This is a genomic window from Cohnella sp. 56 (genome assembly GCF_037963805.1).
Lineage (GTDB): Bacteria > Bacillota > Bacilli > Paenibacillales > Paenibacillaceae > Cohnella.
In genome coordinates, this window is record NZ_JAZDQE010000003.1 from 115,343 (window position 1) to 230,685 (window position 115,343).

Here is a 115,343-nt window from a genome sequence, read left to right on the forward strand (position 1 = left end):
TCGACGAAGCGGCAAAGACGATTGCGCTGACCATTCCGTACGGAACGGACGTGACGAAGCTCGTGCCGACGATCACGCACAGCGGAGGGAGCGTATCGCCGTCATCCAGTACGGAGCAGGACTTCACGCTGCCCGTGACATACACGGTGACGGCAGTGGATGGAACGAAGCAGGAGTATGTGGTCACGGTGACTGTTGCGTTGAACCCTGCGAAGTCGATCACCTCGTTTGAGTTCGGTGATCTGTCTGTAGCTGGCACGATCGACGAAGCGGCAAAGACGATTGCGCTGACCATTCCGTATGGAACGGACGTGACGAAGCTCGTGCCGACGATCGCGCACAGCGGGGCGAGCGTATCGCCTTTGTCCGGTGCAGAGCAGGACTTCACATCACCGCTGACGTACACGGTGACAGCGGCGGATGGAACGAAGCGGGACTACGTGGTGACGGTAATTGTTGCGTTGAACCCCGCGAAGTCGATCACATCGTTCGAGTTCGGTGATCTGTCTGTCGCTGGGACGATCGACGAAGCTGCGAAGACAATCACGCAGACCGTTCCGTACGGAACGGATGTGACGAAGCTTGTGCCGACGATCGCTTATAGCGGAGCGAGCGTATCGCCCTCATCCGGCGCGGAGCAGGACTTCACGTTGCCCGCGACATACACGGTGACGGCAGCGGACGGAACGAAGCGGACATACATGGTGACAGTAACCGTCGCATCAAGTTCTTCCAAGTCGCTCACATCGTTCGAGTTGGACGACTTGTCTGCCGCTGGGACGATCGACGAAGCGGCAAAGACAATCACGCTGACCGTTCCGTACGGAACGGACGTGACGAAGCTTGTGCCTACAATTACGCACAGTGGAGCGAGCGTATCGCCATCTTCCGACGCGGAGCAGGACTTCACGTCACCGGTGACGTACACGGTGACAGCGACGGATGGAACGAAGCGGGACTACTTGGTGACGGTAATTGTTGCGTTGAACCCTGCGAAGTCGATCACCTCGTTTGAGTTCGGTGATCTGTCTGTAGCTGGCGTGATCGACGAAGCGGCAAAGACAATCGCGCTGACCGTTCCGTACGGAACGGACGTGACGAAGCTCGTGCCGACAATTGCGCACAACGGAACGAGTGTATCGCCATTGTCCGGTGCAGAGCAGGACTTCACGTCACCGGTGACGTACACGGTGACAGCGGCGGATGGAACGAAGCAGGAGTATGTGGTCACGGTGACTATCGTGTTGAATCCTGCGAAGTCGATCACATCGTTCGAGTTTGGTGATCTGTCTGTAGCTGGCGTGATCGACGAAGCGGCAAAGACAATCGCGTTTTCCGTTCCTTATGGAACGGACGTGACGAAGTTTGTGCCTACAATTACGCACAGTGGAGCGAGCGTATCGCCCTCATCCGGCGCGGAGCAGGACTTCACGTTGCCCGCGACATACACGGTGACAGCGGCGGATGGAACGAAGCAGGAGTATGTGGTCACGGTGACTATCGCGTTGAATCCTGCGAAGTCGATCACCTCGTTCGAGTTCGGTGATCTGTCTGTCGCAGGCACGATCGATGAAGCTGCAAAGACAATCGCGTTGTCCGTTCCTTATGGAACGGACGTGACGAAGCTCGTGCCGACAATTACGCACAGCGGAGCGAGCGTATCGCCGTCGTCTGGTGCGGAGCGGGACTTCACGTCACCGGTGACGTACACGGTGACGGCTGCGGATGGAACGAAGCAGGAGTATGTGGTCACGGTGCATGTTGTGTTGAATCCTGCGAAGTCGATCACCTTGTTTGAGTTCGGTGATCTGTCTGTAGCTGGCGTGATCGACGAAGCTGTGAAGACAATCGCACTGACCGTTCCGTATGGAACGGACGTGACGAAGCTCGTGCCGACGATCACGCACAGCGGAGGGAGCGTATCTCCGTTGTCCGGCGCGGAGCGGGACTTCACGTCACCGGTGACGTACACGGTGACGGCTGCGGACGGAACGAAGCAGGAGTATGTGGTCACGGTGCATGTTGCGTTGAATCCTGCGAAGTCGATCACCTTGTTTGAGTTCGGTGATCTGTCTGTAGCTGGCGTGATCGACGAAGCGGCAAAGACAATCGCGCTGACCGTTCCGTATGGAACGGACGTGACGAAGCTCGTGCCGACAATTGCGCACAGCGGGGCGAGCGTGTCGCCGTCATCCGGCGCGGAGCGGGACTTCACGTCACCGGTGACGTACACGGTGACGGCTGCGGATGGAACGAAGCGGATATACATGGTGACGGTGACCGTCGCGCCGAGCACTGACAAGTCAATCCTTTCGTTCGAGCTTGATGACCTGTCGATCGCAGGCACGATCGATGAAGCTGCGAAGACAATCGCGTTGTCCGTTCCTTATGGAACGGACGTGACGAAGCTTGTGCCTACAATTACGCACAGTGGAGCGAGCGTATCGCCCTCATCCGGCGCGGAGCAGGACTTCACGTTGCCTGCGACATACACGGTGACGGCAGCGGACGGAACGAAGCGGACATACATGGTGACAGTAACCGTCGCATCAAGTTCTTCCAAGTCGATCACATCGTTCGAGTTGGGCGACTTGTCTGCCGCTGGGACGATCGACGAAGCTGCGAAGACAATCACGCTGACCGTTCCGTACGGAACGAACGTGACGAAGCTTGTGCCGACAATTACGCACAGTGGAGCGAGCGTATCGCCATCTTCCGACGCGGAGCAGGACTTCACGTCACCGGTGACGTACACGGTGACAGCGGCGGATGGAACGAAGCGGGACTACGTGGTGACGGTAATTGTTGCGTTGAACCCCGCGAAGTCGATCACATCGTTCGAGTTCGGTGATCTGTCTGTCGCTGGGACGATCGACGAAGCTGTGAAGACAATCACGCTGACCGTTCCGTACGGAACGGACGTGACGAAGCTTGTGCCTACAATTACGCACAGTGGAGCGAGCGTATCGCCATCTTCCGACGCGGAGCGGGACTTCACGTCACCGGTGTCGTACACGGTGACGGCAGCGGACGGGACGAAGCGGACATACATGGTGACAGTAACCGTCGCATCAAGTTCTTCCAAGTCGATCACCTCGTTCGAGCTCGGCGATCTGTCTGCCGCAGGCACTATCGATGAAGCTGCAAAGACAATCGCGCTGACCGTCCCTTCCGGAACGGACGTGACGAAGCTCATGCCTGCAATTACGCACAGCGGAGCGAGCGTGTCGCCTTCGTCCGGCGCAGAGCAGGACTTCACGTCGCCCGTGACATACACGGTGACGGCAGCGGACGGAACGAAGCGGACATACATCGTGACGGTGACCGTCGCGCCGAGTGCTGCCAAGTCAATTACTTCGTTTGAGTTCGGCGGCTTGTCGGTAATGGGTACGGTTAACGAGTCAACCAAGACGATCTCGCTCACGGTTCCCTACGGAACGGATGTAACGAAGCTCGTGCCGACAATCACGCACAGCGGGGCGAGTGTATCGCCGCCGTCGGGCACGGAGCAGGACTTTACTTCCCCGGTAACGTATACCGTGACGGCGCCGGACGGAACCGCGCAGGCGTACCAGGTCGTCGTCCGCGTCGCCTCGGCGGGCGCGCCCGCCTCGCCATTGCTGGTAGCGGCAAGAGGAGGGGCGGCGGAGGCCGCACTCAGCTGGAGCGGCGGCGCAGGCGCGGTGCGCTACCGCATTTTCGTAGGCGAGGCCCCTGGACGATATGGCGATGCCGTCGCGACGGTGAGCGCCGCTGTGTACGGGTACACGGTGACAGGACTCGTCAACGGGAAAACATACTATTTTGCGCTGCAATCGCTCAATATGGATGGCGAGAGCGCGCTTTCCAACGAATTGTCGGCGGTGCCGATCGCCGTACCGTCTGCGCCGACGTCAGTAACAGCAACTGCGGGAGACAGCCGGGTCATCATATCGTTCGAGGCTCCTGCGGACAACGGCGGCAGCGCGATCGTCGGCTATGAGGTTACGGCCTCGCCCGGTCAGATTGTCGCCACCGGGAATTCCGGGCCGATCGTCATCACCGGGCTGACCAACGGCACCGCATATACGTTCACGGTGAGAGCCATTAACGCGGCCGGCCGTGGCGCCGTCTCGGCATCGTCCCTGCCGGTCACGCCGAAGGCGGCGGAACCGGCAGGCGGCAGCTCCGGAGGTTTGCCGGGCGGCGGCGGAGGGGGCGCGCCGGTCGAGTCTGCGCAGGCCGATTCGGACAGCGCGATCCAGCTTCTTTTCAACGGAAAGCCGGAGAAGCTGGGCAAGGTGCAGTCCCGGCATGAGAACGGGCGGACCGTCACGACGGTCGTGCTGGACGAGGACAAGCTCGGTTCGGCGCTGGCATCGGCCGGATCTGCGCCATCCATCGTGCTGGAGGACCGTGCCGCGTCTGATACGTTCATAGGCCGGCTGAGCGGCACGGCGATGCGGTCGCTGGCGAACCGCGATGCGATCCTCGAGCTGAGGACGGACGGCGCAGCCTACCGGCTGCCGGCAAGTCTGGTGAATCTGGGAGCGATCGTCGAACAGATCGGCGGCGGCATCCAACTGGCGGACATCGATATTCATATCGCGCTGGAGCGTCCCGGCCAAGCGCGCGCGGTCGGCATTGGCAGCATTTTGACGGACATGGGACTGACGCCGGTGTCGCATACAATCGGCTTCTCGGTGACAGCGGTCGCCGCAGGACGGACATACGAGATTCACAGCTTCGGCGGATATGTCAGCCGCAAGATCGCGCTGACGGAAGGCACGGAAGCCAGTGCTTCCCTGACTGCTGTCATATTGGAAGAAGACGGTTCGGTACGTTCCGTACCGACCAAGATCGTCGCGGAAAACGGACGGCTCTACGCGGTCGTCAGCAGCCTCACGAACAGTTGGTATACGGTCGTCTCGCATCCGGCGGCGTTCGCGGATATGTCCGGCCATTGGGCCGAGAATGCCGTGACCGCGCTGGGATCGCGGCTGATCGTGTCCGGAGCGGGCGGCGGGGCATACAAGCCCGACCGCTCCGTCACCCGCGCCGAATTCGCCGCCATCCTGGTCAGAGCGCTCGGGCTGAAGTCCGGCTCCGGCGAGACGCCGTTCTCGGATATCCCGACATCCGCGTGGTATAGCGGAGCGGTCTCTGCAGCCTATGAGGCGCATCTGGTCGACGGCGTCGGCGCCGGGCAGTTCCATCCGAATCAACGTCTGACGCGCGAGCAGGCGGCGGTCATGCTCGTGAGGGCGATGGCGGTCGCCGGGTTCGACGGTACGGACGCGACAGTATCGGCAGCGCCGCTCAGCTCGTATGCGGATGCTGCGCAAGTATCCTTGTATGCGCAGGACAGCATGCAGACCATGCTGGAGACGGGGATGCTGCAAGGCCGCGGAGCCGGCATGCTGGCGCCCAAAGCCGACCTGACGCGTGCCGAAGTTGCGGTGCTGGTCGAACGGCTGTTGCGCTTGTCGAAGTTGATTTAAAGTCAGGCCGCGCTGATTCATATCCGAACGCGTGGAGGCAGCCGCCTCGGACTCTGATGGTCCGAGGCGGTTTTTTTTGAGCGCGCGTCACTGCAGCCACCGACTAAGACTAGCTCGAACAAGAGCAGGAGCACCCCAGGAATTCGGTGCAAAATCGAGAAAAACTAGGCATTCGACAGATATTGCGAGCCCAGAGCGGCTGAGGCGGATTTCTGCCCGAATTTCAATATTCAGAATATTTGAATAACTGAATGCGCTGTTTTATAATGAAGCCATCCAAAAGGAAAGGGGATAGTCCAATGGGCCAGGTAAGCGAAGCATATCCGTGCAGCAAAGAATGCGCTAAGCATCGCCGCCCGGCAGTTCGGTAACATGGCGGTCCGGATATGCGGGAATCCAACATGCGAGAACGAGCAAGGACGATCTTCAGTCAACCGGCTATACCTGTTAGACCAGCCAGGCCAATCTGATCGAGGTAATCGGACAAGCAATATCTTCCGGATAAGTGCCGGCAACACGAAAAAGCGGGAGAGACGCTCTCCGCGCAAGCTAGGATAGGAAAGGCACGCGCAGCATCGAAAGGCGTGCGCGACCCGCAGAGGTCGACAAAGCGAGTGAGCATGAAAAATAAAGTCCGCGAAGATTGCCAGCACGAGAATAGCAGAACCATGTGATCTTCCTGAAACTTAAGATGGGAGCGTAATGAGACAATTGAATAGCGAACAGGAACGTTAGAGCACTCGGTTATCAGCTGTTAACCGGGTGCTCTAGTTCGTCGTGGCGTCGATATCAGCCGATCGTACAGTGCGTCTCCGCCGATGCCGTGTGGGCATACGCGGCTGCGATGCCTTTCTCCTCGATCAGCGCGACCGGAACGTCGCGTGTCCGGTAGGAAGCCTCCAGCGGCCCCCCGAAGAGGGCCGGGGACAATGAGACAACGTCGCCGGACGTCCTGGACAGCGCGATCTCGCCGCCGACAACCGCGGCTGCCGCGCGTCTGAACAATTGTGCGAACGGCGCCGACATATCGCCCTGATCCGCACCGACAGCCGTACATAGATAGAGCGATAGCGTATCTGCAAGCTGCAGCAGCGCCAGATGCCGCGCGATCATCGCTTCGTCTGCGGCGGAGGAGAGGCCGAGACTGCTGCGTATGCGGTTCTGGCGCGCCTTCTCCGTCGCGATGGCGGCAGACAAGCCCGCGGCGGGGCCGCCGACGATATGCGTCATGAATTCGGGCGGAAGATTCGTATAGTGCATGCTGCACAGCAACGCGGCGTATGCGCTCTGCGCTTCGACTTCGGCAACCCCCTGCTTGTAGAACGGCAGCCGCAGTCCGAGCGGATAATCCGTTACGGAAAACGGGCGGTCGGAGCTGTCGTTCCAGACCGGCACCTCGTCCAGACCGATCCATCCCCGATCATGCTCCGCTGCGGCGAAGGCGAATTCCTCCGTGCGTCCCCCGGCGGGCAGCAGCTCTGCACGGAGCGCTCTTGCCAGCCTGCCGGCCAGCCGTGCGTGCTCGTCGTTCGTCGTCATGCGGTAATGGCCTCTCCATGCGCTGACAATCATCTTGCGGTTCCCCCCTTAACGTCGCTACCCAAAAAGATATCATCGAACGAACCGGCATTCTAGTATACGATAGTATATAAACGCCCGATGGGGCGCAGGAGAGCGGCAAGACGCAAAGCGGGGCGGGGATAAAATGACGGAGCGGGAAGCCGGAATAGAAAGCACGCGGATCGGGGACGAACTGGCGCGGATGGAGGCGAGACTGTTCGCGGGCAGGCGACGGGAGCAGGAGACATTCGCGGCGCTGCTGGACGATCCGGTGCGCAGACAGGCGGTCGTGCATCTCTACGGGCCGGCGGGCATCGGCAAAACCTGGCTGCTGGGCCGTCTCCGTCTGCTTGCGGCCGAGCGCGGCGTGCCCTGGATCGCATGCGATCTGCAATACGCGGTGCCGACGCCGGCAGGCGTGGCCGCCGCTATCGGAGACGCGCTGCGCGATCGGGAGGCGGGGTGTGACGAGGCGGACAAGGCCGCTGAGCAGGGAGGAGTAGATAGTCAGCTGTCGGAAGCGACGGCCGCGATTGTCCGCACGCTGAATGCGCTGGCCGGCGAACGGGGCGCCATCCTGGCGATTGACGCGATGGAGCACGGCGCCGCACTCGCGGGATGGCTGCGCGGCGCGCTGCTGCCCGCGCTCGACAGGCGGGTGCTGGTCGTGCTCTCGGGCCGTCATGCGCCCGACGCCGTCTGGCGCGACTCGCCCGCGTGGCGAAGCCTCGGCCTGGAGATGCAGCTTGGCGCGCTGTCGCCGCAAGAGATCGCGGCATACATGGACCGCGTCGGCATGGCGGACCCGGTCCTCCGCAGGCATGCCGCGGCATGGTCGGGCGGCATCCCGCTGCTGCTGAGCCGGTTCGCCGCACAGCCCCCGGGCCGCGAGGGATTCCCGGACCTGGCCCCGCTGGCGGACGATTGGCTGGGCGGCAGCGGCAGTCCGGCACTGCGCCGGGCCGCATGGCACGCGTCCCTGCTGCGTGTTTTTGACTTTGACATGCTCTGCGCCGCGTGCGGCGAAGATGTGCCGGACCCCGCCGCGTTCGCGGAGCTGCTGCGCCTGCCGTGCACGATCAGAGACGCGCGCGGATGGCATCTGCACGAGCTCGCGCGGGAAGCGCTGCAGGCCGAATTCCGGGCGCAGCGCCCGGATGCTTGGCGCGCCGCCCGCGAACGCTGCATCGCCGGATGCGCGGAGCGACTCGGCCGGGAGCGCGACCCGCAGCGGACGAGCCGGCTGCTGCTGGAGCTGCTCTATCAATTGGCGGACTCGCGGCTCCGCGCGGTGCTCTGCGCGTCGTCGGACCGCCGGGCCCATAGGCTGGAGGCGCTCGGTGCGGGCAATTATCCGGAGGTTGAGGCCTATCTCGAACGGCGGCGGACACGTCCCCGCCGCAAGGCGCAGTCGTTCGTCGACTATGAGCGCGACGCGGTCCACACGCTGGATATGAACGCTGCGGAGGATGCCGAGCGCGGCCGTCTTGCCGAAGCGGCGGACTGGCTGGCGCTCGGATTGGATGCTGTGCAGCTGCTGCGCGATGACGAGGGACGCATGATCGGCCTGCTCGCCGTTATCCCGATCCACCGGGATACGCTCGGCATGCTGTCGAGCCGGCCGGTGACCCGGGCGTACTTTCACACGCTGACTCCAGCCGAGCGCCTCGCGCTCGCGGTGCCGCCCGAGACGCCCGCAGGCTGGTTTATCCGCATGATTGACGCGGAGGATACGGCCGACGCGCGCGCCCGGTCCGAGCTGATTCAGGAAGCGCTGGGATATCTGGCATCGGGCGGCCTTGTGCTGTGTTCGACGCCGCATCCTTTTTATCGGGAGCTGCTGCTGTCGATCGGCATGGAAGAAGTCCACGGGGCCGGGCACGACGATTACGGGCCGGGGCACAGGGCCGGCACGTACGCCGCCGACATGAGAAGGGGCGGGCTGCAGGCTCATATGCGCAAGCTGATCCAGAGGCGCGGGGGCCAGCCGGCTGCGCAGTCCCTGCCCTATGACTTCACCGGCCGGGAGCGGGAGGTCGCCGGCTATCTGCTGCACGGCTTGACGAATCCGGACATCGCCGCCCGTATGTATGTGAGCGAGATTGCGGTCAAAAAGCATGTGTCGAGCCTCCTGCGCAAGACGGGCTGCGCCAACAGGGGGCTGCTCATGAAGCGGCTGGCCGGATATGAAGAGCTGCTGGCCCGGCGCTAAGGTGCGAAGCCGTAGCTGCCGGCAGCGGCCGTGGACGCCATCCGGCGAATTCGCGGCGGATGCACGCAGCGGACGCACGCGTCGGGGGGGCTTGGATGCTAAACGCCGTATGCCGCGTCCGGGATATCGTCAGCCCCGTGTGCGAGTGTTCTCCAGCAGCCCGTATTTTTTGCGGATCCGATCCAGCAGCCTGACCCAGCTGAGACCGAAGAAGCCGAGGAACAGGACATTGGCCGCGGCGTGCGCGAGATCGAAGTAGAAGCTCTGGGCATAGGTAATCAGGACAAGCTGCCAGCCGAAGGCGTCGGGGAGGCTGAGCAGCGACCATACGTTCATGATCCAGCCGAACAGGAAGCCCCAGACGAGGCCGAAGGCGCATAGCCCGATCCGCGACTGCATGAAGCGCGTGTGGCGCAGCCAGCCGGCGGAGGCGCCGGCCATGCCCCAGGCGAACATCTGCCATGGCGTCCAGGGCCCTTGGCCGAGGAACAGATTCGAGGCGAGCGCCGCGACCGCGCCCACGATGAAGCCGGCCTCGCTGCCGAATACGAGCGCCGCGACGATGACGACGAAGGTCGTCGGCTTGAAGCTCGGCAGGGGCGCGAAGGCGATGCGCCCGAGCGCCGCCACCGCCGCCAGCGCGGCCAGCATCGCGATCTCGCGCGGCTCCAGCCGCCGCCGCTCGAAGCGGATGAGCAGCGGCGCCATCGCGAGCGTCATCACGACGGCGGACAGCAGCAGATAGTGGCCGTCCCAGACCGCCGAGGCGACGGCGATCGAGGCCGTCAGGACGACGGCGGCGATCAGGAGCGCTATTCTTCGTTTGCCCATCTGCGCATGACCTCCTCGGCCGTGACGGCGTCCGGGTAGCGGTGTCTGACCGCCCGGTTGACGGCTGTCGTGTAAAAGTAGTTGCCGCCGAAAAAGAGCGAGGGCTCCGCCTCGGCGGCAATGGACCCGTCGTAGAGCAGCGCGCAGCGGTCGGCGTGGCGGGCCGCGAACTCGGCGTCGTGCGTCACCATGACGATCGTCATGCCTTCCTCGCGCAGCCCGAGCAGACGCCGGGCGAACGCTTCCTTGGCATCCGGATCGAGTCCCTTGGTCGGCTCGTCGATGCACAGGATATCGGGCCGCGGCAGCAGGACGAGCGCGAGCGCCAGCTTCTGCTGCTGGCCGCCGCTGAGATCGTGCGGATGCCGGTCCGCGAGCTCCGCGAGGCCGAACGCGTCCGACCAGTGCGCGATCTCCGCCTGCGCCGCGCCGCCCTTGTAGCCGGCATGCTCGGCGGCGCGGGCGAACTCCTCGCGCACGGTGTCGCTGCTGAAGTACAGCAGCGGATTTTGCGCGAGATAGCCCAGCTTGCGTCCCGCGGCGACCGCGATCTTGCCGCGCTGCGGCTTGCGCAAGCCTGCCATGAGCTGCAGCAGCGTGGACTTGCCCGCGCCGTTGCCGCCGAGAATCGCGAGCAGCTCGCCTTCGTAGACGCGCAGGTCGAGGCTGCGCAGCACGTCGGGCAGGTCGCGCTCGAAGCGGTAGGTCAGCTCGCGGCAGGACAGCGCTTCGGCGGGCAAGCCGGCGGCGCCCGGCCGCTTCGGCAGGCGCAGCGGGCCGCGCTTGCGGCTGTCGACTGCGATTGCCGGCTGGCCGGCCGGCCCGGCATGCGCGGCATCGGCATACGCGGCACCGGCATGCGCGGCATCGGCATCGCCCGGTGCCCTGCCTGCGGCCGCGCTGCCCGCAATCGGACCGGCCGCGCCGCGCCCGTCAGCCGCCCGCGCCGCTGCCAGCCGGTCGATCGCGGCGACCGCCTCGCGAACCGTCAGCGGCAGCGGCGCATCCGCGGTTCCCGCCGCATCCGTCCTCGCCGCCGCGCCGTCGCCCTCCGCGGGCCCGTCAGCCGCCGCGCCCCCATCCCCCAACGCCGCCAGCAGCCTGGCGACCGAGGGCACGTACAGCCGCCCGCGGCCGTCTCCCGCGGCCCAGAGCCGCCTGCACACCTCGCCGGGCGAGCCGTCGCGGAGGATGCGGCCTTCGCCCATGACCACCAGCCGGTCGGCCAGCGGCAGGATATCGTCCAGGCGATGCTCGCTGGCGACGATCGTCACGCCGAACTCCTCATTCAGCCGGCGCAGCAAATACACGAACTCGCGCGCCGCGACGGGATCGAGCTGGGACGTCGGCTCGTCGAGCAGCAGCAGGCGCGGCTGCAGCAGCAGCACCGACGCCAGATTGACGAGCTGCGTCTGTCCGCCCGACAGCTCGTGAACGGGCCGCTGCATGAGCGGCTCCAGGCCAAAGAAGCTGGACAGCTCGGCCAGCCGCTGGCGCATGACGACGACCGGATAGCCCCGGTTTTCCATCGCGAATGCCAGCTCGTGCCATACCGTGTCCATGACGATCTGACTCTCCGGATGCTGGAACACGAAGCCGATCTCCTCGGCCGCGCGTCCGTCCGGCAGACCAGAGAGCGGCTGGCCGTCGTAGCGCACGAGGCCCGACAGCTCTCCCACGGGCGCCAGCTCGCGCTTGAAGTGCCGGAGCAGCGTCGTCTTGCCCGAGCCCGAAGCGCCGCATAGCACGACGAATTCGCCCCGCGCCACGGACAGGTCGATCCCGTCCAGCGCAGGCAACGTCTCGTCCGGGTAGCGGAAGGTCAGGTGCTCGGCCGCGACGATCTCCATCGGAATCTCTCCCTTGCTTCAATTAATATCGGCAAGCCTGCGAACAGCGCGCATATGGCGAAGTGAGCCCATTCCCATGACGACAGCCGGATCGGCTCCATGCGCGGGTATAACGTCAGCACGCCCCAGCCTTCGCGCCAGCCCGCGAGCGCGAGCAGCAGCAGCGCGCCGAGCAGCGCGAGCATCGTCCGGTCCCGCCGGTCCATCCGGTACGGATAGTAGGCGGTGCGTACGGCGGTGCCGTAGCCGCGCGCCTTCATCGAATCGCCCGTGCGCATCGCGTCCTCGAGCGACCAGGTCATGAGAATGCGCAGGAGCAGCGCGCCATTGCGCAGTCTGCGGACCGGCCCCCCCGTACGCATGTCGATGCCCCGCGAGCGCTGGATCAGCTCGATCTGCTTGAACCTGCGGGCGAACAGCGGGATGAACCGCAGCGTCATCCACGCGTGCAGCGCGGTCTGCGGCAGGACGGCGGAGAACAGGTACATGAACTTGTCCGTCGTCATCACGATCCGGTACGAGACGAACATCAGCAGCACGGCGAAGATCGTCATCATCATCATGGCCCCGTAGAGCACCGCTTCGAGCGTGATCGGCTGATCCCACAGATAGAAGAGAATATGCCGCCCGCGGTGGGACAGCAGCGGATTGACGAGGGCGAACAAGCCGCCGACGAGAAGGTAGTAGGGGAGGGCCCGCGCGAGCGCGCGGCCCTGCCGCTGCAGGAGCAGCAGCGCGGTGAGCAGTCCAAGCGACGCGAGCTGGTAGATGGGATGGGACAGCGTCAGGCCGAGCAGGATCATGCCGGCATAGTAGACGAAGCAGACGAGCGGATGGAGCCCGGCGAAGCCGCCGGCGTTCACGAGCCGCTCTCCTTGCCGGCGCTTGTGCCGACATCCTTGCCCATATCGAGCGTATACAGCCACTCCACGACATCGCCCGCCTTCAGCTTGTACGCGCCCGCGCTCTTGCCGGGAGACTGGCCGTTCACATGGAATACCCAGCCGCTCTCCGAGCCCTTGTCGAACTCGTACAAATTATCGATGCCTTCTACATAAGCCGTCGCGCCTCTGCCCATGTACTCCATCTGAATCTCGCGGCTGCGCGTCGCGCGCTTCAGCACGTCCAGCACGCTGTCGCCGTCCTCGAGCTCGACGGACACGGGCGCCAGGATCGTGCCCGTGTCGCTGTCGCCGACGATCGACAGCGTGATCTCGGCTGCCTGCGGCGGCTGCGTGACTGCGGGGGAGGCGCTCGGCGTCGACTGGGCCGCCGGCGTGGCGGTCGGCTGGGTGCTCGGCTGCGCTGCCGGGGCGCCCTTCGTCGGCGCGGCGGTCGCACCTGGCTTCGGAGAGGCGGCCCCGGAGGAGCCTGGAGCCTTGCTGCCGGTCGGCTGCGCTGCCGAGGCGGCTCCGCTTGCCGGCGGCACCTCGGCCGAAGCGCTCTCGGACGGGGCCGCCGGGCTGGCGACCGTCTCCGTCGCCGCAGCGCTGCCGCTAGCCGGCTGCGCCGTGACCTCGGCCGTCACCGCGACGCTGGACTGCCCGGGAGCCGCCGCCGGACCCGCGCCGGACCCGCTGCAGCCGGCGACGGCCAATAACGTCGCCAGCAGCACCAACAACGCCGCCAGCCGGCTTTTGCGAATATATGTCACTTCAAGTTCCCTCCGCTCTTGGTTGTTCGCCTGAACTGCTAGACACGGCTTCGCCATTCGTCGGCTATATCGCACTTTTGCGTGATGCCCTCGAACGAACACCCTGCCGCCGTCACCAAGTTATAAATTCTGAAATACGAAAAAAGCCCCTTCAGCAGGGGCTTGGCATGTTCGATGGCGGCTGACACGCCGGTTCCGCAGGCGTCCGGCGTGACCTGAAGACGCGTAGGAACGCAGCGGCGCAATCTCTTCCTTAAGCCCCCGAAGAAAGAGAAAACCGACGTTCAAGGCAGGTCTCCTGGCTCTTGCCTCATCGCTGACGCGGCGCCTTCCCGTCCGTCCGGACAGTGGCTGTGGCCGCTTCGCTCCGCAATTACAGTGGCGGGACCGCGCCGGATTCGCACCGGCTTCCCTATTAAGCCCGTTCGCGCTTCGCGTCGGGGCGCCTTGCCGTCATTTTGGCTATTCGATTCCTTCTCATGATAGACCGCTGCCGGCGCTTTGTCCATCGGCGGTGTCGAACAATTCGATGAAGCTCCGTGCCGCCCGTGTGAGATAGCGGTCCTTGAGCCAGACGAGCCCGACCTCTGACATCAGGTTCGCGTCCTTTAATTCGAAGCAATCGATTCCCTGCAGCGGGAAGGTGGACATGACGGACTTCGGCAGCAGCGCCGCGCCGAAGCCGTGGGCGACGAGCGTGAGCGCGATCGCCACGCTCGCGCATTCGCACAGCACGCGGGGATGCAGTCCCGCGTCCGCGAACGCGCGCATGATCGTCTCGTGCATGACGACCGTGCGGTCCGTCTTGAGCGAGACGAGCGGAAAAGCGGCCAGCTCGGCCAGCGTGAGGTTGGAAGGGACCGGCCCACGCCCGGCGCGATGCCCGAATGCTCCGCCCTCATCGCCCTGCGCCATCTGCCCCGCCGCCCGCTCCTCGCGCTCGTCGCTACCGTCCCGGCCGCTCCCGATGCGCCCCGCCGGCAGCAGGGCGACGATCGGGTCGGAGGGGAGCGGCTTCACCGCATAACGGTCCGGGCCGCCCGGCGCCTCGAATGGCAGCCGGGCGACCGCGAGCTCGATCTCGCGCCGGTCGAGCCGTTCGCCGAGCAGATGATGGTCGCCCTCGCTCAGCTTGAAGCTGACCTGCGGATGCCGCTCCCGGAACCGGCCGAGCGGTCCGGGGAGCAGCGACGTGCAGGAGACGACGGCGCCTACCGACAGTACGCCGCGCACCCCGTCGCCATGCTCGCGCACCTCCGCGACCGTCTCCTCCAGCTGCCCCAGGAGACGGATCGCCCGTTCCCGCAGGCGCTCGCCGGCAGGGGTCAGCCGCAGCCGCCTGCCGGTCCGGTCGAAGAGGACCACGCCCAGCTCGTCCTCGATTTGCTTCATCTGTCTGCTGAGCGGAGGCTGTTCCATATGCAGCTTTTTGGCCGCAGCCGTAATCTGGCCCTCTTCCGCCACCGTCACAAAGTAACGCAGCTGCCGGATATCCATGCCGGATCACCTCGCCCTTTTTCTCGCCACATACCTTGCAGGTATGATGTCCGTCCAAAATAGATATTTCAAATATATCTCTATTGTCGATATGCTACAATCAACAACTTCAAACACAGGGAGGAAGAAGGAGCGATGGAACGGGACACAACAGGCTCCGCCAAGCTTCGCGAGCTGCAGGCGCGTCCGGGCGGACTTGGCTTCGGCCGATATTTTACGGATCATATGCTGGTCATGGATTGCGAGGAAGGGACGGGATGGCAGCCGCCACGCATCGTGCCGTACGGACCGCTGGAGCTGGACCCGGCGGCCAAGGTGTTCCACTACGGGCAGACGGTGTTCGAGGGGATGAAGGCGTTCAAGTGGGGGAGCGACGGGCAGGCGAGGCTGTTCAGGCCGCTGGAGCACATTCGGAGGCTGAACCGCTCGTGCGAGCGCATGTGCGTGCCGCCGCTAGATGAGGCGACGGTGCTTGATGCCGTGCAGCGGCTCGTGGCGCTCGAGCGGGACTGGATTCCCGAAGACCCCGGGACCGCGCTGTATATCCGCCCGTTCGTCATCGCGACGGAGCCGCTGCTCGGCGTGGCGCCTTCGCGGACGTATCGCTTCGTCGTCATCTGCTCTCCCGTGGGCGCTTACTATGAGGAAGGCATGCACCCCGTATCGATCTACGTGGAGACGGAGCATGTGCGCGCGGTAGCGGGCGGCGTGGGGGACGCCAAGACGGCGGGCAATTATGCGGCCGGACTGAAGGCGCAGGAGGCGGCAAGCCGCCTGGGCTGCTCCCAGGTGATGTGGCTGGACGGCATCGAACGCCGATACGTCGAGGAAGTGGGAAGCATGAACGTGTTTTTCCGGCTGGGCGACGAGGTCGTCACGCCGCCGCTTGGCGGCAGCATCCTGGCCGGCGTGACGCGCGACTCGATCATACGCCTGCTGCGGGACTGGGGCGTCGCCGTGCGCGAGCGTACGATCGCCATCGGCGAGGTGATCGAAGGGCTGCGGAGCGGTGCGCTTGTCGAGGCGTTCGGCACGGGGACGGCCGCGGTCGTCTCTCCGATCGGCAGCCTGCATTGGCAGGGCGAGCGGCTGACCGTCGGCAGCGGCGGGACAGGCGAGCTGTCGCGGCGCTTGTACGATGCGCTCGCCGGCATTCAGCGGGGCGAGCTGCCGGATGCGCACGGCTGGATGGCGACCGTGAAACCGGAGTGCTGAGCTGGATGGCGATCGTGAACCCGGATCGCTGAGCTGGATGGCGATCGTGAACCCGGAGCGCTGAGCCGGATGGCGAGCTTGTACGATGCGCTCGCCGGCATTCAGCGGGGCGAGCTGCCGGATGCGCACGGCTGGATGGCGACCGTGAATCCGGAGCGCTGACGCGGGGCCGCTCGATGGCGAACCGGGCCCGGTGATGATATCATCGTGGTACCGGCCTGCCAGTCGGCCGCAGCCCGCGCCGCGCGACATGATCGCCGCAGCGCAGGGCGGATCGGCTGGCGGCCGATCGCCCGGCCAACAGCCAGAGAGAAGGTCATGCATTTTATGCTTATTCTGCTTATCGTCGTGCTCGCCGCCTTGCTGCTGGCTGCGACTGTATACGCGGTGACTACTTTTGATCCTGTGTTCGGGGCGCATGCCTACCGGGATGCCGGGCATCGTCTGCACCGCTCCCTCCATTTTCGAGAGGGCAAGTTCCGCAATCTGATCCCGACCTCGATGGTGTCGTCTACGGCGGACAAGCTGTCCATGCTCCGCGACTTCGTCAAGCGGCGGCCGAATGCGCGGCCCGCCCCCGGACGGGTGCCTGTCGTCCAGCTCGACACGGCGCAGCTGGGCGGGCGTCCGGACCAGCTGCGCGTGACGTGGCTGGGCCATTCCGCCGCGCTGCTCGAGATCGGCGGCCGCGTGCTGCTGCTCGATCCGATGCTCGGCCGCGCGCCCTCGCCGTTCCCCCGCTTCGGCGGCAAGCGCTACGCGGACTCCGCGCCCTTCGAGATCGCGGCGCTGCCGCCGATCGACGCGGTGATCTTCTCCCACGATCACTACGATCATCTGGATTACGGCACGATCCGCACACTGCATCCCAAGGTCGGCCGGTTCATCGTGCCGCTCGGCGTGGGGGCGCATCTGCGCCGGTGGGGCGTGGACGAGGAACGGATCGAGGAGCACGACTGGTACGAGACGTTCGACTGGGCGGGCTTCCGGCTCGCCTGCATGCCCGCGCGGCATTTCTCGGGCAGGGGCTTGACCGGCAGGGATGCGACGCTCTGGTGTTCCTGGATCATCGAGGGCGGCGGGCACAAGGTGTTTTTCAGCGGCGACAGCGGCTACGGCCCGCATTTCGCGGACATCGGCGAGCGGTTCGGCCCGTTCGACCTGACGCTCGTCGAGTGCGGCCAATACGATCCCCGGTGGGCGGCGATCCATATGACGCCGGAGGAGACGGTGCAGGCGCATATCGACGTCCGCGGCGCGGTGCTGCTGCCGATCCACTGGGGCGCATTCACGCTCGCGCTGCACGATTGGAACGATCCGATCCGCAGAGCCTCGGCCGAGGCGGCGAAGCGAGGCGTGCGGCTGATCGCGCCCCGGATCGGGGAGACGGTGACCGTGGACGAGGCGGAGCCCGGAGCTTCGCCGGCATGGTGGAGCGACATTTGAAATTAAGCGGCACTTGTTGCCCGTAATGCCTGATATCGGCCAAGGAGCTCGTCGATGGGATCAGGGCTCTGGCGGGGAGTGTGAGGTGTGGAGCGTTGAGTGGGGAGCGTTGAGTGTAGAGTGGGGAGTAGGGAGTAGGGAGTGTGCAAAGCCTGCATCCGTGCAGGCTTTTAGCGGACCCGATGTGCCGCAGCAGAAAAGCCTGCAAAACAGCATCAATTTAGCCGCGAAGTTTGAAATCACGACAGAAAAGGGACAAAAGCCTGCAGATTTGCATCTTTTATCGTTCAAGGCACGCCATGAACTAAAAAAAGATGTTAAATTGCAGGCTTTCGTTTTGTCTTTATCGAATGCGCGAAGCGCACGCACGGGAGGCATCGTCTGATCGCGCACTGTTGTGCGAAATCCTAACCGACTCGAAGGTGTGAAAAGGCGAAAAGGCCGTTTTTTTAGAAACGAAAACAAAAAATGATTCACTGATTAAAAATGGTCAGTGGTACACGCCGATCGAGGGAGGCGCGATTAGCAAGGGATAGCCGCTGCCCGAGTGTACCGCGCAAAAATGCATGATGGATACCGCCGGTTGGGAAAGTGCCGCCGATCGGACGCTTTATCCTGCACTTTTGTGCGATAGTCGCCCGCGGTTTGCCCAAATGCAGCGCTCCCCCGCACTTTGCAGCGCTCCCCCGCACTTATGCAGGGGAGTCTCCAGCCGATGGCGCTCTGCACGCCGTCCCCCGCAAAGCCGGACAAGCGATCAGGCCCCCTCGTCGGGCGGCGATAATATAATCTTGGCATCGCCCAGCTCCAGCTTGACCTTGTTGGTGTCCTTGATGCCGATCGAGCGGAGATAGTCCGCGGGCACCTGCAATCGGCCGGCTTTGTCCAATATCGCATATTCGACATGCGACTCTTCCTGCGCCAGGCCCAGCTCCAGCTCTCTCAATTCCTCCTCGTACGACCTGCGCCTTAGCATCTCCGAGCTGATCTTGCCGTCGCGGATCGCGACGACGCGGTCGACCTTCTTCGCGAGCAGCGGATCGTGCGTCACGATGACGATGGTCAGGTTCAACTGCCGGTTGAGGTCGCGGAACAGGTCGAGGATCTGCTCGGCCATGCGCGAGTCGACCGAGCCGGTCGGCTCGTCGGCCAGCAGCAGCCGGGGCTGGTTGGCGAGTGCGATGGCGATGGCGACGCGCTGCTGCTCGCCGCCCGAGAGCTGATGCAGCTTGCTGTGCGCTCTATGCGTGAGTCCGACCGCTTCCAGCAGCTCGAGCGCCCGCAGCCGCTTGCGTCGTCCGGACAGCAGAATGGGCAGCTCCACGTTCTCCAGCGCCGTCAGGTAAGGAATGAGGTTGCGTGCGTTGTTCTGCCAGACGAAGCCGACGCTCTCGCGTTTGTACCGCACGAGCTCGCGCTCCTTCATCTTCAGCATGTCCCTGCCGTCGACCGAGAGGCTGCCCGCCGTAGGGCGGTCCAGTCCGCCGAGCATGTTGAGGAGCGTAGACTTGCCGCTGCCGCTGTTGCCGATGATCGCCATCAGCTCGCCGTCCTCGACTGTCAGATCCAGCCCTTGCAGGGCGAACACCTCAAGCTCCGAGGCTTTGTATATTTTCACCAATCCGTCGCACTGGATCATCGATTAGTCCTCCCCCAGCTTGAGCGCTTGATGAATCCGAATGCGCGTCAGCATGAATCCGAGTATGCCGAGTCCGACCGCCAGCATGAAGAACACTGTCGAGTAGAGCCTGATATAGTCCAGGCGCGCGAATATAACCTCGAAGGGCGGTACGAGCGTGCTCGGGTTGAAGGCGATCTGGAAATGAGGCACGTACAGACGCGCGGCCAGATTGCCGACGACGATGCCGATCAGGATAGCGACGCCCGATGTCAGCAGCTGCTCCACGATCAGCATCCCGGTCATCTGCCGGACGGACAGGCCGAGCGCGCGCATGACGCCGTTCTGGAGCGCGCGTCCGCGGAGGGACAGCACCCAGTACAGCATGAAGCCGACAAAGCTGACGAGGATCGACAAGATGAAGCCGAGCGTCAGGATGCCGTTCAGCGCGAGCAGGAACGGGTCGTTTTTGGCCTCGATAAGCTCGGTCTGCGCGTTGCGTACGGAGGTGACCGCAATCGGGCTCTTCCTCAACGCCTGGTACAGCGCGGACGACTCGAAGCCGGGCTTCATCCTGAGCCACACCTCATAAGGCTCAAGAGCAAGCTGGAACTGGATGCGGGACAGATGGCCGACGATGAGCATCGGCGCATTGGTCTGCGTTTCTTCGTCGCCGGCTGTCACGGACCCGGTCGGCGGCAACGGATTGAAGGTCGGGAAATAATCTACCGTGCCGTACACGGTAAAGGGCTGCTGCGGAACGTTGTCCCATCCGATCCAGATCGTATCGCCTGGCTTCAGCTTTTTTTGCTTCGCGAGCGAGCTTGAGATGAGCACAGCCTTGGAATCCCCGGCGATCAGATTGAGATATTGATAGAACGGATGCGCGAGGAGACTGTCCTTGAACCAGGCGGCACGTCCGAAGTCGTCCGTATCGATGCCGATCAGCGTCGCGCTGCCCGTGCTGCTCTCCCCGTCGGAGCTGCTCGCCGCGCTGAAGCCTACCGATTTCCTGAATACTTTGGCCGCCTGTTCGACGTCCGGCAGCTTGGTGTACGGCTCGAAGGACGGCTCCAGATAGTGAATGACGCGGGAACCGGATGTCTGGGGCTGCTCGAATGCCGAAGGGCCGCCGGGCGTGGGAGGCGGAGGCTTGTCGTTGGGCCATTCGGCCGTCACGATGATGTCCGAACCGGCCGCGTAGCGGATGCGGTCGGTCGTATTGCCGTTGATCGTACGGGCGGCGCTCGCGCCGAACAGGCCCGTGGCGACGGTCAGGATGAGGAACACCATCAGAAACTGATATTGGCTGTTCGACCGTCCGACCTGAATGAGCGTGTAGTAGACGGACGGGCTCCACCATCTGCGGCCCGCGACATAGATCAGCCTCAGAATGTACGGATACAGCCTGAGCAGCAGGAGGCCGCCGCCGAGAATGAACAGGGCGGGCACGACGAACTGAAGCGGATCGATCCGCAGATCGTCCGTGCCCAGCCCGAGGCGCTGAATGTCCTGCAGTCTCGCACGGAACGTATACAGCCCGTAAATGGCCAGCGCCAGTGCGATCACGTCCAGGCACAGTTTGTGCCAGAGCGGTGTCTTGCCCTGGCGGGCCAGCTGCTGCTTGTGGCCGACGATGTTCGCTCGCGTCGCCACTGCGACGGACAGCATGAGCATGAGGAACGAGGCGGCGGCAGCGTAGGCGCCGTATCGGTAAGCCTCGGCCGTCAGGTGGACCGGCAGTCCGGTGCGCTGTACGAAGGACAGGAATCCGTTCGAAGCGCCGAGGAGCTTGGTGAGCAGCAGGCCGAGCGGCGGCCCTGCGGCGAGCGCCAGTCCGCTTAGCAGCAGGCCCTCGACGGCGTAGGAGAACAAGATCTGCCAGCGGGCCGCGCCGCGGCTACGGAGTACGGCGATCTCGTTTTTCTGCCGGCCGGCGATCAGATTGGACACCATGAACATATAGAAGCCGAGCATGATCAATACGGGCATGTTGAGCGACCACACGAGCTTCTGAATCTGCACCGCACGTTCCTGATAGCGTTCGATCGTCTTCTCCGCAGGGAAGGTAAACTCGGTTCTGAATCGTGCGACCTTGCTGTTCGTCGTATTCTCTATCTGCTTGGCAGCCGCCTCGAATCTGCCGATGCCGGACACTTCCAGCTTGGCGTAGTCCAATACGACGTACCATCCCGCGGTCAGCACCGGGACGATGCCCGCCTGCACGAAGTCGCGATCGAACAGCTGCTCGTCGACGATAAAGGATTGCGAGAGCGACGAGAGCGAGGGATTGCGATAGTAGGGGTCGTCCTCGCGCAGCGGCTCGATGACGCCGACCGGCTTGATCAGTATCTGGCGCTTCAGCTTGTCGCTGTCGACGACGAGCACGGTGCCGAGTACGGCTCTGAAGTTGTTCAATGCCGCTTCGGTCACGAGCGCTTCGTAGATGCCGTCCTTCGCTTCGGTTGAAGGCAAGGTGCCGTCCTTCAGGCGGATATGCTGCCCCAGTCCCTCCAGACTTGTGAAGCGGCCGTTTCTGCTGGCGTTTTTGCGTTCCTTCTCGGGTGTCCCTTGGCGGTAGACGTTGAACCTTTCCGTATTCGATTCCCTCGCCACATTCATGATCGGCAGTCCGAATCCGGGGGCGCCTTCTTTTCTGACGTAGGCATCGAGATCGGATATGATCTTGCCGCGCTGCGCCGTCGTCTGACTGTCGAACGACACGCGCGACCAGATGGAGCCGGGATAGACGAGCGTCTTCTGCTGGGCGGCCTGCAGATCCTTGACCAGCATCCGCGAGAGCGTAGCTTCCTTGTAGATCGGCATGCTGCTGACGAGCGCTACGGACATTAGAATGCCGAGGAACAGACTGATCACTAGCCATATATTTTGCGCCATCTTGCGCAAGAGCATGACGAACAAAGCCATGGTGCGAGCCTCCCGATGCACGATTTCTACTGCAGTACGACGACGTCGCCTTCGGACAGCCCGGTGACGATCTCGGCCTCTGTCGAGGCGGAGATGCCCGGCTCGACGTCGACCTCCCGAAGGTTGCCCTCTCGCAGCACGCGCACGTAGCTGCGGCCCATGGCGTTGCGCAGCCCGCTGCGGGGAATTTTGATGACATTGTCTTTGTGTTGGAGCACGATGCGGATGTCGGCGCTCTGGCCGATCTCTATGCCTGCGGGCAGTTTGGGGACGCTGAAATACAGGGTCGTCGCATACTTCTCGGCCAGCTGCTTGTTGGGCGTCTGCGGCGCGGTAGAGGGTGTCTGCGATACCTTCGCTTCGAATTTGACTTGTTTGTTGTCCGCGCCTTTAATGGAGACGTCGGCCTTGAAGCCGATCTCGGCTTTGCGCGCCTGATCGCTGGTCGCCCCCGACGTCACGAGCTGCAGCTTCGACTGATCCGCGACCTTGACGATCGTCTGATAGCTATCCACATAATCGCCGGGCTCAAGCTCCTCCACGAAGACGACCTGCCCGTCGATCTTCGAGCGGAGCAGCTTGCTGTCGTACTGCTCGCGCAGACGGTCGAATTTCATTTGCTCGACATCTCTCTGCAGCGTAGCCACCCGAAGCGTGGTCCGGCTCTCCTCGTCCTTCTTGTCGCCGGCTTGCTTGGTTGCCGATCTTAGCGCCGTCTGGGCCCGCAAGAGCGCGATCTCTTGCTCCTTGAGCCGGAGATCCAGGTCGTCCAGCACCAATTCGGCGAGTACATCGCCCTTTTTAACCTGCTGCCCGGGTGTGACGTTGATCTTGGAGATGCGCCCGCCAGTGCCGGTGAATTGGGCGACATCGAACAGCAAGGACTCGAAGGTGCCGCTCAGCGTGAGCGCATTTTCGATGGCGCCCTTGACGGCTTCGACCGTCTGGTAGTTCTCTGCGGCCGGCTTGACCAGCGGCGGGGCGAGCGCCTCCTCCTCGCGGGGGAACAGCGAGCAGCCTGCGAGCGTGGCGCCGAGCGCCAGCGCCGTTCCTGCCGCCACCAAGCGTCTATAGCGATTCAACAATTTGGCCATCCTCCAATTCGTATATATAGTCGACAATCTCCATGATGGCCGGATCGTGCGTCGTCATGACGATCGACAGTCCGTTGTGCTCGACGAGATCGCGGAACAGCCTGATAATGTGCAGGCCCGTCTTCGAATCCAGCTCGGCCGTAGGCTCGTCCGCCAGCAGCATGCGCGGCTTGTGGGCGATCGCTCTGGCGATGGCCGTGCGCTGCTGCTCCCCGCCGGACAGCTCGAAGGGCCGATGATGCATGCGCGGCTTCAGGCCGACCTGCTCGAGCGCCTGCAGCGCCGCTTCACGACGCTTCTCCTTGGGGCTGCCGCTGACCCGCAGCACGAATTCTACGTTCTCGTAGGCCGACATGAGCGGGAACAATGCGAACGACTGAAAAATCAAACCAATCTCGCTGCGCCGTACCGCATCCCGCTCGCCGTCGCTCATCGCGGTCAGATCCTTGCCGGCAAATTCGATCTTGCCTTCGGTCGGCCGATCAAGCGCGCCGAGCAGATTGATGAGCGTCGTCTTGCCCGATCCGGAGCGGCCCTTGAGCACGACCAGCTTGCCGGCAGGCACCGAGAGATTAATTCCCTTCAGCACCTCGACGGTTCCTTGTCCGCTGTTGAAGGCACGTTTGAGCCCGGTTGCGCGCACGATGTCTGCTGTATGCGTTTGCAAATTGAATGTCCTCCTTGGCTTCCGCGCGACTTCGGCTACGCGAATGAACGGAATGGTTTTAATATAGAAAAAAATGGCTCGCTTGGCTACCCGTTGAAACTGTGAATTGTTGTTTTTTATAAGATTTCTGAAAAAAACGGCTCCTCAAACATATAAGAACGCTCCCGCCTTTGCGAATGTGCAAAGGGAGAGCGCTGCTTGCCTGGGGCAGAGAGGCGAGCCCGGCTACGACGGAGGCGTGCGGGAGTGGCGCTGGATAGGGCCTACTTGTCACCGGCATCCGCCATCTGCGTGGCTTCCGCATCGTCCCGCTCCGCAGCCATGCATTCCGCGAGCAGCGGGCGCAGCCGCTCCTCCCAGATCGCCTGCGGACTATAGCGCTGTCTGGCCGCCGTCTTGGCCTTCAGTACGGGATTGTCGGCGAGCAGCCGCATGATCCGGTCGGCATGTCCGCGCAGATAGGCCTCCTCGGACGGCTGGTAGGTCTCCACCGTATCGAAGCCGAAGTTGCGTGCGTCCCATCGCATCAAATACGCCCCGAGCGGCCGTCCCAGCTCGGCGAGCGCCGGGACGGCCTCGTTCAATACGAGCAGGTTGCCGCGGCCTGCCGCCTCGAGCACGACAAGCCCGAACGACTCGGAGTAGGAGGGACACACGAACAGATTGGCGAGGCCGAACAGCTCCATCACGCCGCGGTGCGGATAGCCGGTGGGCCAGCCGAGGTCCGAGGTGAACACGACCTCGGCGCCCGCCGCCTTCGCGCGGGAAATGTCCGTCGGCGCTTCAGCCCGGTCCCGGGCCGGGTCTTCGACCGCGTCGCCAACCTGACCGCAGCCTGCCGGTCCGTCCGCCTCGCCGTCCGCAAGCCGAGCCGCCCTGAGCTCCCCGGCGACACGCGCCGCCTCGAGCCGGACGCCCTGCTTGTAGGCGTCGGGGTCTACGTCCATCGACGGAAAATCGCAGCAGACGAGCGTGACCCGAAGGCCGGACACGCTGGCGAGCGCGGCGGCCAGTGCGGCGGCCTTGTCGAACCGCTTGGCCGGCGTCAGCCGCCCGGGATAGACGATCAGCACATCGGGCGACAGCAGATCGACGCTCGCCGCGAGCCGGCGTGTATCCTCGCTGCAGTAGGCGAGCGGATCGAGCCCGTTGGGCATGACCCGGCATGCCGACTCGGGCACGCCGTACTGCCGTGCGAGCGCGGGAATGCCGGATGCGGTGGGGTATAGGTGCAAGGTGTTCGGCATGGGCGTATAACGCGCGGAGAACGGCCATTCCGTCCGCCGGGGACGTGGAGCGGGGGCGGAGTGGACCATCGACAGGAACCGCAGGCGCGGCAGCGCGAGCTGGGCCCGCCTGACGGCGACGTTGTGCACGAGATGCCAGCCTTGATAGAGAATGTCATGCATGATGCAGACGTCCGCGTCCGCGAGCTTGCGGATCAGATCGCAAGCGATCGTCTCCGTCTCGGCCTCGAAGCCTTCATGCGTGCGTCCGGCGTGCTGCGTATAGTCCCGCCAGTGAATCTGGCCTCCCGCGCAGCGATTCGCGACCGGCACCCAGGTCAGCCGCTCGTCCAGATAGGCGCCGTACCGTTCCGATAGCGGGCAGTCCTCGGATACGAGCAGCCGGACGTTCATGCCCGCGTTCAGCAGCATGCGCAGCTGAAGCTCCGCCACCTGAACGAGCGAGTAGGTCGGCGACAAGCCGTTGAACATGGTGAGCACGGCAATATTCATATATTTTTTGCATCTCCCCGTACATGAATCTTCTTCATTTCATATGTCAGACGCGCATGGCCTATGCATAGGGACTGGCCGGAGCGTCGTACAGATGAAAGGAGAGACAGAGTGGAGGGATGAGATGGCTTGCGGCAATCTGGGTAGTGCTAACGACTTTAACCTGTTTATCTTCGGGGACCATACGCAGTCCAACGTGGATTCGGAGGGCAGAGTCGCCGTGGGCGGCACGGCGACCTACGCCAACTACGGCGTCGGGAATACGCTGCCCGTATCGACGACGCGTCCCGATCTGATCATTCAGGGCAATGTCAACATCACGAACGGCACGAACTTCGCGGGCAACACCGTTGTCTACCCGACCAGCACGGTTTTCAACTATACGATGACCAACAACAACGGCGTGCCGGGTCAGCCGCTGCGGGGAACGCCGATCGACTTTGCGGCGGCGGAGCTGGCGCTGACCGAGCTGTCGATCAATCTGGCCGCGATGACGCCGAACGGAACGGTGAGCAACAACTTCGGACAGATCGTACTCACCGGCACCGATCCGGTGCTGAACCTTTTCATGTTCGGCGGCAACAATGTCGACGGCCACGGCCTGAGGCTCGATTCGGCGAACGGCATCAACCTGATTGTGCCGGCAGGCTCGACGGTCGTGGTCAACGTCGGGGATGACAATGTCGGCTTTGGCAGCTACCAGACCTTTATCAACGGCGTAGCCGCGAACCGCAGCAATGTCTGTCCGATTCTCTGGAACTTCTTTCAGGCGGCGACTGCCTTCAATCAGAATATCGCTATCGCAGGCTCAGTGCTGGCGCCCAATGCGAACTGGCAGGCGAGGGGATTCGGCAACATCGACGGTACGATGGTGGCGGGCTCGCTCGTCAATGCGGGCGGCACGCTGGAGGCGCACGACATCCCGTTCTGCGGCTGCCTGCCTACGCAGCCGCCGCCCACGACGACGACCACGACGAGCACGTCCGAATTGCCTTTTACGACGACGACCACCACCACCACGACCACCGAACTTCCGACGACGACCACGACGACGACCACCACCGAGGTGCCGACGACGACCACGACGACTACCGAACTTCCGACCACGACCACGACGACGACCACCACCGAGGTGCCGACGACGACCACGACAACAGTCGTGCCGACGACGACGACTACGACGACGGCGGTGCCGCCGACGACCACGACCATCGTACCGACGACGACGACGACCCCCGTGCCGACGACGACGACCGCCTCGACGACGGCGCCGCCGCTGCTCGGACCGCGCATCACGGCGGTCAAGACTGCGAGCGTCCAGTCAGCGCGGCTGGGAGACATCATCCGATTCGTGGTTGTGGTGAGCAATACGGGGACGTCGGCAGGCGACGTCGTACTGAGCGACGACTTGCCGCGTGAGCTGCTGTTCATACCGGCCAGTGTCGTCATCGACGGCGTGCCGGCGCTGGCGCAGGATCTGAATGAGACGACGGTGCTCGGTACGCTCGTGCCCGGACAGACCGTGACTGTAGCGTTCGAGGCGATCGTTGCCGCCTATCCGCCCAGGGGGCAGGTCGTGAACGGGGGCTCCGTCATCGCGCTCGTACCGGGAACTGCGCCTCCGCTGTGCAGCCTGGGAGAGGCGATCGTGGGCTCGCCGCCTGGCGTGTATCCGATCCCGGATCAGATGCTGCCGGTCCTCCTCGTGTTCAAGCCTGGCGTGACACCGCTGCCGGGGCAAACGAGCACCACGGGTCCCGTCCTCATGCCGAACGGGTCGGTCGGGCTAGCCGATCCTGTGACGGTGCCGGGCATCACGCTGGCGCCGATCCGCGGGGTCACGCTCGGGGATCCGCTAGGCGTGCCTACGCCTATCGTTCAGTCGGCCCCGATCATCATCGCGATTCCGCAGCTCGTGCCGGGACCGAATTTGATCGTGTTCCAGCGCGCGTTCAACGATGCTTTCTTTGTCGGCCAGCGGATTACGTACAGCATCTTCGTCATCAACGACGGAAGCCTGCCGGTCATCGCCGCCACCCTGCGCGACACGCTGCCTCCAGAGTCCCGGTTCATCGACGGCACGGTTCGCGTGAACGGACAGCTCCGGCTGCAGGACGATCCCGGCTTGGGCATTCAGCTCGGACCGATCCCGTCGGCGGAGGGGACGGTCGTCCGCTACGACCTGCTGATCACGGGCAAGCCGGGCAGCGCGGCCGTCGTCAATTCGAGCCAAGTCAGCGCCACATTCCTGCGGCCGGACAATCAGGTCGAGGTCAGGCCGTATGCCTCCCGGCCGATCTCCAATCCGCTGCGGCCGGACGGCTTATTGCCCTTTTTCAGCCTGACCAAGCAAGCTTCCAGAACCCATGTGAACGTATGGGATACGTACCGCTACGACTTTTTCCTGCGCAACCTCTCCGGGAGCTTGCATGCGCAGAACGTCACGTTCTTCGATCGTCTCGCGGCGCCGCTTCAATTCGTCTCGGGCAGCCTCAGGCTCGACGGCGTCCCTCAGCTCGACCCGCAGGTCGGCCTGGCGATCGGGCATCTGGCGCCGGGACAGTCCCGGCACATCTCGTTCGAGGTCCGGGTCATGTTCCATCCGGTCGGCGACAGAATCGTGAATCAGGCGGGCATCTTTTTCGAAATCCGCTTCGACGGAGAATGCTATCGCGCGGGCGTACTGTCGAACGAGTCTGTCGTGTTCGTAGCGGAGGAAGAGGAGGAGTAGAAATCGACCCGGCGAACGGACGGATATTGCCGTTTGCCGGGTTTTCAAATGGCGGATTTAAATGATCCGGACGGCATTCGGGACAGCCTCGTCAGCAGTTTGATTCAAGGGGACGGAGCCGGAAAATGTTTGAAGTAATCGACTGGATTCGACAATTATTGCGGTTCGATCGTGATATGATTCGAAAGTGCTAACAGACGGTTGATTTGTGGAGGAGTAAAGATGTATAAGCGAAGTTGGACAAGCATTCTCGCTTTGTTATTGAGTTTGGCTATTGCTATGCCCGTGAGTGCCGGCCAGACCGGAGAGGACGACGGGTTACAAGCGCCTGATGGGGTTGTTGTGACACCGCAGGAGCTGCCGCTGCCGGCGAATGAATCGGAATCGGTCAGCGTCAATTCTGTTACCTACGCGTTGCGGAAAGAGAGCCCGTCTATTCAAATTAAAACGAGTGACGGGACGAACATTGCAGGAGCGGGAGAGGCATTTGTGAACGGCCATTCTGTGGCGATTTCGGACGGTAATATCGATCTTTCCGGGTTGTCATTTAATCCAGACACTAGAGTGGAAGTCGTGTTTGCCGTGCAAACGGACAGGGCGGACATGTACTTGGATTCCTTCGAACTATCCTGGGGACAATTAGCCGCAATGAACGAATGGATCATCAGTTCGCAGTCCGTTCATTCTACCATGCAGACTTTGCCGCTAAGCGGCGGAGTACCGTTTATTTATGAAGCGGGCTTTAAAGGCCATATTTTTCAGATAGGCGCGTACAATGACTCATTTACGTTGATTACTAGACCAAGTGAACTCGTACTCAGCGCCTGGGGGCAATCCGGTCGCAACGGATACTTGCTGAGCAAGTCGATAACTGTGTCCGGTGGTGAGATCGCTCCGTTTACGGATGCGGATATCGCTAACGCGTTTAGCTTAACTCTGCCTGCGGGCAATAAGTTCGCCGCATTGCGGAATAGCTTTGCCCACGCCGAGTTCGTCCAGGCGGATCAGTTAAAGGTATCTGCGGGTACTTACGATACCGTCGTCCAGACGGTCGACAACGGCGGCTATCGAAGCGTGTGGGGAACCGAGAAGCTCAACTTGCAGGCAGATCAGACACTTTCTTTTAGTAAGCCTGTATTGCGGCTGTTAAAAGTAAATTCTTCCGAACAGCGATTTTCCTCGAGCCTGGAGGTCCGCAACGGAGACTTTCAATTGTATGGAGTCTACGCCGAGGACGACGCTCATATCAACCTGATTCAGAACGGGTTGCATATTACGAATGACAAGCAAGCTGTTCAATACGATAAACATCCGCAATCGAACGAGTGGTCGTATATTAATGCCGCATTTTCGCCAAAGCTGAAAACCGGCCTGTACAAAGCCGAAGTCTCTATAACCTATCCGGGTTTGGCCGATCCGCTTGTCGAGACGAATGCGTTCCGAATCGAGAACCCGGACGATTATAAGGGGAAAGGCTTGCATATTGCAGCCGAAAATGAAGCGGGCGACGCACTGAGCGGCGGCTATGCCGTTCTATACCGCGCACTGCCGCTGACTCCTTACTACCTTGATGCTGAAAACGGCACGCTTTCTAATTATACCAGCCAGGTAGGCTACTGGGATTTGGACGAGCGCGGTGCGGCAATCATTCCATATGACTACCTTATGCAGGGACTGGACTACGAACTGGTTATCATCGGAAACTCTGCCGGCGGCCGCCCTGGCGTGGTTTATGCGACTCAAGTCAACCGTGCCGATAAGGAGTTGCGGCTAACTGCCAGTAAGCTGAAGCATGTGAAGCTGCAAGCCGAGCAGGCCACGAGCGGAGATACGTTGGTTATGTCTCTTCTGGATGAACAAGGAGAGCCCTCCAGCTACCCTTGGGCAATTCCGTTTGTAGGGAAGAGTGCCGATGTCTGGATTAACGCCGATCAGAAGCTCGACTTTTTCACCAAGCTGCATGATGGAGACAACGGTTATTTCCTGGACAAGCAGATGCTGCCGCCGAGTGCCGATTCTGTGATCGATTTAAATGGCGATATGGTAGAAATCGCGCTTCCCTCTGGCTATAAGGGACAGTTGGATGTCAACTACATCTACTATACAGGCAGTAATGAGGCGAAACGGTATTACGTTACAAAAGGAGTGGACGCCGTCGCCTACTTCGATATCGACAAGGACGGTTATCGTTACTCGTTCGCCAAGTACCTGGGAGCCGTCAACGAGAAAAAAACGTTAAACTTCGGCAGCACTTTTACGAATCGGACGCCGGAGCAGAATATTTACTGGAGCGGCGCCGTCAATCAGAAGGTGTACACTGACTATTGGGATGCCCAGGACAATTTGTTGATCGGGGTATCGACGCTTGAAGCTGCGAAAATCGCAAGCAGTATAACGCAAGAAAGTATCGCCTTTAAAGTGGATGAAGGCGGAGCTATGAGAACGTTGGCGATTCGGCCTGCGTCGGAAGGCTTTGGCTATATGTCGATTGGCTATAACGACGCTTCGTCGGCCGCCGTGGCCTCGAACGGGCTGCTGGACTATCAAATATATGACTCGGCGAATCAACCGGTCGGTACGCCGTTCTCTGTGATGGATATGAACAGTTTCTGGTTAAACACGCGGCTCCCGGCAGGTCAGTACAAGGTCAGACTCATTAGTCAAAACTTCCCGAAAAGCCTGATCTCGCTTGAAGGCCAATCGGTCGTCAATGTGATGGACCCCTATGGTTCCTCTGATATAATCGAGATTCCAATTGAATATCCGCTTCAATATCCGGCATCATCAGGCGGGTTCGATGCGGGAAATGGCTATGTGGCGCTTCAGCAAGAGGGAGAGAGCCAAATTATCGACATCTCCTCAATCTCATATGGAAAGATTGTGTTTTGGGAAGCTTCGAAAATTGAGGCGAATCAGCGTTATGTAATTCACATGATGTTTAATTGGCAAACACCGATGCAGTCTATCTCATACTACAGCCGAACGACTGTCTCCGGTGCCGATCTATTGGCCAAAAAGGAGATAAAGCGCGCTGCGCATACAAAGGCGCTCGATCTCAAATTTGACAATGTGCCTGCTAATTTACAAGGAGACCATGCTTCCTTTACCTTTGCTTCACCGAACGGAACCAATCCGTTTACGATTGCCCATTCAGCAATACGGACCAGTCGTACAAGCGCAACAATGTCTACACTAATTACGAGTGAGACGGACTTTGCCGCGGATTTGTATGGGGTGGATGGAGGTTCCGGAGGTTACGATTTGCGTAAGCAAGTTCATTTGGATGCCGGAATCGACAAATGGAGCATTAACGATCGACCGCTGTTCGAGCTGCAATTGCAGCAGGGCCATCCGTTTTATGGAATTACTTCTCCGAGTAATTATTATTCGGCTTATAACCTGACGTACAACAATGCCAGTACGATTCTGAACAAGGTCTATGTGCCCGCCGGAACGAGTTCATATCGTATATCGACTCCGGTCTACAGTGAGGATGAGCGCGCATGGTACTTGGATTGGAGAACTCGCAGCGATGTGACAGTCGCAGGCAATACGACGATCGCATTCACCGGGCGAGTGGACAGTTCAAGCCTATCCGTAGTCCAAACCGCTGCAGACGGTGCCACCGTTCTGAATATCGTGCCGGAGCTGGTCAGCGGAGATTTGAAGTTAGTCAGCGCACAGTCCGGAAATAGGAGCTTGTATCAATACGCGCCATCAATCGTGACGATACGCGATTCGAAAAATAAGAAAGTCTACGCGGGTGTCGCCTACGGTGCCGATCAGGAATTGACCTTGACGAAGAAACTGGACTCCGGCGATTATACATTGACCTATCTCATGCCGACCGGACCGAATCAATCCGTAACGCTAAGCAAGAGCTTTGCAGTATCGGCGAACGGCGAAAGCTCCGGCGGCTCGACTGGGGGCGGCAGCCCAGGCGGTTCAACAGGGAGCGGTGGAGGCTCCGGCGCGGGAAGTCAAGGGGCTGAAGGTGCCAACTCGCCGAAAACCGCGATTTTTAAGACAGCCGATATTCCGGCTGCCGTCGATGGCGTAGTGACACTGCAGATCAAGGACAGCGAAGCGATAAAGCTGCCAGCCAGCATACTGAGCGGAGAGGGCGCGAAGAATACGCTGGAGATCGCAGGTAATCACGGGAAAGTGTCGATTCCGGCTGCCGTGCTTCAACAATTGGCCGGACTTGTAGGCAAGAATGCGTTGGCGGAGGCGCAAATCATGCTGTCGCTCGCGCCGCTGAGCGCAAGCGAGCTGTCGGCGGCCGTCAAGGCAAAGGCCGGTACCAGTGTGAAGGCTGCCGGCAGTATTTATGACTTCAAGCTGTCGATTCAGGCGAAGGACGGTCAAGAGAGCGTATTGTCGGCATTCTCCGAACCGATTACCCTTACCTTTGAAGTGAACGCGAGTGCCGAAAAACGTCTCGCGAACGTATTTTATATCGCGGAAGACGGCAGCCTGACTTATGTGCCGAGCAAGTGGAGCGGCGGCATGCTGGTTGCAAAGGTGACGCATTTCAGCAAGTACGGTGTTCTGGAATTACGCAAAACTTTCACCGACATGAGTCAGTCTCATTGGGCCCGCGAAGCGGTAGAGGAACTCGCCGCCAAGCAAATTGTCAGCGGTACGACTGAGGATACCTTTGCGCCGAGCCGGACGGTGACGCGTGCCGAGTTTACGGCGATGCTGGTAAATGCACTGGCGCTGCAGACGGACAAGAAGGCGGTCTTCAAGGATGTGCCGGGCACGGCCTGGTATGCGTCGGCGGTGGCTGCGGCATATGAGAGCGGGCTTGTGAAGGGCGCCGGCCAGGATACGTTCGCTCCGGGGCGGGCAATCTCGCGCGAGGAGATGGCGGTGATTATGGCCGGTGCGCTGAAGCTGGCGCAGCCGGAGGCGACTGCCGGTCAGGCAGCATCCTTCAAGGATGCGACGAAGATCAGCGCCTGGGCGAGAGAGGCCGTGAACGAAGCGTCGGCGTACGGTCTGATCAAGGGCGACGGCAGCGGCGGGTTTAATCCGAAGGGATTGGCGACCCGCGCCGAGGCTGCGCAAATGCTTGTCAATTTGCTTCGTCTTGCGTCACAATAAGGTAGCGAGGGGACCCGAGCGATCGGGTCTCTTCCCGTATTCTCAATCGGAAATGGATGAAGTGAATATGGCTAAGCTGGCAAATGTCCGGGGGATCGATGCGGGCGTTGTCGTTCTGTTTTTATTTTTGACCGCTGGCCCATTTTTGCATGGTTTGATGTTTGAATCCGAGCTGGCGGTGGCTGCGATCGTTATTCTGCTCGGCTTTGTGGTCGTTCTGTTCCGCGGCGGTCTGCCGCGCGGCTGGGTGGCCTGCCTGCTGCTGGGGCTGCTGGTGATGTATGCCGCCGCCATCGGCTATGCATACGATCGCTACGAATCGCTGGTTAGTCTGCTAAAAATAGCGCCGCTTATTCCGCTGTATGTGTTTGCGCGGGCGGCCTCGCCTGCCGTCATGACGCGGATCTGGACGGTCTGGGTGTGGCTAGTCGGCTTGTCGGTGCCGATCGGGATCGCGGCCGACAGATTTGTAGAGGGACGTCTGGCGGGCTTTATCGATTATGCTAACGGCTATGCGATTCTGCTGTTGACCGCCGCGCTGATCGCATATGGGCTGTCCGTATCGGCGGGCGGCGGCAGCCGGTTCATGCAGATCCCGATCTTCCTCTGTGCGGGCGGTCTGTACCTGACCGAATCCCGCACTGTGCTGGCGCTGCTCTTGCTGTCGTTCGCCGCGCTATTCTTCCTCGGCGACCGCGAGCGCCGCAGGCTCTGGCTGCAATCCTGCCTGACAGCGGCCATCGGCTTGGCGACGGGGGCGCTGTACGCCTGGTCGCCGTTGTTGTGTCTGATCGGCATCGCTGTACTCTCCGTGCTGCTGTATCGGCTGCCGGATTCGGCGCTCTCCAGGGCGGTCGTGCGGCTGCCGTTGCTCGGGACCGCCGTGCTGCTGGCGGTAGCGGCGATCGGAGCGGGTGCAGGCATGGCCCATCGCTGGGGCACGCTGCTCTCGCCGACCGGCGAAGGCGCGACGCGGCTCGTCTATTACCGCGACGCCTGGTTGATGATTATGGATTCGCCGCTATGGGGCTTCGGCGCGGGCGCCTGGACGTACATGCAATATCATTATCAGACATCCACGTATTACACCGCGTTTATTCACAGCCAGCCGCTCCAGACGATGACGGAGACTGGGCTGCTCGGGCTGCTGCTTTTCTCGGCGATATGTATCGCGCTAGTCGCAAGCTGCATATCGGCAGCCCGGCGCAAAGACGGGGAAGGGGCGCGCTTCGCCGCCGTTCGGGCAGTGGCTTGCTGTGCACTGCTGATACATAGCCTGGCCGATTTTACATTATCGTTCCCCTATCTGCTCGGCCTGCTAATCGTGCTGGGCGCGGTCGGGACTCCCGCAGGCCGGGAACCGGTCGCCCCTACGCGGGCCGCCCCCGGACGCTCGGCTCCGCATGTCGTGGCCAGGTCGCTCGCGGCGCTCGCCGCTGCCGGCTTGCTGGTGCTGGCTGTGCTGCTGCTAATATCGGATCGCCTGGAGCAATCCGCCTTGCGAGCGATCGCGGAGCAGCGGAAGGCGGACGCCGTCAAGCAGTTGGATCGCAGCGCGCAGACGATTCTATTTTCGGATCGCATCCACGATCGCAAGGCCAGGCTGTACTTGAGCGAGTTCGAGCAAGGTGGAGATCGCCGCTATCTCGAGGTGGCGCAGGCGGAGAACGAAAAGGCGCTGGCGCAGCATCCGGAGCAAATCTGGTACCAGAAGCTGCGCAGCGATATTCTCTGGGAAGGCGGCGACCGGCAGACTTCCCTGGATATTTTGCGCGATCTGGTCGCCCGCAACCGGTTTATGATCCGTTGGCGCGAGGAACTGAGCGATCGCACGGCAATGAAGTAAACCGCAGCGGGGCATTATCGGCCCCGGCTCTGCTCCAGACTGTCGTCCCCAAGCGGACGGCAGTCTTTTTTCGCTCCAATATCCACTTCCAGCTACGTTAGGCGAGCGAACATACATTGCGCCGCGTGCTGAATATAATAGAACGATTCAGATAGACGCCGCAGGCGGGTATGGGAATGCGGCGATCAGATGATGTGCAAGCGCCTCCATAACCAATGACCGGCGCACATAAGGAGGAGACCCGATGAGTACCCGACTGTTGTCCGAGTCGATCGTCAGGGAGCGGTATCCCCATCTGCGATATGTGAGAATTCATACGAGCGGTCGCCGGACGGCGACGATCTATGCGTGGGACGACCGGCTGGAGCTGAGCGAGGCGGACCGGGAAAGTCTGCGCAAGTTTGCCGCCGCTTACTTGACGCCGTTCGTCTGCTTCAAGGTTGAGCCGTACGGTCGTATTCGCGAGGAGGGCATTCCGGCGGCGCCGGAGGTGCCGGAATGTGTGTCGGAGGCTGCGATGAACCGCCGGCTGACGCTGCGCGGCATCGCGGAGGTCGTGGACGGGATGCTGGCGGGCGGCAGCATGTGCTTCGAGCGCTACGATCAGGCCACCGCGACCGCGTATATGGCTATCTCCTCGGAGCGGCCGATCTCGCTCGTCGAGCGGGAGCTGCTGGAGCTGTACCTGGGCGAGCTCATGCCGCTCGGCACGCGGTGCGAGGTGCGCTATACGACTTGAGCGGGATATGGCTGGACCGGCCGAGCGGGTAGCCGTCCGTCCGGGTCCTGCCGCCAAGTTTGGGCGTGCTTGGCGGCAGGAGGGGCTTGGTCTGTGCGGCGCGCCTCGGAGCGATAGCTGCAAATATGCAGTTATTATCTTCCGAGCCGAGCCGCTTGGCCGCGATAACTGCATCCATGCAGTTATTTTCGCTCCAGCGCCGGGTGGCGGCTGTTTCTCGAGAGATTAACTGTATATTCGCAGTTAACGCTTCGAAAATGCCGCAGACGCGGAAATTAGCTGCATATTTGCAGCTATCGGCTTGCCGCTGGCCGGGACCAGGCGCGATTCAGCCCCCCTCCGCGCACGGGAGCGAGCAGCCGGGTCTTGCCGCCCGCCCCAGCCGTCCGCGCATGCCACGCAGCCCGTTCACCCCCGCCCGCCCATCGGTCCCGCTCCACCCGCCCCGGCCGCCCGCGCATGCCGCGCAGTCCGTTCGCCCCCGCCCGCCCATCGGTCCCGCTCCACCCGCCCCGGCCGCCCGCGCATGCCGCGCAGTCCGTTCGCCCCCGCCCGCCCCATCGGTCCGCTCCGCCCGCCCCATCCACCCGCGACGGCCGCGCCCCGCCCGTTCACTCTGCCTCGCAGCTTCCTGATATCCCCAACCCTCGCTCGAATTGACATGCCTTTTACAAATCCTGCGATCAAATCTCGATATCGTTTTTTATACTTGTCGGGAACGACGATACCGAAGGGAGAGCGAGCATGTTGATGAGGAAGACTGGCTGGGGCAAACAGGCGTCGACTGTGACGGCCGCGGCGTTACTGGTCTCTCAGGTGTTCGGAGGGTTTGGCCTGCTGGCCGCGCACAAGGCGGGAGCGACTCCTGTAGAGGCGCCGGTCCATGTGCGAATCATGGAGACGACGGACCTGCATACCAATGTCAGAGGCTACGATTACTTTAAAAATGCGGAGACGGTGACGGTCGGCCTGGACCGGACGGCTGCGCTCATCAAGCAGGCGCGTGCGGAGCAGCCCAACTCGCTGCTGTTCGACAATGGCGATCTGATCCAGGGTACGCCGCTCGGCACCTATATGGCCAAGGTGGACAAGCTGTCCGCCTCCGGCAGCGTCCATCCGATGTATCAGGCGATGAACCTGCTCGGCTATGACGCCGCTACCTTTGGCAATCATGAATTCAATTATGGGCTGGATTATCTCGGGCGGGCGCTGTCCGGCGCGGACATGCCTTATGTCAACGCGAATATTTATGTGGACGACAACGGCGACGGCATCGCCCAGGACAGCGAGACGACCAACAAATACAAGCCGTACGAGATTCTGACGCGGACTTTCAAGGACGACAACGGCGCGAGCCAGACGCTCAAGATCGGCGTGATCGGCCTTGTGACGCCGCAGATTATGGAGTGGGACAAGGCCAACCTGCTCGGCCAAGTCGTCACGCGCGACATCGCCGCGACCGCCCGTCACTTTGTACCGCTGATGGAGGCGGACGGTGCGGATATCGTCGTGGCGCTCGCACACACCGGGTTCGACGCGGCGGCGGTCGAGGGCGACCTTTCCGAGAATGACGTCAATGCGCTGAGCAAGGTGCCCGGCATCGACGCGATTACATTTTCCCATACGCACAAAATATTCCCGACGGAGAGCACCGCCTCGCTGGACGCCCTGTTCAAGGACCCGGCGACCAAGCTGCCGTACAACATACCGGGCGAGACCGTCGTAAATAACACGAACGGACTCGGCGGCGGGACGATCAACGGCGTGTTCGCCGTTCAGTCCGGCTACGGCGGCGCCAGCCTCGGCCTCATCGACCTGAAGCTGGTCAAGGACGGGGACGGCAAGTGGACGGTGGACAAGTCCGGCTCCCAGTCGTCCACGCGCTCGATTTACCGTACGGAGAATAAGGTCAACATCGCCAACGTAGAGCCCGATTCGGCTGTCGTCCAAGCGGTGAAGACCGCCCACGAGGCGACGATCGCCTACACCGGCCAGGAGCTGGGGCAGACGGATGCGCCGATCAACAGCTACTTTGCGATGGTGCAGGACGACCCCTCCATCCAGATCGTGACCGATGCGCAGAAGTGGTACGTGCAGAAGTCCGTCGCGGGCACGGTTTACGACGGTCTGCCGATCCTGAGCGCGGGCGCGCCGTTCAAGGCGGGGCGCAACGGACCATCCGAGTACACGGACATCGCCAAGGGGCCGCTGACGATTCGCAGCGCGAGCGACCTGTATTTGTACGACAATACGCTGAAGGCAATCGTCATCAAGGGCGAGACGGTCAAGGAATGGCTGGAAATGTCCGCCGGCGCCTTCAACATGATTGACCCGGCGAGCGCGCAGACCCAGGCGCTGCTTAATCCTTCCTTTGCCGTCTACAACTACGATGTCATCGACGGCGTGACGTATCAGATCGACGTGACGAAGCCGGCCAAGTACAAGCCGGACGGCAGCGTGAACGACGCATCCTCGAGCCGAATCGTGAATTTGAAGTATGACGGTGCGCCGATCGATCCGGATCAGCGGTTTATCGTCGTCACGAACAACTATCGCGCGAGCGGCGGCGGCAACTTCCCGGGACTGAAGGGTTCTACGCTGGCCGTCGACTCCCAGGATGAGAACCGTCAGGTACTGATGGATTACATCTCGGAAAAGGGTACAGTCAGCCCTAGCGCCGACGGCAACTGGTCGTTCGCGCCGATCAAGAGCAAAGTGAACGTTACCTTCACCAGCTCGCCCGCAGCGGCCAAGTACGCGGCGGAGACGGACGGCAAGATCACCGATACCGGCACGGCCAACGACAGCCAGTTCGAGATTTATAATTTGCAAATGAACGCGGTCTATGTGCATCTGCTCGGCATCAACGATCTGCACGGGCAGCTCGACACGACTTCGATCGCAAGCAACAAGCCGGCCGGCACGGCAGCGACGCTGGCGGCTTATCTGAAGCAGGCGCGCGCCAAGTATACGAACAGCCTGCTCGTGCACAACGGCGACTCCGTAGGCGCGACCGCTCCGGTGTCCTCGCTCGAACGCGACGAGCCGACGCTCGAGTGGATGAACCTGATGAAGTTCGACGTGGGCACGCTCGGCAATCACGAGTTCGACCAGGGCGTGGCCGCGTTGAAGGCGCAGCTGCAGGGCGGACTCGATCCGGTCGGCGGCAAGGTCATGCACAAGGGCGTCAACTTCGACTACATCAATGCCAATGTTGTCGACGAGAAGACGGGCGAGCCGATCATCTCGCCCTATGTCGTGAAGGAAATCGGCGGCGTGAAGATCGGCTTCATCGGCGTTGTGACGATGGCGACGGTGACCAAGGTGTCCCCGGAGGGGCTGAAGGGCGTCAAGCTGGTCGATCAGGCGCCTGTCGTGAACAAAGCGGTGGAGGAGTTGAAGCAGCAGGGCGTCAAAACGATCGTCGTGCTGGCGCATGATCCCGCGACCACGAAGGACGGCGTGACGACGGGCGAAGCCGCCGATCTGGCGAAGGCCGTCGATCCGGAGGTCGACGTCATTATGGCGGGCGACAATCATGCGCTGGCGAACGGCCTCGTGGACGGCAAGCTGGTCGTGCAGGCTTATTCCTACGGCACCGCCTTCGAGGACGTCAAGCTGGTCATCGACACGGTGACGGGCGATGTGACGAGCAAGTCGGCGACGATCACGACGACCTATCAGGACGGCGTGACGCCGGACGCGGACACCGAGACGCTCGTGAACAAGTATCTCGATCTGCATCCGGAGCTTCGGCAGCCGGTCGGCACGACGGACGGCACGGTCGTGCGGACGGACGCTTACAACAATGAAGCGCCGCTCGGCAACCTGATTGCGGATGCGATGCGCAGCGCATTCTCGGGCGCGGACTTCGCGTTCATGAACCCGGGCGGTATCCGCGCGGATCTGCCGCAGGGCGAGGTCAAGTTCGGCGATCTGGCGAAGGTGCAGCCGTTCGGCAATACGCTCGTGAAGCTGACGCTCACCGGCGCCCAGATTCGCACACTGCTGCAGCAGCAATGGGGCGTCAAGGCGGACGGCAGTGCAGATACGAAGACCTTGCAGATCTCCGGTCTGAAATATACGGCCAATATGGCGCTCCCCGTCGCGCAGCGTGTCACCAGCCTGACGAAGACGGACGGCACGCCGATTGAGGACAACAAGGAATACACGGCGGTCGTCAACAACTTCATGGCTGCGGGCGGCGACAATTACAAGGTGCTTACGGCGGCGAAAAACGCAGTTGTAGGCCCGACGGATCTGGATGTTTTCTATCAATATATCGTGGATACGTTCAAGGGCGGGCAGATCACCGCCAAGCTTGAGGGCCGCATCGTCAATACGAATACGCCGGTGACGCCTCCGCCTTCGACGACGACGCCTACGCCGACCCCGACACCGACGCCGGGAGCGCCGACGAAGGTGACGATCGGGGAGAAGGACTTGCCGAAGGCAAGCGGCGGCATCGTGAGCCTGCCGGTGACTGTCCCCGAAGGTGCGACGGATGTCAGCATCGTGCTGCCGCTGAACATCGCCGATCTGGCGGGCGCGGGCACACAGGTCCAGCTGGAGCTGGACGGCGTGACCTTGTCCATCCCGGCCAAGGTGCTCGGCGACGCGGCGAAGCTCGTAGCGGGCGACGCCGCCAAGGATGCGGCATTGTCGCTCAACTACAGCAGATTGTCGGCCGAGGCGTCCGCCTCGCTGCTGGCCGGCGCGCAGAGCGCGCATCTGAGCGTCAAGCCTGCGGGTGCGGTCACGAAGCTCGGCCTGTCCGCGCTCGCCAAGGACGGCAGCACGGCAGGCACGCTCGGCAGCTTCGCCGAGCCTGTCGCGCTCGCCGTCAAGACGGACGGCGGCTCCAATGCGCGCCTGACGTATTTGTACCGCGTCGACGGCGGATCGCCGGTCTATGTGGCTGCGAAGTCGCAGGGCGGCGTCCTGACGGCGCTGGTCACCAAGCCGGGCACTTTTGCCGCGCTGGAGTACAGCCGCAGCTTCGCCGACGTATCGTCGTCGTTCTGGGCGAAGGATGTCATCGCGGAGCTGGCGGCCAGGCAGCTCGTGGACGGCACGGATGCGGCGAACTTCGCGCCGCAGAAGCAGATCACGCGCGCCGAGTTCGCCAAGCTGCTGGTGCGGGAGTTTGCGCTGACGGCCAAGGGCGGCGGCATCTCCTTCAGCGACGTGCAGGCCGGCAGCTGGTATGAGAGCGACGTAGCGATCGCCGCCTCCAACGGCCTCGTCACGGGCAAGGGCAACGGCAGCTTCGCGCCGAACGCGCCGATCACGCGCGAGGAGATGGCGGTGATGCTGGCGCGCATCCCGTCTGTTGCGGCGGGCGGCTCGGCAGGCACCGCCGGCTTCAAGGACGGCGCCAAGATCAGCGGCTGGGCGCAGCAGGCGGTCGGCCGCATCGTGGACGCGGGCCTGATGCAGGGCCGGGGCGCCGGCGCGTTTGCGCCGCAGGGTCTGGCGACGCGCGCCGAGGCGGCGAAGGTCGTGCACGGCCTGCTGGCGACGGCGGAGTCGGGCGGCGGCTTCTGAGCGATCGAGCCATGAGGTGAAGCAAGGCAAGCAAGCCCCCGGGAGCGCGACTCCCGGGGGCTTGGCGCGTGGGCGGCATCTGTTATAAGCTGTAGGGAGCACATTTGCGGATTGCGGGCTTGCGGAGAGAGCAGCAACAGTACGCCAGATCGGCAGCGCATTCGCGGTCTGCCGGCGAGGAGATCAAGGCAGTGTGGAGGAGAGGTGAGCGGCATGCAGCCGTATACAGCCCGTGTGGTCGAGGTAATCAAGGGAATTCCGGCGGGGACCGTGATGACGTACGGGCAGGTAGCCGCCGTCGCGGGCAGCGCGCGGGCAGCGAGGCGCGTCGTATGGGTGCTGCATTCGCTCAGCGAGGCGCATAATCTGCCTTGGCACCGGGTCGTCAACGCGAAGGGTGAGATCGCCCTGCCCGGCGACGAGGCCCGCTACACGCAGCGCGCGATGCTGGAAGAGGAGGGTGTCCGCTTCGACGGCGACTGGCGGGTGGATCTGGCACAGTGCGGCTGGCGTCCGGAGGCGCGGGAGGAGAGCGACCAGGATGACCGGTAAAATTCTGATCAGCGCCTGCCTGCTGGGCCAGAAGGTGCGCTACGACGGCGAGGGCAAGCGGTGCGCGGACCCGAGAATTGAACGGTGGCGGGAGGAAGGCAGGCTCGTGCCGGTCTGTCCCGAAGTCGCAGGCGGACTGCCGACGCCGCGCCCGCCCGCGCAGATCCGGGGCGATCGCGTCGTGACAGCGTCGGGCGAGGACGTGACGGACGCCTTCGAGCGGGGCGCGGAGCTGGCGCTGGAGGCGGCGTGCATGCACGATGTCGCACTGGCGATTCTCAAGCAGAGCAGTCCCTCGTGCGGGAGTCTGTACGTTTACGACGGCACGTTCACGGGCGCGAAGCGGCCGGGCGAGGGCAAGACGGCGGGGCTGCTGCGCAGGAACGGCTTCAAGGTGTTCGGCGAGGACCAGCTGGACGAAGCCGAGCTGGCGCTGGAGCTGGAGCGGACGCCGCCTCGGGAAGGCGCGGACGGGCAAGAGCCGGCGGACGTTGGGCGGGCAGAAGCGGGGCGTTGCGAATGAGCCTCGCCTACCGAACGATGCAAATAGCGGATTATGACGGCATGATCGCCCTGTGGCGGCGGACCGGGGGATTGGCGCTGAGCGACGCGGACGAGAAGCCGGCGATCGACGCCTATCTCAGGCGCAATGAAGGCTTGAGCTTCGTCTGCGAGGCGGAGGGAGAGCTGGTCGGGACGATCTTGTGCGGCCATGACGGACGGCGGGGCTTCGTCTATCACGCCGCCGTCGACGCTGCATATCGGGGCCGGGGCATCGCCCGCCGTCTGGCCGAGCTGGGACTGGAGGAGCTGAGGCGGGCGGGCATCGACAAGTGTCATCTGTTCGTGCTGGAGGACAACGATGCGGGAGACCGCTTCTGGACCGCGACCGGCTGGCGGCGCAGAAGCGGCTTCTATGTCTATTCCAGGGACGTGTGAGCCCGGAATGGGCGCATCAAGCCGCCGGCGGCTTGGTGCCGCAGAAGACGGCGAAGTCCAGGTACTTGTACATGCATTCGACATGCCGGAAGCCGGCTTCCTCGAGCCATGCGAGCTGATCGTCCAGCTTCGCGTTGATGTCGACCGCGCGGCGCGCCACAGAAGCGTCGATCGCGGCCTGCGGCAGCCCGCTGGCGGCGATCTCGGCGAGCCAGCGCCGGCGATAGTAGGCATCGGCCGCCGCCGTGCGGCCCGCGACCTGGTCCGCGTTGACGAAGACGCCGCCAGGCGCGAGCGCGGCATACAGGCTGGCGAACAGCCGGCGCTTGTCGGGGTGGGTCAGATGGTGGATGGACAGAGAGGAGACGACGAAGTCGTAGCTGCCCGGCTCGAACGCGTAGCCGGTATAGTCCGCTACGGCATAGCGGACGTTCTCATCGCCGGCGAAGCGCCGCCGCGCCACCTCGAGCATGCTCTCGCTCATATCCATCAGGGTGATTCGGGCTTGCGGCAGCTTGCGGCGCACCATCGCGGCCAGCAGGCCCGTTCCCGCGCCCAGATCCAGGACGGACGGCGAGGCATGCCCGGTCTCGACGAGCGACAGCGCCATGCCGTAGAAGCCGTCGAAGCAAGGGATCAGCCCTCGGCGTTGCTCGTCATATTGCTCGGCTGCGGCATCGAATTGCTTTTTAACATCGGGATTCATCGTATTCCTCCTCGGTCGTCGTAGGAGCGCCAGCGGACACGCTCTGGTTCTCTTATGCAGCTATCATAGTCCTCGGCGGACGTTGTGGGAAATATATAAAATGCATACTATTTATAGTTTTTGTCTATAAATGTGGAGGCTGATCGGATTGATGGTTTATGCTGTAAAATGGCGAAGTTTGTCTGCAAATTCTGGAGAATATCGCCTATAATTAGACTATGAAATGCAAGTGGACCGGCACATCATTGAGGAGGACTGTGGATGGATCGGACGTGGACGAAGCATGCGAAAATATTGATGGTGGACGATCAGCCTGTGAATATTCTGCTGCTTGAGCAAGTGCTGAGGCGCGCAGGCTTCGTGAACCTGTACAGCACGACCGATCCGGCTCAGGTGATCCCGCTGTTCGGGGAGCTGGCGCCCGATATCGTCCTGCTCGATCTGCACATGCCGGTCGTCGACGGCTTCGCCGTCCTGAACATGCTGCGTCCGTTGATCGGGGACAACAACTTCCTGCCAATCCTCATGCTCACGGCCGACACATCCGCCTCCGTGCGCAAGGAGGCGCTCCATCTGGGGGCCAACGACTTTCTGACCAAGCCGCTGGATGCCTCGGAAGTCGTCCTGCGCATCAACAATCTGCTGAAGACCCGGTATTTCTACCTGCAGATGCAGGAACAGAATCAGCTGCTGGAGCAGCGCGTGCTCGAACGCACGACAGAGCTGGAGAACGCCCAGTTGGAAATATTGCACCTGCTCGCGCGGACGGCGGAGTACCGCGACGACGAGACGGGGCATCATACCCAGCGCGTGGGACGAATGGCGCGCCATATCGCGCTGGCGCTGGGACTGCCGCAGCACGAGATCGAGCTGATCGAGCAGGCGACGCCGCTGCACGATATCGGCAAGATCGGCATCGCCGACGAGATTCTGCTCAAGCCCGGGCGCTTCACGCCCGAAGAGTTCGAACAGATGAAGCGACATACGGTGATCGGCGCGAACATCCTGGGGACGAGCCTGTTCCCCGTGCTGCAGGTGGCCGGCGAGATTGCCCTCACGCATCACGAGAAGTGGGACGGCGGCGGCTACCCCCACGGCCTGAGCGGGGAGAACATCCCGCTGCCCGGCCGAATTGTCGCGATCGCCGACTTTTACGATGCCTTGACGCACGAGCGGCCCTACAAAAAAGCATGGACCCACGAAGAAGCGATCGACGAGATTCTCGCGCAGCGCGGCGTACACTTCGACCCGGCGGTCGTGGACGCATTCCTGGACGTGCTCGGCGTGCCGCTCTACGCATGATTGCGCCCCGCTGCCACGTCAACTGCGTAACCTCCCGTGCCGGATAAGGATGCGGCACATCGCTATCTCGCCCGGACGCCCTCTGCGTGGCCAGATAAGGATGTGGCACATCGTTATCTCGCCCGAATGCCCTCTGCGTGGCCAGATAAGGATGTGGCGCATCGTTATCTCGCCCGAATGCCCTCCTCATGGCCGGATAAGGATGTGGCGCATCGCTATCTCGCCCGAATGCCCTCTGCATGGCCGGATAAGGATGTGGCACATCGTTATCTCGCCCGAATGCCGTCTGCATGGCCGGATAAGGATGCGGCACATCGTTATCTCGCCCGAATGCCCTCTGCGTGGCCGGATAAGGATGTGGCACATCGTTATCTCGCCCGAATGCCCTCTGCGTGGCCGGATAAGAATGCGGCGCATCGCTATCTCGCCCGAATGCCCTCCTCATGGCCGGATAAGGATGCGGCACATCGCTATTTCGCCCGAATGCCTTCTGCATGGCCGGATAAGGATGCGGCACATCGCTATTCACGCCCGAATACCCTCTGCATGGCCGGATAAGGATGTGGCACATCGTTATCTCGCCCGAATGCCCTCCTCATGGCCGGATAAGGATGCGGCGCATCGCTATCTCGCCCGAATGCCCTCTGCATGGCCGGATAAGAATGTGGCGCATCGCTATCTCGCCTGGATGCCCTCCTCATGGCCGGATAAGGATGTGGCGCATCGCTATCTCGCCCGGATGCCCTCCTCATGGCCGGATAAGGATGCGGCGCATCGCTATCTCGCCCGGTGCAATTCGTTCATTCCCAAGGTGGGGACGGCGCTATGGATGGTAATGGGTATAATAACAATGGCGCACGATGCCGCAGTTGAGAATGGAGGGAGGACGTAATTTTGTTGGATTGCGCGATTATCGGCGGCGGGCCTGCCGGCCTCAGTGCGGCACTCGTGCTGGGCAGGGCGAGACGATCGGCCATACTCTTCGACGACCAAAGGCCGAGGAACCGGGTCGCCCGCGCTTCGCACGGCTTTATTACACGAGACGGCGCGGCCCCGGGAGAGATACGCAAGATCGCGCATGAGGAGCTGGGGCGTTATCCTTCCGTGAGGCTTCGCATGAGCCGGGTCGCATCGGTGGCGAGGGAAGAGGACGGCAGCTTTACACTAATCGACGAGGCGGGGGCTAACTGGCAGGCCAAGCGGCTCCTGCTGGCGGCGGGGCTGAAGGAGCTGCTGCCGGATATAGAGGGGCTGGCCGCCTTCTATGGAACCAGCCTTTTCTGCTGCGCTTACTGCGACGGGTGGGAGCTGCGGGATCGCCCGCTCGTCCTCATCGCAGGCAACGATCACACCTTTCATCTGGCCAAAACGGTCCACAACTGGAGCAAAGACCTGCTGGTGTGCACCAACGGTTATGACTCGCTCACCCCTGAGGAGGAGGAGACACTCCGCGGACATGGCATCCGAATCGATCATCGAGAGATCGGGAGACTGGAGGGCGACGGCGGGCAGCTGTCGGCGGTACGCTTCGCGGACGGCGAGACGGCTGCATGCGCCGGCGGGTTCGTAGCCGAGCGTCTCCGCCAAGCTGTGCCGTTCGCGGAAGAGCTCGGCTGCGCAATGACGCCCTATGGCGGCATCGAGACCGATGCGGCCGGGCGGACCAACGTGCCCGGCGTTTATGCTGCCGGCGATGCCACATGCATCATGCCGGCACAGCTCATCGTGGCCGCCGCCGACGGCAGCCGCGCCGCGATCGGCATCAACGAAGACATGACGGACGAGACATTCGCCTGAAAAAACAGCGTGAGCCGCGGTCGACGGACCGCTGCTCACGCTGTTTGAATATGACGATCTGCCGTGCAACGGCCCCGCGGCCTGCCAACAGCGGCCCAAAAGCCGCCGCTATCGCCCGCGCAACGGCCCCGCGACCCCAACAGCGGCCCAAGCCGCCGCTATCGCCCGTGCAACGGCCCCGCGGCCTGCCAACAGCGGCCGAAGCCGCCGCTATTGCCCGCGCAACGGCCCTGCGGCCTGCCGATAGCGGCCAACCCCGCCGCTACCGCGATAAAGCGCCTAGCCTATGTACCCCGCTGGCTCCCAAATCCGTACCGCGTGCGCAAGGCATCCGCCATGGCGGCGATCTCCTCCGGCGCCGGCAGGCGCAGCGATGCCTCTGCGGTCGCGATGCCTGCCGGCGTCTGGCGCCCGCGGAGCACGGCCTTTACCGCATCGGCGAAGCGCGTCGCCATGCCGACCGGGCGCCCGGTATCGACGCTGCCTGCCGCATCCGTACCCGCTCCGCCATGCGTCAGGCGCCTGCCGGAGCCCGTCAGCTCGGCCAGGCTTGCCATGCTGTCCATGGCGACGGCGGGATAGGCGGCCGAATCTGCACCTTCGGCTGCAATCCGGTAAAATTCCCGCACAAGCCCGGCCCGCGCCGCGCCGTCGCCCTCGGCGATGACGAACGCCTGGACGATGTAGGCCTTCACCTGTCTGCGCTGGGCGATGCCGCAAAACTTGCGCCCGGCAATCGACAGATCGAAGTCGCCCGGGCAGTAGGAGCCGACGATCTCGCCTTTGGCCGCCTCGCCGCCAATCCGGCGGACAGCCTGCCGGATCAGGTCGTACATCCGCTCGAAGTCGTCCCGGTAGGCCATATCTTCGGCCTGTCCCTTCGGCAGGATGAGCGACAGGTTCACGACGCCGGGATCGAGCGGCACGGCAGCGCCGCCCGAATTGCGGACGGCTACGCCGATGCCTTGGCCGGCCAGCCAGCCGGCCGCCTCGCGTGCATGCGGCAGCCGGCTGTCGCGCAGCCCCATGACGAAGGCGCGCGGATGCCGCCACAGATGGCAGATGGCCGGCCCTCCGTCTCCGGCGGCTCTGCACAGGAGCTCGTCCAGGGCGAAGGCGTACAGCGGATCGGTCGCATCCAGGCTGTCCGTCCGATCGAGGATCAACAGCCCGGACATCCAATCGCCGTCTGCGCCATCGCTCCAACCTCGTTCCTGCTCCGATGCTCCGTTAACCGCACCGGGCTCCGCCTGCGCCGCATGCGTGCCGGCTCCCCTTTTCGACACGATCCCCGCCATACGCCCGCTCACATCCATCGGCTCCGCTTCGCCGTCCGCTCCCCCTCGTGCCGGATTAACCACGCGCTCTCTGCTCGTAGCGCTGCACGATGCCGACGATCACCTTCACAGCCTGCACCATGTTGTCGACGGACGCGAACTCATACTTGCCGTGATAGTTCTCGCCGCCCGTGAAGATGTTCGGCGTCGGCAGGCCCATATAGGACAGCTGCGAGCCGTCCGTCCCGCCCCGGATCGGCTTGATGATCGGCGTGATGCCCAGGCTCTCCATCGCCTCGCGCGCGATGTCGACGATATGCATGACGGGCTCGATCTTCTCCCGCATGTTGTAGTACGAATCCTTCATCGTCAGCTCGATGCTGTCCTCGCCATAGGTCTGTCTGAATTCCTCGACGATGTTCGTCAGCACGGCCTTGCGCCGCTCGAACAGAACGCGGTCATGGTCGCGCACCAGGTATCGCATCGTCGTCCGCTCGACGTCGCCTTCGATGGATTGCAGGTGATAGAACCCCTCGTACCCTTCCGTGAACTCGGGCGCCTCGTCCGCGGGCAGCCGCGCATGGAGCGCCATCGCGATCTTGGCGGAGTTGATCATCTTGCCCTTGGCAGTGCCGGGGTGCACGTTGTTCCCCTTGATGACGATGACCGCGCCGGCGGCATTGAAGCTCTCGTATTCCAGCTCGCCCAGCGGTCCGCCGTCCATCGTATAGGCGTACTGCGCGCCGAATGCGGCGACGTCGAACCGGTGCGGCCCTCTGCCGATCTCCTCGTCAGGCGTGAAGGCGATGCGAATGCGCCCGTGCTTGATCTCGGGATGACGGATCAGATACGACATGGCGGTCACGATCTCGGCGACGCCGGCCTTGTCGTCCGCGCCGAGCAGGGTGGTGCCGTCCGTCGTGATGAGCGTATGACCCGTATAATGCGCGAGGTCGGGGAACATACGCGGCGAGAGCACGATCTTCAGCGCTGCGTTGAGCATGATGTCGCCGCCGGCATAGTTGTATACGAACTGGGGCTTCACATTTGTGCCCGTGTAGTCGGTCGCCGTATCCACATGCGCCAAAAATCCGATCGTCGGCACATCATGCTCGACATTCGACGGGAGCGTGGCCATCAGATAGCCGTTGTCGTCGACGGAGACGTCCCGGAGGCCGATCTCGATGAGTTCCCGCTCGAGCATGCGCAGCAGGTCCCATTGCTTGGCGGTCGACGGACAGGTCTCGCTGCTCTCGTCCGACTGCGTGTCCACTTGTACATATCTGACGAATCGTTCGGTCAATTCCTGCTTCATAGTGCAGGCACCTCCTTGGGTGATGTGGCGAGAATGGCGCTGGTACGCGTATGTCTTCATCATACCCCATATGACGATGCCGGGAAAACTGCGCGGATACGGCGGGACAAATCCCGAGCCTGTCCCGGGGGGCGCGACGACTTCGTAACGTCACTCTCTCGCAGCGGCCTCGTGCCAAGTTGGGACTTTACGCATACGTCTTCCTCCTTCATAGTGAAGAATGACATACTTAGGAGGCATAGCCTTTATGGAGCAGCAGCCCTACAGATCCTTCCTGGCGCGGCTTGTCCTTAACTATATCGTCGGTTCCGTCATCGCTGTCGTCGGGGTCGGCGGGACGATCATCACCGGCAGTCTCAGTCTGCCCGCGGGAGAGCTGCGTCATCTGCAGATCATCCTGCTCCTGTCGCTCGGGACGATGTTCCTGGCCGAATACTTCGCCTTCCGCCTGCATATCGCGCCGATTCGCGCTTTATTCCGCGCCGAGCGCCCGTCCCTGGACGAGCTTGAGGCAGCGTACTTGCGGACGCACCGGCTGCCGTCGCTCGCCGTCGCCCGTACGCTCGGCCCGCATATGCTCGGGCTGTCGCTGCCTGCGATCGCGATGGCGCTGCTGGCCATCCGGCTCGGCTGGGCGGAGCTGCCGTACTACTATATCGGTCTGGCGGCCGCGGGAGCCGTGCTCGTCGCATGCATGCACGCCTTGATCGAATATTTCCTCACGGCGCAGGCCATTCGGCCGCTGCTCGGCTATATCCGCAGGCGCGGCAGCGAACTGTATGCCACAGATATCTCGCTGAACGGGCATGTGCTCGTCTCGATCCAGCGCAAGTTTCAGCTGAGCGCTTTTCTGATCGGCACGTTCCCGCTGCTGCTGTTCACGCTGGCTACGCAGATTCGGCTGAACGGCTGGTCTGCAGACCTCGGCTACGACTATTGGAGCTGGGCCGGCATCATTCTGGTCACCGGCGTCGGATTCTCCTCGCTGGGCGCCTGGCTGCTCGGGCGCGACGTGCAGCAGCCGATCCGGGAATTGTACGAGGCGATGGCCGAGGTGCAGGAGGGCAATCTGCACAAGTCGGCGTCCGACCTATACTCCGACGAATTCGCCAGGTTGACGGCCGGCTTCAACGGCATGGTCGGCGGTCTGCGGACGCGCGAGCGGATGAATGCGCAGCTGCTGCAGAGCTACTACGCAACGCTGGCTGCGGCGCTGGATGCGCGGGATGCGTATACGGCGGGGCATTCGCAGCGGGTGGCCGAATACAGCGGCGTCATCGGACGGGCCGCGGGCCTCTCCGCCGAAGCGCTCGACGTGCTGAACAAGACGGCGCTGCTGCACGACATCGGCAAGATCGGCGTCCGCGACAGCGTCCTGCTCAAGGACGGCAAGCTGACGGACGAGGAGTTCGAGCAGATCAAGCAGCACCCTGTGCTCGGAGAGAGCATCCTCCTGCAGGTCGAGCCCCGCGAAGCGATGGCGCCGCTGCTGCCGGGCGTGCGCTCGCATCACGAGCGCTACGACGGACGCGGATATCCGGACGGAATGCGCGGCGAGGACATTCCCCGGACGGGGCGCATCATCGCGGTGGCGGACGCGTTTGATGCGATGACCTCGGATCGGCCGTACCGCAAGGGGATGGCATTCGACAAAGCCCTCGCCATCCTCGAAGAGGGCCGCGGCACACAGTGGGACCCCGTGTACGTCGAGCTGTTCGTCGCCCGCATGCGCGGGAAGTAGGCGAGGCGGCCGGGCCTGTTCGCAGGCGAAAGAATGCAAATAACACCGTCCGGGTGGATGTGCCCGAACGGTGTTATTTGTGTCTGGTGCCGCGCCGCGGCGCGCGAACCGCCTGCCCTACGAGAGGCGATCGGCCTCTCGTGCGCCGCGGCGCGCGAATCGCCTGCCCTGCGAGAGGCGATCGGCCTTTCGGACGCTGCGCCGCGCGCATCGCCTGCCCTGCGAGAGGCGATCGGCCTCTCGTGCGCCGTGCCGTGCGAACCGCCTGCCCTGCGAGAGGCGATCGGCCTCTCGGGTGCCGCGCCGCGCCGCGCGAACCGCCTGCCCTGCGAGAGGCGATCGGCCTCTCGGGTGCCGCGCCGCGCGCATGGCCTGCCCTACGAGAGGCGATCGGCCTCTCGGGTGCCGCGCCGCGCGCATCGCCCCTGCCCTGCGAGAGGCGATCGGCCTCTCGTGCGCCGCGCCGCGCCGTCTGCTCGGGCCCGCGAGAACGCAGCATGCCCCCCGCCGTATCCCCGCCCCCGCGCATCATCTCCCCGGCATCTTCGCTGTGTCCATGTACAGCACGTTCCATCGGTGCCCGTCCGGGTCTGCGAAGCCGCAGGCGTACATCCAGCCCTGGCTCTCGCCGGGCTTCGCGTACAGTTGGCCGCCCGCGGCGAGCGCCTTGGCGGCGAGCGCGTCAACTTCTTCGCGGCTGTCCGCGCCGATCGAGAGCAGCACCTCCGCCGTGGTCATGGCATCCGAGACGGGACTCGCCGTGAAGCTGCGGAACGTCGCCTCCGGGAACAGCATCACGACGATCTGCGGATTGCCGACGAGCAGGCTGAGGGCGGAGTCGCCGCCGGGGAAGCTCGGATTAAACTTGAAGCCGATATCCTGATAGAACTGTCTGGTGCGCGCCAGATCTTTACTGGACAGGTTGATCCACAAATCCTTGGTCATGGTGTGCTTCTCCTTCCATGGCTCGGGGCCGGTTTGCTCGCAGCATGTCCATATAGCCCAATGCCTCGCGTTCATCCTCATTGTAGCACTTGTCCGCGGCTTTTATTTCTTGCCAATTGCTCATCTTCTGTCATTTGCGTTAAAAACAGCCGTTAGCCTGCTTGACGGCATCGGCAGCATGTTGTATGGTTAGTTACATGAGTAATTAACCAGTGTGGTGGTGAGGTAAATATGAGCTTGCTGATTGACGACAGCCGTCCGATCTTCGTGCAGATCGCCGAGCGTATCGAGAACGACATCATCGAAGGCGCGCTGCCTGAGGAATCTCAAGTGCCCTCGACCAATCAATTCGCGGCATTTTATCAGATTAACCCGGCCACGGCGGCCAAGGGCGTGAATCTGCTGACGGAGCAAGGCATTTTGTACAAGAAGAGAGGGATCGGCATGTTCGTGTCCGCCGGTGCGAGGGCGACTCTGATCGAGAAGCGCAAGGAGCAGTTTTTCGAGCAGTATGTGGTGGCAATGATGAGGGAAGCGGAGAAGCTCGGCATCACGCAGGAGCAGCTGGCGGACATGGTCCGCAGAGGAGGGAGCAAGTCATGAGCGCGATCGTAAAGGTAAGCAACCTGACCAAGACGTACGGAGACACGACGGCGGTCCAAGACGTGAGCTTCGAGCTGGAGGAGAACAAGATCTACGGCCTGCTCGGGCGCAACGGCGCCGGCAAGACGACGATCATGCATATGCTGACGGCGCAGCAGTTCGCATCAAGCGGGGACATTCAGGTGTTCGGCGCGGCTCCCTACGAGAATGAGTCGGTGCTGCGCCGTATCTGCTTCATCAAGGAGAGCCAGAAGTACCCGGCTACGTTCAATGTGAAGGACGTGCTGGAGGTGTCCGCCATGCTGCATCCGAACTGGGACGCGGCGTACGCTTCGGAGCTGACCGCGGCGTTCGGGCTGCCGTTGAAGCGCAGGATGCAGAAGCTGTCGCGGGGGATGCTGTCGGCCGTGGGCGTCGTCGTCGGGCTCGCCAGCCGGGCGCCGCTGACGATCTTCGACGAGCCGTATCTGGGCCTCGACGCCGTCGCGCGCAGCATGTTCTACGACCGGCTGCTGGCCGACTACGCCGAGCATCCGCGCACTGTCATCCTGTCGACGCACCTGATCGACGAGGTGAGCAAGCTGCTCGAGCACGTGCTGCTGATCGATCAAGGAAGACTGCTGTTGAACGAGGATGTGGAGCGGTTGTCGGGCATGGCCTACAGCGTCGTCGGCGCGGCTGCCCGGATCGAGTCGTTCGCGGCGGGCAAGCAGGTGTTGTCGCGGGAGTCGATGGGCGCGATCGCATCGGCGACGATATTGGGCGAAGCGGGCGTACAGGAGCGCAGAGAGGCCGCGGAGCGCGGGCTCGAATTCACGCCGGTGTCGCTCCAGCAGCTGATCGTCCATCTGACGGGCGGCAAAAATGGGGAAAAGGAGGCGGTGACGCGATGAATACGACTGTAAACGGGAGAATGAAGGCGGTCACGTCCACCATACTGAAGGATAAATGGAGCTGGTTTTTTCTGCCGTGGGTCATTGCCGGCTCCAGCTTCGTCGTTAATCTGATTACAAGCATCTTCGTAAAAGACGAGATCAAGACCGGGGGCGTCTCCTCCCTGTACATCTACATGCTTGTCGCGGGCATCATCTCGGTGTCGAACACGCTTCCTTTCTTGCTCGGATTCAATGTCCGGCGTTCGGATTACTTCTGGGGCATCGGCCGCGCGATCGGCCTGGTCGGCGTCTGCTGCGCAGCGGGCTTGACGCTGCTGTCGTTTATCGAGATCGATGTCGTGCCGGGCTGGGGCACGGGGCTGTATTTCTTCCATCTACCCTACTACAGCGATGGTCCGGCGCCGGTACAGTTTATCATCAACTTCCTGCTCATCGTATTCCTGTTCTATACGGGCTTCCTGATCGCATGTATCGGCAAGCGCTTCGGCAAAACCGGCATGTACGCCTTTTTCCTCGCGTGGATCGCGCTCGGCACGGTTGGGAGCTATGTGATGACGGCGCAGGGCTATTGGATGGACCTGTGGAACTGGCTGTCCGATCAATCGATGCTGGAGATCGCGGGCGGGACAGCTCCGGTGACGCTGATCTGCATGGCGCTGTCCTATATGCTGCTGCGCCGGACATCCGTCTAGGCGATGAGGTGCGTGCGCCGCATCCGGCGTAGAGTATGGCGGCCGTTCCCTCGCGGGGCGGCCGCTTTTTCATGCTTCGGGCAGCGTCCGCAGCCGGCGGGAAGCATGAATGTGCGCTACGCCCTCGCGGCACAGACCGTACGGCTCCCAGCGACAGTCGCTGCAGAGAGAGCCGATGTCATGCGGCTGCACCCGCTCTGCCACGGCGGCGCATATGTCGGCCCAGGCCCATGTCTCGCCGATTGCGATGCCGATCTGCCGCGCGATCTCCTCGTCCTTGCGGTAGACGCTGGCATTGTCGCAGTGGGATTCCTGATCCTCGGGAAACGCGGCGCAAATGTCGTCCGGTCCGTGGATCAACGCGATCTTTGTCTCCGGCGCCGTCCGCAGGCGCTCGTACACCAGCGTCATATTGGCGCAGAAACCCGCCGAATAGCCTTTGCCCCGATAACCTAATAGACAGAGCAGATGATGGCCGCGAAGCTGGATCGTCATGATGGATGTGTCCCTTCGAAATGAAATGTTAACCACTATTATATACTTTGGTTAACAATCGTGCACGAACGCGTGGGCGGAGAGAATATAGTAAATTTACTTTACTAAATTAGGCGGGTGTGCTACGCTTCATTTAGTCAATTAAATTGACTAAATGAAGGAGGATGTGCGAGATGAACGAGAAAAACGGGATGAATGGGCAAGTCAATTCGGCAGCGGTGACGGGAACGAATGCGGGTCAGCGTGGGGATAGTGCGCCTGCGGATGTTGCCTTGGCATTCGTCGAGCAATTCTGGAACGGCGGGGATCTGGCGTGTACTGCCGCATATCTCGCGGACGATTACCGGGATCACGCTTACGAGCCGGGAGACGCGGCGGGCTTGCGGCAGACGGCAGAGGCGCTATGGCGGGCATTTCCCGATCAACGGTCCGAGGTCGAGAGCGCGACGGCGTCGGGCGACCGTGTTGTCGTCCGGCTGCGCATGACGGGGACACATCTGGGCGACTTCAGAGGCACGGCGGCGACAGGGCAGCCCATCGACGTGAAGGTGTATCGGGAGTATCGGATCGAAGAAGGGCGGATCGCCGAACACTGGGCGCTGCTCGATACGGCTTCGCTGCTCAGGCAGATCGGCGCGCAATTGCACGAGCACCAGGCCTGCCGGGTCGGGCAGGGGCCGGGGCAGGGGCAGGGAGGAGATCAGGGGCTAGTGCAGGCTTAACGGCAAGGGGGGGGGCCAATGTTGTCAGGTTAGCTGCAAATATACAGTTAATCTTCGTGGTGGCGGCATTTATCGGAGCGATAGCTGCGAATATACAGTTAATCTCGCGAAAATCGACCGTCATCCGGCTCAGACTCGAAATTAACTGTATAAATGCAGTTATCGCCGCCAGATGTCCTGGCGCAGGAGAAAATAACTGCGGTTTGGCAGTTATCGGCAGTTATCTCCCCTTTCAAGGCTGTGTTGCACGAACGGTTTGGGGAAGAACTTCAACGTAGCCGCATCCCTGTCGTCCAGGATCGCTCGTTCATACGCAACAAACAGACCAAGGACAATACGTTCATGAAGACCACGCGCCGGGGAGCGACAGGATCCTTAACCTGACAACATTGGGGGGGCGCCGCCGTCTCGCGCATGTCACGCCCGCTCCGCATCAGGAGGCCGCTGCCAGCAACTGACAGTAGTCTCAGCCAGAACTAAATCGCAGGCAATAGGTACCATGCCGGGACATCGATCGGGCCGGGCCGCTCTCCTGTGATACAATGGACTGCGACGAGCAGCAGCTCACAGGAGAATAGGAGGGAGCGTCATGGCCGAATCAGGGTCCTGGGGCTATGAACTGACGATATTGTTCGCCACCGCCTTCCGCGCGGCAGTCGACGAGCTGCACCGCGAGCTGGCCGCGCAGGGCTTCGACGATGTGCGGCCCTCGCACGGCTATGCGTTTCAGCGGCTGTCCTTCGGCGGCGCGACGGGCATCGAGCTGGCGGAGCATCTGGAGATCACCAAGCAGGCAGCCACGCAGATGATCGATTACCTGGAAGGGCGCGGCTATGTCGAGCGCCGTCCGCATCCGAGCGACGGGCGCGGCAAGCTGGTCGTGCTCACGGAGCGGGGCTGGGCGTGCATCCGGGCGACCGAGGCGCAGTTCGTCGCGATCGAGCGCAGGTGGCGCGAGCGGCTTGGGGAGCGGGAGACCGAGCAGTTGACGCGCGCCATGCGCGATATCGTGCGCTCCTTCGGCGAAGGAGCGTCCAAGTTCAGACCGGTGTGGTAGCCGGTAGGCGGCGCACTCGGGATATTTTTTTGCCAGCGACTCGGCCGAGTGCCGCGCTGCCGCTGCTGCAGGGGCTCTGTCAATCGTTGGGCTAACGCTCATTCAGAAACGCCAAATGCGCATATCCCCACCCGCACATCGCAGACAGCACGGCAGCGAGCGTCCGGCCGTGATCGGACAGCGCATACTCCACCTTGGGCGGAATCTCCGCGTAGACCCGCCTGTCGACGAGTCCGTCCCGTTCCAGCTCCCGCAGCTGGTTCGTCAGCATGCCTTGCGTGACGCCCGGCAGGCGTCGGCGCAGCTCCCCGAACCGTTTGGTCCCTTCCTCGAGCAGCAGAAACAAAATAAATGGCTTCCATTTGCCGCCGATCGCCCGCAGCGTCGCCGATATGCCGTCCGTGGCGGCTTCGCTTCGCATCTCCTCGGTCATCGCCACCGTTCCTTTCATAATCGCTATGCATGTTTTTCCACTTTAACAGAGGGCCCCGAGCAACGAAAGAGGTCTGCCGAACATCGCTCCTCCCCGGGCCGGTACGGTTAACGGGACTATGTACGAAAAAACAGCGTACTGTGCAGCCGGCTGCGCGCAGTCCATAATGAAGGAGCCATCCGGATGAGCGGCAGATGAGGGAGAGAGCTTACAGATGAACGTATCGTTGAAAGGAAAGTCCGCCCTGGTGACAGGCGCGAGCCGAGGCATCGGTCTGGCCGTCGTCAAGCTGCTGGCCGAGGCGGGGGCCGGTGTCGTCGCCGCCGCCCGCAGTATGTCGGACGAAATGGCGGCGCTCGCCGCCGCTCATGACGTATATCCGCTCGCAGTGAACGCGGCGACAGGTGAAGGGGCCTGCGCAGCCGTGGAGGCCGTCATCTCGCGATATGGCCAGCTGGATATTCTCGTCAACAACATCGGCGCCACCGACGCCCGCGCGGGCGAAGGGTTCCTGCGGCTGACCGACGACGATTGGATGGACATGCTGGAGGCGAATCTGATGAGCGTCGTGCGTGCGACACGCGCCGCCCTGCCGCGTATGGCGCCGGGAGGCGCGATCGTCAATATCTCGTCGATGAACGCAGTCATGCCGAATGCGCGCATCATCGCATACAGCGCGTCCAAGGCTGCGGTGACGAACCTGTCGAAAAACCTGGCGCTCGCCTGCGCGCCCCAGGGCATCCGCATCAATACCGTGTCGCCGGGTCCTACGGAGACGGCGATGTGGGAGGCTCGCTTGCCGGCCGGAGAAGAAGAACGAAGCCGGATGGCCGCGGAGATCGGCATCGCGCTCGGCCGGTTCGCGCAGCCGGAAGATATCGCAGCGCTTGTCGTATTCCTCGCATCCGACCGCGCCTCGATGATTACCGGCTCGGATTATATTATCGACGGTGGTCTGGTGAAGACGATTCATTAATCGAGCAGAGTACGGCGGCTCGAATCGCCTCATACAACGCCGCGGCATCTGGACATCGGGCGCCGCGACGTTTATTTGCGTACGAATAATTGAAGATTTTTTCTGCCCCGGATGCTATAGTATTTACATATTTAGAACAATTTAGATTGCATGACAGAGCCGCTATTCTAATATTATCCAGCGACGGGAGAATGCCGATGAGCCGCAAATTCCTGAATTCCCCGACGGCGTACGCCTTCGGGATGTTCGCCATGATGGTGCCCAGCCAGGCTTTCAGCTCGTTTTACACGTATTATTACAACGAGAAGCTGGGGCTCGCCATCGGGTTGACGACGCTGGCGCGCCTGATCTATCAGATCTGGGATGCCGTCAACCAGCCGCTGGCCGGCTACCTCTCCGACCGCACGCGCTCCCGTCACGGCCGCCGCCGGCCCTGGATTATCGGCGCGATTCCTCTCTTTATGCTCACCTTCATCATGGTGTTCGCCGTGCCCCAGGGCCTGCACGACGGCGGGCTGTTCGCCTGGTTCCTCACCTCGCTCATCCTGTTCGAAGCCGTCGCCACCATCCTATGGGTGAACTACGGCGCGCTGTTCCCCGAGCTGTTCACCAAGACTTCGCTGCGCGCCAAGGCGTCCGCCGTTCAGCAGGGCTACCAGATCTTCGCGGTGCTGATCGGCTCGGCGCTCACGGCGACGCTCTACGAGGCGATCGGCTTCGGCTGGATGTCCGTGACGTATGCCGTCGTCTTCGGCGTCTTCATGACGATCTTCGTGCTGAACGTCCGGGAGGACGAGGCGGCGTCCAAGGAGCCGCCGATGCCGCTGCGCGCAGCGTTCCGCGAGACGCTCAAGAACAAGGAGCTGTGGCTGTTCTACATCGCGTGCTCGTTCGCCCAGACGGTCAACGGTCTCGTCAGCGCGACGATTCCGTATTATGCGAAGTACGTCCTCGGCATACCCGAGGGGCAGGTCATGATACTGATGGCTTCCGTATTCGTGCCGGTCATCCCGCTCGTCGCCGTCTGGTTCTATATTGTCAAAAAGCTTGGCGGCTACCGCAGCTGGCGGTTCGCCTTCCTGATCTACGGCCTGTCCGTCATCCCGCTCTGGTTCGCGAACAATCTCGGCACCGGCATCGTCGCAGGCATCTGCTTCGGCTTCGGCCTGGCGGGCTTCCTCGTCTCGCCCGCGTTACTCAGCAGCGAGATCATCGACCGCGACGCGCTGCGTACGGGCAAACGCCGCGAAGGCATGTACACCGCCGTCGGCGGCTTCCTCACCCGCTCGAGCGCGCTCATCTCCGCGCTGGCCTTCTTCGTCGTCGGCCGCATCTTCGGCTATGTGAGCGGCGACGATCCCGGACCGCATCCGGCCGAGACATTCCGTTATCTCGTCACCGTCGTGCCGCTCATCCTGCTCGCGATCTCGCTTGTCATCTCGCTGTTCCTGCGGCCGCAGCCCGTACCGCCCGCGCCGCCGGCCCGAGGGGAGATCGGTGCCTGATGGCGAAGCGACTCATCCTCAACTGCGACGACTTCGGCCAGAGCGCGCCGGCCAACGCCGCCATCATGCATTTATTGGAGGAGCGGCGCGTATCGTCCGCTACGATCATGACCCCGGCCGTCGGCTTCGAGGAAGCCGCCGCCTGGTGCAGGCGGCATCCCGAGGCGAGCATCGGCCTGCATCTGACATTCACGAGCGAATACGATGCCGTGCGCTTCAAGAGTCTGACCGGCCGGCCGTCGCTGCACGATGCGGACGGATACATGTATCATACCGTCGCCGAGTTCGAGGGCGGCGCGGCCAAGGCGGATGTCGTCGCCGAGATGCGGGCGCAGTTCGATGCCGCCGCGCGGGCGGGCGTCCGTCTGACGCACGCCGACAATCATATGGGCAGCCTGTACGGGATCGCGACCGGGCGCAGCTTTCTGCCGCAGGTGTTCTGGCAATGCGCGCGCCGGGGCTTGCCGTTCCGTCTGTTCCGCCATATCGAGCCGACCGAGGCGCTGACGGCCGGCGCGCCGGGCATCGAGGCGGTGCTGGCCAAGGCGGTGGCGCTGTCCGATACGCTCGGCGTGCCGGTGCCGGACTATCTGCTCAGCCACCCGTATGCGATCGAGCCGGGCGAGACATACGAGTCGTTCAAGGCGATGCTGATCGCCAAGCTCTATACGCTGCCGGAGGGTGTCGTCGAGACCTACATCCATCCGGCGGCAGAGGATGCGACGCTGGGTGCGCAGATTCCGAATTGGAACAAACGGGTATGGGAGTACAGGCTGATGCTCGATCCCGACTTCGCGGCTGCGATGAAGGATGCGGGCGTGGAGCTGACCGACTACCGGTTCGTCAACGAACGCCTGCGGCGGCCGCGCCTGTCGTCCGCGGTCCGGCTCGGGAAGCTGCTGCTTAGCGGGAATTAATAGGACTGGCGCAAACCGGCAGGCTGCGAATGACGCGACTCATCAGCCACACTTCACTCGACACCTCCTCGCCCCTGCAGAGCGGCACGCAGGCGACGTTTTTGCGCTGCGGAACTTTTCCAACTTAAGAATCGTCTGTAGAGGAGAGCCAGAGATCGGACAAGGAGCTGGAATGATGAAGAAGTGGATACAGTATGGAACCATACTATCTGTGATCGCGGGCGTTGCAGCCGGCAGCGGTTCGGCATCCGCCGCGGGGAGCGCTGCGGGACAAGTCTATATCGACGGCAGCCTGCAGCAGGGCGCCCTGATCGTGAACGGCCGCACGCTCGTGCAGCTGAGAGCGCTTGACGATCCGTCGTGGCTGACCTACAGCTATGATGCCAAGACCAAGACCGTCAAGGCTGCGAGCAAGGACAAGAGCAAGGTCATCGAGCTGAAGGAAGGCCGGAAGACGGCGCTCGTGAACGGCAAGGAGGTCGCGCTGGACGTATCCGTCGTCATCCAGGCGGGCAGAACCTACGTGCCGCTGCGCTTCGTCGGCGACAACATGGGTGCGTATGTCAGCTACAACGCAGCCAAAAAACGTACGATCGTCCGCACCCCGAAGGGGCAAAAGGATTACGATACGCTGATGAAGGGCGATCTCGAGGCGGCCCGTACGATCGCGGTTCATGTGCCGAAATATTATCCGGACGGACAGCTCGAATCGCAGGGAGAGGGCTTCTCGTTCACCTATTTGTTCCCCGAGGGAGAGGCGCTGCGGTTCCAGACGGATTACCGTCAGCTGACGTCCGACTTCGTCATTGACGGGGATGGGATCGCAGAGGCGGTATACCAGCAATACAATCCGTACGGCGAGAAGGCCGTCGTCAAAGGAACCAAGCCTGCCGACACCGGCAAGGCATGGTATTACTTTATGAACAACTTCATGTCCGAATACACCTGGTACGGCAAGATCGACGTGCAGGGGCAAGATACGCGCATCGCCGACGTCAGCTGGGCCGAGCATCCCGAATACAAGAACAAAGTGATCTTCCCGATCGAAGGCGAGCAGCGGACCGACGGCAAGCAATAGGCCGGCAGGCGGTGTGTCGGACCCGGAAGTATCCGCTAGCGATAGCTGCAAAAAAGCAAAAAAGCAGTTATTCTGCTCCGGAAAGCCCGCTTCGTCAGAAATTGACTGCAAAAAGCAGCTCATTTGTTCAAAGCACCGGAAATTCGATGTTCGCGTTACAGTTAACTGCTGATTGGCAGCTATCCGCCGCTATAATCGATGCGCGCAGCGATGTAGATGCTTTTCTGCAATTATTCGCAGGGAGGTATCGCAGGGGGCGGCCGTTCGGCCGTTCAGTCGGTACTTCGCATTCCCGCCGCACCGATCCGCTCCGCTCGTCGCCACAAGCGACATCCGCTCATCGCGACAAGCCGATTCCCCCTTCACGGAGAATCGGCTTGCCGGCATGCCGTCGGGATCCCAAGCTTCCCTTCCGCTTGCCGCCGCTTGGCTACTTGTTCGTGCTGTGCTGTCTGGAGGACACCTTTTGTCCCTGCGTGCCTTGGCCTTGATGCGCCTTGTTGCGCTTGTCCTTGCGCTGGCGGTCATGGACCTGCTCCACGAAGCCATGCGTATCGCTCATATCCGACGCTCCTCTCCCTATGAATCACCGGCGATGACCGCCGCGCTAGTCCTGCCTCTGCCTCTGCCTCTGCCGCTATGGCCGCGACTTGTCCTCCGTGCTGCACGTCCGGTCTGCGGCCGCGTTTAATTCCTCGTCGTTGCGGGAGCCGAGCTTGTCCCCGAACTGATCCAATCTGCCCGGATGCCCGGCAGGACCGCGGCTGGCCGGCTTGCTGTTGCGTCCGCTCATCTGCAGCACCCCTTCATGCGTATTTACGATTGCCTCCATAGCTTCCCGTACGCCGGGACGAATTATGCGATTCCACAAATGCCGGACTTGACTCATTATGTTACAATTCGGGAACTGGCCTAACAACGTGCATGGATGTGCCGGCATTTGCGGAGCTTGTTCTGCACATGCTGAAGGGGATGCTGGAGGATGAGATGGAATGAGCGATTCATGGGATAAAAAAAGCCGGACGAAGACCGTTCGTGCGGAGGAAAAAGCGGTACTTTCCGTCATAGAGCAGCAGCCGACACCGCTGCCCGGCGAGGGAAGAGCGCGCCGCGGCCAGCTCATCTGGCTGGCTGTCGGCATCGTGCTGATCGCCGCCAACCTGCGCGGCGCGCTCACCGCGGTCGGACCGGTCGTCGGCCGGATCAAGGACGACCTGGGCTTGTCCGGCGCGGGCGCCGGCATGCTGACGACGCTGGGCCTCCTGGCCTTTGCCGTCATCTCGCCAGTCGCGCCGAAGCTGTCCCGCCGCTTCGGCGCCGAGAATCTGCTGCTCGCGGGCCTGGCGCTGATCACGCTAGGCGTCATCGTGCGCACCTCGCCGTACGCGGCGCTGTTGTTCGCCGGCACCGGCCTGATCGGCCTCGGTATCGGGATCGCCAATGTGCTCGTGCCTGCGGTGATCAAGCGCGACTTCGCAAGCCGGGCGGGACTGATGACCGGCATCTATTCGGTCGCCCTGACGCTCGTCGCCGGGATCGCCTCGGGCGTCAGCATCCCGATCGCGGATGCGCCGGGCTGGGGCTGGCGCGGCGCGCTCGGCGTGTGGGGCTTCGCCTCCGCACTGGCCATGATCGTCTGGCTGCCGCAGGTCATCCGCAGCCGCCGCGGACGCCAGGTGCGCCAGCAGACGCCCGGCATCAAGCTGTGGGGTTCGGCCCTTGCCTGGCAGGTGACGCTGTATATGGGCTTTCAGTCCATTATTTTTTATGTCAATGTGACCTGGCTGCCGGAGCTGCTCCAGGACCGGGGCATGGATGCGGGGACAGCGGGATGGATGCTGTCGCTTATGCAGATCATCGGTCTGCCGGCGAACTTTCTGGCGCCTGTGCTCGCCGCTCGCCGTCCGAGTCAGCGCGGCATCATGAGCGTCGTGATGGGCATGCTGCTCGTCGGCTATCTCGGGCTGTTCCTGGATCACGGCACCGGTCCGCTGGCCGTGCTGTGGATCGTGCTGATCGGCATCGGCGCGGGCGCCAGCTTCAGTCTGTGCCTCGTCTTCTTCGCGCTGCGGACGCGCACTGCCGCGGAGGCGACCGAGCTGTCCGGCATGGCCCAGTCGGTGGGTTATCTGGTCGCCGCTGTCGGCCCCGCCTTCATCGGCTTCGTTCACGACCGCTCCGGCGGCTGGCAGGCGCCGCTAGGCGTCATGCTGGGCGTCGTCCTGCTCGCCTCGCTGTTCGGATTCGGCTCCAGCCGACATGCATATGTCTCTTCCGCCTCGGCGCCGGACCACGATCCGACACCGACCGACACACAATAGACACATATTACCTTTTTAATTTTTTTACATTTGCGGCGCGATCGGGTGTAAAATAGTGGGCAAGGGTTCATTTCGACCTTCCGGCTCGATTCATCGAAGAAGCTGTAGGAACAGCGGCACGTTATTTTATGTGAAAAATGGTACAAATGCCGACCGCCTCCCATCTGCCCTCTTCGTCCGTCGAGACGGAGATTCGCAAGAGACCGCATGATCTTACTGTAAAGGAGGACTTTGTCTCATGACTACCGCACCGCAACCGCAAGGCGCCGAGCAAGCCGTCGACGCGCAAAAGGCCCAGGATGTGCTGGATCAACTGATGAAGCCGGAGATTCAACAATCGCTCACTACGCTGGTGGACAACCTTCCCAAGCTGACCGAGATGGTGACGACGCTGACGGCGGCGTACGACTTCGCAGCCGGCCTCGCGAAGGACCAAGTCTTCATCAACGACACGAAGGCGGGTATCGTCGAATTCTTCACGCCTGTCGTCGACACGGCCAAGGGACTCGCATCCGCGGCGATCGAAGCCGGAGACCGCGCCGAAGCCGACACGCAGACGGTCGGCCTGTTCGGCCTGCTCAAGATGCTGAAGGATCCGCAAGTGCAGAAGACGCTGCGCTACACCCAAGCATTCCTGAACGTACTGGCGGAGCGCCAGCAGCAACGCTAATCCCTTAACCACTGACTCACGAACGGAGGATGGACCATGGCTAAACAAATCTTGATCCTGGGCGGCGGTTACGGCGGATTGCTGAGCGCGCTGACGGCACGTCAGCACTTGAGCGTCCACGAAGCGGCGATTACGGTCATCAACCGTTATCCGACCCACCAGATCATCACCGAGCTGCACCGTCTGGCTGCAGGCACGATCAGCGAGCCGGCGGTCGCGCTGCCGCTTGCCAAGCTGCTGAAAAACCAAGGCATCAATGTGATCATCGATACGGTCAAGGAGATCAAGCCGAACGATAAGAAAGTGACGACGGCCGGCGGCGGCACGTACACGTACGACAACCTCGTCATCGCCCTCGGCTCCGAGACGGCGTACTTCGGCATTCCCGGACTGCAGGAGAACAGCTTCGTCCTCAAGTCCGTCGCCGACGCCAACAAGATCCGCGAGCACATTCATGCGCGCCTCGATGCCTACAAGGCGTCCAAGGACCCGGCCGACGCGACGATCGTCGTCGGCGGCGGCGGCCTGACGGGCATCGAGCTCGTCGGCGAATTCGCCGACAAGCTGCCTGAAGTCGCCCGCGCCAAGGGCATCGACCCGCGCGACATCAAGCTGTACGTCGTCGAAGCCGGCCCGGCGATTCTGCCGATCTTCCCGCCGGAGCTGATCGCCCGCGCCCAAGCCAGCCTTGAGAAGCGCGGCGTCGAGTTCATCATCAGCGTAGCGATCACCGAAGCTTCCAAAGACACCGTCTCCCTGAAGGACGGCCGCACGCTGAAGTCCAACACCATCATCTGGACCGGCGGCGTCCAAGGCCACGAGATCGTCGCGAACTGCGGCATCGAAGTCAACCGCGGCCGCGCATCCGTTACCGACACGCTGCAATCGACCTCGCACCCCGACGTTTACCTCGCAGGCGACTGCGCGGTCGTCATCCCGGGCGAAGGCGCGCGTCCGTACCCGCCGACCGCACAGCTGGCCTGGCAGATGGGCGAGCTGATCGGCCACAACCTGGCCGCCGTCATCAAGGGCGGCGTGCAGGACACGTTCCAGCCGGTATTCTCCGGCACGCTCGGCAGCCTCGGCCGCAAGGACGCAGTCGGCACCGTCGGCGCGAGCAACACCCGCTTCAAGGGCTTCCCTGCCACGCTCATGAAGGAAATGAGCAACATCCGCTACCTGACGCACATCAAAGGTCTGTTCGCGGTGCTCGAATAGTAACGCCATGGCTAGTAAAAAGATCCCTTCTCCGGACAAATGCCCGGGAAAGGGATCTTTTTTATGCATCATGGCGCCCCATCCGTGCGGCCGTGGGAATAAGCTCCATTATCTCATGTCTGGCTAACCCCGATCGGCGCGCGTAACGGTAGAAAGTTCCGTTATTGCTCATCTGGCTGACCTATTCGGTATGCATAACGGAAGAAATTTCCGTTATCCCTCGTCCGGCTAACCTATTCGGTGCGCATAACGGAAGAAAGTTCCGTTATTGCTCGTCCGGCTAACCCATTCGGTATGCATAACGGAAAAAAGTTCCGTTATTGCTCGTCTAACTAACCCATTTGGTATGCATAACGGAAAAAAGTTCCGTTATGCCTCGTCTGGCTAACCTGATCGGTGCGCTTAACGGAAGAAAGTTCCGCTATTGCTCGCCTGGCTAACCCATTTGGTGCGCGTAACGGAAGAAAGTTCCGTTATTGCTCGTCTGGCTGGCCCGATCGGTGCGCTTAACGGAAAAAAGTTCCGTTATGCCTCGTCTTGCTGGCCCGATCGGTGCGCATAACGGAAGAAAGTTCCGTTATTGCTCGTCTGGCTTGCCCGATCGGTGCGCTTAACGGAAAAAAAGTTCCGTTATTGCTCGTCTGGTTGGCCCGATCGGTGCGCTTAACGGAAGAAAGTTCCGTTATTGCTCGTCTAACTAACCCATTCGGTATGTATAACGGAAAAAAGTTCCGTTATGCCTTGTCTGGCTTGCCCGATCGGTGCGCTTAACGGAAAAAAGTTCCGTTATGCCTCGTCTGGCTAACCTGATCGGTGCGCTTAACGGAAGAAAGTTCCGCTATTGCTCGTCTGCCTAAATTATTTAGTACGCGCAACGGAAAAACATGCTCCCGGCCAAGCCGGAACCACGCATCTCTGTGCGGTAGGAGGCACTTGGCCCGATAGCGTGGTGCTAGGCGGAAGCATGCCACAGAGTGAAGTGGCGCCAGCGAAGCCGGAACCGCACAAATCTGTGCGGTAGGAGGTTACTTGCCGGATAGCGCGGGGCTAGGCGGAAGCATGCCACAGAGTGAAGTGGCGCCAGCGAGTCTTGCCTTTTCGACGAATATCCGGTAAGATGATTCGAGTGATATTGAGAATCGTTATCGTTAGACAAACTGATAACGTACAAGGAGAGAATTGCCTCATGTTCAAGCAACGCAGAACGTCCCTGTTCCTCGCGCTCATCCTGCTGCTCGCCTTCGCCGTCACGGCGTGCGGCAGCAAAAACAATAACGCTTCGTCCGGCGCGTCCGCTTCGGCCAGCCCATCCGCCTCGGCCTCGGAGACCGCCAGCGCTTCGGCATCCGCCGATCCGGCTGCAACCACAAAGAAGGTCACCGACGGCATGGGCCGCGAAGTCGAGGTGCCCGTCAAGCCGCAGCGCATCATCGCGCTCAATAACTTCGGCGACCTGCTGCAGCTCGGCGTCAAGCCTGTCGGCACGCTCAATTATTACCTGGACAAGTACAAGGACGAGCCGGAAGCCGTCGCAGGCATTCCGAGCGTCGGCGATCAGGAAGCGGACAACGAGAAGGTGCTGGCCGCCTCGCCGGACCTCATCATCGTGAGCAACTACTTCAAGCCCGAAGTCGTCGACGCGCTGCAAAAAATCGCGCCGACCTATGCGACGACATTTGGCCGTACGCCGTACGAGCAGCTGGACGATCTGGCCGCGCTGCTGGACATTGAAGACCAGAAGCAGGCGTTCCTGGACGGCTACAAGGCCGAAGTCGCCGATGCCAAAGAAAAGCTCAAGGGTAAAATCGCCGAAGGCGAAAAGGTCGGCATTCTCCAATTCTGGAGCAAGAAAATTTACGAACACCCGACCAAGGTGTTTACGCCGCTGTACGACGATCTCGGCTTCCTGCCGACCGAGCACGTCAAGACACTGACTGCTACGACCGAAGTTACGCAAGAGGCCGTGCCGGCTAACGTGGCCGACGCCGATCGCCTGTTCATCATGGTCGACGGTCAAGCCGACAAGGATACGTACGATTCGCTTAAAGATTCGGCCTGGAAGAACATTCCTGCTGCCCAGAACAACAAGGTCTATCTCGTCGACAGCGGTCACTGGAACGACTTCAGCGCAGCGGCGCTGAAGTGGCAGCTGCACGATACGGTGGAGCTTCTGAGCAAGTAAGTAAGATCGTCCGGGCCCGGCAGCATTTGCTGCCGGGTCCCTTTCCTTAAGGGAATAGCGATCCGAAACGGGCGCATGCTAGCAGCATCCGACATGAAAGGGTGGTGCCAGATGGCCAGAAGAAGATCAAGACGGCTCGCCGTGCCGGGCGCGGAGCAGGGCGTCAATGCATTCAAGGCCGAGGTCATGCGCAAGGAAGGCTACGCTGTCGATCCTGCACATCCCGACGACGTCAAGTACGAAGTCGCGAAGTCGCTGGGCGTGCCGCTAATGCCGGGAGACAACGGTCATCTGACGACCGAGGACGCAGGCCATATCGGCGGCAAGATCGGCGGTTCCATGGTTCGCGAGATGATTCGCATGGCGCAGGAGAAGCTGTCGGAGCGGCAGCCTTAAGCGGGCCGTTCGGCAGGCGGGCAGGCTGGCAGGCAGGCAGGCAAGCAAGCAGGCAAGCAAGCAGGCAAGCAAGCAGGCAGGCCCGCAAGCAAGCAGGCTCGTCTGAGAGCTTCAGCGGTCCGATCTTCCGACAATGAGACAACCCGCCATTCGCTGCGGCTTTTCGCAGGAGAGGCGGGTTATTCGGGTTGCCGGTTTTCCAACACGTGCTGCTTCATGCTACAATGAGAGGAACAAATGTTCCGGCGCGGGTCGGATCGGGAGACGCATTGGGGGCGGGACGATATATGCGGGGGACGGTCACGATTGCGGTCAGGCCGCTGGTCGAATACGCGCTGCGAAGCGGCGATCTGACGAGCGGATTCAGGCAGACGGCCTCGCTCGCGGACGGGATCAAGGCACACCAGCAGGTGCAGGAGGCATACGGGGAGCAGGACCGGCGGGAAGTTCATCTGCGGACGGAGATCGCACACGGAGAGCTGCTGTTCGTGATCGAGGGCAGATGTGACGGCTTGCTGACCGATGCGGACGGCGGCGTGACGATCGAGGAGATCAAGTCGACGGGCGGCGCGCTGCCCGGGGCGGAGAGCGAGACGCCGGAGGTGCACTGGGCCCAGGCGTATTGCTACGCCTACATGTATGCCAAGACGGAGGACGTAGACCGTATCGGGGTGAGAATGACCTACGTGGAGACCCGGGGCGATGGAGGAGCGCGCGTATCGTTCGAGCGGACGGCAGACTGCGAGGAGCTGGAGCGCCGCGTCGCAGGCTATGTCGCCAGCTATGCGCCCTTGGCCGAGCTCCAGCTGCGGCATCGCGCCGCACGGGACGACAGCATCGCGAAGCTGGCCTTTCCTTATCCATCCTACCGTGCCGGCCAGCGCAAGCTCGCAGGGGCCGTCTATCGCAGCATCGAGGCCGGGCATCAGCTGTTCGCAAGGGCGCCTACCGGCATCGGCAAGACGATGTCCACCCTGTATCCCGCCGTGAAGTCAATCGGCGGAGGCACACTCTCGCGCCTGTTCTACCTGACCGCTCGGACGACGACCCGCGCGTCCGCCGAGGACGCGCTCAGGCGGCTCGAGGGCGGCGGGCTGCGGCTGCACGCCGTGACGATCACGGCCAAGGACAAGCTCTGCGCCGCAGCAGCCGCACAGGCCGGCGTTCCGGGCTGCGCCGGCGGCGTATGCATGTATGCGGAGGGCTTTTTCGACCGCATCAACGGTGCGATCCTCGACCTGCTGTCCCATGAGACGCTGATGGGCAAGGCCGAGCTGCTGCGCTACGGGGCCAAGCACCGCGTATGCCCGTTCGAGATGTCGCTCGAGGTCGCCTATGCCGCGGATGCCGTCATCTGCGACTACAACTACATATTCGATCCCCGCGTGTCGCTGAAGCGCGTCGCTGCCGAGTGGAAGGCATCATGCGCGCTGCTCGTGGACGAAGCGCACAATCTGCCCGATCGGGCCCGCGAGATGTACTCGGCGGAGCTGACGAAGCGGGATTTCCTGGACATCGCGCGCGCCTTCAAGGGGCGGGAAGCCGCCGTACATGCGGCGGCCAAGTCCGTCGACGCGGCGCTGCTCGCCATCCGCAAGCGCGATCAGGAGCGCGGCCCGCATCTCGTGCTCGCGGAGGGCATGCCGGAGGCGTTGAATGAAGCGGTGGAGGCATTTGCCGAAGCGGCGGAGGGAGCGCTGGCCGGGGCGGAGCGAAGCGGCGGGACGCTGCCGATGACTTCCGGCGCGGGGCACGGAGACGCGCAGGCGCCAGCACGCGGCAGCGATGCAGCTGTGCTGGCGATCGGCGAGACGCCGGAGGACGGCGGGGCGGCCCTCGCCCCGGACGATCCGTACGCGCTGCTGCTCGAGACGTACTTCGCAGCCGTCAACTGGATGCGCATCGGCAAGCTCTACGATGCGGAGCGGCATATCGTCTACGCCGAGCGGCAGCGCAGCGACGTGCGGATCAGGCTGCTGTGCATCGATCCGTCCCGGCTGCTCCGGCAGATGCGCAAAGGCTACCGCTCGCAAATCGCCTTTTCCGCGACGCTGTTCCCGCTCGGCTACTACATGGACCTGCTCGGCGCCGAGGAGACGGACTACTCGATCTCGGTAGCTTCGCCCTTCAACGCAGCCCAATGGACGACGGAGATCGTGCCCGTGTCGACCCGGTATGCGGACAGGGAGGCCAGCCTCGCGCCGATCGCGGAGCGGATGCTCAAGCTGGTCGCGGCCAGACCCGGCCGCTATCTATTTTTCTTTCCGTCCTATGCTTATATGAACGTCGTATACGAGACCTTCCTCGCGCATGGCGGGGCCGAGGTACGCACGATGCTGCAGCGGCCTGATATGACCGAGGAGGAGCGGGACGCGTATCTGTCCGCGTTCGATGCGACGAGCGCCGGGATGCTGATCGGCTTTGCGGTGCTGGGCGGGGTCTTTTCCGAGGGGATCGATCTGGCGGGAGACAGGCTGCAGGGTGTCGCGATCGTGGGCGTGGGCATGCCCCAGCCGAGCTTCGAGCGCGATCTGATGCGCACGCATTACGATGCAGCCGGGCTGCCGGGCTTCGACTACGCCTATGTCTATCCGGGCATGAACAAGGTGCTCCAGGCCGGCGGGAGACTCATCCGTACGGAGACCGACACGGGTGTGCTGCTGCTGATGGACGACCGCTATCTGCGGATGCCTTACAGGCGGCTGCTGCCGGAAGAGTGGGGCGCGGACCGGGAGGCTCGGGCAGACGGGCGTCCATAGGAAAAAAATCCGCAGCCAAGCGATCGCCTGGACTGCGGAAGTTGGAGCCGTATATGCGCGTATAGTCGATTAGAGGTTGATATGTCCGGCTTGCTCGGGACCTTTTTCACCATGATGGTACACATCGAGTCCGCCGTTCTCGCCTTCAAGGACGACATACGGGCAGCAATCGTACAGGATCAGGCCGCGCAGCGTGCCCTTGACCGCATAGGACTCGTGATAGCCCTTCTTGAGGTCGCCGAAGTCATTGGCCGTATAGACATGCACGGTATCGCCCACTTGCTCGGCATAGTTGTGGTTCGTGCGGTTCGCGGCTTTTTTCATCGGCTTGAAGGAGATGTGGCCGCTCATGTATTCCTGCGTCGTGTCATTCTCCTTGCCCTTGGCGAACTCAGGCCACAGATCGCTGAACACCGTGAGGCCGGACTTGTCGTTGTAAACGAGAATCAGCGGGATGGTCGCAGGTCCGTAGGGCACCGTGAACAGGTCGATCAGCTTGCCGTCATGCGCCTTGCCGTTCGTCTGGAACAGCTGCTTTTCACTGTCGTGCACGAACACGCGGTTGCCGACCTGCAGGGCCGCGAATCCTTTTTCACTGTCGGTCTTGACGACCGTATCGGCGGCATGGGCCGCCGTAGGCGCGACCAGCGCGACGGCCAGCGCTGCGATCGTCGTCAGACGAAGCGCGTTTTTTTTCAACATACGGGTAATCTCTCCTCCACCATATCCGGATTGAATGGCCTTAATCAGGCCGGGTCATGGAATATTATGGCGCGAAGGGACGATGATCGGTAAGTTACCGGGGTCATGGATATTGTCATGCATTCGTTTGTGACGCCGGACCCGCATGGGAGCGCGCCCAGTGCCGCAGACGAGGCGAACGGGGAGGCTTGTACGAGACTTAGCGCAGGCCGAGCCAAACGCTGGCAAATCAAGTATAATGAGCGTAACACTTCTAACGGGATACGGAGCTGACAACGTTGAGCAAGCCGACATCGACCCTTGACGGCCAAGCGGCATCCACGGAGCTGAAGCAATGCGTAAGCTGCTTCGAGTTGAAGCCGATATCGGAGTACAGCCGCAGATCGGGCCGGCGGGCGGGAGCGAACGCCCGTAGAGGCATCTGCAAGCAATGCAGGGCAGCCGCCGCCAGGCTGCCGGCCGAAGCGGACGCAGGAGCGTCCGGCGTTCCGGCCGGGGAGGCGCCCGAATCCGGCAGCGGGTCTGCCGGCCGGGCCGAAGCGGCAGCGCCGGGCGGCAAGCGCGGCCGCCGCAGGCGCGGGCTGCCCGCAGCGGCGCCGGAAGCGGCGCTGGCCGAGGCGGCCGAGCTGGCGTCGCCGCCGGAGGAGCAGCCGCGCCCCGCGCGCAAGCGCCGCAGGCGCGGCGGCGGCGGACAGGCCGTCGCCGCCGAGACGCAGCAGCAGCAGCCGGAGCCACAGGCGGCGGCGCCCGCGGATGCCGCGCCTGCGGCGGACATAGGCGCGCCCAAGCGCAAGCGCCGCGCCCGCCGCAAGCGTCGCAGCGGCGGAGAGCCGATGGCTGCGCCGCAGGCGGCAGTGCCGGAGCCGCCTGCGGCGCAGCCCGCCGCCGCGCCCGGCGACACGGGCGCGCCCAAGCGCAAGCGTCGCGGCCGCCGCAAGCGCCGCAGCGACGCCGCCCCGGCGGCGGGCGCTCGGGCGGGCGGCCAGGCGCCCGCGGCAGAGCCTGCGGCCGAGCCGGGCCGCGCAGCGGCAGCCGCCGCAGCTGCGCAGGCGCTGCCTGCGGCGACGCAGCCGGCCGCCCGGCCGCCGCGCAGCGCAGGGCCGCAGCCCGCGGCGCGCCCGGCCGGCGCTGCCGAGGCGCAGCGGCCGCAGGCCCGCGGCTCGGCGCGGCCACGTGCGACCGCGCCCGGCGCAGCGCGCGGCATCGACCCGCACGACGCGTCGCTGCTCCGCGCGACGCGCGAAGGCTTCGTCCGCATGCGGGGGCGCACCGACAAGGGGCGCGGCTGGTACCAGGAGATCGACCTGGAGATGGCGGTCACCCTCGTCAAGGAACGCGCCGCCGTCGTCGTCAACCACCATACGATCCGCAGACTGCTCAGCAACCGCGATTTCCGCCTGATGATTTTAAATCGGGACAAGTATACCTGCTACTTCTGCGGCGAATACGGCGACACGATCGACCACCTGCTGCCGCGTTCCAAGGGCGGGCACACGACGCCCGACAACTGCGTCTGCGCCTGCAACCTGTGCAACCAGACCAAGGCCAACCGCGATCTGGACGAGTTCGTGGCCGCCGGCATTCCCGTCAAGGCACAGGAATAATGAATTAAATGCAAATCTGCAGGTATTTTGGGCTGCAAGCGACACCGAAGCCGAAATACCTGCAAATATACATTTAATTGTCTCTCAGCGCCCTCATTTGAGCGTTGGACATGCAAAATACCTGCACATTTGCAGTTATTCCAACCCTCTCCCGATGGATCGGACGAATAACTGCATTTTTGCAGGTATTTTTTGTTCGCTATACAAACGATCCCTTTCCGAAGCGCCGCAACCGCTCGTGAGCAGCATCCACACACCATCCGTAGTCACTCGCAACCGTCCGCCGTCCGCGTCCAGTCGCTACTCCACATCCACACACCGCCCGCAACCGTCCGCCGTCCGCGTCCAGTCGCTGCCAACATCCACACACCATCCGCAACCACACACCATTCGTAGTCACTCGCAACCGTCCGCCGTCCGCGTCCAGTCGCTGCTCCACATCCACACACCGCCCGCAACCACATACCATCCGTAGTCACTCGCAACCGTCCGCCGTCCGCGTCCAGTCGCTGCTCCACATCCACACACCGCCCGCAACCACACACCATCCGTAGTCACTCGCAACCGTCCGCCGTCCGCGTCCAGTCGCTGCTCCACATCCACACACCGCCCGCAACCACACACCATCCGTAGTCACTCGCAACCATCCGTCGTCCGCGTCCAGTCGCTGCTCCACATCCACATCCGTAGTCACTCGCAACCGTCGTTCGCGTCCAGTCGCTGCTCCACATCCAATCACTGCCAACATCCACTCAACGCCCGCAACCACACACCATCCGTAGTCACTCGCAACCGTCCGCCGTCCGCGTCCAATCGGCTGCTCCACATCCACTCACCGCCCGCAACCGGCCCCCCGCTCCGCATCCGCTCGGCCGCTAGATTCGAAGCGTGGCGGTGGGCAGCTTGGCAGTGGACAGCATAGGCAGGCGCTTGCCCGCCACGCTTCGATGCCGGCGGAGCGTGGCGACCCCTTAGGCCTCGGTCGCCAGCTTCGCCGCCATGGCGGCGGGTTGTTTGGCCGACCAGGCTTGCAGCGCGTTTGTCAGCAGCGGATCGTCGCTTGCCCAGCTGCCGTCCAGCTGCGTGAATTTGCCTTCGCAGGCTCTGCCGGAGATCCGGTAGAGATCGGGGGCTTGTCCTGCCGCGGCGCCGAGCATGAGCAGGTAGCTCTCGCCCGACTGCAGCAGCTTTCCGCCTTCGCCGGCAGTCTGGACGATTCGAATATAACGGGCATCGCCGCCCTTCAGCCAATCCCTCACCTCAAGCGTCGTCACCGCCGCCGTACCGTTCAGAGCGTGGGCCTCGCCGATGACCGTCCCGGTCACGATCGCATCCGACTGCTGCATCAGACGAAGCAGCCGCGCTTCATCGCCCTGCACGCCGGAGTCGCCGGCTTGCCCGTCTCCGCTGTCGCTGTCTTCCCAGTTCAGATGAACGGGCGGCAGCGGTTCGATCACTTCGGGCGGAGACAGCGCGAAGGAAGGCGTCAGAGGACCTTGCATGAGCATGCCGCCCGACAACAGGACAGCCGTGAGCAGAGCGGTTCCGAGCAGCTTGATAGACATGTTGGGATCCCACCGTTTCCGAGTTCGTTGTCTTCTTGACGGAGCGGGCGCGAGAAATGTTCCACCTGGACGGTCAAGCAGGCGCATTCAATTTTTGGAAAGGGAAGGGCCGGGCGAATTGTCGATCCTAACAGGAGGACGCGGAGGGTCGCAGCGTATGCAGCATGCAGCGTTAAAAAAGGACCGGACGGAGTCAAGCTCCGTCCGATCACTGACACAAAGTCAGCGCTCCCGCGCGGCCTGGTAATCCAGCAGGCGCATGATCAGTGTCAATGCTTCGGCGCGCGTGGCATGGGCTGCCGGACCGAAGCGGCCGTTGCCTATGCCTTGCACGAGACCGGCCGCAGCCGCAGCGGCGATGCCGGGCTTCGCCCAAGCCGGAATGTCGGCGCCGTCTGCGAAGGCACCGATTCCGCCGCTCGCATCGTCCGCGGCGTCCAGCCCGGCCGCGCGGGCTACGATGACCGCGAGCTCGGCGCGCGTGATCAACCGGCCGGCGCGGAAGCTGCCGTCCTCGTAGACCTGCATCCACCCGGCCGCCGTCACGGCAGCCGCGTGCGCCTTGGCCCAGGCCGGCGTCTCGTCGAGGTCGGAGAGCGCCGCTGCACCTTCGCCCGCCGCCGCCGACTTGAGCGCCCGGCTGAGGAACACGGCGAACTCGCCGCGCGTCACCTCGGCGCCGGGGCGGAACGTGCCGTCGCCGTAGCCTGCGGCGATGCCGAGACCGACGGCGCGCCGGATGGCCTCGCGGGCCCAATGGTTCGCGGTATCCGCGAAGTCGGCCGCAGGCTCGCCGCCGCCGCTGCCGTCCGCACCGGCGCCGTTCCCGTTCGCCTGACTGCCGTTCCCGGCACCGCTCCCATTCCCGCCTTCGCCCCCTGTACCGGACGGATTGTCGTTGCCGCCCTGTCCAGGCACGGCCGCAATATCGCCCAGCCGCAGCGCGAAGCCGCGCTCGGCGCCTTCCGCATCCTTCACATACAGCGTGTACGGCACCGCCAGATCGTCCAGCTCGAATGCGACCGGCACGTCCGCAGCGGCGGCCAACAGTGCAGGCGTGTAATCGAGCGCTGCGATGAGCGGCGCATTAGTGCTGCCGACCGGATAGATCGTCCGACCGGTCGCTTCGTTAACGAGCTTGACGATCGAGACGCCCGCCTTCGGCGTCAGGCTCAGCCGGGCGGAGCCGCCCGACACGACCAGTCCGCCGCTCGTGTCGATATGCTTCGCGAGCTCCGCGTCCGCGCTCTTCAGCGCGACCGTGTAGCTGCCCGAGGCGAGCAGCTTCGACGCCAGGAAGGCGTCGAGCGCCCGGCTCAGCTCGGACGCCGACCGGCCGATGACGGCGGCGGACGATGCCTTGCCGAGCGTCGCGCGCGCGGCGGCGATCGCTTCGCCCAGCTTGGCCTTGGCGCCGGCCGGATAGCTGCCCGCGCTCGTCCCTTCGACGGCGGCGTCATATGCGGCCTGTGCGGACGCGGCCAGCGCCTTCAGGGCGGCAGGGTCTCCGGCGATGCCGACGGCCGCCTTGAACGCCTCGAATGCCGAGCTCAGCGCGGCATATGCGGCCGCGATCTCGTCCGCGCTCGCCTCCCGCGCCAGCAGCGCCTTCGCGGCTGCCAGCGCCGTGCCGAGCGCATCGATCGTTGCGGCAGGGTATTCGCCCGCATCGTCCCCGGCGACGGCGGACGCATGGGCGGCTTCGGCCCGCCCGGCCAGCGCCAGCAGGTCGGCGGGATCGCCGGACGGGATGGCGGCGGCGCGGAATGCCGCGATCGCCTCCGCCAGTGCGGCCAGCGCGGCGTCACTCTCCGCCTGCGTGCCTTCCGGCTTCGCCGCCGGTCTGCCTGCCGCCCCGATCGCGGCTTGCAGCAGGGACAACGCCTCGGCACGGTGCTGTCCGGGGGCGACGCCGACCTTCGCGCCGGCCAGCAGCGCCGAAGCCTCGGCGACGGCCGCCGCCAGGGCCGCATTATCCACGCCGCTGAAGTTCAGCCGGATATCGAGCGTGCGTACATCGTCCCGCCCCGGAGCGGCGAGTTGCAGCCGCGCTTCGGCCAGGCTGCCCGCCTCGGGCGCCCGGACGAGGACGATGCGGACGTCCTCGGCTGCGTCGGCGTAGATCGTCTCGGCTTCCGCATAGCTGCCGTCGCCGAGCTTCTGCATGAACGATACGATCTCCGAGCTGTGCCGAAGCGTGAGCGCGGCGTAGCGGATACCGTCCCGTTCGCTCATATAGGCGGGTTTGTCAAAATACGCGTCCGCCAAAGAGAATGCGTCTGCCCCGGCGTCGGCTGCCGTGTAATAGAGAGGCTGCCACCGGGAAGCCAGGAACTGCTGCACGGCGGCGTTCAATGCGGCGCCGGCATCGGCAATCTCGACCTTGGTGGCGGCGAGCCGATGTCCTGTCGCTGCGGCGCTGTCGATGGCCGACTGCAGCGCGGACGCGGCCGGCGCGGAGAATTGCCCCGCCAGATCGCCGGACACGGCGCGGTCATGCAGCGTCCGGGCTTCGCCCACATTCAGATTGAGCGCATCGAGCAAGTAGCCGTTGAAGCTTAAGTAGACGGTATTGACGACGGATGGATTGCTCGCGTAGGCGAAGCTGAACTTGACGAAGCCGCTGTTGTGCGAGCTCGAGAAGGTCGAAGTCTGATTTTGCAACTGCACGGTATAGGTGCCGCTGATCGCGTCTTCTCCGTACTTCAACGGTGTGACGGGCGTCTCGATAAACGTCCGGCTGCCGTCGATGCCGGGCCGCAGATAAGTCGCCGGGGCGAGTGCGGAGGAGGCCGTCTTCAGCGTGATGTTGCTATACTCTCTCTTGGTGTTGACCTTCAGAACCTCCGCGTCCGTCTCGAAGGCGGCGGCCAGCGGCGAGACGCCCGCATCCGGCGCCGGCGAATCGAGCACGATCAGCCGCGTGGGTACGCCCGCGATCCGATTCGTGCGGACGGTCTGCCAGTAGTCGTCCAGCTTTTTGCGCTGGTCGTCGACTTCCTGCTGGGTCGGGTCCGCCTTGACATACACGGCCTGCGCGGCGGACAGCAGATTGCCGATCGTGGCCTTGGTGCCGAGCGGATTCTCGCCTGCGGCGTATACCCTGCTGTCCCCGGTGCGCGTGCCGTAGTCGCTCACGGTCGGCTGCAGCGCGATGCCGTCTGCGATCGCGCTGCCCAGCGCGGACCGGTCCACGATCACGCGGTAGCGCTCGAGGTTGGCGAGCGCCTGCGTCAGCGCGCGATAGGCATCCGCGATTTGCTGCGCGGTGGCCGAAGGATCGTTCGCCGTCTGTGCCGCGGCATCCAGCGCCAGCTTCAGCGAAGCCCTGGCGCCGGGCACGTAGGCGCCGTCCCCGTAGCCGTCCCGCGAGCCGGCATACACTTCCTCGGCTGCGGAGATTTGACGGGCCAGCGCTTCCGCGTCCGCCTGCGGAGCGGTCCCGCCGCCTTCGCCGTCCTGCGGCACGAGCGGCAGATTCGAGGTGTCGATGCGAACCTGGGCGTTGTACCAGTTGTCGTATGCGAACGGCATGCCGCCGATATACAAGTTTTTCGTGACGATATGCATGAGCACTTCCTGCTTCTGCAGCAGGTCGTCCAGCGGGAAGGATACCGTCCCGTAGTATCCCTCGACCGGCGTTGGCTCGGACAGCGGACCGCGGGCGCCTTCGCCGTCTTTTTTCTCCAGAACTTCGGCTGGCGTGTAGTCCGAGGTATTTTTGCCTTTCGGTTTCCCTTTGGTCAGCGAACCCCAGTACTCGAACCAGTCGTAATTGATAAATTGTACGACCAGCTTGTAGGTGCCGTCATGGGCGATGAGCTTGCCGACGGGGGAGGCGGTGTAGCCCATGGCGACGGACGGCTCGTCCTTGTTGTCGGTCAGGATGAGGAAGGGGACGTCGTATTCGCCGTCCGCTACCTTGGAGGGCGGGGGGGAGGCTGCATCCGCGGCGTAGCCGGGCGAGAACAGCGGCAGCAGGAGGAGGATGGACAACAGCAAAGCCGTGCAACGATAGACGGGCTTAATCAATGGATAATCGCTCCTTAATGGTATTGGCTGCGGACCGGCGTCCGCAAGCGTCAAGAAGGCCGGCCCTAGAGCCGGCCTTCTTGACGCTTGCGCAAAAGGCATTCGCCCTTTGCGCAGTCGTTGTTAACGCGTCTGTCGGGATCCCGGGTGACCGGTTAGCTCCGGATCAATTCCACTCGATCTCGATGTCGTGCGTCATGTTGTACAGGCCGAACACGTTGACCGCGATCTTCGCCTTGGTGTTCGTGCTGAAGTCGTAGATCGGGAACGTGAAGGACTTCACGCTGCCGGACGTCGTGCCCGTGTAGGTGGTGTAAGTAAGGCCGCCGTCGTTGGAGATGCTGAGCGAATTGATCGAGTAGGCGAATGAGGTCGTGAAGCCGAGCGTCGTGGTGACGCCATCCGTAGCGACCGATGCAGGCTTCACGGCGTAGCCGTCAGCGGTCGACGTCTGGGTCGGATTGTCGGCCTTGACGATCCGGTAGTCCTGGTTCGTGGCGGCAGCGGCGGAATTGAAAATCATGACAACGGACAGCAGCAGGGCGAACAGCAGAGCGGGCAAGCCTTTTTTCATCGAAACGGTCATTAATAACGCTCCTTCACGGATTGGATTTGGCGGACGGTTGCGCCTGACTCGTCTTCTTTTTCGCAGATGTACAAGCACCTCCTTTCAACGGATTAAGACGAGATGGGCAATCGGCCTGTCATTAACTGATAATGATAATCATTATCAGTTAATAGTTAAAGCTTACCCCCATATATCGCTGTTTGTCAATGCCAAATGGAGAAATAATTGGAATGAATCGAGTTGCTGGCGGGGAATGCGGGACGAACGAAAAACGCGGACTGCTTAGTTCGTTCGTCCCGCTGCGGATGATGTGTTGTCGTTAAGCGGAAGCTTCCTCCGACACGGACGAATGGCCGTCCGAGCCTGACACGGCAGCTGCGTCTGATGTCTCGTCTTCGGCGCTGCGCGGACCGCGCACGATTTTCACCTCGTAGAAGGTGATCTTGTTGTTCAGAATATAGTCGGGGATCTGGCGGTGGGCATGGGATTCCTTGAACGCGCCGCTGCGCGTCCACGCCTGGAAGTCCTCCTTGCGGTTCCAGCGGGTGACGACCGTCACTTCCTCGTAATCCTTCGTATTCTCGGTCAGCAGCACCTCGAGGCCGAGGAAGCCCTCCATGTTTTCGACCTTGCCGATCTTGTCGAAGCGCTCGATGAGCTTGTGGGCGTTGCCCGGCTTGATATGCGAAGTGTTCGTCACGATAACCATCGATGATTCCTCCTGGGGCGGGCGTTTGCCCGCGAATGATGCCGGCACGATGACCGGGTAAGCTTGTTCGAAACGGACCTGCGCCTCGATGCCGTATACTTCGCGCATAAAGGCGCTCGTCACGAGGGTGCGCGGATGCCCGGCGGCGATCTTCCTGCCGCGCTTCATGGCGATCAGATAATCGCTGTAGGCGGCGGCTTGCTGGAGATCGTGCAGGACCATGACAACCGTCAGGCCGCGTTCCGCGTTGAGGCGGCGCAGCATCTCCATCAGCTCCAACTGATGGGCGACGTCCAGATAAGTCGTCGGCTCGTCGAGCAGCAGCGTGTCCGTGCGCTGGGCGAGCGCCATGGCGATGCGGACCTTCTGCTGCTCGCCGCCGGACAGCGTATGGACGAGCCGGTCGCGGTGGCGCGTCGTGCCCGTCGTCTCCAGCGCCCAGTCGACGAGCGCCTCGTCCGCTGCGGACAGACGCGCGGCCAGCAGCTTGCGATGGGGCGCGCGGCCGTAGGCGACGACCTCGCGCACGGTCAGCTCGGGCTGGCTCCCGGCGGACTGGGGCATCATGGCGATCGTGCGCGCCAGCTCGGCGGTGCCGTAGCTGCGCAGGTCTTTGCCGTGCAGAGCGATCGTCCCGCCGTCGGCCTTCATCAGCCGCGCGAACAGGCGCAGCAGCGTGGACTTGCCCGAGCCGTTGGGTCCGACGATCGCGGTGATGCGTCCCGCAGGCAGCGAGAGACGGACGTCGGCCAGACGGAAGTGGCCGCGGTCCAGACTTGCGCCGCGGACGGCGATCGCTTCGGCGGGGGCGCCTTCCGGCGCATTATCCGCGATATCGTCCCGAACCTCCTCGGAGTCCGATTGACGCAGCGCCGTATTTTTCAACCTATACGCCTCCTTTTGCGAAGCAGAATCAGGAAAAACGGAGCGCCGACGCATGCCAGCAGCACGCCGACCGGCAGCTCGACGGGATCGAACCACGACCTGGCCGCCGTATCGGCGACGACGACGAGCAGCGCGCCGGACAGCGCCGAAGCGGGCAGCAGGTAGCGGTAATCCTCGCCGATCGTCAGCCGCATCGCATGGGGAGCGACGAGGCCGACGAATCCGACGAGCCCGGCGACACTGACGGCCGAGCCGGCCAGCAGCGACGACAGCAGGATGAGGAGCAGCCGCTGCAGCTCCACGCGCTGGCCGAGCAGCCGCGCCGAGTCGTCGCCGAGCAGCAGCAGGTTGGCGGGCTTGATCGCCAGCGCCGACAGGGCGAGGCCGCCCAGCGCATACGGCGCCATGAAGGACAGCCGCTGCCAGCCGACGCCGTTCAGCCCGCCGGCGAGCCAGGGCAGCACGGCCTGCACGCGGTCGCTGTAGGCGACCATGAGGCCGTTGGTGACGGCCGCGAGCAGCGCGTTGACGGCGACGCCGGCCAGAATGATCATCACGGGCGAGGAGCCGCCGTCCCAGGCGAACGAATAGATGAGTACGGAAGCGATCACGGCGCCCGCGAAGGCGGCGACAGGCAGCAGATAGCCGAACTGCGGCAGCACGACCATCGCGAGCACGGCGGCCAGCCCGCCGCCCGCGGATACGCCGATGATGCCCGGATCGGCCAGCGGATTGCGCATGACGCCCTGCAGCAGCGCGCCCGCCGCGGCCAGGGCGGCGCCGACGAGCATGCCGGCCAGCACACGCGGCAGCCGCAGATCGAGCAGGATGCGCCGATGGAGCGGATCGCCGCCGCCGGCCAGCGCGTTCCAGAGCTCGCGGAGCCCGATGCGGACCGAGCCTTCGGCCAGCCCGTAGGCTGCTGCGGCGATCAGGAGCAGCGGCGCGGCGATCAGGACGAGCCTGCGGCGGCGGATCAGACGGGCGGCGTCGGTCAAGCCGCCGGTCATGGCGTCAGCTCCAGCTCATGCTGCAGCAGCTCCAGCGCTGCAATCACCCGCGTGCCCGGGTTCGTGCCGAACAGGTCCGCCGGCAGAATCGCGACATGCCCGTGCCGGACGGCGTCGACGCCGTCCCAGGCGCCGTTGCGGCTCATATCCTTCACGAACGAAGACTTCACCGCCTCGGCATCCCCGTGGCTCATGATGAAGATGAACTGCGGATCGGCCTCGACGATGCGCTCCGCGCTCAGCTGCGCGTACTGCGGGAAGCTCTGCAGCGAAGTGAACTTGGCCGCGATGTTGTCCCCGCCGGCCAGCGTCAGCAGATCGCCGCTCAGCGAGTTCGGCAGCGCAGCCATGTTCGCGCCCGGCGCGCCGTACACGAGCAGGACGCGCGGCCGCTCGGCGGGCCGGCGGGCTGCGACGTTCGCGAGGCCCTCGTCGATCTGCGCGACGAGGCCGGCCGCGGCGTCCTCGCGCCGGAGCAGCTCGCCGATCAGGACGACCTCGCGCTTGACGTCCTCGACGGAGTCGGCGCCCGCGAGCACGAGCTTGGCGCCGAGACCTTCGATCGTCGGGATATCCTTCTGGTTCAGCGGATAGTTCCCCAGCACGACATCCGGCTTCGCCAGCGTGATCCGCTCCAGGTCCACCTCGTGGGCGGATCCGACCTGGGGAACGTCTCCGGCCGCGGCGGGGAGCGGATCGGCGCCGGTCGCATTGGGCCTGCCGACCAAGCTGCCGCCCAGCGCGTAGACGATGTCCGCTTCGCCGTTGCCGAGCGCGACGATGCGTGCGGGCGGCTGGGCGAACCGAACCTCCCGCTTGGCGAAGTCATGGACGACGAGCGCAGCCGGACCTTGGTTCGCCGCTTCTCCGGCAGGTGCGGTGCCGCACCCGGTCAGCCATGCCGCGAGGCAGAGCAGCGGAGCGGCCCGTATAGGTATGGACGGTCTCACAAGCAACCTCCTGTGGAATGTTATGGTAAATATATGACGTGTATTCTCAATGATAATGAGAATCATTATTGATGTCAATGATAATTGGTGCTATAATCTGGTAAGCGCGGGTTGAGGTATAACGATGGATGCAACAAATCGAGGAGGGCCGAAGTGTACATAAAGGTTGATATATCAAGGTTTTAGGGAGCCGAACACAGTGTTCCCGAGCCGGATCTGCCCAATGAGGCATTTGTCCGGCTGATACAACGAGAACATTTCTTTTTTTTGTTATTTTAATGAGAATGATAATCAATTAATGGTTATCAGGCAATGAGGAGGGGAATAGATTGTCGCGAAGGCGGCTGGCGGCGTTGTCCGCATTGCTGGTACTCATCGTTGTCTCGGTCTGGCTCCGGCCTGCCGTCGTCCGGGCGGCGGAGGCATTGGCTGACGGCACATATTCGATCGCCTACACCGTGCTGAGAGCGGAGGACGATTCGGCGTCCATCGCCAACGATTACTTTGAGAAGCCGGCCAAGGTGACGGTCGCAGGCGGCGCCATTACCGTGGAGCTGCGCATGAACCACAGCAAATGGATCACCGAATTCAAAGTGCCGTCGGGCGGCAGCTATATCGACGCGGCTGTCGTCGCCAGCGATAAAGCCAAAGATACCCGTACGGTGCGCTTCGCCGTGACGGATCTGTCGGCCCCGCTGGCCGTGAAGATGCATGTGACGGTCGAGGATATCGACTACGATCACGACTACACGGTCCGCTACGCATTCGAGCCCGGCCATGCGAAGCTGCTCGAAGGGACGACGGCGGGCGGCGAACCGGCGGCCACGCAGGCGCCGGCCGCAACCAAGACGCCGACGGGGACGAACACTCCGGTCAAGATGCAGCAGCCGGCGGAGACGCAGGCGTCCGCCGCGCCCCAAGCGCCGGCCGCGACACCAACGCAGGACAAGGCGGCGGCATCGCCGACACCGGCTGCGACTGCTCCCGCGAAGACGCAGCAAGCCGGCGGGGCGTCGGAGAGCGGCGCTTCCGGCGCGCAGGCAAGCGCGGCGCCGCAGCCCGCAGCTTCTCCGGCTGCGGCGGATGGAGAGCTGCAGCCGTCGGCTGACGCCGGCAGCGCCGCGGACCTCGCGCCGCAGCCATCCTCGCTGCCGCCGGAGGAGACCGCCGGGGCTGCGGGCGTCTCCGCCGCAGCGCCAGCCGCGACCGTCGCAGCGGCGGCCTCGCCGTCGCCGACAGCCGCGTCCGACGCGCGCAACGTCTGGATCGCCGTCGGCATCGCGGTGGCAGCCGCGCTGATCGCCGGAAGTCTCGTTTACCGCAGCCGCAACCGCAACACCCGCTGACGTCTTTTCTGCGCCAATTCGATCTTTTACAACTTTTAATCGTATGGAGGAGAATATGAAATTGAATAAAAAGCTGATCAAAATCGTCGCCGTCCTGACGATGGCATTCACGCTGCTGGCTACGATCCGCTGGCCGGCGGCACAGGCGGAATCCGGCTCGGGTGGCGCGGCTTCCGTAAATCCCGCATCCGCTTATCTGGAAGGCAGCTATTCGGTCGCGCTCAGCGTATACAAAGTCGGGGGCGCGACGCCAGAGCCCGAAGAAATACTGACCGAGACGAATGAGAAGTCTGTAGCGGCGGATTATGTGGAGCCGACGGCCACCCTCAATATCGAAGGCGGCGAAGCGTATGCGACGCTGACATTGAAGTCGAGCAGCTTCTATCAATACCTCAAGATCAAGTCCGGCGGCGCTTATCAGGATATATCGCTCGACGTCCCGGCGGATGGAGACCGGAAGACGGTCCGCTTCAAAATCGACGATCCGGCGGCGCGGGTAGATGCCAAGATTCATATCATCGTCCCGTCCATCTCTTATAACGAGAAATATTACATCCAATACGCATTCGACACGTCCGCGATCCCGCTCAAGACGGGCAAATTGCCCGACGGCGTATACAGCTTGGACTTCCAGGCGCTGCACGCCACCAAGGAGCAGCCGTCAAGCATGGACGGCTACTTCCTCGGTCCGAAGCGTCTGGTCGTGCAAGGCGGCAAGAAATATGTGACATTTACCGTCAAAGACAACCTCACGGTCCAGGCGGTAACCTACGGCGCGCAAGGTACGGACCAGTACTACGATACGCTCGTGACGGGCGTCGATCCGGTGAACGATACCCGCACCGTGCAGCTGCAGCTGGACCGCGTCGATCAGACAATCGGCGGACAGGTGCATATCGTCACGAAAAACGGCGACAAGCCTTACGACATGTGGCATGCGATCCGCTTCAAGTTCGATGCGAACAGCATTAAGCGTCTGTCCGGTCCGGCAGAGCCCGTGCTTCGCGATGGCGTGTACAGCATCGGCGTTGCGGCCAAGCATGCGACCAAGGAACAGCTGTCCGGCATGAACGCCTACTTCCTGGAGCCGAAGCGGCTTGCGGTCAAGAGCGGCGTCAAGACGGTCTCATTCACCGTAAAAGACAGCAGCATCGTAAAAAATGTCCAGTATGCGGCGGGCGATGGTTCCTTCGTAGAAGCTGACACGCTGTCGGCGAACGAATCCGCGAATACGCGCATCGTCGAGATTCCCGCAGCTGCATTGCGGAGCGAGCTGAACGGCAAAGTCCATATCGTAATGCCGCTGCAGGGCGGCCAAACATACGACATGTGGCACGACATCCGCTACGCCTTCGACGCGGACAGCATCGGCTATATCAGCCCGCTGCCGGTGGCGAACGGCGAATACGATATCACGCTGGCGAGCTTGCCGGACGAGGCCAAGACGTACTTCAAGAGCGGCGCCTCGCTGAAGGCCGACAACGGCAAGTATCTTGTCACGTTTAAGCTGAATGCCGGAGCCGCGCTCACGAAGCTGCGTCAAGCCGGTTCGTTGAACGATATTCTGCCGTACACGGGCGCCGCGCCTCAAGCAATTGCCGAAGTCCGGACACTGGCGCTCGCAGCATCGTCCGACGTCCAATTCGAGATTCCGGATCTGACGGCGGCTTATACGGGATATGTAAAGGTTGACGGCGAGTCGAGCGAGCGGACATTCGCTTTCCAGCTGCAAGTGACCGAGAAGGAGACACCGGGCAATCCGGGCAACCCTGGCAATCCGGGCGACAACGGCGTTCAGGACGGCTACTATCAAATCTCATATACGATCCTGCACACCAAAGAAGACGCCCCTTCCGTCATGGACGGCTACGTGACGCATCCGGGCGTGCTGCAGGTATCGGGCGGCAGCAAGACGGTATACATCCAACTCCAGCAGAGCAAGGAGATCACGAGCTTCAAGGTTGAGAATGGCGGCTCGCTGGCGGAGGCTTCTACGGCCTACGAGGACAAACAAGCGAATACGCGCTGGGTGCGCTTCCCGGTGGCCGCGCTGAATACGACGCTCAACGGATGGGTTAACGTGAATTGGCCGGCCATGAACTATTATCACAGCTACGACGTGCGGATCAAGCTCGGCAGCGCCGGCGCGGCGACGAGCAATCCGATTCCCGACAGTCCGGTCGGCGGAACGCCGGGCGGCGGCAAGGACGGCACAAAGGGAGACAAGGAGGAGGAAGGCGGCAAGCAGGAGAACGGCGGCAACACGCCTGAAGTGAAGCTGACCGATATCGCCAATCACTGGGCGAAGGACGCGATCGAGCGCGCCGTGAAGCTGGGGATCGTGGGCGGCTACGCGAACGGCACATTTGTGCCCGGCGGCGAGGTGACTCGTGCCGAGTTCACCGCGATGCTCGTCAGAGCGCTCGGACTGGATACCGCTGAGGCCGGCGAACTGACGCTCAAGGATAAGGACCAGGTGCCCGCCTGGGCCAAGGGCTATGTCTCTCTGGCGGTCGCCCGCGGCATCGTCGGCGGGTACGAGGACGGCACCTTCCGCGCGGGTGGCAAGATCAGCCGCGCAGAGCTGACCGTCATGATCGTGCGCGCGCTGGGACTGCCGGTCGAGCAGGCTCCAGAGCTGACCTTCGCAGACGCCGGCGACATTCCTGCCTGGGCGCGGCCGTATGTTGCCGTCGCCTTCAAGGAAGGTCTCGTCTCCGGGCGTGGACAGAACAAGTTCGCTCCCGTAGCGACGGCGACACGCGCCGAAGCCGTGACGCTGGTGCTGAAGCTGCTGGATTACAAGAAGTCATAATTCGGGATGCGCGTTCCGGCGATGCCGGAGCGGGCGCGCCGAGACAAGCGGAGGAGGCCGGCGCCAGCCGGCTTCCTCTTGCGTACGTCAAGGCGGACGCGCGAGAGGGGAGCTCATAGTTGAACAAGCGTAACAGACGGAGTATCGCCGCGCTGATCGTGCTGATCGTGGCGCTGATCCTCGCGGGCTGCGGGAAAGGAAGTGCGGACGGGGGAGATGCCGGAGCCTCGGGAACAGCGGAGACTGCGAGCGCCTACGCATCGTCGGGGGGGCCGGCGGACGGAACCGGCGCGTCGGACGCTGCGCAGGCGCAGCAGCCGCGCATCGTGTCGACGACGGTCGCGATCACGCAGATCGCCGACGCGCTGGGACTGCCGCTGGCGGGCATCCCGACCAGCGCCAAGCAGCTGCCCGCACGCTATGCGGATGTGACCAAGATCGGCAATCCGATGAGCCCGGACATGGAGGTCGTCAAGATGCTGAAGCCGACCGCCGTGCTGTCCGTGACGACGCTCGAATACGATCTGAAGCCCAAGTTCGAGGCGGCAGGCGTACAGGCGGAGTTTCTGGACCTGACCAGCATCGGTCATATGCAGCAGGCGATCGCAGAGCTCGGCGCCAAGTACGGAAGGGAGTCGGAGGCGGCGTCGCTGAACGCCAGGTACGATGCCAAAATTATAGAGGCGGCCGCTTTTGCCGCGGGCAAGCCGTCTCCGAAGGTGCTTATCCTGATGGGGGTGCCGGGCAGCTATCTCGTCGCGACCGAGCGTTCGTACATCGGCGATCTCGTGCGGATCGCCGGAGGCGTCAACGTGGCCCAAGGCGAGAAGGTGGAATATCTGGCCTCCAACACCGAATATTTGCACAGCGCCAACCCCGACGTGATCCTGCGGGCCGCGCACGGGATGCCCGACGAGGTCGTCAAGATGTTCGATCAGGAGTTCAAGAAGAACGATATATGGAAGCACTTCGACGCGGTCAAAAACGGGCGCGTCTACGATCTGGAGGAATCGCTGTTCGGCACGACGGCGAGTCTCGGCGCGGACGACGCGCTGAGCCGGCTGCTGGAGCTGTTGTACCCGTGAGACGGCCATTGCTCTCATATGCCGCCGTCGTCCTGCTCCTGCTCGCCGCCGCTTATGTGTCGGCGACGACGGGCAGCATCAAGCTGGCTCCCGGCCGCCTGCTGCACGGCCTGCTGTTCGGCGGCGACGAGCAGGCCGCCGTCATCCGGGACCTGCGGCTGCCCCGGATCGTCGTGTCCATGCTCGTCGGGGCGGCGCTCGCGGTGTCCGGCGTGCTCCTGCAGGCCGTCATGCGCAACCCGCTCGCCGACGCCGGCGTGATCGGCGTCTCGTCGGGTGCCGGGCTCGTCTCGCTCGTATTCGTCACGGTTTTCCCCGCGCTGTTCTTCTGGCTGCCGGTGTTCGCGTTCCTCGGCGGCGCGCTGGCCTGCGCGCTCGTCTACGCATTGTCGTGGCAATCGGGGCTAAGCCCGATCAGGCTCGTCCTGATCGGCATCGCGGTCAATGCGACGTTCACCGGCCTCGGGCAGTCGTTCAACTACCGCGGCAGCTATGCGGTCACGAGCGTCAACCAGGCGACGACCTCGATCTTCACGCTCAAGACGTGGGACGACGTGCGGTCGATGGCTTTGTACGGGCTCGTCGGTCTGCTGCTCGCCGCGCTGCTGGCTTCATGGTGCAATCTGCTGGCGATGCCGGACCGCACGGCCCGCAATCTGGGGCTGCCCGTCGTCCGGGCGCGGCTGATCGTCTCCGCGGTGGCGGTGCTGCTGGCGGCTTCGGCTACGGCGATCGGGGGGCTCATCGCGTTCGTCGGTCTGCTCGTGCCGCATACGGCGCGCATACTCGTCGGCTCCGACCACCGGACGTTGATTCCGTTCTCCGCGCTTGCCGGGGCGCTCCTGCTGCTGGTCGCGGATACGCTCGGCCGGACGCTGCTCGCGCCGACCGAGATTCCGGCTTCGATTCTGATGACTGTGATCGGCGGGCCGTTTTTTATTTTCCTGCTAAGAAAGAGTGGTCGCATCTATGGAAGCTAAGGGCATCTGCTTCGGCTACGGCAAGCTCACCCAGGAGCTCGCGGACGTGTCGTTGCGGCTCGCGCCGGGACGCGTCACGGCGATCGTCGGGCCCAACGGCAGCGGCAAGTCGACGCTGCTCGGCGTCCTGTCCGGCCATCTCCGGCCGTCGCGCGGAGAGGTCCTCCTGGACGACCGGCCGCTGTCGTCCTACAAGGCCAGAGCGCTCGCCCGCCGGCTGGCTGTCGTGCATCAGATCAACGAGGCGCCCGACGACCTGACGGTCGAGCGGCTGGTCGGCTACGGGCGCCAGCCGTATCGCTCCGCGCTGCGGCGGTCGTCCGAGGACGACGGCGAGGCGGTGGACTGGGCGCTGTCCTGCACCGGTCTGGGGGACCGGCGGGACACCAGGCTCGACCGGCTGTCCGGCGGCGAACGGCAGCGGGCCTGGATCGCCATGGCGCTGGCTCAGCGGACCGGCATCCTGCTGCTCGACGAGCCGACGACGTACCTGGACATGTACCATCAGATCGAGGTGCTGGAGCTGATCCGCCGGCTGAACCGGGAGCAGGGCATGACGATCGGGATGGTGCTGCACGATATCAATCAGGCAATCCGCTACAGCGACGACATCGTCGTGATGCGCAGCGGCCGCGTCGCCGCGTCGGGCGCGTCGGACGAGACGATCGATCCCGCGCTCATGCGGGACGTGTACGGCGTCGAGGTCGTCGTTCGCGAAGATGCGGAGGCGGGGCGGATCGTGCTGCCGCTCGGCATCGCTGCCGGTTCGTGAACGGCGGCCTGCCGGGTGTGCCGGGCGATGCAAACATATAAGAAGACCGGCGCCTTGGCGGGCCGGTCTTCTTGCTGTCTGTTGCCGTTATGCCATATATTCGTAAAAAAGCGGCGTCCGCATGAATCGCTCGACTTCGTCGGGATCGGCCGAGCATGCGCAGCCCAGCAGCAGCTTCATCAGGGCGGCCTCGGACGAGATGCCCTCGAGTGCGAGGCCGCCGGCGGCGGTCAGCAGCGCGGAGGAAGCGTACATATCCCCGGCCGGATTGCGCATCGGCACGAGATAGACCGGCACCCGGCGCTTGCGGCAATACGCGATGAACGCCGCCAGCGAACGGTCCGGCGCGCCCTCGCGTGTGTTGGCGGTGCCGGAATGATACGTGTCGTGCAGCACGGCGCGCGGCGCACGATCGTCCGGCCAGTCGTAGACGCCGTAGTCCAGGCCGGGGTACGGCTTGATGTAGAGGACGGGCGGCCACGCGTCATCCGAAGCAGGCAAAGCGGGCGGCTCCGCCTGCGCGCGGCGCGTGAGCTGGCCGGCTGCCGGGTTGACGGGATGCGGATGCGGCTCGAAGCGGCCGCCGCGCATGTAGCCGAACGGCGCGCCGTAGGGCGCGTCGAACTGGTCGGTGAACGGCAGCGCCTGCGTGATCCGCGTACCCAGGTAGACGACCGATTCGCCGCGGTCGTCTCCGAACAGGGCGAATACGCCGGGCAGGCCGGCGTCCGCGATGAAGTCCGCCGCCGCCGCGAAGTTGGCGAGGCCGTTGCTCCGCGGATCGTCCAGCGGATAGTTGGCGGCCGTCAGGACGACGGGGATCGGCGCGTCGCAGCACAGATAGGACAGCATCGCCGCGGAGAACGACAGCGTGTCGGAGCCGTGTGTGACGACGATGCCGTCGTAGCCCTGGCCGAAGGCGTCGCGGATCGAGCGCGCGAGCAGCGTCCAGTCGGCCGGCACCAGATTCTCGCTGAGCAGGTTGCAGGGCTGCGCCGTATCGAATGTATAGCCGGGCGTTCCCGATATTTGGGCATACTGCTCCATAAGGAAGTAGGAGCCGGTCGTATCGACGTCAATGCCGTACGCGCCGCGCCGACTGCCGATGGTGCCGCCGGTGAAGAGCACGAGAATGTTAGCTGGCAAAGGGAAAGACATCCTTTCTTGTGGTCGTATCGCGTGACAAGGTTGTAAAGTTTGCATCATGCAGGCGATTGCACGCGATATCGTGCGATAACTGCAAATATGCAGTTATCGACGACGAAGTGCGCGTGATGATCGGAGATAGCTGCAAATACGCAGCTAAATCGCCGATAAACAGGCCGAGTCTGGCGAGATAGGGACAATTAAATGCTTTTTTGCAGTTATCCCGCTACGTCGGGCACGAATAGCCGATATTAACTGCATTTTAACATTTAAATATGTTCGGACAATCCCGACTCTATGCGATTCAGTGTGAATGTGCTCGGCCTTGGTGGGACGAAGCGAATGTGGTGGGCCGACCCGGATCTGCGCGGGCCGCAGCGAATATGCCCGGCCGACCCGGATCTGCGCGGGCCGTAGCGAATATGCCCGGCCGACCCGGATCTGCGCGGGCCGTAGCGAATATGCCCGGCCGACCCGGATCTGCGCGGGCCGCAGCGAATATGCCCGGCCGACCCGGATCTGCGCGGGCCGTAGCGAATATGCCCAGTCGACCCGGACCTGCGCGGGACGAAGCGAATGTGCCCGGCCGACCCCGACTCTGCGCGGGACGAAGCGAATATGCCCGGCCGACCCGGATCTGCGCGGGCCGCAGCGAATACTGCCCGGCCGCCCCGGATCTGCGCGGGCCGGGGCGGGGCCCTTGAGCCCCGCCGGTCCTATCAGAAGCTGGCCCATATGTCCGCCAGCGGGATATCGGCGCGGGCCATGACTTCGTCCGCGGCGCCGTAGTACATGCGCACTGTGTCGCCGGCCAGAATCGCGCCGCAGGAGAACACGACCTTGCCGAAAAAACCGTTGACCTCATAGTCGGCTTCGGGGGCCAGGAGCGGCACGCGCGAACGGGCAAGCACGCGGGCAGGGTCGTCCAGGTCCAGCAGGGCCGCGCCCATGCAGTAACGGCTATCTGCGTCGGCGCCGTGATAGAGGACGAGCCAGCCGCGGTCGGTCCGGATCGGCACTGCGCCGCCGCCGATGCGGCCGCCGTCCCACAGTCCAGGCCGGAGCCCCATCAGGTAGCGGTGTCCGCCCCAATGCAGCAAGTCTGGCGACTCCGCGATCCACATCTCTGGCGCGCCGATCGACCTCGGCACCGGGCGGTGGAGCATGTAGTATTTGCCGCCGATCCGCTCGGGGAAGAACATCGCGTCCTTGTTCTCCGGCGGCAGAATCATGCCCGACCGCTCGAAGTCGACGAAGTCCCGCGTCTTCGCCAGACCGACGCCGACGCCGCGCGAGCTGACCGCGCTATAAGTGATATAATACGTATCTTCCAGTTGGGTGATGCGGGGGTCTTCAATCCCCCAAGCTTCGGCTTCGCCGGTCGGGAACATCGCGGGCCGCTCGTCCACGACGAAGCGCTCGCCGTCCAGGCTGCGGGCGATGCGGAGATGGGACATCGACGTCAGGTAGGCATAGGAGCCGTCGTACCATTTGATGACGCGGGAGTCGGAGAAGTCGTAGTTCGGATCGTCCGCGAGCAGGCGGACCAGCTCGAGCTCGGTGCCTTGCTCGCTTAGCATCGGCACCAGGACGGCGCCGGACTCCGGCTGGAGCGGCATCTCGGCCACGCGCAGCAGCAGTATCGTCTCGTCGCCCAGCACGGCGACGCCGGCATTGAAGGCGCCGACCGCCTGGAAGTCGGGCCGGGAAGGCTTGACGTGACCGACCGTTACGACAGGACCGCCCGCCATTCGAATAACTGACATTTGACGCTCACCCCGTTTGCATCTTATTCTAACCCCATACTACTTTACAAGTACCCATTCTCCAAGCCGAGGGACCGATCAGATGGAACATACGCAAGCAAGCTGCAAAGAGATCGTCGAAGTCTGCCTGCTGGCCGGCAAGATCATGCTGGAGAACGGCGGAGAAACCTATCGTGTGGAAGATACGATGATGCGCATCGCTTATGCCTATGGCGCGGAGGGACCGCAGAGCTTCGTTATGCCGACGGGCATTATGTTCGCGATCGAGGGCACGGAGACGACGACGCGGCTCGTCCGCATCTCGCAGCGCTCGACGAACCTGAGCAAGGTGACGACGGTGAACGATATCTCCAGACGCATCGCGGGCGGGCTGCTGTCGCCGGTGGAGGCGAAGAGGCTGTTGCGCGAGACGGAATGCGCGGCGCCCGTCTATCCGCTCAAGATTCAGCTGATTCTGGCGGCGCTGGCGAGCGGCTGCTTCCTGATCCTGTACGAGGGGGTCTGGTCGGATATGCCGGCGGCCATGCTGTGCGGCGGGACGGGCTTCTGGCTGCTGGGCCGGATGGCGCGCCTCAGCTCGATCCGGCTGTTCGGGGAGCTGATGGCGGCGCTCGCGGTCGGATTGCTGTCCTATCTGGTCGTGCGTCTGGGCATCGGTGAGCAGCAGAGCACGATCATGATCGCGTCGGTCATGCCGCTCGTGCCGGGTCTGCTGATCACCAACGCGGTGCGCGATTTGATGGCCGGCCATCTCGTATCTGGCATATCCAAGGGCGCGGAGGCGTTTCTGACGGCCTTCGCCATCGGCGCGGGCATCGGAATCGCGCTCACGCTGAACGGTTAGGAGGCGGGGACGAATATGATAACGGACTACATCGCGCAATCCGCCGCCAGCTTCGTGGGGACGGCCTGCTTCGGCGTCATCTTCCAGATCCCGCGGCGCAGTCTCCTCCAGTGCGGCCTGGCGGGGATGATCGGCTGGCTCGTCTACTACGGACTCATACAGGCCGACGCGGATGCGATCGCTGCGACCTGGACCTCCGCCGTGCTGATCGGGCTCATCGCCCACTATCTGGCGATCCGCTTCAAGGTGCCGGTCACCGTGTTCAGCGTATCCGGCATCATCCCGCTCGTGCCGGGCGGCATGGCGTACGATGCGATGCTGAACGTCGTGCAGAACGACTATCAGTCCGCAGTGCAGCTGGGCGCCAAGGCGTTCATGCTGTCTGGGGCGATCGCGGTGGGCCTCGTGTTCTCCGAGGTCATCAATCAGTTGGTCAAAAAGATACGAACGCGCGCGGCATAGGCTGAGCACTCCGCTACGGGTGGTGAGCGGCGTAAGTGAGCCGGCATAAATGCAACGGGCATCGCCAAGGACGGCGATGCCCGTTGCATTGTCCGGTGCGAGGAGCAGGCCCAGTTGAGTTGTGCGATAGTATCGCATAACGGACGCAGAAATGCGGCCCAGAGGCCGAGTTGTGCGATAGTATCGCATAACGGACGCAGAAATGCGGCCCAGAGAGCGAATTGTGCGACAGTATCGCATAACGGACGCAGAAATGCGGCGCAGAGGCCGAGTTGTGCGATAGTATCGCATAACGGACGCAGAAATGCGGTACAGAGGCCGAGTTGTGCGACAGTATCGCATAACGGACGCAGAAATGCGGCACAGAGAGCGAATTGTGCGACAGTATCGCATAACGGACACAGGAATGCGGCGCAGAGGCCGAGTTGTGCGACAGTATCGCATAACGGACGCAGAAATGCGGCAAAGAGAGCGAGTTGTGCGATAGTATCGCATAACGGACGCAGAAATGCGGCAAAGAGAGCGAGTTGTGCGACAGTATCGCATAACGGACGCAGAAATGCGGCGCAGAGGCCGAGTTGTGCGACAGTATCGCATAACGGACGCAGAAATGCGGCGCAGAGGCCGAGTTGTGCGACAGTATCGCATAACGGACGCAGAAATGCGGCCAAGAGGCCGAGTTGTGCGATAGTATCGCATAACGGAAGCAGAAATGCGGCGCGGGGACGCGGTTTAGATCGGCAGTCTGATCTCGACGCGGGTTCCCTGGCCGAGTGTGCTCTTGTAGCGGATCGAGCCTTTGTGGCCGGACAGGATCTGCTGGCTGACCATCAGGCCGAGACCGTGACCGGTCGCTTTGTTGGAGTAAAACGGCTCGCCGAGATGCTTGAGCTCCTCTTCGGATATGCCAAAGCCTTCGTCCTCGATGGCGATGAGTACGGCTGCAGCGCCGTTCACGGGCACCGTGGCGGCAGCATGATGTCCGGCATATCCCGCCTCGCCTTGCGCCATACTCCCCTCGTCTGCCTTACTTTTTGCGACACGCTCGTCCCCCGCCCCGCCATCCGGCAGTCGGCCTGCCGCCGCTTCACTCTCCGCCGCTTCGACTTCGGCGGCCTGTGCCGGGTATTCCTCCGAGATGCCGATCCGCAGCGTACCGCCTTCGGGCATGGCTTCCATCCCGTTTTTGAGCACGTTGAGCAGCACTTGCTTGAGCTGGTTGGGCTCCCCGTTCAGCAGGGGCAGCGAGTCCGGCTGGCTCAGCTCGAACTGTACGTTGTTCATCAGCGCCTGGGCTTCGAGGAGAGACATCGTCTCCTTCATGATGGACCGGATGTCGACGAGCTGGTAGCGCACCGCCTGCGGCTTGGACAGAACGAGGAATTCGCCGACGATGAAGTTGATGCGGTCGAGCTCCGCCAGCATCGTGTCCAGATGGTGAGCCGTGATGCGGCCCGTCTGCTGCTGGAGCTGCACGAAGCCCCGCAGCGTCGTGAGCGGATTGCGTATCTCATGCGCGACGCCGGCTGCGAGCTGTCCGACCATGGACAGCTTCTCCGAGCGACGCAGCATCTCCTCGGTATGCTTGCGCTCGGTGATGTTCCGCGAGATCGAGGCGATGCCGACGACGGACCCGCTCTCGTCCCGGACGGGAGAGATCGTGATGCTGACGTCGATCAGCGATCCGTCCTTGCGATAGCGGACCGTCTCGTAGTCCGCCACCGCGCCGCCGTTCACCACCGACTTCATGATCTGCTCGAACGCCGCCTGCTGGTCCTCGGGCACTTCGGGCAGCCGCCGGCCCAGCGCCTCTGCGGCGGTCCAGCCGTACATCCGCTCGAACGCCGCATTGAGCTGCATCAGCTGCCCGGCGGGATCGGCCACATGGATGGCATCCGAGCTGTGATGCACGAACGACTCCAGATATTGCTTGGTGCTCCGCAGCTCCTCGGCCGCATCCCGCAGCCGGTTCGTATAGGAGCTGAGATTGCCCGCCATCGTGTTCACCCGGTCGGACAGCCGCCCCAGCTCGTCGTTGCTCGTCACGGGCAACGGCTCGTCGAAGCTGCCTTCCGCCACCGCATTGACTTTGCGCAATATCTGCCGCACCGGACGGATCATCAGCCCGGCCAGCCAATAGCTGGTCACGACTGTGAGCGCGAGCAGCGCGAGTCCGATACCCACATTGAGCAGCAATCGGCGGTTCAGATCCGCGCTCATCGCCGAGCGGTCGAAGCTGACGCTGACGATGTAGTCCTGATCGCCATGAATGGGAATATAGCTCCTGAGGATGCTCTTGCCGCCGGACTTCAGTCCGGCGGTGACGGTGTCTCCCGAAGTGATCGCTTCGTTGACATGTTCCACATCGGCATCGTCCTTGTAATTATAGGTGCCGAATACGATGTCGCGGACGTCCAGATTGTAGATGGGTTTGCCTTTTTTAATCTTGATGATGGGCGCCTTGCCGAAGAAGTTCGGATCGATGCCCGTGATCTCCAGAATGTCCGGATTGTCCGCCAGCAGCTGCTTGACCAGCCTCTCCGTACCGAACGTATCCTTGAATTTCAGGAACATGTCGCCTCTCATGAACGGGTTGATCATATAATTCGTCGTGCCGTCGTAATACTCCCCCCATTTGAGAATCTTATCGGGATCGGATGTGGCATAGTTGAACGGGCCCGACCAGAAGTTTTTCATTGCCTTGCCCTGCTTGACGGTGACAGGCTCGCGCGCCAGCAGCTGCTGGAACGCCTTGTACCAATAGTCCATCGTCCGCGAGCCCAGATTGAGCTCGTCCTGCTCGGAGGAACGCTTGACGACGATGTCGTCGGACGTCTTGACCCACAGCGATATGCCTTCCAGACCGAGCTTGTCGGACAGCGCGACGAGCTCCTCGTTCTTGACGTTCGCGATATCGGGATCGAGCGAGCTCTGAATCGCGATCGATGCGGCGAGCAGCTTCTGTTCCTGCGCCCGCTCCAGCTGTTTGAGCGCATTCTCCGAGGATTTGATCGATTCGCCGATCTGCTTGGAGATAATCTCCATGCGGCCGATCACCTCCTCCTGCATGCCCGATTTGGACCAGAAGTAGGAGATGGACACGTTCATCATGAGAATCGCCGCGACCAGGAGGGACAGGCACAGCGTTAGTTTAAGCTTTATGGACAAGGCGGGAAGCCTCCTATGATGTAAGACTGGACGTGGATGTCGCGACCTGCCGGTGACGACAAGCCAGAATTATTAATTCTGTGCGCCCGCGCATATTCCTGCCGAATTCCGTCGACGACGAGGAATTTGTCGATGCAATAGAATAAATATTTATTGAATTACGATAAATTTTCAGTTAAATTAATTTGAGGAATCATTTGGATCCAAGTGATGAGGGGGCTGCTGCTGCATGATTTTGGGAATGGGCGTCTTCGGAAAGGGAAAGCGGGCGTATCGTGCGCCGGGGCGCGGGCGCGTCCGTCATGCGTTCGCGCAGCTGGTTCGTTTCGGCTGGCAGCAGGCGCTGTCCTGCGTATTTCCCGTCGTCATCTTCTCTTCGCTGGCGCTGACGCAGCTCGTGCCTCTGCCATGGATTCCCCGTTACGACTGGCTGCTGGTCATCTGTCTGTCCATGCAGGCGTGGATGCTGCGCACCGGGCTTGAGACGCGCGACGAGCTGAAGGTGATCACCGTGTTCCACTTGATCGGGCTGGCGCTGGAATTGTTCAAGGTGCACATGGGGTCCTGGGCGTATCCGGAGGCGGGATGGTCGAAGATTGGAGGCGTCCCGCTCTACAGCGGTTTTATGTATGCCAGCGTGGCCAGCTATCTCTGCCAAGCCTGGAGGAGACTCGCGGTCGAGCTGGTTCGGTGGCCTTCGTTCTGGCTGGTCGCCCCGCTCGCCGCTGCCATTTATCTGAATTTTTTTGTCCACCATTATTGGATCGATATTCGCTGGTGGCTGTCGGCGCTCGTGCTGCTCGTATTTTGGCGGACCTGGGTTACCTTCGAGGTAGGGCGTCAACGCTATCGGATGCCGCTGGCGCTGTCCTTCGTATTGATCGGTTTCTTCATATGGATAGCGGAAAATGTGGCGACTTTTTTTGGCGCGTGGCAATACCCGGATCAGTCTGCATCCTGGCGATTCGTCCACTTCGGCAAAGTAAGCTCGTGGCTGCTGCTCGTCATCGTCAGCTTCCTGATCGTAGCGACGTTAAAGCGGGTGAAGGGCCGGCACACGCCCCGGTCCTGACAAACGAGCGCAGCCTCAAAAAGTTAAAGCGTTTAAACTTTTGTGTTGCGTCCGGATCGCTTCTTGAAGTAGAATAGCGTTATTAAAGTTAAAGCGCTTAAACATTCGGCGTGCGGTTTCGGTCCGTGTTCGATTTGTGTTCAGAGAGGGGGACAGCGGCTTGAAAGTCAGCATCTTCGACGTCGCCCGCCAGTCGGGCTTGTCCGTGGTCACCGTGTCCCGTGTCATCAACAACGCGCCGTCCGTGCGGGCGAAAAACCGCGACAAGGTGCTGCAGGCGATGAAGGAGCTCGGCTACCATCCGAGCGCCGCCGCACGCAGTCTGGCCAGAGGACGGACCGGGATCATCGGACTGATCTTGGCGACGCTGCAGGATTCGTTGTTTGACGCAATCGTCAAGGAGATCAGCGACAGGCTGGCCGAGCACGGCTACTTTCTCGCACTGACCGTCGATACGGGAGCGAACGGCGGAGCGGGCAGGCTGATCTATGAGGAGGATCGCGTCGACGGCGTCATCGTGCTGTCGCCGATGCAGGAGGACGGCTACGAGCAGGAATTGCTGCAAAAGCGGATTCCGTACGTCCTGGTGGACAATCAACAGCCGTCTCCGACCGCGCCGTCCGTGGTCGTGAACAATGACAAGGGCGGCTACGAGGCGGCGCGGCATCTGATCTCGCTCGGACATCGGCATATCGCGCATGTGGCCGGTCCGCCCGAATTCCTGAGCAGCATGGAGCGGGAGCGCGGGTTCGTCCGGGCGCTCGACGAGGCGGGGCTCGAGCCGTGGCGAATCGAGCGGGGCGGGTTCGATACCGAGACGGGGTACCGCGTCGCCTCGTCCTGGATCGCTGCCGGGGAGCTCCCCGGCGCCGTATTCGCGGCGGACGACCATGTGGCGCTGGGCATCATCGACGCCTGCAAAAACGCCGGCCTCCGCGTGCCGCGCGATCTGTCGGTCGTCGGCTTCGACGACCAGTTCCTCGCGACGGCGCTGCGGCCGGCGCTGACGACGGTCCGGCAGCCTGCGGACCAGATCGCCCGCAGGGCCGTAGAGCTGCTGCTCGCGGCCATCGGTGGAGAGACGCACGAAGGCAGCGCCGTACAGGTCGATCCCGAGCTCGTCGTCAGGGAATCGACGGCGCCGCCGCCGGCGGCGGAAGCAAATGACTTGACGAAGGAGGGTGAGCGGTCATGAAGTATTATCTGGGCGTCGACGGCGGCGGCAGCAAGACGTATGTGCTGATCGCGGACGAGCTGGGCAGAATCGTCGGTAAAGGGCGCAGCGGCAACGGCAATCATCAAGTCGACCGCGAGGGGGCGCGCCGCAACATTCGCGAAGCCGTGGACATGGCGATGGCTGATGCGGAGCTGACGCGGGAGCAGATCGCATTCGCCTGCTTCGGATTGGCGGGCGCGGACCGGGAGGCGGACTACCGCATCCTGCGGCCGATGATCGCCGAGCTGGGCTTCGCCCGGCACGACATTCACTGCGATACGATCATCGCGATGCGGGCGGGCACCGATCGGCCATACGGCGTCGTGCTCATCTGCGGCAGCGGCACGAACAGCGCGGGCCGCAGTCCGGCGGGAGAGAGCTTGCAGGTGGGCGGCTTCACCTACGCCACGGGCGACTTCGGCGGCGGCGGCGCGCTGGCGGTCGAAGCCTTCCGCGCGGTCATCCGCGCATGGGACGGCCGCGAGCCACAGACGGCGCTGACGCCGCTCGTGCTGGCGGAGATGGGGTATGCGTCCGTCGCGGAGATGTTCGACGATTGTCTGGACCGCGACCGGCAACCGCCGCTCGGCCTGGCCAAGCTGCTGTTCGAGGCGGCGGCGGGCGGAGATGCGGCCGCAATCGATATCTTGCGCAGACAGGGCGAGGAGCTGGGCAAGCAAGCGTCGGCGGTCATTCGCCGGCTGGGCATGGAGCAGGAGACGTTCGACGTCGTCATGGCAGGCAGCATCTTGACGCGCGGCCAAGGGGACTACGTGCATGCGGAGATCCGCCGGGCGGTGGCGGCGGCCGCGCCGAACGCGGCGGTGAAGAAGCTGGCGGTCGAGCCGGTCGTAGGCGCGCTGTGGATGGCGTACGAGGCGGACGGCCCGCTGCCGCGGCAGGCATACGAGACATTGAAGGACGCTGCGGAATTCGAAGCGATCTGAACCTGAACCGATAACAGGAGGATGAAGAACATGGCACAAGGCTTGAAGGTAGCCGTCATCGGCGGTGGCTCCTCATATACGCCCGAGATTGTGGAGGGCTTCATCAAGCGGTACGATCAGCTCCCGATCCGGGAGCTGTGGCTCGTCGATATCGAAGCGGGCAGGCACAAGCTGGAGATCGTCGGCGCGCTCGCGCAGCGCATGGTCGCGCGCTCGGGGCTCCCGATCTCGGTCCATCTGACGCTGAACCGGCGCGAGGCGATCGCGGGCGCCGACTTCGTATCGACGCAGATGCGCGTAGGCCTGCTCGAAGCGCGCAAGTGGGACGAGCATATCCCGAACCAGCACGGCGTCATCGGCCAGGAGACGACAGGCCCGGGCGGCATGATGAAGGCGCTGCGCACGATTCCCGCGCTGCTCGACATCTGCCGCGACATCGAGGAGCTGGCGCCGAATGCCTGGCTGCTCAACTTCACCAATCCTGCGGGCATGGTCACCGAGGCGATCCGCCGCTACTCCAAGGTGCGCAGCATCGGGCTGTGCAATGCGCCGATCGGCCTGACCAAGTGGCTCAGCGCCAAATACGACGCGCCCGCCTCGCGCATTTATACGGAATTCGTCGGTCTCAATCATCTGCATTGGGTGACGCGGATCGAGGTCGAAGGCATCGACCGGCTGCCGGAGCTGCTCGACAAGCGCGAGGAATACTCGGGCAAAAACGTGCCGGCTTCCGAATGGGACCCGGATTTCCTCCGCTCGCTGGGCGGCTTCCCCTCGTATTACTTGAAGTACTTCTACATGACCGACGTCATGCTCGCGGAACAGCTGGAGTCGCTGAAGAGCGGCGGTACGAGAGCCGAGGTCGTGAAGAAGGTCGAGGACGAGCTGTTCGAGCTGTACAAGGACCCGAATCTGCAGGAGAAGCCCAAGCAGCTCGAGAAGCGCGGCGGCGCCTTCTATTCGGAGGCGGCGGTTAACCTGATGGAGTCGCTGTACGGCGACAAGCGCGACATTCAGACGCTGAACGTGCCGAACGGCGGCACGCTGGATTTCCTGCCGCCGGACGCGTGCATCGAGGTGAACTGCGTCGTGACGGGCCAGGGACCGCTGGCTCTGCCGGTGACGAAGGTGCCCGAGCAGGCGAAGGGGCTCATCCAGGCCGTCAAAACGTATGAGCGGCTGACGATCCGCGCTGCGGTGGAAGGCGATCGGGACCTCGCCCTGCAGGCGATGGCCGCGCATCCGCTCGTGCCGTCCGTCGGCGTCGCCAAGCAGCTGCTCGGCGAGATGCTGGAGAAGAACCGGCCTTATCTGCCTGCTTTTTTTAGCTAAGGGTCAAGGGCGCGGCATAAGCGGCATAAGAAAAGCCATGATGATGTGAGGGAATTCCCTTTGCATCGTCATGGCCTTTTGTTTGTTTCCGGCGGCCTCGATCAGTCGAGGTCGATGCGGATGGCGGTTTTGTCGTCCGATATTTTGAGGCGGGTGTACAGGGCTTGCCGGGATTCGTCGAGTTCGTTGGCTACGAGCCACTCGGCATAGCCTTGCAGTCCTTTTTGTTCGATGAGTGCGACCATGTCCGCCATCGGGGGGGACGGATGGCCGGCTTTGCGCGGCAGGAAGAGGCCGTCTGTGATGAGGTACAGCGTGCGCAGCTGAATCCGGTTGAGCATGCCATGCTCTACGTAGTTCGCCAGCATCGGGTCTCCGTTCAGAATGCCGTAGCCGCCGGTCGTGTTCGTCAGCAGCCGGTTTTGGCTGATCGCCTGGAATGCCCGTTCGCGGGTTTGCTTGGGGGTCAGTCCCTCCGCGAGGCATTGCTCCCACAGCAGCCGGGTTTTTTCGTCGAAATGGTCGACCTGATCGTGCGTCACCGTCCGCACTGTACCGTCGTTGTAGACGGCTACGATCATGCAGTCGCCCGTCTGCGCGTATTCGATCTGGTACTCGCCGATGCGCACGACCGCGAGCCCGGTCGCCCACAGAATCCGCTTGTCCTCCACATCTACGCCCTGCTCGCGCATCATGGCGCGAATTCGTTCGTTCGCCCGCACGGCGTGCTTCCGCAGCGACAGACCGGCCGTCTCGTCGTCCAGCGACTCGAAATATTGCTGCACGCTGTGCGAGGCGAGATAACCGCCCGTCTCTACGCCGGGCCGGCTCGCTTCGGAGGTCGCGCCGTCCATCACGCCGTATATGCGGTACTTGTCGTTGACGACAGATGCGTCCTCGTTCCATTCGTTGCAGCCTTGTATCGATATTTGCTCTATTTTCATTCGTTACCCTCCCATTGCCGTGCGATTAAAGCCCGATGTCGACGGAACTGTCCGGGTACGTCTCCAGCTTCTCTTGTTCATCGGTGTAGCTGCGCCAGCGGCGCTCGTCGTCCGCCTCCGCCGGCTTGACCGCCAGCCGCTCGGCGATCTGCATGACCGCCGTCTCCCGCTCCGTCAGGTCACCGGACCGGAGCAGGCTGTCCGCGATGTCGGCCCGCGCCGGAATGAGCGATGCCGCATGCAGCAGCTCCGTCTGCACCTGCTCATCCAGCAGGTAGCGGATCGCCTGCCGCGACAGCGCCTCCTCGCGCGCGTCCGACGTCATCACCGCGAACCCCCGCGCATCCAGCAGCAGTCCGCCGTCGCGTTCGTCCTGCGGCAGCGCCGCAATATCGAAGTCGAATTTGCCGCCGATATACTTTTCCAGCACGGCCCGCTTCTGAGAGGAGCTGATCAGCATCCCCGCCTTGCCGTAAATAAACTGACTCTCCGCCAGCTCATGCTGCAGCGGGGGCGTCATTCGGGATACGTCCACATAATCCCGCCAGCGTCCGAAGCTGCCGAGCAGCCGCTCGCTGTCCCATGACCCGGTGCCTGCGTCGTAGGCGGCGTTCATATGCACCCATGCCATACTCGGATCGGCTACCAGTCCCCAAATATCCGTTTTGCCGTCCTGGTCGACATCCTTGACGATTTTGCCGCCGGCACGCTTGATCGCGGCCCAGTCCGCAGGCGGCTGCCCCGCATTGGCTGTGTGAAACAAATTGCGATTGCTGTACACCACCGGCACGCTGCCGCCGATCGGCACCGCCCACTGCTGCCCGTCGTAGGAGAAGGCGGCTGTGAACGGCTCGCCGATGCGGTCGGCGTACGCCGCCGTCGCCGGATCGACCGGCCGGACGATGCCCCGCTGCACCAGCTGCGCGACACCGTAGGTGCTGCCGATCTCGGCGATGTGGGGCGCCGCATTCGCGGAGATCGCCTTCAGCAGCTCCTCGTACAAGGCGTTCCAGCTTCGGAAGCTGCGTATATTGAGGTTCAGGCCCGGATTTTGCTTTTCATAGCGTTCCAGGAAAGGCATCAGCTCTTCGTCGTACAGCCATACGTTCATGGACGTCGATTCGCCGTTCTCCCGGCCCTGGCTGGGCGGAGAGCCCGACCAGAAGATCATCGCCGCGATCAGACAGCCGGCACAGAGCAGGAATCCCGTAAGCATACCTAATCGCCTTTTCATTGCGTTTCCCCTAACGTTCGTATTCGTCTCGTTATGGAGATCAGTATACCTTACCTGCCCCGGTCGAAACCAAGCCCGGCTGCCGGAACGCGCCCGCCGTTATACCTTTAATTCCTTGCGTCCGGACACGAAGTAGGCGATCAGCAGCGAGACCAGCGTCGTCAGCGACAGGATCGAAGCGAGCGCTGCGCCCGTACCGTAGTTCGAGGTGAACACCTCGCTGTAGATCGTCACCGAGATCGTCGCCGTGGCGCCGTAGTACAGCACGATCGTCGAGCTCAGCTCGTTGATCGTCGTCACCCAGCTCAGGATGCCGCCCGAGGCCACGCCCGGCGCCATCAGCCGCGCCGTCGTCTTGAAGAACGTCTTGGCCGGCGGCACGCCGAGACTGATGGACGCCTCCTCGACGCTGCGGTCGAGCTGGGTCAGAATCGCGGTGCTGGAGCGGATCGTATACGGAATTTTGCGCACGATATAGGCGATGACCAGAATGATCCAGGTGCCGGTCAGCACGAGCGGCGGCTTGTTGAACGCGATGATCAGGCTGATGCCGAGCACCGTGCCGGGCATGACGTACGGCAGCATGATGACGCCGTCCATGATCGCGGTGAGCTTGGACTTGCGGCGCACGAGCACGTAGGAGATCAGCATGCCGAGCACGATCATGATGACGATCGCGATGATCGAATACGTATACGTGTGCAGGATCGCCCTGGGCACGCGGAACAGAATCTCCCGGTAGCTCTCGAGGCTGAAGCCGCGCTGGAATACCGGCCCCTTCTTTTTGATGAACGAGGTGACGATGATCGTCGCCTGCGGGATGATCGAGACACAGACGACGGCCAGCGCCGCCAGTGTCAGCAGCGCCTTGGGCACGGGGCCGAGCTGCTTCACGGTCGGGGTGCGCATGCCCGACATCGCATAATTTTTGCGGGAGACGATATACCTCTGCACGAACAGGATGGAGGTCGTGCACAGGATCAGGATCACGCTCAGCGTGCTCGCCATCGCCGCATTGCCGCCCAGCTCGCTGATGAATTGGTCGTAGGCGAGCACCGGCAGCGTCTTGTAGCCTTGGCCGATCAGCATCGGCGTGCCGAAGTCGGCGAACGAAGCCATGAATACCATCAGCATGCCCGCGGACAGCGTCGGGAAAATCAGCGGCAGCGTCACGGTACGCAGTCTGCGCCAGGCCGACATGCCGAGGCTTTGCGACGCTTCCTCGAGGGAGCTGTCGATCGTCTTGAGCGCGCCCGATACGTACAGGTAGATATGCGGATACAATTGCAGCGTGAATACGAATACGATGCCGTGCATGCCGTAGATCGAGTTTATATGAAGGCCGATATCCTTCAGAAAGTTCGTGATGAAGCCGTTGTTGCCGAGCATCAGAATCCAGGAGTAGGCGCCGATGAACGGCGGCGAGATGAGCGACATAATAATCAGGATATGGATGAGTCCCTTGAAACGGATATTGTAGCGCGTCGTAATGTACGCCATCGGCACGCCGATCAGCGTCGCGAACAGCATGGCGAGTCCCGATACGGTGAAGCTGTGCCACAGCGCCCTGCGATAGTAGAGCAGGCGGCCGAAGTCATAGTAGTTCGCCAGCGTGAACTTGCCGTCTTCATTGAACAAACTCGTACCCATCAAGGAAAATAGCGGATAGATGACGAACAGCAGCAGAAAGGCGTAAGCGAACAACGTCACCCAGGTCCAGAAATCCCAGACGCGCAGACTAAGCCGTTTCCAAACCTGACTTTGCAGCGATGCTGTTTGCACTGTACACAACCTCCTTGCCGGTCGAATCGAAAATAACCGCCTTGGCGAGCTGGAGGTCGACGTATACGCGCTGTGCCTCCTGATGCATCAGATGGGGCGCGATCGCATATTCCGTCGCCTCGATCGTCTGGCCGTCGGCCAGCTCGATCGCGTAGCTGATTTTTTCGCCCAGATAAGTGACCGATTTGACGCGCCCCTCCAGGTCGCTGCCGTTCTGCCGGCTCAGCGAGATGCGGACATTTTCCGGACGTACGGAGATCAGCGCTTCGCCCTCGTAAGGTACCGTGAGCGGCGTCTGGTACGAGGTCCGGAGCAGCTCGATCGTGCCTTCGGACGCAGCCGCGTTCGGACGGGAGATCGTGCCCCGCACGAAGTTGGTGGTGCCGATGAAGCTCGCGACGAACCGGTTGCGAGGATACGAATAGATCTCATGCGGCCGGCCGATCTGCTGCACGATGCCGTCGCTGAGCACGGCGATGCGATCCGATACGGCGAGCGCCTCCTCCTGATCGTGCGTGACATAGATAGTCGTAATGTTCAGTTCCTTTTGCAGCTTGCGAATGTCCGACCGCATCTTGATCCGCAGCTTGGCGTCCAGATTGGACAGCGGTTCGTCCATCAGCAGCAGGCTCGGCCGGATGACGATCGCTCTGGCGAGCGCGATCCGCTGCTGCTGGCCGCCGCTCATATTGGAGGGCACGCGGTCGCGCAGATGCGACAGCTCGACCATCTGCAGCGCTTCCATGACGCGCTCCTCGATTTCCTTCTTTTTCACCTTGCGGGCCTTGAGGCCGTACGCCACATTCTCGAATACGGTCATATGCGGGAATATCGCGTAATTTTGAAACACCATCCCGATATCGCGGTTATGCGTCGGAACGTCGTTGATCAGCCGGTCTCCGAAGTACAGATTGCCTTCCTCTTGCTTGTAAAAGCCGGCGATCGTACGCAGCAGCGTCGTCTTGCCGCAGCCGCTCGGGCCGAGCAGGGTGAAAAACTCGCCTTCCCCGATCGTAATATGGGCGTCGTTGACGGCCTTGTTCTGTCCGAAATATTTCGTTACGTGATCCAGCACGATTTTTTGCATGATTTATACCCTCCTGAACAGGAAAGGGAGGCATTCCCGATTCGCCGCGCGCGCAGGCTGCCTCCCGATCCGCTATCGATTATTCGGCTCCGATCAGAATGTTGTTGAAGTGCTTCATCACGGCGTCCTTGTTCGTCGACGCCCAGTCGAAGTCATAGTCTACCAGCTTGAGATCCTTGGAAGCCGGGATGCCCGACGCTTCCGCCGCGTCCGTACGCACCGGACGACGCTTGAATTCGCTTTGCAGCATATCCTGCACGTCCTTGCCGACCGCGAAGTCGACGAACGCCTTGGCATTCTCCATATTTTTTGCGCCCTTGATGACGGCGAGGCCGTCGGGTACTGCGGACGTGCCTTCCTCCGGATAGATGATGCCGACGTTGGCGCCGCCCTCCAGATTGCGCAGCGCCGCTTCCTCCAGCGTCACGCCCAGCGGGAATTCCTTGTCGGCTACGCCCTTGTACACCATCGACGAGCCGCTCAGAATTTTGCCGTCCAGGTTGTTGACGAAGCTTTTGACATAATCCCAGCCCTTGCCGTCATCCCGTCCGAACGCGGTCAGCATCGTCACGACCTGGGTGAACGAGGAGCCGGACTTGGCCGGGTCGGCGAATGCGATCTTGCCCTTCCACTTCGCATCGAGCAGGTCGGCCCAGCCCTTCGGCTCCTCGCCCGCCTTCACCAGATCCTTGTTGTACATGATGACCATCGGCAGTGCGGAGAACGGGGTGAAATGGTTGGCCTTGTCCTTGTAGGCGTCGCCGATGTTGGCGGCTTCCGTCGTCTCGTACGTTTCGAAATATTTCGCATAAGCGGCCAACGATTCGGCGCCGCCGCCGAAGAAGACGTCGCCCAGCGGGTGGCCGTCCTCGGCCTGGACCCGCTTCAGCAGCTCGCCCGTGCCGCCGGAGATCAGCTCTACCTCGATGCCCGTGCGATCCTGGAACTCTTTCAAAATCGGATTGTTGATCTCGGCCTGGTTCGGCGAATAGATCGTCACCTTGCCGCTCAGCTTCTTCGTCTCGCCGGAGCCTTGGCTCGCGGAAGCGCTTGCCTTCTGGGACGGCGAAGCTGCGGCACCGTTGTCTTTGTCGTTCGATCCGCAGCCTGCCAGCACGCTCAGAGAAAGCGCCGTCAATATCGTTCCTGTCAAAAGTTTGTAGCTCATAGTTGACCTCCTCGTTTATGTTCCCCTCGGGATAGCTTAACTATAAATGCGGCTTGGTAGCGCTCTCAATGAGACAAAATTGCAGCTTGGTTTAATTTCTTGTCACGAGGCCCGCCAGCGAATGCTGCAAATTTGCAGACACCTCGCGCAGCTCCGCCGCCAATTCCACCAGCCTCGCGCTCGACGCAAGCTGATCTGCGCCCAGCGCGGCCACCTGCTCGCTCGCGGCCGCAGCCTGCTCCGACGTCGCGCCGACCTCGCCGACCGAGCCGACGAGCGCGCGCTGCGCCTCGCCCAGCCGCCGGTTGCCGTCGGCCATGCCGTCCAGCCGCGCTCTGAACCGGTCCATCTGACCGGCCACATCGCCGAAGATGGCGAGCGCCGAGCGCGTCGTCCGCACCTGCTCGGAGAACAGGGGCTGCGCCTCCCGCAGCAGAGCGGTCGTATCGTGCGCATCGTTCTGCACGAGGCCGGTGATGCGCCGCACATCCTCGATCGATTGCTTGGACCGGGCGGACAGCTGCCGCACCTCGTCCGCGATGACCTTGAAGCCCCGGCCGGCGTCTTCCTGCGAGCGCACCGCTTCGATGGCTGCGTTGAACGACAAAATCTCCGTCTGCTTCGAGATGTCCTCGAGCAGCTCCAGCACGCGGCCGATCGCGCCCGCGCTGTCCGCGAACCGCCCGGCGAGCGCCAGCAGCAGCGCGACCGTGCGCTCCGCCTCGGTCGCCTTGTCGCCCAGCAGGCGCAGATGGGCCGCGCCCTCATGGCTGGCGCGCAGCACCTGCTCCGCGCTCTGCTCCAGGGACCGGCACGCCTGGTCGGACTCCTGCACACGCGCTTCAATATGCTGCGCGCTGGCCATCCCTTTCTCCGCCTCGGCCGCCAGATTGGCGGCGCCCGTGGCGATCTCGCCGGTCGCCGCGGCCACCTGTCCGGCGGCGGCTTCGGCCTGCTGCGCATAGGCGTTCAGCGCCAGCGCCTGCGCGGCCATCCGGTCGGACGCCTGCCGGATGCGGCCGACCAGCGTGTCCAGATGGTCCGCCATCGCGTTGTAGCCGGCGGCGAGCTGGCCCAGCTCGTCCTTGCGGCGCAAGGTCGCGCGCCCGGAGAAATCGCCCGTCTGCCCGGCCCGCATCAACTGGCTCAGCACGGCGATCGGCCGGCCGATCGACCGGGCCATGCCGTAGGCGACCGCCACGGCAGCCGCGCCGCAGATCGCGATGATGACGAGCGTCAAGTTCAGGATGTGCTGCACCTGCGCGGTCAGCGCCGACCAGCGGGTCAAGCTCGCGAGCTGCCAGCCCGCGACCGGCACGCTCCCGGCGGCGACGAGCCAGCCGCGTTGGCTGTCCGCGGCGAGACTCGCGCCAATCCGGTCCGACTCCGGCTCCGTGTCGGCAAAGATCCGGTTCGCCGCGTCGGCGAGCAGCACCCGCCCGGCGCCGCCGGTCTTCAGCACCGCCAGCGCGTCGTCCAGCAGCTTCGTCTTCAGCTCGACGAGCAGGACCGTCGCATGCCCGCCGGCCGTGGCCGCGTCGATCTTGCGCAGATGCGTGAATACCGGGCTGCCCGAGACGCCGAGCATGCCCGCGGGCGCCGTCGGCAGCCAGGCCGACGAGGCGGACGAGTCCGCGAACTGCCGGAACCATTCGGCCTCCCGGTCCTGCTCCTTGAATGTGAACGAGGCCGTCGAGATGGCCTTGAGCCCTTGGTCCACGGGGAGCAGGTAGATGCCGCCGATCCCTTGGCCGGCGAACAGATAGCTGTTCAGCTTGGCGGCGATCGTCTCGTAGGCGCGCAGTCTGGCCGCGGCGTCCGCGCCGGCGTTCACGAGCGCCAGATTGGCGCTGATATCCGGGTCGACGGCGATCTGCTTGGCAATCTGCTCGTAAAATTGCAGCTGCAGGTCCAGCTTGTCTCCCGCCTGGCCTGCCGCAGTGGCCGCGGCCTGTACGGCCTGCCGCTTGACGACGGCGGCCGAGATCGTGTAGGAGGCGTACCCGACGACCGCCACGGCGGCGACGATGCAAGCGACGAACGCAATAAACAATTTGGCGCGGATCGATCTCAACGCCTTTTTCCCCCTCGCTATGACGGCTGGTAATGGCTGGACAAAGTATAAGGGGCGGGGAAAGCGCATACAACGGGAGCGAATTGCAAAATGGTTGAATTTTTTGTCTTCGTCCGCGTCCGTTCGCTGCGAGAACAAAAAAAGTCCCCGCCACAGGCGCGCATACGCGGCTGCAAGCGAGGACTATGCGACCAACAGGGTGCCGCATGGCGGCGGACGGTTCAGAAGAGACCTTGCCGCTTGCGGAATTCCGTCGGCGTCTCTCCCGTATATTTGCGGAAAATCTGGCTGAAATACTTCGAATCCTGATAGCCGACCGTCAGCGACACCTCGTACACCTTCTGATCGGGCTGCAGCAGCAGCGTCTTCGCCTCCTCAAGCCGCAGCTGGGTGACGAATTCGACGTAGCTGACGCCGGTCTGCTTTTTGAACAGCCGGCTGAACCCGCTCTCGCTCATATGCACGGACGAGGCGATATCGTGCAGCGAGATGTCTTCGCGATAATGCTCTTCGATATAGGCGATCGTCTCGCGCAGCTCCGCCTTGAGCTTGTCGACGCTCGGCATCTCGCGCGGCCGTGATGCCTTGCCCTGAGCCGTGCCGCGCTGCGCAGTCAGCGCCAGCTCGGCTTCCTCGTACGCTTCGGCCAGCTCGCCCAGCTCGCGGTGCGTCTCGCTCCAGCCGACCGCGATCGGCCGGCCGCCCAGTCCCGCCCGCAGCTCGTCCAGCAGGTCCGGCCACAGCTCGGCGCTGTCCCGCTCCCCGAGCAGCACGGCGATCCGGTCCTGCGCCCGCGTGAAGGCGACGGTCGTCCGGTACAGCATCTCCTCGAGCGTGACGAGCTGCCGCCGGGCGTCCTCGGCCGCAAGCTCCGGGCCGTCCGGCTCGATCAGCCCGACCCGATAGGCCGCGAGCGATGCCGCCCGATCCGCCCCCAGCTCGAGGAACAGCTCTTTTTCCTTTTCTCCCGCGCTGTCCATCAGCAGGTCGTAGAGCAGCTTGCTCGACAATAGCGAGCCGCTGTCCCTGAACCTTGTCTGCCGGATGAACCGTTCGGTCTGCTCGGTCGTCTTGCGGCGGCGGACCTTGTCGCCGACCCGGCGGATGACCTGCATCAGCTCATCGGGATTGGTCGGCTTCAGCACATAATCGGCCGAGCCGATCTTCAGCGCCTGCTGCGCATAGGAGAAGTCGTCGAACCCGGTCAGGAACACGATCTCGACGCCGGGCAGTCGCTCCACCGCCTGTCTCGCCATCTCCAGGCCGTCCATGCCGGGCATGCGAATGTCCGTCAATATGATGTCCGGCCTGGCGCTCTCTACGATGTCCAGCGCGGCTGCGCCGCTGCTGGCCTCGGCCACGATCTCGCAGCCGAGCTCGTCCCAAGGGATGGTCGACTTCAAGCCTTCCCTGACCAACCACTCGTCTTCAACGATCATCAGCTTGATCAAGCTCATCCCCCGCCTGCTCTCGAATAGGTATCCATACCGTGACCGTCGTTCCCGCGCCGGCCTCGCTCTCGATTTTTATCGCTGCTTCGTCTCCGTAATACAGTTCCAGCCGCTTTTGCAGATTGCTGAGCCCGATCGCCGTATTGCCGGGCTTGGAGGAGGCGTAGCCGCCGTCCAGCTCGATGCGGCGCAGCTGCTCCTTGCTCATGCCGACCCCGTCGTCCGCCACCGTGAACCTGATGCGCTCCCCGTCTCTGCGGCATTCGATGCGCAGCGTGCCCGGCCCTTGCTTCATTTCGAGTCCGTGGGAGATCGCATTCTCGACGAGCGGCTGAATCAGCAGCTTCAGCGTATAGTAGCCCTTGACGTCCTCGTCGATCTGGAGAGAGACGTTCAGCTTGTCCCGGTAGCGCATCTGCTGCAGGAGCAAATAATTGTTGATCTGCTGCATATCCTCCTTGATCGTGATCAGCGACTTGCCCTTGCGGATGCTGAACCGCAGCAGCTCGCCCAGCGATACGACCGTCTTGCTGATATCGTCCACTTTATGAATGCGCGCCATCCAGTTGATCGAGTCCAGCACATTGTACAGGAAATGCGGGTTGAATTGCGCCTGGATCGCTTTAATTTCGGCTTCCTGCACCCGAATCTGCTTGTGATAGCCTTCCTCGATCAGCGTGTGCAGCTGGGCGACCATCGTGTTGAAGCTGCGTCCGAGCTGGCCGACCTCGTCCTCATGCTCAGCCGGGAACACGACGTTGAGATTGCCCGTCTCGGCCTGGCGCATGAGCGCGCCCAGCTTGCGCAGTGGCCGCGTCACATTGACGGACAGCACAAACGCCAGCCACACGGACAGCACGATGCCCGTCGCCATAATGACCAGCGTCAGATTGCGGATAATCTCGCCGTCCTTGGTCAGGGCGCCGACCGGCACGACGGAGATCAGCTTGAAGCCCGTCGTCTGCGACGTGTCGTACACGACCATCTGGGCGTGCCCGCTCTCGTCCTGCGCGCGAAAGTAGCCCTTGGTCCCTTTGAACACGCGCTCTGCGAACGGCTCGGTCAGCTTGGTGCCGACCTCGAGCTTGGAGGGGGAGCTGGAGATGATGTACCCGCTGCGGTCGACCAGGTACATCTGCGCGCCGGGCACCTGCTCTGCCTTGTTGTATTTGTTGGCGATCTCGCCCTCGCGTATGTCGATCACGATATAGCCGAGCGCCTTGTTCGTCTGAATATCCTTGATCTGCCGGCCCGCGCTCAGGACGACGCCGAAGTCCTCCGTTTTTTTCATCGCGTAATGCGTGTCCCATACGACATTGCCCGTCGCCAGGCGCGCTTTGCGGAACAGCCCCCAGTCCTCGTTGTAGGCGTCGTACTCTCGGGGCAGCAGCTCTCCCGTGAAGTAGCGGTCGCCGTTTTCCGCCAGCAGATAGATTTCGATTTCCCAGCTTTTGAAGCCGATGAACGAGGCGAGGATGTCGTTCATGTTTTTCTGATCGCGGCTTTTCTCCACCAGGCTGCGGCTGCCGTCCTTGGACAGCACCAGCTGCACCTGCTCGTTGCCGTATATATACATCGATAGCTGCTCGATGTCGTTGACGAAGTAGTCGATGCTGTAGTTGACCTGCGACAGGCTCTCCAGCAGCGTCTGGCACACCTTGTCCAGAATAAGTCCTGCCGACCTGTAATAGGAAAAACCGCCGAGGACGCCGAGCGGGACGATGGCGATCAGCATAAACAAGACGAGCAGCTTGTTCTTCAGCTTCATGCCCAGTATGTAGGAGCCGATCTTCCCCCGCACCGCCTCATCCCTCCCTCGATGAATTAATCATAACACTTGACGGGGCAAAAACAATTCAATCGGCGGGAGGGGGAGGGGAAGCGGTGGGCGGCGCAATGTTGTCAGGTTAAGAACCCTGCCGCTCCCCGGCGCGTGGTCTTCATGAATGTATTGTGCTTGGTCTGTTTGTTGCGTGTGAACGAGCGATCCTGGACGACAGGGATGCGGCTACGTTGAAGTTCTTCCCCAAACCGTTCGTGCAACACAGCCTTGAAAGGGGAGATAACTGCCAAACCGCAGTTATTTTCTCCTGCGCCAGGACATCTGGCGGCGATAACTGCATTTATACAGTTATTTTCGAGTCTGAGCCGGATGACGGTCGATTTTCGCGAGATTAACTGTATATTCGCAGCTAACGCTCCGATAAATGCCGCCACCATGGAGATTAACTGTATATTTGCAGCTAACCATGACAACATGGGGGGCGGCGGGCGGCGAGATGTTACTGGCTATGTCGTCACACATTGGTTTTGCCCGGCAACTCGGTCTCTTGCTCGATCATTCGTTATCCTAACTGACGTTGCCCTGGCAACATAATTTAATAACAATGCCAAAATTGTTATAGAAAAGAATAGACAGCACCTGTTTTTTAGTATAGAAAGCGCTTTATAATTAGCTTGATATTATCGTTAGCGATCATTTATTAGTGCCTAAAGATGTAGTTATTGGCTAACGAAAAGATGTATTCAACTGTAAAACAGAGGAGGACCGATTCATGAGAGCTTCGAAAAAGTTACTGGCAGGCGTGTTGTCGACCGCGCTGGCGGCGTCCGGCGCGCTGACCGGCGTCGTCTCCCCGGCTTCGGCCGCAGAGCGGCCGGCGGTCTCCGCCACGGGGGGCGCGGCGAGAGCTGCGGCCGTACCGGTCATGACGGATACGCTGCAGCACTGGGCGCAGGACAGCATCGCGAAGTGGGTAGCCAGCGGCGTGCTTGGCGGGTATCCCGACAATACCTTCCACCCGAACCAGCGCATCACGCGGGCCGAATTCGTCACGATCCTGAACCGCGTATTCGGCTTCTATGCCAAGTCCGGCGAGGCGTTCGCAGATGTCCAGTCCTCAAGCTGGTACGCCGATGCATTGTCGATCGCCCGCGAAGCCGGATATTATGAGGGCTTCCCCGGCAATCGGGCGCATGCAGCCGACCCTATCAGCCGTCAGGATGCGGTGACACTGCTGGCCAGAGTGTTCTCGCTGGCAGCGGACGGCGCCGCTTCGACAGAAGGGGGCTTCAGCGACGGCGCGCAGATCCAGGCGTATGCGAAGGCGGCTGTGGAAGCGCTGTCCGGCGTGCTGAACGGCTATGAGGACGGCACCTTCCGGCCGAACAACCCGATCACGCGGGCCGAAGTCGTGACGCTCATCAACAAGCTCGTCCAAGGCTACTATGCCGCCGCGGGTAATGTGGAAGCCGGCCAGATCGCCGGCAACGTCGTCGTCAATCATGACGGCGTCGTATTGAGCCATGCCGTCGTGAACGGCAACCTGTATCTGACCGCTGGCATCGGAGAGGGCGAGGTCAAGCTCGA

General features: G+C 62.8%; 81 protein-coding genes, 1 pseudogene and 1 riboswitch (2 of these 83 running past the window's edge). Of the genes and pseudogenes, 44 read left to right on the plus strand and 38 right to left on the minus strand.

The features are described 5' to 3' along the window. Nucleotides 1-5,480: the 3' portion of a DUF5018 domain-containing protein gene (locus VQ071_RS06190; RefSeq protein WP_340513021.1), read on the plus strand. Its footprint begins 8,359 nt before the window's first position; only the last 5,480 of its 13,839 coding nucleotides appear in the window; its start codon lies beyond the left edge, outside the window; its stop codon occupies nucleotides 5,478-5,480. 789 nt (nucleotides 5,481-6,269) lie between these two features. On the opposite strand, the gene VQ071_RS06195 is transcribed toward VQ071_RS06190, so the two are convergent. After that, nucleotides 6,270-7,052, minus strand: coding sequence for a DUF3891 family protein (locus VQ071_RS06195; protein WP_340513022.1), 783 nt, complete (start codon nucleotides 7,050-7,052; stop codon nucleotides 6,270-6,272). A gap of 133 nt (nucleotides 7,053-7,185) precedes the next feature. On the opposite strand from VQ071_RS06195, the gene VQ071_RS06200 reads away from it, so the two are divergent. Then, the gene (locus VQ071_RS06200) at nucleotides 7,186-9,252 is read left to right on the plus strand and encodes a LuxR family transcriptional regulator (RefSeq protein ID WP_340513023.1); all 2,067 of its coding nucleotides are present in this window, start codon (nucleotides 7,186-7,188) and stop codon (nucleotides 9,250-9,252) included. 129 nt (nucleotides 9,253-9,381) lie between these two features. On the opposite strand, the gene VQ071_RS06205 is transcribed toward VQ071_RS06200, so the two are convergent. From VQ071_RS06205 to VQ071_RS06225, 5 genes are all read right to left on the minus strand, one after another. Beyond that, the gene (locus VQ071_RS06205) at nucleotides 9,382-10,083 is read right to left on the minus strand and encodes an ECF transporter S component (protein WP_340513024.1); all 702 of its coding nucleotides are present in this window, start codon (nucleotides 10,081-10,083) and stop codon (nucleotides 9,382-9,384) included. Then, nucleotides 10,065-11,933, minus strand: coding sequence for an ABC transporter ATP-binding protein (locus VQ071_RS06210; protein WP_340513025.1), 1,869 nt, complete (start codon nucleotides 11,931-11,933; stop codon nucleotides 10,065-10,067). Before VQ071_RS06210 ends, VQ071_RS06205 begins: the two co-directional genes overlap by 19 nt. Beyond that, nucleotides 11,906-12,796, minus strand: coding sequence for an energy-coupling factor transporter transmembrane component T (locus VQ071_RS06215; RefSeq protein ID WP_340513026.1), 891 nt, complete (start codon nucleotides 12,794-12,796; stop codon nucleotides 11,906-11,908). Before VQ071_RS06215 ends, VQ071_RS06210 begins: the two co-directional genes overlap by 28 nt. After that, a complete protein-coding gene (locus VQ071_RS06220; RefSeq protein ID WP_340513028.1) occupies nucleotides 12,793-13,587 on the minus strand; it encodes a DUF4430 domain-containing protein in 795 nt (264 codons plus the stop codon). The genes VQ071_RS06215 and VQ071_RS06220 overlap by 4 nt, the downstream gene beginning before the upstream one ends. A 271-nt stretch (nucleotides 13,588-13,858) precedes the next feature. Then, nucleotides 13,859-14,051, minus strand: a riboswitch (cobalamin riboswitch). A gap of 13 nt (nucleotides 14,052-14,064) precedes the next feature. Then, the gene (locus VQ071_RS06225) at nucleotides 14,065-15,084 is read right to left on the minus strand and encodes a LysR family transcriptional regulator (RefSeq protein WP_340513029.1); all 1,020 of its coding nucleotides are present in this window, start codon (nucleotides 15,082-15,084) and stop codon (nucleotides 14,065-14,067) included. Between the two features lie 135 nt (nucleotides 15,085-15,219). On the opposite strand from VQ071_RS06225, the gene VQ071_RS06230 reads away from it, so the two are divergent. The 3 genes from VQ071_RS06230 to VQ071_RS06240 all read left to right on the plus strand — a co-directional run bounded on the left by VQ071_RS06230 (nucleotide 15,220) and on the right by VQ071_RS06240 (nucleotide 18,130). After that, complete coding sequence (locus tag VQ071_RS06230; protein ID WP_340513030.1) at nucleotides 15,220-16,299, plus strand: branched-chain amino acid aminotransferase; 1,080 nt, start codon at nucleotides 15,220-15,222, stop codon at nucleotides 16,297-16,299. Between the two features lie 327 nt (nucleotides 16,300-16,626). After that, complete coding sequence (locus VQ071_RS06235; RefSeq protein WP_340513031.1) at nucleotides 16,627-17,745, plus strand: MBL fold metallo-hydrolase; 1,119 nt, start codon at nucleotides 16,627-16,629, stop codon at nucleotides 17,743-17,745. Between the two features lie 85 nt (nucleotides 17,746-17,830). Beyond that, nucleotides 17,831-18,130: a hypothetical protein gene (locus VQ071_RS06240; RefSeq protein WP_340513032.1), complete on the plus strand. Its 300-nt coding sequence runs from the start codon at nucleotides 17,831-17,833 to the stop codon at nucleotides 18,128-18,130. A 372-nt stretch (nucleotides 18,131-18,502) separates the two neighbouring features. Here the strand turns inward: VQ071_RS06240 and VQ071_RS06245 are convergent, their stop codons facing one another. The 5 genes from VQ071_RS06245 to VQ071_RS06265 all read right to left on the minus strand — a co-directional run bounded on the left by VQ071_RS06245 (nucleotide 18,503) and on the right by VQ071_RS06265 (nucleotide 25,791). Then, entirely contained in the window at nucleotides 18,503-19,384 is an 882-nt protein-coding gene (locus VQ071_RS06245) for an ABC transporter ATP-binding protein (protein WP_340513033.1), read from the minus strand. Between the two features lie 3 nt (nucleotides 19,385-19,387). Then, nucleotides 19,388-22,291, minus strand: a complete 2,904-nt coding sequence (locus VQ071_RS06250) for an ABC transporter permease (RefSeq protein ID WP_340513034.1) — start codon at nucleotides 22,289-22,291, stop codon at nucleotides 19,388-19,390. 26 nt (nucleotides 22,292-22,317) lie between these two features. Continuing rightward, the gene (locus VQ071_RS06255; RefSeq protein WP_340513035.1) at nucleotides 22,318-23,373 is read right to left on the minus strand and encodes an efflux RND transporter periplasmic adaptor subunit; all 1,056 of its coding nucleotides are present in this window, start codon (nucleotides 23,371-23,373) and stop codon (nucleotides 22,318-22,320) included. Further along, complete coding sequence (locus VQ071_RS06260; RefSeq protein WP_445293264.1) at nucleotides 23,360-24,052, minus strand: ABC transporter ATP-binding protein; 693 nt, start codon at nucleotides 24,050-24,052, stop codon at nucleotides 23,360-23,362. The genes VQ071_RS06255 and VQ071_RS06260 overlap by 14 nt, the downstream gene beginning before the upstream one ends. A gap of 263 nt (nucleotides 24,053-24,315) precedes the next feature. Further along, on the minus strand, nucleotides 24,316-25,791 hold the full coding sequence (locus VQ071_RS06265) for a glycosyltransferase (protein WP_340513036.1): 1,476 nt from the start codon (nucleotides 25,789-25,791) through the stop codon (nucleotides 24,316-24,318). A 94-nt stretch (nucleotides 25,792-25,885) separates the two neighbouring features. Between VQ071_RS06265 and VQ071_RS06270 the strand changes: the two genes are divergently transcribed. The 4 genes from VQ071_RS06270 to VQ071_RS06285 all read left to right on the plus strand — a co-directional run bounded on the left by VQ071_RS06270 (nucleotide 25,886) and on the right by VQ071_RS06285 (nucleotide 36,216). Beyond that, nucleotides 25,886-28,522 carry a choice-of-anchor A family protein gene (locus VQ071_RS06270; RefSeq protein ID WP_340513037.1) on the plus strand — a complete coding sequence of 879 codons (2,637 nt, stop codon included), beginning with the start codon at nucleotides 25,886-25,888 and terminating at the stop codon, nucleotides 28,520-28,522. A 222-nt stretch (nucleotides 28,523-28,744) separates the two neighbouring features. Further along, nucleotides 28,745-33,631, plus strand: coding sequence for an S-layer homology domain-containing protein (locus VQ071_RS06275; protein ID WP_340513038.1), 4,887 nt, complete (start codon nucleotides 28,745-28,747; stop codon nucleotides 33,629-33,631). A 67-nt stretch (nucleotides 33,632-33,698) separates the two neighbouring features. Beyond that, nucleotides 33,699-35,477: an O-antigen ligase family protein gene (locus VQ071_RS06280; RefSeq protein WP_340513039.1), complete on the plus strand. Its 1,779-nt coding sequence runs from the start codon at nucleotides 33,699-33,701 to the stop codon at nucleotides 35,475-35,477. A 244-nt stretch (nucleotides 35,478-35,721) separates the two neighbouring features. Beyond that, on the plus strand, nucleotides 35,722-36,216 hold the full coding sequence (locus tag VQ071_RS06285; protein WP_340513040.1) for a hypothetical protein: 495 nt from the start codon (nucleotides 35,722-35,724) through the stop codon (nucleotides 36,214-36,216). Nucleotides 36,217-36,624: 408 nt separating this feature from the next. Here the strand turns inward: VQ071_RS06285 and VQ071_RS06290 are convergent, their stop codons facing one another. After that, a complete protein-coding gene (locus VQ071_RS06290; protein WP_340513041.1) occupies nucleotides 36,625-36,879 on the minus strand; it encodes a hypothetical protein in 255 nt (84 codons plus the stop codon). Between the two features lie 81 nt (nucleotides 36,880-36,960). Here VQ071_RS06290 and VQ071_RS06295 point away from each other — a divergent pair, with 81 nt between their 5' ends. The 4 genes and pseudogenes from VQ071_RS06295 (at nucleotide 36,961) to VQ071_RS06310 (ending at nucleotide 43,254) form a co-directional block, all read left to right on the plus strand. Continuing rightward, on the plus strand, nucleotides 36,961-41,763 hold the full coding sequence (locus VQ071_RS06295) for a bifunctional 2',3'-cyclic-nucleotide 2'-phosphodiesterase/3'-nucleotidase (RefSeq protein ID WP_340513042.1): 4,803 nt from the start codon (nucleotides 36,961-36,963) through the stop codon (nucleotides 41,761-41,763). A gap of 213 nt (nucleotides 41,764-41,976) precedes the next feature. Then, nucleotides 41,977-42,315, plus strand: a complete 339-nt coding sequence (locus VQ071_RS06300) for an MGMT family protein (RefSeq protein WP_340513043.1) — start codon at nucleotides 41,977-41,979, stop codon at nucleotides 42,313-42,315. After that, nucleotides 42,305-42,724, plus strand: a pseudogene (locus VQ071_RS06305) (DUF523 domain-containing protein); the annotation flags it as partial. The gene VQ071_RS06300 and the pseudogene VQ071_RS06305, both read left to right, overlap by 11 nt. Before the next feature lie 110 nt (nucleotides 42,725-42,834). Next, nucleotides 42,835-43,254, plus strand: coding sequence for a GNAT family N-acetyltransferase (locus VQ071_RS06310; RefSeq protein ID WP_340513045.1), 420 nt, complete (start codon nucleotides 42,835-42,837; stop codon nucleotides 43,252-43,254). A 16-nt stretch (nucleotides 43,255-43,270) separates the two neighbouring features. Here the strand turns inward: VQ071_RS06310 and VQ071_RS06315 are convergent, their stop codons facing one another. Continuing rightward, entirely contained in the window at nucleotides 43,271-43,960 is a 690-nt protein-coding gene (locus VQ071_RS06315; protein WP_340513046.1) for a class I SAM-dependent methyltransferase, read from the minus strand. Nucleotides 43,961-44,221: 261 nt separating this feature from the next. On the opposite strand from VQ071_RS06315, the gene VQ071_RS06320 reads away from it, so the two are divergent. Together VQ071_RS06320 and VQ071_RS06325 are read left to right on the plus strand one after the other, a co-directional pair. Then, nucleotides 44,222-45,262, plus strand: coding sequence for an HD domain-containing phosphohydrolase (locus VQ071_RS06320; protein ID WP_340513047.1), 1,041 nt, complete (start codon nucleotides 44,222-44,224; stop codon nucleotides 45,260-45,262). A gap of 891 nt (nucleotides 45,263-46,153) precedes the next feature. Further along, nucleotides 46,154-47,059, plus strand: coding sequence for an NAD(P)/FAD-dependent oxidoreductase (locus VQ071_RS06325; RefSeq protein ID WP_340513457.1), 906 nt, complete (start codon nucleotides 46,154-46,156; stop codon nucleotides 47,057-47,059). 284 nt (nucleotides 47,060-47,343) lie between these two features. On the opposite strand, the gene VQ071_RS06330 is transcribed toward VQ071_RS06325, so the two are convergent. Together VQ071_RS06330 and pepT are read right to left on the minus strand one after the other, a co-directional pair. Further along, nucleotides 47,344-48,237, minus strand: a complete 894-nt coding sequence (locus VQ071_RS06330; RefSeq protein ID WP_340513458.1) for a lipoate--protein ligase family protein — start codon at nucleotides 48,235-48,237, stop codon at nucleotides 47,344-47,346. Between the two features lie 175 nt (nucleotides 48,238-48,412). Next, entirely contained in the window at nucleotides 48,413-49,651 is a 1,239-nt protein-coding gene (gene pepT, locus VQ071_RS06335; protein ID WP_340513048.1) for a peptidase T, read from the minus strand. Between the two features lie 247 nt (nucleotides 49,652-49,898). Here pepT and VQ071_RS06340 point away from each other — a divergent pair, with 247 nt between their 5' ends. Next, nucleotides 49,899-51,392, plus strand: coding sequence for an HD domain-containing phosphohydrolase (locus VQ071_RS06340; protein WP_340513050.1), 1,494 nt, complete (start codon nucleotides 49,899-49,901; stop codon nucleotides 51,390-51,392). Nucleotides 51,393-51,920: 528 nt separating this feature from the next. On the opposite strand, the gene VQ071_RS06345 is transcribed toward VQ071_RS06340, so the two are convergent. Next, complete coding sequence (locus VQ071_RS06345) at nucleotides 51,921-52,337, minus strand: VOC family protein (protein ID WP_340513051.1); 417 nt, start codon at nucleotides 52,335-52,337, stop codon at nucleotides 51,921-51,923. 231 nt (nucleotides 52,338-52,568) lie between these two features. Here VQ071_RS06345 and VQ071_RS06350 point away from each other — a divergent pair, with 231 nt between their 5' ends. Genes VQ071_RS06350 through VQ071_RS06360 form a run of 3 tightly spaced genes read left to right on the plus strand, consistent with a single transcriptional unit; the run spans nucleotide 52,569 to nucleotide 54,528 of the window. Then, nucleotides 52,569-52,940 (plus strand): GntR family transcriptional regulator, encoded by a 372-nt coding sequence (locus VQ071_RS06350; RefSeq protein ID WP_340513052.1) that lies wholly within the window; start codon nucleotides 52,569-52,571, stop codon nucleotides 52,938-52,940. Beyond that, nucleotides 52,937-53,833, plus strand: a complete 897-nt coding sequence (locus VQ071_RS06355) for an ABC transporter ATP-binding protein (protein WP_340513053.1) — start codon at nucleotides 52,937-52,939, stop codon at nucleotides 53,831-53,833. Before VQ071_RS06350 ends, VQ071_RS06355 begins: the two co-directional genes overlap by 4 nt. After that, entirely contained in the window at nucleotides 53,830-54,528 is a 699-nt protein-coding gene (locus VQ071_RS06360) for a hypothetical protein (RefSeq protein WP_340513054.1), read from the plus strand. Before VQ071_RS06355 ends, VQ071_RS06360 begins: the two co-directional genes overlap by 4 nt. A 69-nt stretch (nucleotides 54,529-54,597) precedes the next feature. Here the strand turns inward: VQ071_RS06360 and VQ071_RS06365 are convergent, their stop codons facing one another. Then, the gene (locus VQ071_RS06365; RefSeq protein ID WP_340513055.1) at nucleotides 54,598-55,023 is read right to left on the minus strand and encodes a DUF1284 domain-containing protein; all 426 of its coding nucleotides are present in this window, start codon (nucleotides 55,021-55,023) and stop codon (nucleotides 54,598-54,600) included. Nucleotides 55,024-55,196: 173 nt separating this feature from the next. On the opposite strand from VQ071_RS06365, the gene VQ071_RS06370 reads away from it, so the two are divergent. Both VQ071_RS06370 and VQ071_RS06375 read left to right on the plus strand, forming a co-directional pair. After that, entirely contained in the window at nucleotides 55,197-55,745 is a 549-nt protein-coding gene (locus VQ071_RS06370) for an ester cyclase (RefSeq protein WP_340513056.1), read from the plus strand. A 589-nt stretch (nucleotides 55,746-56,334) separates the two neighbouring features. Next, on the plus strand, nucleotides 56,335-56,802 hold the full coding sequence (locus tag VQ071_RS06375; protein ID WP_340513057.1) for a MarR family winged helix-turn-helix transcriptional regulator: 468 nt from the start codon (nucleotides 56,335-56,337) through the stop codon (nucleotides 56,800-56,802). 91 nt (nucleotides 56,803-56,893) lie between these two features. Here VQ071_RS06375 and VQ071_RS06380 read toward each other — a convergent pair whose 3' ends face one another. After that, on the minus strand, nucleotides 56,894-57,235 hold the full coding sequence (locus tag VQ071_RS06380) for a winged helix-turn-helix transcriptional regulator (protein WP_340513058.1): 342 nt from the start codon (nucleotides 57,233-57,235) through the stop codon (nucleotides 56,894-56,896). A 214-nt stretch (nucleotides 57,236-57,449) separates the two neighbouring features. Between VQ071_RS06380 and VQ071_RS06385 the strand changes: the two genes are divergently transcribed. The 4 genes from VQ071_RS06385 to VQ071_RS06400 all read left to right on the plus strand — a co-directional run bounded on the left by VQ071_RS06385 (nucleotide 57,450) and on the right by VQ071_RS06400 (nucleotide 61,711). After that, on the plus strand, nucleotides 57,450-58,211 hold the full coding sequence (locus VQ071_RS06385) for an SDR family NAD(P)-dependent oxidoreductase (RefSeq protein ID WP_340513059.1): 762 nt from the start codon (nucleotides 57,450-57,452) through the stop codon (nucleotides 58,209-58,211). A gap of 197 nt (nucleotides 58,212-58,408) precedes the next feature. Continuing rightward, nucleotides 58,409-59,716, plus strand: coding sequence for an MFS transporter (locus VQ071_RS06390; protein ID WP_340513060.1), 1,308 nt, complete (start codon nucleotides 58,409-58,411; stop codon nucleotides 59,714-59,716). Further along, nucleotides 59,716-60,633, plus strand: coding sequence for a polysaccharide deacetylase family protein (locus VQ071_RS06395; RefSeq protein ID WP_340513061.1), 918 nt, complete (start codon nucleotides 59,716-59,718; stop codon nucleotides 60,631-60,633). The genes VQ071_RS06390 and VQ071_RS06395 overlap by 1 nt, the downstream gene beginning before the upstream one ends. A 175-nt stretch (nucleotides 60,634-60,808) precedes the next feature. Next, nucleotides 60,809-61,711, plus strand: coding sequence for a copper amine oxidase N-terminal domain-containing protein (locus VQ071_RS06400; protein ID WP_340513062.1), 903 nt, complete (start codon nucleotides 60,809-60,811; stop codon nucleotides 61,709-61,711). A 430-nt stretch (nucleotides 61,712-62,141) separates the two neighbouring features. Here VQ071_RS06400 and VQ071_RS06405 read toward each other — a convergent pair whose 3' ends face one another. Both VQ071_RS06405 and VQ071_RS06410 read right to left on the minus strand, forming a co-directional pair. Next, nucleotides 62,142-62,273, minus strand: coding sequence for a DUF4023 family protein (locus VQ071_RS06405; RefSeq protein ID WP_340513063.1), 132 nt, complete (start codon nucleotides 62,271-62,273; stop codon nucleotides 62,142-62,144). Nucleotides 62,274-62,348: 75 nt separating this feature from the next. Then, nucleotides 62,349-62,543, minus strand: a complete 195-nt coding sequence (locus VQ071_RS06410) for a hypothetical protein (RefSeq protein WP_340513064.1) — start codon at nucleotides 62,541-62,543, stop codon at nucleotides 62,349-62,351. 160 nt (nucleotides 62,544-62,703) lie between these two features. Between VQ071_RS06410 and VQ071_RS06415 the strand changes: the two genes are divergently transcribed. The 6 genes from VQ071_RS06415 to VQ071_RS06440 all read left to right on the plus strand — a co-directional run bounded on the left by VQ071_RS06415 (nucleotide 62,704) and on the right by VQ071_RS06440 (nucleotide 71,257). Next, nucleotides 62,704-64,032 carry a CynX/NimT family MFS transporter gene (locus VQ071_RS06415; RefSeq protein ID WP_340513065.1) on the plus strand — a complete coding sequence of 443 codons (1,329 nt, stop codon included), beginning with the start codon at nucleotides 62,704-62,706 and terminating at the stop codon, nucleotides 64,030-64,032. Nucleotides 64,033-64,270: 238 nt separating this feature from the next. Beyond that, a complete protein-coding gene (locus VQ071_RS06420) occupies nucleotides 64,271-64,702 on the plus strand; it encodes a DUF1641 domain-containing protein (RefSeq protein ID WP_340513066.1) in 432 nt (143 codons plus the stop codon). A gap of 36 nt (nucleotides 64,703-64,738) precedes the next feature. Next, complete coding sequence (locus VQ071_RS06425; protein WP_340513067.1) at nucleotides 64,739-65,920, plus strand: NAD(P)/FAD-dependent oxidoreductase; 1,182 nt, start codon at nucleotides 64,739-64,741, stop codon at nucleotides 65,918-65,920. Between the two features lie 1,186 nt (nucleotides 65,921-67,106). Further along, nucleotides 67,107-68,102, plus strand: coding sequence for an ABC transporter substrate-binding protein (locus VQ071_RS06430; protein ID WP_340513068.1), 996 nt, complete (start codon nucleotides 67,107-67,109; stop codon nucleotides 68,100-68,102). Between the two features lie 111 nt (nucleotides 68,103-68,213). After that, nucleotides 68,214-68,498: an alpha/beta-type small acid-soluble spore protein gene (locus VQ071_RS06435; protein ID WP_340513069.1), complete on the plus strand. Its 285-nt coding sequence runs from the start codon at nucleotides 68,214-68,216 to the stop codon at nucleotides 68,496-68,498. A gap of 287 nt (nucleotides 68,499-68,785) precedes the next feature. Then, nucleotides 68,786-71,257, plus strand: a complete 2,472-nt coding sequence (locus tag VQ071_RS06440; RefSeq protein ID WP_340513071.1) for an ATP-dependent DNA helicase — start codon at nucleotides 68,786-68,788, stop codon at nucleotides 71,255-71,257. Between the two features lie 69 nt (nucleotides 71,258-71,326). On the opposite strand, the gene VQ071_RS06445 is transcribed toward VQ071_RS06440, so the two are convergent. Beyond that, the gene (locus VQ071_RS06445) at nucleotides 71,327-71,959 is read right to left on the minus strand and encodes a hypothetical protein (RefSeq protein WP_340513072.1); all 633 of its coding nucleotides are present in this window, start codon (nucleotides 71,957-71,959) and stop codon (nucleotides 71,327-71,329) included. Between the two features lie 278 nt (nucleotides 71,960-72,237). Here VQ071_RS06445 and VQ071_RS06450 point away from each other — a divergent pair, with 278 nt between their 5' ends. Continuing rightward, complete coding sequence (locus VQ071_RS06450) at nucleotides 72,238-73,563, plus strand: HNH endonuclease (protein WP_340513073.1); 1,326 nt, start codon at nucleotides 72,238-72,240, stop codon at nucleotides 73,561-73,563. 971 nt (nucleotides 73,564-74,534) lie between these two features. On the opposite strand, the gene VQ071_RS06455 is transcribed toward VQ071_RS06450, so the two are convergent. The 6 genes from VQ071_RS06455 to VQ071_RS06480 form a co-directional block, all read right to left on the minus strand. Further along, a complete protein-coding gene (locus VQ071_RS06455) occupies nucleotides 74,535-75,128 on the minus strand; it encodes a hypothetical protein (protein ID WP_340513074.1) in 594 nt (197 codons plus the stop codon). A gap of 222 nt (nucleotides 75,129-75,350) precedes the next feature. Continuing rightward, entirely contained in the window at nucleotides 75,351-79,160 is a 3,810-nt protein-coding gene (locus VQ071_RS06460) for an S-layer homology domain-containing protein (RefSeq protein ID WP_340513075.1), read from the minus strand. 166 nt (nucleotides 79,161-79,326) lie between these two features. Then, nucleotides 79,327-79,746, minus strand: coding sequence for an NEAT domain-containing protein (locus VQ071_RS06465; RefSeq protein WP_340513076.1), 420 nt, complete (start codon nucleotides 79,744-79,746; stop codon nucleotides 79,327-79,329). Nucleotides 79,747-80,047: 301 nt separating this feature from the next. Next, entirely contained in the window at nucleotides 80,048-81,322 is a 1,275-nt protein-coding gene (gene isdG / locus VQ071_RS06470) for a heme oxygenase (RefSeq protein WP_340513077.1), read from the minus strand. Then, nucleotides 81,319-82,332 (minus strand): FecCD family ABC transporter permease, encoded by a 1,014-nt coding sequence (locus VQ071_RS06475; protein ID WP_340513078.1) that lies wholly within the window; start codon nucleotides 82,330-82,332, stop codon nucleotides 81,319-81,321. Before VQ071_RS06475 ends, isdG begins: the two co-directional genes overlap by 4 nt. Beyond that, a complete protein-coding gene (locus tag VQ071_RS06480) occupies nucleotides 82,329-83,282 on the minus strand; it encodes an ABC transporter substrate-binding protein (RefSeq protein WP_340513079.1) in 954 nt (317 codons plus the stop codon). The genes VQ071_RS06475 and VQ071_RS06480 overlap by 4 nt, the downstream gene beginning before the upstream one ends. 329 nt (nucleotides 83,283-83,611) lie before the next feature. On the opposite strand from VQ071_RS06480, the gene isdC reads away from it, so the two are divergent. The 5 genes from isdC (at nucleotide 83,612) to VQ071_RS06505 (ending at nucleotide 90,280) form a co-directional block, all read left to right on the plus strand. Continuing rightward, nucleotides 83,612-84,628 (plus strand): heme uptake protein IsdC, encoded by a 1,017-nt coding sequence (isdC, locus tag VQ071_RS06485; RefSeq protein WP_340513080.1) that lies wholly within the window; start codon nucleotides 83,612-83,614, stop codon nucleotides 84,626-84,628. A gap of 55 nt (nucleotides 84,629-84,683) precedes the next feature. Next, the gene (locus VQ071_RS06490) at nucleotides 84,684-87,443 is read left to right on the plus strand and encodes an NEAT domain-containing protein (RefSeq protein ID WP_340513081.1); all 2,760 of its coding nucleotides are present in this window, start codon (nucleotides 84,684-84,686) and stop codon (nucleotides 87,441-87,443) included. Nucleotides 87,444-87,562: 119 nt separating this feature from the next. Further along, nucleotides 87,563-88,528 carry a heme ABC transporter substrate-binding protein IsdE gene (isdE, locus tag VQ071_RS06495; protein WP_340513082.1) on the plus strand — a complete coding sequence of 322 codons (966 nt, stop codon included), beginning with the start codon at nucleotides 87,563-87,565 and terminating at the stop codon, nucleotides 88,526-88,528. Beyond that, complete coding sequence (locus tag VQ071_RS06500; protein WP_340513083.1) at nucleotides 88,525-89,508, plus strand: FecCD family ABC transporter permease; 984 nt, start codon at nucleotides 88,525-88,527, stop codon at nucleotides 89,506-89,508. The genes isdE and VQ071_RS06500 overlap by 4 nt, the downstream gene beginning before the upstream one ends. Then, on the plus strand, nucleotides 89,498-90,280 hold the full coding sequence (locus VQ071_RS06505) for an ABC transporter ATP-binding protein (RefSeq protein ID WP_340513084.1): 783 nt from the start codon (nucleotides 89,498-89,500) through the stop codon (nucleotides 90,278-90,280). The genes VQ071_RS06500 and VQ071_RS06505 overlap by 11 nt, the downstream gene beginning before the upstream one ends. A gap of 87 nt (nucleotides 90,281-90,367) precedes the next feature. On the opposite strand, the gene VQ071_RS06510 is transcribed toward VQ071_RS06505, so the two are convergent. Beyond that, entirely contained in the window at nucleotides 90,368-91,426 is a 1,059-nt protein-coding gene (locus tag VQ071_RS06510; protein ID WP_340513085.1) for an asparaginase, read from the minus strand. A 719-nt stretch (nucleotides 91,427-92,145) separates the two neighbouring features. Next, entirely contained in the window at nucleotides 92,146-93,192 is a 1,047-nt protein-coding gene (locus VQ071_RS06515; protein ID WP_340513086.1) for a glycoside hydrolase family 130 protein, read from the minus strand. 82 nt (nucleotides 93,193-93,274) lie between these two features. Between VQ071_RS06515 and VQ071_RS06520 the strand changes: the two genes are divergently transcribed. Further along, nucleotides 93,275-94,036: a threonine/serine exporter family protein gene (locus tag VQ071_RS06520; RefSeq protein WP_340513087.1), complete on the plus strand. Its 762-nt coding sequence runs from the start codon at nucleotides 93,275-93,277 to the stop codon at nucleotides 94,034-94,036. Between the two features lie 15 nt (nucleotides 94,037-94,051). After that, nucleotides 94,052-94,498: a threonine/serine exporter family protein gene (locus tag VQ071_RS06525; RefSeq protein ID WP_340513088.1), complete on the plus strand. Its 447-nt coding sequence runs from the start codon at nucleotides 94,052-94,054 to the stop codon at nucleotides 94,496-94,498. 732 nt (nucleotides 94,499-95,230) lie between these two features. Here VQ071_RS06525 and VQ071_RS06530 read toward each other — a convergent pair. Beyond that, nucleotides 95,231-97,666, minus strand: a complete 2,436-nt coding sequence (locus VQ071_RS06530) for a PAS domain S-box protein (protein WP_340513089.1) — start codon at nucleotides 97,664-97,666, stop codon at nucleotides 95,231-95,233. A gap of 241 nt (nucleotides 97,667-97,907) precedes the next feature. Here VQ071_RS06530 and VQ071_RS06535 point away from each other — a divergent pair, with 241 nt between their 5' ends. The 4 genes from VQ071_RS06535 (at nucleotide 97,908) to VQ071_RS06550 (ending at nucleotide 102,233) form a co-directional block, all read left to right on the plus strand. Continuing rightward, entirely contained in the window at nucleotides 97,908-98,738 is an 831-nt protein-coding gene (locus VQ071_RS06535; protein WP_445293270.1) for a DUF817 domain-containing protein, read from the plus strand. 160 nt (nucleotides 98,739-98,898) lie between these two features. After that, nucleotides 98,899-99,933: a LacI family DNA-binding transcriptional regulator gene (locus VQ071_RS06540; RefSeq protein ID WP_340513091.1), complete on the plus strand. Its 1,035-nt coding sequence runs from the start codon at nucleotides 98,899-98,901 to the stop codon at nucleotides 99,931-99,933. Further along, nucleotides 99,930-100,901: an N-acetylglucosamine kinase gene (locus VQ071_RS06545; protein ID WP_340513092.1), complete on the plus strand. Its 972-nt coding sequence runs from the start codon at nucleotides 99,930-99,932 to the stop codon at nucleotides 100,899-100,901. The genes VQ071_RS06540 and VQ071_RS06545 overlap by 4 nt, the downstream gene beginning before the upstream one ends. 30 nt (nucleotides 100,902-100,931) lie before the next feature. Next, nucleotides 100,932-102,233 carry a 6-phospho-beta-glucosidase gene (locus VQ071_RS06550; protein WP_340513093.1) on the plus strand — a complete coding sequence of 434 codons (1,302 nt, stop codon included), beginning with the start codon at nucleotides 100,932-100,934 and terminating at the stop codon, nucleotides 102,231-102,233. A 101-nt stretch (nucleotides 102,234-102,334) separates the two neighbouring features. On the opposite strand, the gene VQ071_RS06555 is transcribed toward VQ071_RS06550, so the two are convergent. From VQ071_RS06555 to VQ071_RS06590, 8 genes are all read right to left on the minus strand, one after another. After that, nucleotides 102,335-103,177: a protein phosphatase 2C domain-containing protein gene (locus VQ071_RS06555; RefSeq protein ID WP_340513094.1), complete on the minus strand. Its 843-nt coding sequence runs from the start codon at nucleotides 103,175-103,177 to the stop codon at nucleotides 102,335-102,337. Between the two features lie 25 nt (nucleotides 103,178-103,202). Further along, the gene (locus VQ071_RS06560) at nucleotides 103,203-104,393 is read right to left on the minus strand and encodes an ABC transporter substrate-binding protein (protein ID WP_340513095.1); all 1,191 of its coding nucleotides are present in this window, start codon (nucleotides 104,391-104,393) and stop codon (nucleotides 103,203-103,205) included. Between the two features lie 117 nt (nucleotides 104,394-104,510). Further along, the gene (locus tag VQ071_RS06565; RefSeq protein ID WP_340513096.1) at nucleotides 104,511-106,193 is read right to left on the minus strand and encodes an ABC transporter permease; all 1,683 of its coding nucleotides are present in this window, start codon (nucleotides 106,191-106,193) and stop codon (nucleotides 104,511-104,513) included. Further along, nucleotides 106,150-107,280: an ABC transporter ATP-binding protein gene (locus VQ071_RS06570; protein WP_340513097.1), complete on the minus strand. Its 1,131-nt coding sequence runs from the start codon at nucleotides 107,278-107,280 to the stop codon at nucleotides 106,150-106,152. Before VQ071_RS06570 ends, VQ071_RS06565 begins: the two co-directional genes overlap by 44 nt. A 79-nt stretch (nucleotides 107,281-107,359) precedes the next feature. Further along, complete coding sequence (locus tag VQ071_RS06575) at nucleotides 107,360-108,448, minus strand: ABC transporter substrate-binding protein (protein ID WP_340513098.1); 1,089 nt, start codon at nucleotides 108,446-108,448, stop codon at nucleotides 107,360-107,362. Nucleotides 108,449-108,539: 91 nt separating this feature from the next. After that, a complete protein-coding gene (locus tag VQ071_RS06580) occupies nucleotides 108,540-110,522 on the minus strand; it encodes a methyl-accepting chemotaxis protein (protein WP_340513099.1) in 1,983 nt (660 codons plus the stop codon). 221 nt (nucleotides 110,523-110,743) lie between these two features. Further along, the gene (locus VQ071_RS06585) at nucleotides 110,744-111,979 is read right to left on the minus strand and encodes a response regulator (protein ID WP_340513100.1); all 1,236 of its coding nucleotides are present in this window, start codon (nucleotides 111,977-111,979) and stop codon (nucleotides 110,744-110,746) included. Next, nucleotides 111,951-113,774, minus strand: a complete 1,824-nt coding sequence (locus VQ071_RS06590) for a cache domain-containing sensor histidine kinase (RefSeq protein ID WP_340513101.1) — start codon at nucleotides 113,772-113,774, stop codon at nucleotides 111,951-111,953. The genes VQ071_RS06585 and VQ071_RS06590 overlap by 29 nt, the downstream gene beginning before the upstream one ends. Nucleotides 113,775-114,528: 754 nt before the next feature. On the opposite strand from VQ071_RS06590, the gene VQ071_RS06595 reads away from it, so the two are divergent. Continuing rightward, nucleotides 114,529-115,343: the start of a glycosyl hydrolase gene (locus VQ071_RS06595; protein ID WP_340513102.1), read on the plus strand. Its footprint extends 3,454 nt past the window's final position; the window shows 815 of its 4,269 coding nt (coding positions 1-815); its start codon is at nucleotides 114,529-114,531; its stop codon lies off the right edge, out of view.

Excerpts from the sequence above, each read along its gene's own strand:
- VQ071_RS06415 (WP_340513065.1), top strand. The coding sequence starts at position 62,704 with ATGAGCGATTCATGGGATAAAAAAAGCCGGACGAAGACCGTTCGTGCG.
- VQ071_RS06250 (WP_340513034.1), bottom strand. The coding sequence starts at position 22,291 with ATGGCTTTGTTCGTCATGCTCTTGCGCAAGATGGCGCAAAATATATGG.
- VQ071_RS06525 (WP_340513088.1), top strand. The coding sequence starts at position 94,052 with ATGATAACGGACTACATCGCGCAATCCGCCGCCAGCTTCGTGGGGACG.
- VQ071_RS06275 (WP_340513038.1), top strand. The coding sequence starts at position 28,745 with ATGTATAAGCGAAGTTGGACAAGCATTCTCGCTTTGTTATTGAGTTTG.
- VQ071_RS06230 (WP_340513030.1), top strand. The coding sequence starts at position 15,220 with ATGGAACGGGACACAACAGGCTCCGCCAAGCTTCGCGAGCTGCAGGCG.
- VQ071_RS06350 (WP_340513052.1), top strand. The coding sequence starts at position 52,569 with ATGAGCTTGCTGATTGACGACAGCCGTCCGATCTTCGTGCAGATCGCC.
- VQ071_RS06445 (WP_340513072.1), bottom strand. The coding sequence starts at position 71,959 with ATGTTGAAAAAAAACGCGCTTCGTCTGACGACGATCGCAGCGCTGGCC.
- VQ071_RS06345 (WP_340513051.1), bottom strand. The coding sequence starts at position 52,337 with ATGACCAAGGATTTGTGGATCAACCTGTCCAGTAAAGATCTGGCGCGC.
- VQ071_RS06380 (WP_340513058.1), bottom strand. The coding sequence starts at position 57,235 with ATGACCGAGGAGATGCGAAGCGAAGCCGCCACGGACGGCATATCGGCG.
- VQ071_RS06245 (WP_340513033.1), bottom strand. The coding sequence starts at position 19,384 with ATGATCCAGTGCGACGGATTGGTGAAAATATACAAAGCCTCGGAGCTT.
- VQ071_RS06520 (WP_340513087.1), top strand. The coding sequence starts at position 93,275 with ATGGAACATACGCAAGCAAGCTGCAAAGAGATCGTCGAAGTCTGCCTG.
- VQ071_RS06410 (WP_340513064.1), bottom strand. The coding sequence starts at position 62,543 with ATGGAGGCAATCGTAAATACGCATGAAGGGGTGCTGCAGATGAGCGGA.
- VQ071_RS06465 (WP_340513076.1), bottom strand. The coding sequence starts at position 79,746 with ATGACCGTTTCGATGAAAAAAGGCTTGCCCGCTCTGCTGTTCGCCCTG.
- VQ071_RS06370 (WP_340513056.1), top strand. The coding sequence starts at position 55,197 with ATGAACGAGAAAAACGGGATGAATGGGCAAGTCAATTCGGCAGCGGTG.
- VQ071_RS06390 (WP_340513060.1), top strand. The coding sequence starts at position 58,409 with ATGAGCCGCAAATTCCTGAATTCCCCGACGGCGTACGCCTTCGGGATG.
- VQ071_RS06400 (WP_340513062.1), top strand. The coding sequence starts at position 60,809 with ATGAAGAAGTGGATACAGTATGGAACCATACTATCTGTGATCGCGGGC.
- VQ071_RS06270 (WP_340513037.1), top strand. The coding sequence starts at position 25,886 with ATGAAAGGAGAGACAGAGTGGAGGGATGAGATGGCTTGCGGCAATCTG.
- VQ071_RS06320 (WP_340513047.1), top strand. The coding sequence starts at position 44,222 with ATGGATCGGACGTGGACGAAGCATGCGAAAATATTGATGGTGGACGAT.
- VQ071_RS06535 (WP_445293270.1), top strand. The coding sequence starts at position 97,908 with ATGGGCGTCTTCGGAAAGGGAAAGCGGGCGTATCGTGCGCCGGGGCGC.
- VQ071_RS06300 (WP_340513043.1), top strand. The coding sequence starts at position 41,977 with ATGCAGCCGTATACAGCCCGTGTGGTCGAGGTAATCAAGGGAATTCCG.
- pepT (WP_340513048.1), bottom strand. The coding sequence starts at position 49,651 with ATGAAGCAGGAATTGACCGAACGATTCGTCAGATATGTACAAGTGGAC.
- VQ071_RS06365 (WP_340513055.1), bottom strand. The coding sequence starts at position 55,023 with ATGACGATCCAGCTTCGCGGCCATCATCTGCTCTGTCTATTAGGTTAT.
- VQ071_RS06420 (WP_340513066.1), top strand. The coding sequence starts at position 64,271 with ATGACTACCGCACCGCAACCGCAAGGCGCCGAGCAAGCCGTCGACGCG.
- VQ071_RS06285 (WP_340513040.1), top strand. The coding sequence starts at position 35,722 with ATGAGTACCCGACTGTTGTCCGAGTCGATCGTCAGGGAGCGGTATCCC.
- VQ071_RS06205 (WP_340513024.1), bottom strand. The coding sequence starts at position 10,083 with ATGGGCAAACGAAGAATAGCGCTCCTGATCGCCGCCGTCGTCCTGACG.
- VQ071_RS06235 (WP_340513031.1), top strand. The coding sequence starts at position 16,627 with ATGCTTATTCTGCTTATCGTCGTGCTCGCCGCCTTGCTGCTGGCTGCG.
- VQ071_RS06425 (WP_340513067.1), top strand. The coding sequence starts at position 64,739 with ATGGCTAAACAAATCTTGATCCTGGGCGGCGGTTACGGCGGATTGCTG.
- VQ071_RS06290 (WP_340513041.1), bottom strand. The coding sequence starts at position 36,879 with ATGTCAATTCGAGCGAGGGTTGGGGATATCAGGAAGCTGCGAGGCAGA.
- VQ071_RS06280 (WP_340513039.1), top strand. The coding sequence starts at position 33,699 with ATGGCTAAGCTGGCAAATGTCCGGGGGATCGATGCGGGCGTTGTCGTT.
- VQ071_RS06225 (WP_340513029.1), bottom strand. The coding sequence starts at position 15,084 with ATGGATATCCGGCAGCTGCGTTACTTTGTGACGGTGGCGGAAGAGGGC.
- VQ071_RS06545 (WP_340513092.1), top strand. The coding sequence starts at position 99,930 with ATGAAGTATTATCTGGGCGTCGACGGCGGCGGCAGCAAGACGTATGTG.
- VQ071_RS06585 (WP_340513100.1), bottom strand. The coding sequence starts at position 111,979 with ATGAGCTTGATCAAGCTGATGATCGTTGAAGACGAGTGGTTGGTCAGG.
- VQ071_RS06195 (WP_340513022.1), bottom strand. The coding sequence starts at position 7,052 with ATGATTGTCAGCGCATGGAGAGGCCATTACCGCATGACGACGAACGAC.
- VQ071_RS06265 (WP_340513036.1), bottom strand. The coding sequence starts at position 25,791 with ATGAATATTGCCGTGCTCACCATGTTCAACGGCTTGTCGCCGACCTAC.
- VQ071_RS06355 (WP_340513053.1), top strand. The coding sequence starts at position 52,937 with ATGAGCGCGATCGTAAAGGTAAGCAACCTGACCAAGACGTACGGAGAC.
- VQ071_RS06360 (WP_340513054.1), top strand. The coding sequence starts at position 53,830 with ATGAATACGACTGTAAACGGGAGAATGAAGGCGGTCACGTCCACCATA.
- VQ071_RS06340 (WP_340513050.1), top strand. The coding sequence starts at position 49,899 with ATGGAGCAGCAGCCCTACAGATCCTTCCTGGCGCGGCTTGTCCTTAAC.
- VQ071_RS06570 (WP_340513097.1), bottom strand. The coding sequence starts at position 107,280 with ATGCAAAAAATCGTGCTGGATCACGTAACGAAATATTTCGGACAGAAC.
- VQ071_RS06315 (WP_340513046.1), bottom strand. The coding sequence starts at position 43,960 with ATGAATCCCGATGTTAAAAAGCAATTCGATGCCGCAGCCGAGCAATAT.
- VQ071_RS06200 (WP_340513023.1), top strand. The coding sequence starts at position 7,186 with ATGACGGAGCGGGAAGCCGGAATAGAAAGCACGCGGATCGGGGACGAA.
- VQ071_RS06295 (WP_340513042.1), top strand. The coding sequence starts at position 36,961 with ATGTTGATGAGGAAGACTGGCTGGGGCAAACAGGCGTCGACTGTGACG.
- VQ071_RS06375 (WP_340513057.1), top strand. The coding sequence starts at position 56,335 with ATGGCCGAATCAGGGTCCTGGGGCTATGAACTGACGATATTGTTCGCC.
- VQ071_RS06490 (WP_340513081.1), top strand. The coding sequence starts at position 84,684 with ATGAAATTGAATAAAAAGCTGATCAAAATCGTCGCCGTCCTGACGATG.
- VQ071_RS06555 (WP_340513094.1), bottom strand. The coding sequence starts at position 103,177 with ATGAAAATAGAGCAAATATCGATACAAGGCTGCAACGAATGGAACGAG.
- VQ071_RS06435 (WP_340513069.1), top strand. The coding sequence starts at position 68,214 with ATGGCCAGAAGAAGATCAAGACGGCTCGCCGTGCCGGGCGCGGAGCAG.
- VQ071_RS06475 (WP_340513078.1), bottom strand. The coding sequence starts at position 82,332 with ATGACCGGCGGCTTGACCGACGCCGCCCGTCTGATCCGCCGCCGCAGG.
- VQ071_RS06515 (WP_340513086.1), bottom strand. The coding sequence starts at position 93,192 with ATGTCAGTTATTCGAATGGCGGGCGGTCCTGTCGTAACGGTCGGTCAC.
- VQ071_RS06395 (WP_340513061.1), top strand. The coding sequence starts at position 59,716 with ATGGCGAAGCGACTCATCCTCAACTGCGACGACTTCGGCCAGAGCGCG.
- VQ071_RS06210 (WP_340513025.1), bottom strand. The coding sequence starts at position 11,933 with ATGGAGATCGTCGCGGCCGAGCACCTGACCTTCCGCTACCCGGACGAG.
- VQ071_RS06405 (WP_340513063.1), bottom strand. The coding sequence starts at position 62,273 with ATGAGCGATACGCATGGCTTCGTGGAGCAGGTCCATGACCGCCAGCGC.
- VQ071_RS06330 (WP_340513458.1), bottom strand. The coding sequence starts at position 48,237 with ATGTCCGGGCTGTTGATCCTCGATCGGACGGACAGCCTGGATGCGACC.
- VQ071_RS06505 (WP_340513084.1), top strand. The coding sequence starts at position 89,498 with ATGGAAGCTAAGGGCATCTGCTTCGGCTACGGCAAGCTCACCCAGGAG.
- VQ071_RS06455 (WP_340513074.1), bottom strand. The coding sequence starts at position 75,128 with ATGTCTATCAAGCTGCTCGGAACCGCTCTGCTCACGGCTGTCCTGTTG.
- VQ071_RS06575 (WP_340513098.1), bottom strand. The coding sequence starts at position 108,448 with ATGAGCTACAAACTTTTGACAGGAACGATATTGACGGCGCTTTCTCTG.
- VQ071_RS06560 (WP_340513095.1), bottom strand. The coding sequence starts at position 104,393 with ATGCTTACGGGATTCCTGCTCTGTGCCGGCTGTCTGATCGCGGCGATG.
- VQ071_RS06550 (WP_340513093.1), top strand. The coding sequence starts at position 100,932 with ATGGCACAAGGCTTGAAGGTAGCCGTCATCGGCGGTGGCTCCTCATAT.
- VQ071_RS06310 (WP_340513045.1), top strand. The coding sequence starts at position 42,835 with ATGAGCCTCGCCTACCGAACGATGCAAATAGCGGATTATGACGGCATG.
- VQ071_RS06440 (WP_340513071.1), top strand. The coding sequence starts at position 68,786 with ATGCGGGGGACGGTCACGATTGCGGTCAGGCCGCTGGTCGAATACGCG.
- VQ071_RS06385 (WP_340513059.1), top strand. The coding sequence starts at position 57,450 with ATGAACGTATCGTTGAAAGGAAAGTCCGCCCTGGTGACAGGCGCGAGC.
- VQ071_RS06430 (WP_340513068.1), top strand. The coding sequence starts at position 67,107 with ATGTTCAAGCAACGCAGAACGTCCCTGTTCCTCGCGCTCATCCTGCTG.